This window comes from Cryobacterium sp. TMT1-2-2, from assembly GCF_004403505.1.
GTDB classification, from domain to species: Bacteria; Actinomycetota; Actinomycetes; order Actinomycetales; family Microbacteriaceae; genus Cryobacterium; species Cryobacterium flavum.
This window is the reverse complement of the sequence record NZ_SOGS01000017.1, coordinates 57,672-172,388: the sequence shown is the minus strand read 5'-3', so window position 1 is coordinate 172,388 and position 114,717 is coordinate 57,672. Positions and strand designations below refer to the sequence as shown.

At 64.6% G+C, this 114,717-nt stretch carries 111 protein-coding genes, 2 tRNA genes, 1 other RNA gene and 1 pseudogene (2 of these 115 running past the window's edge); 47 read left to right on the top strand and 68 right to left on the bottom strand.

The window, feature by feature from the left end; translation table 11 throughout:
- The 5 genes from E3T35_RS12750 to E3T35_RS19325 form a co-directional block, all read left to right on the top strand.
- On the top strand, positions 1-150 hold the final stretch of the coding sequence (locus tag E3T35_RS12750) for a biotin transporter BioY (RefSeq protein WP_092341399.1). The gene continues 459 nt to the left of window position 1, outside the view; only the last 150 of its 609 coding nucleotides appear in the window; its start codon lies off the left edge, out of view; the stop codon is at positions 148-150.
- Positions 147-827 carry an energy-coupling factor ABC transporter ATP-binding protein gene (locus E3T35_RS12745; protein ID WP_134346582.1) on the top strand — a complete coding sequence of 227 codons (681 nt, stop codon included), beginning with the start codon at positions 147-149 and terminating at the stop codon, positions 825-827. The genes E3T35_RS12750 and E3T35_RS12745 overlap by 4 nt, the downstream gene beginning before the upstream one ends.
- A gap of 10 nt (positions 828-837) precedes the next feature.
- The gene (locus tag E3T35_RS12740) at positions 838-1,431 is read left to right on the top strand and encodes an energy-coupling factor transporter transmembrane protein EcfT (protein ID WP_134346581.1); all 594 of its coding nucleotides are present in this window, start codon (positions 838-840) and stop codon (positions 1,429-1,431) included.
- A gap of 140 nt (positions 1,432-1,571) precedes the next feature.
- Complete coding sequence (locus E3T35_RS12735; protein WP_134379395.1) at positions 1,572-2,573, top strand: FKBP-type peptidyl-prolyl cis-trans isomerase; 1,002 nt, start codon at positions 1,572-1,574, stop codon at positions 2,571-2,573.
- 167 nt (positions 2,574-2,740) lie between these two features.
- On the top strand, positions 2,741-3,151 hold the full coding sequence (locus E3T35_RS19325; protein WP_134379393.1) for a DUF1801 domain-containing protein: 411 nt from the start codon (positions 2,741-2,743) through the stop codon (positions 3,149-3,151).
- 60 nt (positions 3,152-3,211) lie between these two features.
- On the opposite strand, the gene E3T35_RS12725 is transcribed toward E3T35_RS19325, so the two are convergent.
- From E3T35_RS12725 to E3T35_RS12710, 4 genes are all read right to left on the bottom strand, one after another.
- Entirely contained in the window at positions 3,212-4,099 is an 888-nt protein-coding gene (locus tag E3T35_RS12725) for a glycine betaine ABC transporter substrate-binding protein (protein ID WP_134379391.1), read from the bottom strand.
- A gap of 121 nt (positions 4,100-4,220) precedes the next feature.
- Entirely contained in the window at positions 4,221-5,147 is a 927-nt protein-coding gene (locus E3T35_RS12720) for a proline/glycine betaine ABC transporter permease (protein ID WP_134346578.1), read from the bottom strand.
- Positions 5,144-6,448 (bottom strand): glycine betaine/L-proline ABC transporter ATP-binding protein, encoded by a 1,305-nt coding sequence (locus E3T35_RS12715; RefSeq protein ID WP_194088295.1) that lies wholly within the window; start codon positions 6,446-6,448, stop codon positions 5,144-5,146. Before E3T35_RS12715 ends, E3T35_RS12720 begins: the two co-directional genes overlap by 4 nt.
- 338 nt (positions 6,449-6,786) lie before the next feature.
- Complete coding sequence (locus E3T35_RS12710; RefSeq protein WP_134379389.1) at positions 6,787-8,172, bottom strand: cation:dicarboxylate symporter family transporter; 1,386 nt, start codon at positions 8,170-8,172, stop codon at positions 6,787-6,789.
- Between the two features lie 135 nt (positions 8,173-8,307).
- Between E3T35_RS12710 and E3T35_RS12705 the strand changes: the two genes are divergently transcribed.
- Positions 8,308-9,978, top strand: a complete 1,671-nt coding sequence (locus tag E3T35_RS12705; RefSeq protein WP_134346576.1) for a sensor histidine kinase — start codon at positions 8,308-8,310, stop codon at positions 9,976-9,978.
- 7 nt (positions 9,979-9,985) lie between these two features.
- Positions 9,986-10,693: a response regulator gene (locus tag E3T35_RS12700; protein ID WP_134379425.1), complete on the top strand. Its 708-nt coding sequence runs from the start codon at positions 9,986-9,988 to the stop codon at positions 10,691-10,693.
- Here the strand turns inward: E3T35_RS12700 and E3T35_RS12695 are convergent.
- The 3 genes from E3T35_RS12695 to E3T35_RS12685 all read right to left on the bottom strand — a co-directional run bounded on the left by E3T35_RS12695 (position 10,680) and on the right by E3T35_RS12685 (position 12,947).
- Entirely contained in the window at positions 10,680-11,456 is a 777-nt protein-coding gene (locus tag E3T35_RS12695) for an enoyl-CoA hydratase (RefSeq protein WP_134346610.1), read from the bottom strand. The two genes, E3T35_RS12700 and E3T35_RS12695, sit on opposite strands and share 14 nt — an antisense overlap.
- Before the next feature lie 23 nt (positions 11,457-11,479).
- Positions 11,480-12,649, bottom strand: coding sequence for an enoyl-CoA hydratase/isomerase family protein (locus E3T35_RS12690; RefSeq protein ID WP_134346575.1), 1,170 nt, complete (start codon positions 12,647-12,649; stop codon positions 11,480-11,482).
- 222 nt (positions 12,650-12,871) lie between these two features.
- Positions 12,872-12,947, bottom strand: a tRNA-Lys gene (locus tag E3T35_RS12685).
- Positions 12,948-13,072: 125 nt separating this feature from the next.
- Between E3T35_RS12685 and E3T35_RS12680 the strand changes: the two genes are divergently transcribed.
- Positions 13,073-13,891 carry an inositol monophosphatase family protein gene (locus tag E3T35_RS12680; protein ID WP_134346574.1) on the top strand — a complete coding sequence of 273 codons (819 nt, stop codon included), beginning with the start codon at positions 13,073-13,075 and terminating at the stop codon, positions 13,889-13,891.
- Here the strand turns inward: E3T35_RS12680 and E3T35_RS12675 are convergent.
- Complete coding sequence (locus E3T35_RS12675; RefSeq protein WP_092341389.1) at positions 13,888-14,631, bottom strand: trimeric intracellular cation channel family protein; 744 nt, start codon at positions 14,629-14,631, stop codon at positions 13,888-13,890. The genes E3T35_RS12680 and E3T35_RS12675 overlap by 4 nt on opposite strands.
- A 54-nt stretch (positions 14,632-14,685) precedes the next feature.
- Between E3T35_RS12675 and E3T35_RS12670 the strand changes: the two genes are divergently transcribed.
- From E3T35_RS12670 to E3T35_RS12660, 3 genes are all read left to right on the top strand, one after another.
- A complete protein-coding gene (locus E3T35_RS12670; RefSeq protein WP_092341388.1) occupies positions 14,686-15,129 on the top strand; it encodes an Rrf2 family transcriptional regulator in 444 nt (147 codons plus the stop codon).
- Between the two features lie 115 nt (positions 15,130-15,244).
- Positions 15,245-16,408 (top strand): globin domain-containing protein, encoded by a 1,164-nt coding sequence (locus tag E3T35_RS12665; protein WP_134379387.1) that lies wholly within the window; start codon positions 15,245-15,247, stop codon positions 16,406-16,408.
- Positions 16,409-16,454: 46 nt separating this feature from the next.
- Positions 16,455-17,972 (top strand): CYTH and CHAD domain-containing protein, encoded by a 1,518-nt coding sequence (locus tag E3T35_RS12660; protein WP_134379385.1) that lies wholly within the window; start codon positions 16,455-16,457, stop codon positions 17,970-17,972.
- Positions 17,973-17,989: 17 nt separating this feature from the next.
- Here E3T35_RS12660 and E3T35_RS12655 read toward each other — a convergent pair whose 3' ends face one another.
- A complete protein-coding gene (locus tag E3T35_RS12655; protein WP_134346570.1) occupies positions 17,990-18,655 on the bottom strand; it encodes a hypothetical protein in 666 nt (221 codons plus the stop codon).
- A 20-nt stretch (positions 18,656-18,675) separates the two neighbouring features.
- Positions 18,676-19,650: a LysR family transcriptional regulator gene (locus tag E3T35_RS12650; RefSeq protein ID WP_134346569.1), complete on the bottom strand. Its 975-nt coding sequence runs from the start codon at positions 19,648-19,650 to the stop codon at positions 18,676-18,678.
- Between the two features lie 129 nt (positions 19,651-19,779).
- On the opposite strand from E3T35_RS12650, the gene E3T35_RS12645 reads away from it, so the two are divergent.
- The 9 genes from E3T35_RS12645 to E3T35_RS12605 are packed head-to-tail and all read left to right on the top strand — an operon-like array spanning position 19,780 to position 29,451.
- Positions 19,780-20,667 carry a xanthine dehydrogenase family protein subunit M gene (locus E3T35_RS12645; RefSeq protein WP_092341383.1) on the top strand — a complete coding sequence of 296 codons (888 nt, stop codon included), beginning with the start codon at positions 19,780-19,782 and terminating at the stop codon, positions 20,665-20,667.
- Between the two features lie 12 nt (positions 20,668-20,679).
- Positions 20,680-21,180: a (2Fe-2S)-binding protein gene (locus E3T35_RS12640; RefSeq protein WP_134346567.1), complete on the top strand. Its 501-nt coding sequence runs from the start codon at positions 20,680-20,682 to the stop codon at positions 21,178-21,180.
- Positions 21,177-23,570: an aerobic carbon-monoxide dehydrogenase large subunit gene (locus tag E3T35_RS12635; RefSeq protein WP_134346566.1), complete on the top strand. Its 2,394-nt coding sequence runs from the start codon at positions 21,177-21,179 to the stop codon at positions 23,568-23,570. The genes E3T35_RS12640 and E3T35_RS12635 overlap by 4 nt, the downstream gene beginning before the upstream one ends.
- Before the next feature lie 3 nt (positions 23,571-23,573).
- Positions 23,574-24,488 carry an XdhC family protein gene (locus E3T35_RS12630; protein ID WP_134346565.1) on the top strand — a complete coding sequence of 305 codons (915 nt, stop codon included), beginning with the start codon at positions 23,574-23,576 and terminating at the stop codon, positions 24,486-24,488.
- Positions 24,489-24,518: 30 nt separating this feature from the next.
- The gene (locus tag E3T35_RS12625; protein ID WP_134379383.1) at positions 24,519-25,421 is read left to right on the top strand and encodes a MoxR family ATPase; all 903 of its coding nucleotides are present in this window, start codon (positions 24,519-24,521) and stop codon (positions 25,419-25,421) included.
- On the top strand, positions 25,414-26,700 hold the full coding sequence (locus tag E3T35_RS12620; RefSeq protein WP_241988839.1) for a VWA domain-containing protein: 1,287 nt from the start codon (positions 25,414-25,416) through the stop codon (positions 26,698-26,700). Before E3T35_RS12625 ends, E3T35_RS12620 begins: the two co-directional genes overlap by 8 nt.
- Entirely contained in the window at positions 26,700-27,539 is an 840-nt protein-coding gene (locus E3T35_RS12615) for an SRPBCC family protein (RefSeq protein ID WP_134379379.1), read from the top strand. The genes E3T35_RS12620 and E3T35_RS12615 overlap by 1 nt, the downstream gene beginning before the upstream one ends.
- A gap of 17 nt (positions 27,540-27,556) precedes the next feature.
- A complete protein-coding gene (locus tag E3T35_RS12610) occupies positions 27,557-28,723 on the top strand; it encodes an XdhC family protein (RefSeq protein WP_134346561.1) in 1,167 nt (388 codons plus the stop codon).
- The gene (locus tag E3T35_RS12605) at positions 28,720-29,451 is read left to right on the top strand and encodes a PIG-L family deacetylase (protein ID WP_134379377.1); all 732 of its coding nucleotides are present in this window, start codon (positions 28,720-28,722) and stop codon (positions 29,449-29,451) included. The genes E3T35_RS12610 and E3T35_RS12605 overlap by 4 nt, the downstream gene beginning before the upstream one ends.
- Positions 29,452-29,680: 229 nt before the next feature.
- Here the strand turns inward: E3T35_RS12605 and ssrA are convergent.
- The 5 genes from ssrA to prfB all read right to left on the bottom strand — a co-directional run bounded on the left by ssrA (position 29,681) and on the right by prfB (position 33,914).
- Positions 29,681-30,055: a transfer-messenger RNA gene (gene ssrA, locus E3T35_RS12600) on the bottom strand.
- Positions 30,056-30,172: 117 nt separating this feature from the next.
- A complete protein-coding gene (gene smpB, locus E3T35_RS12595) occupies positions 30,173-30,649 on the bottom strand; it encodes an SsrA-binding protein SmpB (RefSeq protein WP_092108491.1) in 477 nt (158 codons plus the stop codon).
- An 88-nt stretch (positions 30,650-30,737) separates the two neighbouring features.
- A complete protein-coding gene (gene ftsX, locus E3T35_RS12590; protein ID WP_092341374.1) occupies positions 30,738-31,652 on the bottom strand; it encodes a permease-like cell division protein FtsX in 915 nt (304 codons plus the stop codon).
- Complete coding sequence (ftsE, locus tag E3T35_RS12585) at positions 31,649-32,725, bottom strand: cell division ATP-binding protein FtsE (RefSeq protein ID WP_134379375.1); 1,077 nt, start codon at positions 32,723-32,725, stop codon at positions 31,649-31,651. The genes ftsX and ftsE overlap by 4 nt, the downstream gene beginning before the upstream one ends.
- Positions 32,726-32,801: 76 nt before the next feature.
- On the bottom strand, positions 32,802-33,914 hold the full coding sequence (gene prfB / locus E3T35_RS12580; protein WP_134379373.1) for a peptide chain release factor 2: 1,113 nt from the start codon (positions 33,912-33,914) through the stop codon (positions 32,802-32,804).
- A 66-nt stretch (positions 33,915-33,980) separates the two neighbouring features.
- Between prfB and E3T35_RS12575 the strand changes: the two genes are divergently transcribed.
- The 3 genes from E3T35_RS12575 (at position 33,981) to E3T35_RS12565 (ending at position 36,591) form a co-directional block, all read left to right on the top strand.
- Positions 33,981-35,270: an MFS transporter gene (locus E3T35_RS12575; RefSeq protein WP_134379371.1), complete on the top strand. Its 1,290-nt coding sequence runs from the start codon at positions 33,981-33,983 to the stop codon at positions 35,268-35,270.
- 224 nt (positions 35,271-35,494) lie between these two features.
- On the top strand, positions 35,495-35,932 hold the full coding sequence (locus tag E3T35_RS12570; protein WP_092341370.1) for a nitroreductase family deazaflavin-dependent oxidoreductase: 438 nt from the start codon (positions 35,495-35,497) through the stop codon (positions 35,930-35,932).
- 2 nt (positions 35,933-35,934) lie between these two features.
- The gene (locus E3T35_RS12565) at positions 35,935-36,591 is read left to right on the top strand and encodes a pentapeptide repeat-containing protein (RefSeq protein ID WP_134379369.1); all 657 of its coding nucleotides are present in this window, start codon (positions 35,935-35,937) and stop codon (positions 36,589-36,591) included.
- A 46-nt stretch (positions 36,592-36,637) separates the two neighbouring features.
- Here E3T35_RS12565 and E3T35_RS12560 read toward each other — a convergent pair whose 3' ends face one another.
- The 12 genes and pseudogenes from E3T35_RS12560 to E3T35_RS12510 all read right to left on the bottom strand — a co-directional run bounded on the left by E3T35_RS12560 (position 36,638) and on the right by E3T35_RS12510 (position 45,296).
- A complete protein-coding gene (locus E3T35_RS12560; protein WP_134379367.1) occupies positions 36,638-37,522 on the bottom strand; it encodes a DMT family transporter in 885 nt (294 codons plus the stop codon).
- 83 nt (positions 37,523-37,605) lie between these two features.
- The gene (locus E3T35_RS12555) at positions 37,606-37,875 is read right to left on the bottom strand and encodes a hypothetical protein (protein WP_134379365.1); all 270 of its coding nucleotides are present in this window, start codon (positions 37,873-37,875) and stop codon (positions 37,606-37,608) included.
- Between the two features lie 258 nt (positions 37,876-38,133).
- On the bottom strand, positions 38,134-38,580 hold the full coding sequence (locus E3T35_RS12550) for a pilus assembly protein TadG-related protein (RefSeq protein WP_134346554.1): 447 nt from the start codon (positions 38,578-38,580) through the stop codon (positions 38,134-38,136).
- Complete coding sequence (locus tag E3T35_RS12545; RefSeq protein WP_134379363.1) at positions 38,577-39,035, bottom strand: hypothetical protein; 459 nt, start codon at positions 39,033-39,035, stop codon at positions 38,577-38,579. Before E3T35_RS12545 ends, E3T35_RS12550 begins: the two co-directional genes overlap by 4 nt.
- On the bottom strand, positions 39,010-39,420 hold the full coding sequence (locus E3T35_RS12540; RefSeq protein ID WP_166789940.1) for a TadE/TadG family type IV pilus assembly protein: 411 nt from the start codon (positions 39,418-39,420) through the stop codon (positions 39,010-39,012). Before E3T35_RS12540 ends, E3T35_RS12545 begins: the two co-directional genes overlap by 26 nt.
- Before the next feature lie 30 nt (positions 39,421-39,450).
- Positions 39,451-39,627: a hypothetical protein gene (locus E3T35_RS19320; protein WP_166789937.1), complete on the bottom strand. Its 177-nt coding sequence runs from the start codon at positions 39,625-39,627 to the stop codon at positions 39,451-39,453.
- Between the two features lie 42 nt (positions 39,628-39,669).
- Positions 39,670-40,632, bottom strand: coding sequence for a type II secretion system F family protein (locus E3T35_RS12535; RefSeq protein WP_134379361.1), 963 nt, complete (start codon positions 40,630-40,632; stop codon positions 39,670-39,672).
- A 13-nt stretch (positions 40,633-40,645) separates the two neighbouring features.
- On the bottom strand, positions 40,646-41,503 hold the full coding sequence (locus E3T35_RS12530) for a type II secretion system F family protein (protein WP_134346495.1): 858 nt from the start codon (positions 41,501-41,503) through the stop codon (positions 40,646-40,648).
- Positions 41,500-42,309, bottom strand: a pseudogene (locus E3T35_RS12525) (CpaF family protein); the annotation flags it as partial. The pseudogene E3T35_RS12525 and the gene E3T35_RS12530, both read right to left, overlap by 4 nt.
- Before the next feature lie 811 nt (positions 42,310-43,120).
- Positions 43,121-43,756, bottom strand: coding sequence for a hypothetical protein (locus tag E3T35_RS12520; protein WP_134379357.1), 636 nt, complete (start codon positions 43,754-43,756; stop codon positions 43,121-43,123).
- Positions 43,753-44,592 (bottom strand): hypothetical protein, encoded by an 840-nt coding sequence (locus E3T35_RS12515; RefSeq protein ID WP_104082778.1) that lies wholly within the window; start codon positions 44,590-44,592, stop codon positions 43,753-43,755. The genes E3T35_RS12520 and E3T35_RS12515 overlap by 4 nt, the downstream gene beginning before the upstream one ends.
- Positions 44,589-45,296, bottom strand: coding sequence for a S8 family serine peptidase (locus tag E3T35_RS12510; protein WP_158251185.1), 708 nt, complete (start codon positions 45,294-45,296; stop codon positions 44,589-44,591). Before E3T35_RS12510 ends, E3T35_RS12515 begins: the two co-directional genes overlap by 4 nt.
- Positions 45,297-45,908: 612 nt before the next feature.
- Between E3T35_RS12510 and istA the strand changes: the two genes are divergently transcribed.
- The 3 genes from istA to E3T35_RS12495 all read left to right on the top strand — a co-directional run bounded on the left by istA (position 45,909) and on the right by E3T35_RS12495 (position 49,797).
- Positions 45,909-47,159 carry an IS21 family transposase gene (gene istA / locus E3T35_RS12505; RefSeq protein WP_104134113.1) on the top strand — a complete coding sequence of 417 codons (1,251 nt, stop codon included), beginning with the start codon at positions 45,909-45,911 and terminating at the stop codon, positions 47,157-47,159.
- Positions 47,159-47,941 carry an IS21-like element helper ATPase IstB gene (gene istB / locus E3T35_RS12500; protein ID WP_104134114.1) on the top strand — a complete coding sequence of 261 codons (783 nt, stop codon included), beginning with the start codon at positions 47,159-47,161 and terminating at the stop codon, positions 47,939-47,941. Before istA ends, istB begins: the two co-directional genes overlap by 1 nt.
- Positions 47,942-48,297: 356 nt before the next feature.
- Entirely contained in the window at positions 48,298-49,797 is a 1,500-nt protein-coding gene (locus tag E3T35_RS12495) for a glycosyltransferase family 39 protein (RefSeq protein WP_134346488.1), read from the top strand.
- Here the strand turns inward: E3T35_RS12495 and E3T35_RS12490 are convergent.
- The gene (locus E3T35_RS12490) at positions 49,780-50,694 is read right to left on the bottom strand and encodes an acyltransferase (RefSeq protein WP_255578011.1); all 915 of its coding nucleotides are present in this window, start codon (positions 50,692-50,694) and stop codon (positions 49,780-49,782) included. The genes E3T35_RS12495 and E3T35_RS12490 overlap by 18 nt on opposite strands.
- 505 nt (positions 50,695-51,199) lie before the next feature.
- On the opposite strand from E3T35_RS12490, the gene E3T35_RS12485 reads away from it, so the two are divergent.
- Positions 51,200-52,966, top strand: a complete 1,767-nt coding sequence (locus E3T35_RS12485) for a hypothetical protein (protein ID WP_134346491.1) — start codon at positions 51,200-51,202, stop codon at positions 52,964-52,966.
- 358 nt (positions 52,967-53,324) lie between these two features.
- Here the strand turns inward: E3T35_RS12485 and E3T35_RS12480 are convergent, their stop codons facing one another.
- The 7 genes from E3T35_RS12480 to E3T35_RS12450 form a co-directional block, all read right to left on the bottom strand.
- Positions 53,325-53,726 carry a hypothetical protein gene (locus tag E3T35_RS12480; protein WP_134346492.1) on the bottom strand — a complete coding sequence of 134 codons (402 nt, stop codon included), beginning with the start codon at positions 53,724-53,726 and terminating at the stop codon, positions 53,325-53,327.
- Between the two features lie 433 nt (positions 53,727-54,159).
- Positions 54,160-54,813: a DUF6262 family protein gene (locus E3T35_RS12475; RefSeq protein ID WP_035879849.1), complete on the bottom strand. Its 654-nt coding sequence runs from the start codon at positions 54,811-54,813 to the stop codon at positions 54,160-54,162.
- On the bottom strand, positions 54,813-57,338 hold the full coding sequence (locus E3T35_RS12470) for a tyrosine-type recombinase/integrase (RefSeq protein ID WP_134346493.1): 2,526 nt from the start codon (positions 57,336-57,338) through the stop codon (positions 54,813-54,815). The genes E3T35_RS12475 and E3T35_RS12470 overlap by 1 nt, the downstream gene beginning before the upstream one ends.
- A 1-nt stretch (position 57,339) precedes the next feature.
- The gene (locus E3T35_RS12465) at positions 57,340-58,422 is read right to left on the bottom strand and encodes a tyrosine-type recombinase/integrase (RefSeq protein ID WP_166789936.1); all 1,083 of its coding nucleotides are present in this window, start codon (positions 58,420-58,422) and stop codon (positions 57,340-57,342) included.
- 153 nt (positions 58,423-58,575) lie between these two features.
- Positions 58,576-59,007: a Flp pilus assembly complex ATPase component TadA gene (locus tag E3T35_RS12460; protein ID WP_134379353.1), complete on the bottom strand. Its 432-nt coding sequence runs from the start codon at positions 59,005-59,007 to the stop codon at positions 58,576-58,578.
- Between the two features lie 158 nt (positions 59,008-59,165).
- Positions 59,166-59,975: a 3-hydroxybutyrate dehydrogenase gene (locus tag E3T35_RS12455; RefSeq protein WP_134379351.1), complete on the bottom strand. Its 810-nt coding sequence runs from the start codon at positions 59,973-59,975 to the stop codon at positions 59,166-59,168.
- 99 nt (positions 59,976-60,074) lie between these two features.
- The gene (locus E3T35_RS12450) at positions 60,075-61,481 is read right to left on the bottom strand and encodes an MFS transporter (RefSeq protein ID WP_134379349.1); all 1,407 of its coding nucleotides are present in this window, start codon (positions 61,479-61,481) and stop codon (positions 60,075-60,077) included.
- A gap of 159 nt (positions 61,482-61,640) precedes the next feature.
- On the opposite strand from E3T35_RS12450, the gene E3T35_RS12445 reads away from it, so the two are divergent.
- From E3T35_RS12445 to E3T35_RS12430, 4 genes are all read left to right on the top strand, one after another.
- Complete coding sequence (locus E3T35_RS12445; protein ID WP_134379347.1) at positions 61,641-62,567, top strand: LysR family transcriptional regulator; 927 nt, start codon at positions 61,641-61,643, stop codon at positions 62,565-62,567.
- Positions 62,568-62,582: 15 nt separating this feature from the next.
- Positions 62,583-62,664, top strand: a tRNA-Leu gene (locus E3T35_RS12440).
- A gap of 1 nt (position 62,665) precedes the next feature.
- On the top strand, positions 62,666-63,343 hold the full coding sequence (locus E3T35_RS12435; RefSeq protein ID WP_134379345.1) for a DedA family protein: 678 nt from the start codon (positions 62,666-62,668) through the stop codon (positions 63,341-63,343).
- 123 nt (positions 63,344-63,466) lie between these two features.
- Positions 63,467-64,201, top strand: a complete 735-nt coding sequence (locus tag E3T35_RS12430) for a DedA family protein (protein ID WP_174776437.1) — start codon at positions 63,467-63,469, stop codon at positions 64,199-64,201.
- Positions 64,202-64,223: 22 nt separating this feature from the next.
- On the opposite strand, the gene E3T35_RS12425 is transcribed toward E3T35_RS12430, so the two are convergent.
- The 4 genes from E3T35_RS12425 to murI all read right to left on the bottom strand — a co-directional run bounded on the left by E3T35_RS12425 (position 64,224) and on the right by murI (position 67,417).
- Positions 64,224-65,132 (bottom strand): cation diffusion facilitator family transporter, encoded by a 909-nt coding sequence (locus E3T35_RS12425; protein ID WP_134379343.1) that lies wholly within the window; start codon positions 65,130-65,132, stop codon positions 64,224-64,226.
- A gap of 75 nt (positions 65,133-65,207) precedes the next feature.
- Positions 65,208-65,807: an RdgB/HAM1 family non-canonical purine NTP pyrophosphatase gene (gene rdgB / locus E3T35_RS12420; protein WP_134379341.1), complete on the bottom strand. Its 600-nt coding sequence runs from the start codon at positions 65,805-65,807 to the stop codon at positions 65,208-65,210.
- On the bottom strand, positions 65,804-66,538 hold the full coding sequence (rph, locus tag E3T35_RS12415; protein ID WP_134346478.1) for a ribonuclease PH: 735 nt from the start codon (positions 66,536-66,538) through the stop codon (positions 65,804-65,806). Before rph ends, rdgB begins: the two co-directional genes overlap by 4 nt.
- 9 nt (positions 66,539-66,547) lie before the next feature.
- A complete protein-coding gene (gene murI, locus E3T35_RS12410) occupies positions 66,548-67,417 on the bottom strand; it encodes a glutamate racemase (RefSeq protein ID WP_134346477.1) in 870 nt (289 codons plus the stop codon).
- A 42-nt stretch (positions 67,418-67,459) separates the two neighbouring features.
- On the opposite strand from murI, the gene E3T35_RS12405 reads away from it, so the two are divergent.
- Positions 67,460-68,821, top strand: coding sequence for a nicotinate phosphoribosyltransferase (locus tag E3T35_RS12405; protein WP_255410036.1), 1,362 nt, complete (start codon positions 67,460-67,462; stop codon positions 68,819-68,821).
- 8 nt (positions 68,822-68,829) lie between these two features.
- On the opposite strand, the gene E3T35_RS12400 is transcribed toward E3T35_RS12405, so the two are convergent.
- The 3 genes from E3T35_RS12400 to E3T35_RS20215 are packed head-to-tail and all read right to left on the bottom strand — an operon-like array spanning position 68,830 to position 72,129.
- A complete protein-coding gene (locus E3T35_RS12400) occupies positions 68,830-69,114 on the bottom strand; it encodes a DUF3039 domain-containing protein (protein ID WP_134346476.1) in 285 nt (94 codons plus the stop codon).
- A 25-nt stretch (positions 69,115-69,139) separates the two neighbouring features.
- Positions 69,140-70,714 carry a hypothetical protein gene (locus tag E3T35_RS12395; protein WP_134379339.1) on the bottom strand — a complete coding sequence of 525 codons (1,575 nt, stop codon included), beginning with the start codon at positions 70,712-70,714 and terminating at the stop codon, positions 69,140-69,142.
- Positions 70,690-72,129 (bottom strand): ATP-binding cassette domain-containing protein, encoded by a 1,440-nt coding sequence (locus E3T35_RS20215; RefSeq protein ID WP_174777098.1) that lies wholly within the window; start codon positions 72,127-72,129, stop codon positions 70,690-70,692. The genes E3T35_RS12395 and E3T35_RS20215 overlap by 25 nt, the downstream gene beginning before the upstream one ends.
- 269 nt (positions 72,130-72,398) lie before the next feature.
- Between E3T35_RS20215 and E3T35_RS12385 the strand changes: the two genes are divergently transcribed.
- From E3T35_RS12385 to idi, 4 genes are all read left to right on the top strand, one after another.
- Positions 72,399-73,118 carry a phosphocholine cytidylyltransferase family protein gene (locus tag E3T35_RS12385; RefSeq protein ID WP_255410035.1) on the top strand — a complete coding sequence of 240 codons (720 nt, stop codon included), beginning with the start codon at positions 72,399-72,401 and terminating at the stop codon, positions 73,116-73,118.
- Positions 73,119-73,326: 208 nt separating this feature from the next.
- On the top strand, positions 73,327-73,512 hold the full coding sequence (locus tag E3T35_RS12380) for a hypothetical protein (RefSeq protein WP_134379337.1): 186 nt from the start codon (positions 73,327-73,329) through the stop codon (positions 73,510-73,512).
- Entirely contained in the window at positions 73,509-73,784 is a 276-nt protein-coding gene (locus E3T35_RS19315) for a hypothetical protein (RefSeq protein ID WP_166789933.1), read from the top strand. Before E3T35_RS12380 ends, E3T35_RS19315 begins: the two co-directional genes overlap by 4 nt.
- Positions 73,785-73,836: 52 nt before the next feature.
- On the top strand, positions 73,837-74,394 hold the full coding sequence (gene idi / locus E3T35_RS12375) for an isopentenyl-diphosphate Delta-isomerase (protein ID WP_241987854.1): 558 nt from the start codon (positions 73,837-73,839) through the stop codon (positions 74,392-74,394).
- A gap of 242 nt (positions 74,395-74,636) precedes the next feature.
- Here the strand turns inward: idi and E3T35_RS12370 are convergent, their stop codons facing one another.
- The 10 genes from E3T35_RS12370 to E3T35_RS12325 form a co-directional block, all read right to left on the bottom strand.
- Positions 74,637-75,986 (bottom strand): MFS transporter, encoded by a 1,350-nt coding sequence (locus E3T35_RS12370; RefSeq protein ID WP_370449330.1) that lies wholly within the window; start codon positions 75,984-75,986, stop codon positions 74,637-74,639.
- 87 nt (positions 75,987-76,073) lie between these two features.
- Complete coding sequence (locus tag E3T35_RS12365; RefSeq protein ID WP_134379419.1) at positions 76,074-77,246, bottom strand: folate-binding protein YgfZ; 1,173 nt, start codon at positions 77,244-77,246, stop codon at positions 76,074-76,076.
- 64 nt (positions 77,247-77,310) lie between these two features.
- Positions 77,311-77,862: a putative Fe-S cluster assembly protein SufT gene (gene sufT / locus E3T35_RS12360; protein WP_092341482.1), complete on the bottom strand. Its 552-nt coding sequence runs from the start codon at positions 77,860-77,862 to the stop codon at positions 77,311-77,313.
- A 3-nt stretch (positions 77,863-77,865) separates the two neighbouring features.
- The gene (sufU, locus tag E3T35_RS12355; RefSeq protein WP_092341483.1) at positions 77,866-78,366 is read right to left on the bottom strand and encodes a Fe-S cluster assembly sulfur transfer protein SufU; all 501 of its coding nucleotides are present in this window, start codon (positions 78,364-78,366) and stop codon (positions 77,866-77,868) included.
- Complete coding sequence (gene sufD / locus E3T35_RS12350; protein ID WP_198417773.1) at positions 78,363-79,688, bottom strand: Fe-S cluster assembly protein SufD; 1,326 nt, start codon at positions 79,686-79,688, stop codon at positions 78,363-78,365. The genes sufU and sufD overlap by 4 nt, the downstream gene beginning before the upstream one ends.
- Positions 79,688-80,461, bottom strand: a complete 774-nt coding sequence (gene sufC, locus E3T35_RS12345) for a Fe-S cluster assembly ATPase SufC (RefSeq protein ID WP_134379335.1) — start codon at positions 80,459-80,461, stop codon at positions 79,688-79,690. The genes sufD and sufC overlap by 1 nt, the downstream gene beginning before the upstream one ends.
- The gene (gene sufB / locus E3T35_RS12340; RefSeq protein ID WP_134346471.1) at positions 80,461-81,924 is read right to left on the bottom strand and encodes a Fe-S cluster assembly protein SufB; all 1,464 of its coding nucleotides are present in this window, start codon (positions 81,922-81,924) and stop codon (positions 80,461-80,463) included. The genes sufC and sufB overlap by 1 nt, the downstream gene beginning before the upstream one ends.
- 50 nt (positions 81,925-81,974) lie before the next feature.
- On the bottom strand, positions 81,975-82,295 hold the full coding sequence (gene fdxA / locus E3T35_RS12335; protein WP_092341486.1) for a ferredoxin: 321 nt from the start codon (positions 82,293-82,295) through the stop codon (positions 81,975-81,977).
- On the bottom strand, positions 82,292-83,671 hold the full coding sequence (locus tag E3T35_RS12330; protein WP_134379333.1) for a SufS family cysteine desulfurase: 1,380 nt from the start codon (positions 83,669-83,671) through the stop codon (positions 82,292-82,294). The genes fdxA and E3T35_RS12330 overlap by 4 nt, the downstream gene beginning before the upstream one ends.
- On the bottom strand, positions 83,668-84,429 hold the full coding sequence (locus E3T35_RS12325) for a metalloregulator ArsR/SmtB family transcription factor (protein WP_092341488.1): 762 nt from the start codon (positions 84,427-84,429) through the stop codon (positions 83,668-83,670). The genes E3T35_RS12330 and E3T35_RS12325 overlap by 4 nt, the downstream gene beginning before the upstream one ends.
- A gap of 117 nt (positions 84,430-84,546) precedes the next feature.
- On the opposite strand from E3T35_RS12325, the gene E3T35_RS20210 reads away from it, so the two are divergent.
- The 3 genes from E3T35_RS20210 to E3T35_RS20040 are packed head-to-tail and all read left to right on the top strand — an operon-like array spanning position 84,547 to position 85,831.
- Positions 84,547-85,068: a LysR family transcriptional regulator gene (locus E3T35_RS20210; RefSeq protein ID WP_304997044.1), complete on the top strand. Its 522-nt coding sequence runs from the start codon at positions 84,547-84,549 to the stop codon at positions 85,066-85,068.
- The gene (locus E3T35_RS20045) at positions 84,951-85,493 is read left to right on the top strand and encodes an NAD(P)-dependent oxidoreductase (RefSeq protein ID WP_370449331.1); all 543 of its coding nucleotides are present in this window, start codon (positions 84,951-84,953) and stop codon (positions 85,491-85,493) included. Before E3T35_RS20210 ends, E3T35_RS20045 begins: the two co-directional genes overlap by 118 nt.
- A gap of 26 nt (positions 85,494-85,519) precedes the next feature.
- The gene (locus tag E3T35_RS20040; protein WP_370449185.1) at positions 85,520-85,831 is read left to right on the top strand and encodes an NAD(P)-dependent oxidoreductase; all 312 of its coding nucleotides are present in this window, start codon (positions 85,520-85,522) and stop codon (positions 85,829-85,831) included.
- 125 nt (positions 85,832-85,956) lie between these two features.
- On the opposite strand, the gene E3T35_RS12310 is transcribed toward E3T35_RS20040, so the two are convergent.
- The 7 genes from E3T35_RS12310 to mvaD all read right to left on the bottom strand — a co-directional run bounded on the left by E3T35_RS12310 (position 85,957) and on the right by mvaD (position 95,356).
- Positions 85,957-87,486 (bottom strand): ABC transporter ATP-binding protein, encoded by a 1,530-nt coding sequence (locus E3T35_RS12310; RefSeq protein WP_134346469.1) that lies wholly within the window; start codon positions 87,484-87,486, stop codon positions 85,957-85,959.
- Positions 87,483-88,343: an ABC transporter permease gene (locus E3T35_RS12305; RefSeq protein WP_241988837.1), complete on the bottom strand. Its 861-nt coding sequence runs from the start codon at positions 88,341-88,343 to the stop codon at positions 87,483-87,485. Before E3T35_RS12305 ends, E3T35_RS12310 begins: the two co-directional genes overlap by 4 nt.
- Positions 88,340-89,308, bottom strand: coding sequence for an ABC transporter permease (locus tag E3T35_RS12300; RefSeq protein WP_241988836.1), 969 nt, complete (start codon positions 89,306-89,308; stop codon positions 88,340-88,342). The genes E3T35_RS12305 and E3T35_RS12300 overlap by 4 nt, the downstream gene beginning before the upstream one ends.
- Positions 89,305-90,957, bottom strand: coding sequence for an ABC transporter substrate-binding protein (locus E3T35_RS12295; protein ID WP_134379331.1), 1,653 nt, complete (start codon positions 90,955-90,957; stop codon positions 89,305-89,307). The genes E3T35_RS12300 and E3T35_RS12295 overlap by 4 nt, the downstream gene beginning before the upstream one ends.
- Positions 90,958-91,084: 127 nt before the next feature.
- Positions 91,085-93,367, bottom strand: coding sequence for a hydroxymethylglutaryl-CoA reductase, degradative (locus tag E3T35_RS12290; protein ID WP_134346467.1), 2,283 nt, complete (start codon positions 93,365-93,367; stop codon positions 91,085-91,087).
- Positions 93,364-94,362, bottom strand: a complete 999-nt coding sequence (locus E3T35_RS12285) for a mevalonate kinase (protein WP_166789935.1) — start codon at positions 94,360-94,362, stop codon at positions 93,364-93,366. Before E3T35_RS12285 ends, E3T35_RS12290 begins: the two co-directional genes overlap by 4 nt.
- Position 94,363: 1 nt before the next feature.
- Positions 94,364-95,356 carry a diphosphomevalonate decarboxylase gene (gene mvaD, locus E3T35_RS12280; protein ID WP_092341493.1) on the bottom strand — a complete coding sequence of 331 codons (993 nt, stop codon included), beginning with the start codon at positions 95,354-95,356 and terminating at the stop codon, positions 94,364-94,366.
- Between the two features lie 163 nt (positions 95,357-95,519).
- Between mvaD and E3T35_RS12275 the strand changes: the two genes are divergently transcribed.
- Positions 95,520-96,995 (top strand): hydroxymethylglutaryl-CoA synthase family protein, encoded by a 1,476-nt coding sequence (locus E3T35_RS12275; protein WP_134379329.1) that lies wholly within the window; start codon positions 95,520-95,522, stop codon positions 96,993-96,995.
- A 45-nt stretch (positions 96,996-97,040) separates the two neighbouring features.
- Here E3T35_RS12275 and E3T35_RS12270 read toward each other — a convergent pair whose 3' ends face one another.
- The gene (locus E3T35_RS12270; protein WP_134346464.1) at positions 97,041-99,029 is read right to left on the bottom strand and encodes an aconitate hydratase; all 1,989 of its coding nucleotides are present in this window, start codon (positions 99,027-99,029) and stop codon (positions 97,041-97,043) included.
- A 177-nt stretch (positions 99,030-99,206) separates the two neighbouring features.
- Between E3T35_RS12270 and E3T35_RS12265 the strand changes: the two genes are divergently transcribed.
- Positions 99,207-100,007: an ABC transporter permease gene (locus tag E3T35_RS12265; RefSeq protein ID WP_233197408.1), complete on the top strand. Its 801-nt coding sequence runs from the start codon at positions 99,207-99,209 to the stop codon at positions 100,005-100,007.
- A 29-nt stretch (positions 100,008-100,036) separates the two neighbouring features.
- Positions 100,037-100,780: an ABC transporter ATP-binding protein gene (locus tag E3T35_RS12260; protein ID WP_174777097.1), complete on the top strand. Its 744-nt coding sequence runs from the start codon at positions 100,037-100,039 to the stop codon at positions 100,778-100,780.
- A gap of 2 nt (positions 100,781-100,782) precedes the next feature.
- On the opposite strand, the gene E3T35_RS12255 is transcribed toward E3T35_RS12260, so the two are convergent.
- A complete protein-coding gene (locus E3T35_RS12255) occupies positions 100,783-101,097 on the bottom strand; it encodes a helix-turn-helix domain-containing protein (protein ID WP_134346463.1) in 315 nt (104 codons plus the stop codon).
- 150 nt (positions 101,098-101,247) lie between these two features.
- Here E3T35_RS12255 and E3T35_RS12250 point away from each other — a divergent pair, with 150 nt between their 5' ends.
- Positions 101,248-102,093, top strand: a complete 846-nt coding sequence (locus E3T35_RS12250; protein ID WP_370449184.1) for a hypothetical protein — start codon at positions 101,248-101,250, stop codon at positions 102,091-102,093.
- A 103-nt stretch (positions 102,094-102,196) separates the two neighbouring features.
- Here the strand turns inward: E3T35_RS12250 and E3T35_RS12245 are convergent, their stop codons facing one another.
- The 5 genes from E3T35_RS12245 to E3T35_RS12225 all read right to left on the bottom strand — a co-directional run bounded on the left by E3T35_RS12245 (position 102,197) and on the right by E3T35_RS12225 (position 108,081).
- Positions 102,197-103,471 (bottom strand): CDP-glycerol glycerophosphotransferase family protein, encoded by a 1,275-nt coding sequence (locus E3T35_RS12245; RefSeq protein WP_134379328.1) that lies wholly within the window; start codon positions 103,469-103,471, stop codon positions 102,197-102,199.
- A gap of 19 nt (positions 103,472-103,490) precedes the next feature.
- Complete coding sequence (locus tag E3T35_RS12240) at positions 103,491-104,378, bottom strand: glycosyltransferase family 2 protein (protein ID WP_134346461.1); 888 nt, start codon at positions 104,376-104,378, stop codon at positions 103,491-103,493.
- A complete protein-coding gene (locus E3T35_RS12235; protein WP_134346460.1) occupies positions 104,365-105,189 on the bottom strand; it encodes a CDP-alcohol phosphatidyltransferase family protein in 825 nt (274 codons plus the stop codon). The genes E3T35_RS12240 and E3T35_RS12235 overlap by 14 nt, the downstream gene beginning before the upstream one ends.
- Positions 105,190-105,193: 4 nt before the next feature.
- The gene (locus tag E3T35_RS12230) at positions 105,194-106,249 is read right to left on the bottom strand and encodes a glycosyltransferase family 2 protein (protein ID WP_370449189.1); all 1,056 of its coding nucleotides are present in this window, start codon (positions 106,247-106,249) and stop codon (positions 105,194-105,196) included.
- 140 nt (positions 106,250-106,389) lie between these two features.
- Positions 106,390-108,081, bottom strand: a complete 1,692-nt coding sequence (locus E3T35_RS12225; RefSeq protein ID WP_134346459.1) for a S1C family serine protease — start codon at positions 108,079-108,081, stop codon at positions 106,390-106,392.
- 147 nt (positions 108,082-108,228) lie between these two features.
- Between E3T35_RS12225 and E3T35_RS12220 the strand changes: the two genes are divergently transcribed.
- Positions 108,229-109,428: an aminotransferase class I/II-fold pyridoxal phosphate-dependent enzyme gene (locus tag E3T35_RS12220; protein WP_134346596.1), complete on the top strand. Its 1,200-nt coding sequence runs from the start codon at positions 108,229-108,231 to the stop codon at positions 109,426-109,428.
- Positions 109,429-109,545: 117 nt separating this feature from the next.
- Here the strand turns inward: E3T35_RS12220 and E3T35_RS12215 are convergent, their stop codons facing one another.
- Entirely contained in the window at positions 109,546-110,619 is a 1,074-nt protein-coding gene (locus E3T35_RS12215) for an alkene reductase (protein WP_092341502.1), read from the bottom strand.
- A gap of 195 nt (positions 110,620-110,814) precedes the next feature.
- Between E3T35_RS12215 and E3T35_RS12210 the strand changes: the two genes are divergently transcribed.
- Complete coding sequence (locus E3T35_RS12210) at positions 110,815-111,912, top strand: alpha/beta fold hydrolase (protein ID WP_134346458.1); 1,098 nt, start codon at positions 110,815-110,817, stop codon at positions 111,910-111,912.
- Between the two features lie 142 nt (positions 111,913-112,054).
- Positions 112,055-112,447 (top strand): ATP-dependent DNA ligase, encoded by a 393-nt coding sequence (locus tag E3T35_RS12205; RefSeq protein WP_233197407.1) that lies wholly within the window; start codon positions 112,055-112,057, stop codon positions 112,445-112,447.
- On the opposite strand, the gene E3T35_RS12200 is transcribed toward E3T35_RS12205, so the two are convergent.
- Complete coding sequence (locus E3T35_RS12200) at positions 112,434-113,309, bottom strand: carbon-nitrogen hydrolase family protein (protein WP_134379326.1); 876 nt, start codon at positions 113,307-113,309, stop codon at positions 112,434-112,436. The genes E3T35_RS12205 and E3T35_RS12200 overlap by 14 nt on opposite strands.
- A gap of 129 nt (positions 113,310-113,438) precedes the next feature.
- On the opposite strand from E3T35_RS12200, the gene E3T35_RS12195 reads away from it, so the two are divergent.
- Positions 113,439-114,717, top strand: partial view of a glycosyltransferase family 39 protein gene (locus tag E3T35_RS12195; RefSeq protein WP_134379324.1) — the 5' portion only. 269 nt of this gene lie beyond the right edge of the window; 1,279 of the gene's 1,548 nt are visible here — the first part of the coding sequence; the start codon lies at positions 113,439-113,441; its stop codon lies off the right edge, out of view.

Below are 114,717 nucleotides of genomic sequence, written 5' to 3'. Positions count from 1 at the left end.
CTGCCGCTGTGGACCACGTTGGGCCTGAACGTCGCGTTCATCCCCGGCGACCTGATCAAGGTCGTGCTGACCGTGCTCGTCGCCGGCCAGGTACACAAGGCCTACCCCGGGTTGATCGCGCTGCCGAAGGGTCGTCAGGCCCGAGCGTGAGCATTATCCACTTCGAGCAGGTCGGGCAGTCCTTTGGCGACCGCACCGTGCTGCACGATGTGAACCTCAGCCTGACCGAGCATCGTATCGGCATTGTCGGTGCGAACGGTTCGGGCAAGTCCACGCTCGTGCGCATGATCAATGGGCTCGTCACGCCAACCACCGGCGTCGTGACGGTCGACGGGCAGAATGTGGCCCGCCACGCCCGCGAGGTGCGCCGCAAGGTCGGGTTCATCTTCACCAACCCCGACAATCAGATCGTGATGCCCACCGTGCAGGAGGACGTGGCATTCACCCTGCGCCGTCGCGGTCTGTCTGCCGCCGAAATCGCCGAGCGCACGGCGGCGGCCCTCGAACAGTTCGGGCTGAGCGAGCACGCCGACCATCCGGCGCACCGTCTTTCCGGCGGTCAGAAGCAGTTGCTCGCCCTCGCGGCCGTACTGGTGGCGGAGCCGGCCACAATCGTGGCCGACGAACCGACTACCCTGCTCGACGCCCGCAATGCCCGACGCATCTCCGAACTGCTGCAGACGCTCCCCCAACAGGTCATCGTTGTCACCCACCACCTGCACCTGGTCGACGAGTTCGACCGCGTGATCGTGATCGAAGAGGGTGCCGTGGTCGCCGATGGCGCGCCCGCCGACTCCCTCGCCGCCTACCGCGCCCTGTTGCAGTGAGAAGCCGCGCGTGATCGGCCTCTACAGCCCCGGAACCTCACTGATTCACCGGGCACCGACACTGCTCAAGTTGCTTCTGCTCTCGCTCTGCGTGCTGCTGATCGGCACCTCGTCTGACCCGTGGGTAGTCAGCGGCGCTGCGGCAGGAGTCGTGCTGATGTTCGTGATCGCCCGAGTTCCCCTCCGCGCGGCCGTCGCGCAGATCGCGCCGATTCTGCTGATTCTGTTGGTAGCCGTACCGATTCAGGGTCTGCTCTCGGGCTGGACTGTCGCCGCACTGATGGCCGGCCGCCTTGTCGTTGCGGTCGCCCTGGCCGCCCTGTTCACGATGACGACCACGGTCACCGCGGTGTTGGAAGCTTTCCAGACCCTGCTGCGTCCGTTCAATCGGTTCATCGACGCCGACCGGGTGGGGCTGCTGGTGGCCCTGACCATCCGTTGCATTCCTCTTGTCTCCGACATCGTTCGCGAGGTTCTCGAGGCCCGCACGGCCCGCGGTACCCAGGGCTCGCTCTTGTCGATCGCCGTTCCGGTGGTCGTGCGCTCGCTCTACGCAGCGGATGCCCTGGGCGAGGCCCTGATCGCCCGCGGTCTCGACGACTGAGGTGTGCTGGGCGGCGCGCCGTCGCATCCACTCAGCCGGTTCATAGGCGAACCGTGGCAGAGTGGGCACTTGGCCGTCTGCGCCACCAAGACATTCACCAATCAGTGCTTGCCCACAGCTACGTTCTCGAAAGAGGCCCCGTGTCGAAAATTCCCGCGCTCCTGACCATTGTGGGCCTCACGCTCGCGCTGACCGCCTGCGGAAGCAGCGGTACTCCCGAGGCAACCAGTTCCGCCCCTGCAGCGGATGCCGCCTTCAGCGAGTGCACCGCGCCCGGCGCTGTGTCCGATGGTGTCGACGTGACCGGCGACTTCGGCGCCGTGCCCGCGTTCAAGTTCGCCGAGCCGTTGACGCCGGCGGCCACCCAGCGCACCGTGGCGATCAAGGGAACGGGCACCACCGAGGCTGGTGCCGGCTCGTTGGTTGGGGTGTCACTCTCGGTTTACAACGGGACGACCGGCGCTACGGTGCAGGAAACGACCTACCCGACCAGCGGTACCAGCGAGACCATCACCGTCGGCGAAACGTTCCTCAAGGGGCTGGTACGGGCCGTCAACTGTTCCGTTGAAGGCGACCGCATCGTCACCGTCAGCACTGCGGACGACGCGTTCGGCGCAGACGGAAACACCCAGCTCGGAATTGCCGCCGGGGACTCGGTCGTTTTCGTCACCGACGTCATCTCGATCACGAACCTCGCCGACCGCGCTGACGGGGTGGACCAGCCGGTCGTGCCTGGCCTGCCCACCGTTGAGCTCGCCGATAATGGCGCTCCCACCATCACCATCCCCGACACCGACCCGCCGACCGATCTGCAGATCGCCACGACGAAGCTCGGTGACGGCGCCGTCGTCGCCGACGGCGACACCGTCTCGGTCGAATACACCGGAGTCATCTGGGGTACCGGCAAAACCTTCGACTCATCCTGGACCACCGTTGGCCCGACCACGTTCGTCACCAGCCAGGTCGTTCCGGGCTTCGGTGCTGCACTCGTCGGCCAGACCGTCGGATCCCAGGTCATCGCCGTTCTGCCGCCGAGCGAGGGCTATGGCGAAGCGGGCAACACCCAGGCTGGCATCAGCGGCACGGACACTCTCGTCTTCGTCGTTGACATCGTCGGCACGGCAGCGACGCCCGCCGCGTAGCATTGTCTCCCTGGCACCGTCCGTCGACCTTCGGGTCGGCGGGCGGTGTTTTTTGCTCCGGTTCCTGAGTGTCTGCCCAGCCGCAAATGGGAACGGCATGAGAGTGTGGAGGGAGAAACGCATCCGTTCGGCCAGCGCCGTACGCCAACTCCACCACGAAAGAGGCTATTCACCTGACTTCCACACTCATCTCAACGCCCGTTCCCGCCACCGACGCATCCGCTCAGAAGCCGACCACGATCGACGAGTACGTCGCCGCTCCGGCCGAGCCGCTCGCGAGCGTCGTCTCCCTGCTCCGCGACACCTTCGACCTGGCCTTGCCGGAGACGTCGACGGAACTGTGGCACGGGCATCCGGTCTGGCTCGACGACGAGCTGCCGGTAGCCGGATTCAAGGCCTACCCCACCTTCGTCACGGTGTTGTTCTGGCGCGGCCAGGCCATCACCGATGACTCGGGCAAGCTCAATGCCAGTGGGTCGGCAGAGATGAGTGAGTACAAGCTGCGCGGCGTGGATGATTTCGACAGCGATCTCTTCACCGGCTGGCTGCAGCAGCTGCGCGAGCTCGAATCCGCGTAAACATTAAATAGAACGGCCCGCGTCCAAGGACGCGGGCCGTTTTTCGTGCAGAATCCGTGACTAGCTGGTGAGGTCGTCTACGTATTCCTGGTTGTCTTCGATCCACTTGGCGACGATCGGCGCGTAGTCCTGACCGTCGTAGTTGACGAACATTTCCTCTTCAAGGGAATACAGCGTCTCGAGGTCCATCTCGAAGTTATTGATCCACTCGGCGGCCTGCGGGAAGTCAGCTTCAAACTCGGTACTACCGTAGGAGTGGATGCTCTCGATGTTCTCGAGAGTTCCCTCGGGGTCCTCTAGGTTCTTGATCGGGAACGCTCCGTAGGCCCAGTGCGGCTCCCAGAGGGTAACGACAATGTTCTCGCCGTTGTCGGTCGCGTTGGTGAGTTCGGAGAGCATCCCCGCGGTCGACGACGTCACGTTATCCATGCCGTCGAGGCCGTAGGTCGGGATGACCCGCTCTTCCATGGCCTCATTGAGGCCTGAACCGGGCTCGATGCCGACGATCCGGTTGGAGAACAGGTCGGCGTTTTCGGCCAGTTCCGCGAGGGAGTCGATCGGGGCATCCGCATTCACCGCGACGGTGAGCTTGGATTCGGTATTCCATGCACCGAGGTCGACGATGTCATCGCCATACTTTTCGAGGTAGGACGCGTGGGTGTCAGGCAGCCAGATGTCCATGCTGAGGTCATAATCGCCGGTGGCCAGGCCCGAGTAGACGGGGGCCTCCGCGGCGTATTCCAGCTCGACGTTGTAGCCCTTCTCATCGAGAATGGCTTTCCACAGCTCGGAAACGGCGATGCCCTCGTCCCAGCCGTTGAATACAGCCAGGCTCATATCCGCGTTGTCGCCGTTGGAGACAGTGGCAGTTTCAGCGGAAGCGCACCCGCTGAGGGCGAGGAGCGAAATGGCTCCTCCTGCAATGAATGACTTGGTACGAATTTTCATGTGTTTCCATTCTCGACACCCGCGAAGGGTGGCAGGGTTGGCTCTTGGTGCTGGCGGCCGATCTGAGTGCTATGACAACCGCCGATGGACACGGGCGCTCGCTCGCCCGTGAGTGTGTGGGTTACAGACGAACCGATTCGGGTTCGACCGGAGCTGCGGTTTCCACCGAAGCGGATGCCGGCGCGCGGCTCTTGCGCAACGCGATGAAGCGACTGATGGGCGTCTTGCCGGTACCGAACGCGGCGGTGACTCGGTCGAGGAATATGGCGAGAATTACGACGGCCAGACCAGCCTCGGAACCAAGCACGATATCGATCCGGCTAAGACTCGTCATGATCTCCGCACCGAGGGCGCCGGCGCCGACCATTCCAGCAATGACGACCATCGAGAGTGACAGCATGATGACCTGATTGATGCCAGCCATGATCGTGGGCAGGGCGAGGGGTAGCTGGATCTGGCGCAGGATGCGCCCCGGTGAGGCACCGAAGGCAGACCCGGCTTCGACGATCTCTGGGTCGACCCCGCGAATCCCCAGCTCTGTCAGGCGCACCCCCGGCGCCATCGCGAAGATGATAGTCGCTACGATTCCCGGTACCTCACCGACGCGGAAGAACAGGAGCGCCGGAATCAGAAAGACGAAGGCGGGCATCGTCTGCAGGAAGTCGAGCACCGGACGAATGACGCTCGAGGCTGCCTTCGACTTGGCCGCCAGAATACCGAGTGGGATGCTCATCGCAATGGCGATCACACTCGCAACGAGCACGAGGGCAAGCGTGTCCATGGCATTTTCCCATTGATTCATGCCAACGATCAGCAGGAGGCCGACGACTGTCCCGGCCAAGAACTTCCACCCCCGAGCCGCCACGGCCAGCAGGCCGGCCAGACCGATGATCACATAGAACGGCGGGGAAACCAGTAGATAGTCGACGGTCTCAAAAGCGCCAGTAAAGGCAAGACGAACGAAGTCGAAGAAGAAGCTGAAGTGCTCGGTTACGAAATCAAACAAGACTTCGACCCAGGAACCCACAGGGATTCGGAACTCGTTCACGCTTCAACTCCTTCGAGCGCGGTGTCGCCCAGAATCTCGGCGATCTGGCTGACCGAGATGGTGGCCGGTGGCATCACGACGGGCAACGGGCCGGTATTGGTCGTGACGTTGCCGATCGCGGCGAGCAGGGTGACTCGCGGAATCACGCCGAGCAGGCGGTTCTTCTCATCGACGACGGCGATGGGCAGTTCGCTCTCGACCGACGGTTCGACCAAGTCGACCAGGGCGGTTTCGGGCAAGACCGCGGTGGCGTCATCGCGGATGATGGCGCGCAGGTCGGTCTCGCCGCGCTTGACGAGCTTGAGAACGTCGCGATCGCGCACGATGCCGGCGAAGCTGCGATCGCGGTTGAGTACGAAGGTGACGGATGTCTGCAGGTCGCGCATTGTACGCAGCGCGGCCCGGGGGCCGGCTGTCTTGGTGATGACCGCTCGCACGGGTTCCATCACGCTCGCGGCGGTGAGCACGCGGGCCCGGTCGACGTCCTGCACGAACTGGGCGACGTAGTCGTTCGCCGGGTCGGTGAGGATCTCTTCCGGGGTGCCGATCTGAACGATGCGGCCGTCGCGCATGACCGCGATACGGTCGCCGAGGAACATGGCCTCGTTGAGGTCGTGCGTGATGAAGATGATGGTTTTGCCGAGCGCGGCCTGCAGCTCGATCAGCTGTTCCTGCATCTCGCGGCGAATGAGCGGGTCGAGAGCCGAGAAGGCTTCGTCCATGAGCAGTACGTCGGTGTCGGCGGCGAGGGCACGGCCGAGCCCGACCCGCTGCTGCATGCCACCGGACAATTCGGAGGGCAGGTTGTCGGCCCAGCCGGCCAGGCCGACCAGATCGATGATCGTCCGCGCCTTGGCGAGGCGATCCGCCCGATTCATGCCCTGAATTTCGAGACCGTAGGCGACATTGTCGATCACGGTGCGGTGCGGCAGCAGGGCGAAGTGCTGGAACACCATGGAGATACTCTTGCGGCGTACATCGCGCAGTTCCTTGGCGGACACGTCGGTGATGTCGGTGCCGCCGACGCTTACGGTGCCGGAGGTAGTGTCCCAGAGTCCGTTGAGCATGCGAATGAGGGTGGATTTGCCCGATCCCGACAGGCCCATCACGACGAAGATCTCGCCCTTCTTGACCTCGAAGGAGGCGTCGATGACGGCGGCAACTCCGTGCGACGAGATCTCAGCGCGGCTCTTGCCGGCCTTGAGCTTCTTGACGATCTCGTGCGGACGGCGTCCGAATGCTTTGTAGAGGTGATCTGCCTTGACGGCAATGGTTTCTTGAAGAGGAATACTCTCGGTCACGCGTTCTCCGGTGCACGCCGAACGTAGCCAATTTCACGACTGACAATGGGGCGAGCTCTCTTGGCGGACGGGTTGGCGCCGAGCGGCCCGCGGGCTGGAGCAATCATGGGATCGCATCCTTCGGTACCACACCATACGAAGGCGGCCGTTCCATCTCAAATGGGGGCTACGCGTGCGCGTCCTGGTGAAGGGTTATAAGACCGTAGCCAATACTAACACACTGACTTTGAGGCATGCCGAAATCACCGCTTAAACGGGGGTGCCGCCCGGGAGGACTCCTCCGGACGGCACCCTTAGCGCGAGTCTAGTGCTGGCTATTTTTCAGCCAGCGATTTCTGCTAGACGCGGTCCAGGATCTGCGACTGCGCGGCCTGCTCAGTGCTGCGCTGGGTCTCGGCGGCGCTCACGTGGCCGTGGGTCAGCATGGTGCGCTCATCGAACGGTTCAAGCTTGTCGAGCACGCGATCCACCTGCACCCGGTCCATCTCCTTGGTCCAGGAGCCGATCATGACGGTCGCCACGGCGTTGCCGGTGAAGTTGGTCAGTGCGCGCGCCTCGGACATGAACCGGTCGATGCCCACGATGAAGCCGACGCCGCCGACGAGTTGCGGGGCGTGTGCCTGCAGTCCGGCGGCCAGCGTTGCGAGACCGGCACCGGAGACTCCGGCGGCTCCCTTGCTGGCGATGATCATGAAAACGAGCAGGCCAATCTGTTCACCGAGGGCGAGAGGCTGGCCGAGCGCGTTGGCGATGAACAGCGACGCCATGGTGAGGTAGATTGCGGTGCCGTCGAGGTTGAACGAGTACCCGGTGGGCACGGTGACACCGACCACGGGCTTGGAGATGCCGAGGTGTTCCATCTTGGCGATCAGTCGCGGCAGGGCGGCCTCGGAGGACGAGGTAGAGAAGATCAGCAGGTATTCCCGGCCGAGGTAGCGCATCAGCTTGAAGATGTTCACGCCGGTGACGATCTTGAGCAGCCCGCCGAGGATGACCACGATGAAGATGATGCAGGTGATGTAGAAGGCGGCCATGAGAGTGAACAGGCTGATCACGGCCTGGATACCCGTCGCGCCCACGACCGCGGCGATGGCGCCGAATGCACCAATCGGAGCGAGCCACATGACCATGATCAGAATGCGGAAGACCAGGGCCTGCACGTGCGCGATTCCCTCAAGGATCGGTTTGCCGGCCGGCCCCATGCGCTGCAGGGCGAAGCCCGCGATCAGGGCCACGAGAAGCGTCTGCAGAATGTTGCCGCTGGTCAGCGACGAGAACAGGGTGGCGGGCACGATTCCGAGCAGGAACCCCTGGGTGTCGGCAGATTCCGTCGCCTTGAACGTGGCATCCGAGAGGTTGATACCCTCACCCGGGTGGATTATGTTGCCAACGACCAGGCCGATGCCGAGCGCGAAGGTGGACATGATCAGAAAGTAGCCGAGGGCCAGTCCGCCGATCTTGCCGACGGTGGCGGCCTTGGCGATCGAGCCGATGCCCAGGATGATCGTGCAGAAGATGATCGGAGCGATCATCATCTTGATCAGGGCGATGAACAGGTCACCGAGCGGCTTGAGCGAAACCGCGAAGCCGTCCGGTCCGCCCCAGACCAGGCCGACGATGATACCGAGCACGACCGCGACGATGACGGCCATGTAGAGGTAGTGCGACGAGTCGATCTTCTTCTTCGATTTGGGTTTGGTACGGGTTGATGGCGTCGATGCCATGTCAGACTCCTATGTCTAGGCTTTACCTGGCCCACCACGGGCTCCGGCTATTGCAATGCCCTCCAGACTGGTCGCTGCTGCCCGGCACGTCACGGTTGCGGTCATATTGTTCACGAGTTCACGAAGGAGCACGGATTGCGTAGGGAATGGAGCATCGCCAAGCGGCTCTTTTTCGCGCACGCGCTGTTCATCGTGGTGCTCACGGTCTTCGTCGGAACAGCATTCTTCGTGGATGCCCGCGATCGCGGCTACGACGAAACCAGTGACCGGATGCTCGCGGTCGCCACCGCCATCGCCGACAGTCCGCTGGTACTCGCGGCCAGCGAGTCGACCGACCCGAGCGCGACGCTGCAGCCCTATGCCCTCGATCTCACCCAGGATGCCGGCCTCGACTTCATCACGATCATGGCCCCTGACCGCACCCGCTGGACCCACCCGACCCAGACCGAGATCGGCAAGGATTACATCGGTGCGGTCGAACCGGCTCTGTCCGGAACGGCCTTCACAGAAATCAGCACGGGAACGCTCGGGCCATCCGTTCGCGCCGTCGTGCCGGTGACGGATGCCGGCGGCACCGTTCGCGCGCTGGTCGCGGTGGGCACCACGACCAGCAACATCACGATCGCCCTGAACGCCCGGCTGCCGTCGGTACTGGGGCTGGCGCTCGGGCTGCTCGCCTCGGGATCGGTAGTGACCTGGCTGCTCGGCCGCTACCTGCGGCGAGTCACGCTCGGGTGGGGTCCGGAACGTCTCGCGCAGCTGTTCGTCTACTACGACTCGGTGCTGCACTCGGTGCGGGAGGGACTCGTGCTCGTCGACCTGCACGGCGACCTCGTGCTCTACAACGACCAAGCGGCGCAGCTGCTCGGCATTCCGCCGCGGCCGGCTGCTGACAGCGCCACTCCCCCGCCCGCCCTGGCCGAGTTGAGCCTGCCGCCGAGCCTCGGTGAGTTGCTGCGCAGTGGTCGTTCCGTACACGATGAGATTCATGTGACCGGCACGAGGGTGCTGGTGGTCAGCCAGGAACCGGCCGTGGCTTCGGCGAGTCGCTCCAGGGCGACCCCGATGGGATACGTAGCGACGATTCGTGACCACACTGATCTGCAAACCCTGGGCAGCGAGTTGCAGTCTATGCAGACCCTCTCCGACGCGTTGCGGGCGCAGACCCACGAGCATTCCAACCGGTTGCACACCATCGTGTCGCTCATGGAACTCGGTCGCACCGATCAGGCTCTCGACTTCGCCACCAAGGATCTCGAGTTGAGTCAGCGGCTGGCCGACGAGATGGTCGGGTCGGTCGACGAACCGGTGATCAGTGCCCTGATCATGGGCAAATCGGCGCAGGCCAACGAGCTGGGGATCACCCTTACCGTGACGGCGTCTGGCACGCTCGCCGAGTCGGGGCTGTCCATTCAGGACTTGGTCACGGTGCTCGGCAACCTGGTCGATAACGCCCTCGACGCGGCGGCCGCCGGCGCGGACCCGCGTCGGGTGTCGGTCTCCGTGTCATCGACCGAGCAGGCCGTCACGATCGAGGTGGCCGACAGCGGCGCCGGTGTGGCACCCGAGGTGATCGACGACGTGCTGCGGCTGGGTTTCAGCACCAAGGGCGCCGGCGCCACGGGCACATTCACCACGACGCCGGGTCGGTCGGTGGGTGGTCGGGGTCTCGGCCTCGCACTGGTTCGGCAGGCGGTGACTCGCCTCGGTGGCACGCTGACAATCGGGCGACGTGAGGGCGCCGTCTTCACGGTCGTCATTCCCGCTGTCATTCGTGCATATCCTGCCGAGGTCGACCATGCCTGAGTCATCGCTGCCGCGCATTCGCGTGCTCGTCGTCGAGGACGAACCGCTCGCGGCCGAGGCCCATGCCGTCTATGTCGGGCGGCTGGCCGGGTTCGAGCTCGTCGGCACGGCCGGTACCGGGCAGGACGCGTTTCGCCGGGTCGCGGCGGCCGCTTCCGCCGGCACTCCGATCGACCTCGTGCTCATGGACATGAACCTGCCCGACAGCCACGGGCTCGACGTGAGTCGGCGCATTCGGGCGGCCGGTCTGGCCACGGACATCATCGCTATCACCGCGGTGCGCGACCTGGAGAATGTACGCGGGGCGATCGCGGCCGGGGTGGTGCAGTATCTGATCAAGCCATTCACTTACTCCACCTTCGCCTCGAAATTATCCAGTTACCGGGACTTTCGTTCGGAACTAAACGGGCAGGCATCCGTTGTGACGCAGTCAGCGGTCGACCATGCCTTTGCGAGCCTGCGGGCTCCGACCGACATACCGAGGCCCAAGGGGCTGGCCGAGTCGACCCTGAACCCGGTCGTCGCCTTCCTGCAAGAGCAGGTCGCGCCGGTGTCGGCGAGTGAGCTGATGGAGTCGCTCGGCTTGTCGCGCGTCACGGCCAGGCGGTACCTGGAGTATCTGGCCGACACCGGTCTCGTGCTGCGCGCTCCCCGTTACGGCACGCCGGGGCGTCCCGAGAACGAATACAGCTGGAAGACCGCTAACGGTTCGTGAAGACCGCGGGGCGCTTCTCGACGAAGGCGGCCATTCCCTCGCTCTGGTCGTCGGTGGCGAAGACCGAGTGAAACAGGCGACGTTCAAAGTGGACGCCGGCCCCCAGCATCGTCTCGTAGGCCGCGTTCACGACCTCCTTCGCGAGCATGGTGATGGGCGCTGACTTGGCGGCGATCTCGGTCGCCGTGGCGAGGGCGTCGGCCAGGAGGTCGGCGACCGGCACGATTCGGGCAACGAGGCCGGCGCGTTCGGCTTCGACGGCGTCGATGGTGCGGCCGGTGAGGATCATTTCCATGGCCTTGGCCTTGCCGACGGCGCGGGTGAGGCGTTGGGAGCCGCCCATGCCCGGGATGACGCCGAGCTTGATCTCGGGCTGGCCGAAGGTGGCGGTGTCGGAAGCGATGATGAAATCGCAGATCAGGGCGAGTTCGCAGCCACCGCCGAGGGCGTGGCCGGAGACAGCGGCGATGACCGGGGTGCGCACGGCGGCGAGGCGGTCCCAGCCGGCGAACCAGTCTTTGAGGTACATGTCCATGTAGCTCATGGTCGACATCTCCTTGATGTCGGCGCCGGCCGCGAAGGCCCGCTCCGAGCCGGTGATGACGATGGCGCCGATCTCGGGGTCGGCGTCGAGCCGGGTCGCGGCACCGACGACGTCCTGCATGGTGGCGAAGTTGAGGGCGTTCAGCGCCTTCGGGCGGTTCAGGGTGATGACGCCGACGCGGCCGTGGCGTTCGAGCAGAATGTTGTCGTAGGTGTCGATGGTGTTGGTCTCGCTGCTGTCGCTCACGCGGTGGCCTCTCGTTCGGTGGTCTGTCTGGTTTCGTGGGTCTTACTGCGCGGCAAGCGCAGTTCGCGCTCTCCCAGCTGTGCGAAGTACGCCTGCATGTCGGCGTCGGAGACGTCGGACAGCGTGCTCGGCTGCCACGCCGGGTTGCGGTCCTTGTCGATGACCTGGGCGCGAATACCCTCGATCACATCGTGGCCGGCCACCATGCGCAGCGACACTCGGTATTCCTGCTCGAGCACCTCTTCGAGGGTTCTGAGATCGCGGGCGCGACGCAGGGATTCGAGGGTGACGCGCAGCGCGGTAGGCGACTTGGCCAGAATCGCGGCGGCCGCGTCATCGGCCGCAGTGACGGATGATGCCTGCAACCGGTCGATGATCGTGGCCACGTCGTTGCCGGCATAGCACTCATCGATCCAGGCGCGCTCGGCCAGCAGTGGGGCCGGCGGCACGGTCGACGCGTGCTCGGCGATGGCCGCGGCAGCGGGCATCCGCTTGAGGGCGTCGGCGAGGGATTCGAGTTGGGTGGATTCGACGAAGCTGTCGGCGAGGCCGAGAGCGATGGCGTCGGCGCCGGTCATGGTTGCGGCGGTGAGGGCGAGGTGGGTGCCGAGTTCGCCGGGGGTCCGCGAGTACAGGTAGGTGCCGCCGACGTCGGGTACGAAGCCAATGGTGGTCTCCGGCATTCCCAGTTTGGTGCGTTCGGTGACGACGCGGTGCGAAGCGTGACCAGACAGGCCGACTCCCCCGCCGAGCACGATGCGATCCATCAGGGCGACGAACGGTTTGGGGTACCGCTTGATCTGGGCGTTCAGGGTGTATTCGTCGGCCCAGAATCGGGCGTTCTCGTCGGGGTCGGTGCGGGCGTCGCGGTAGATCGAGACGATGTCTCCGCCGGCGCAGAGGGCGCGGTCACCGCTGCCGGTGAGCAGCACGGTCTGCACGGCGGGGTCGTCGGCCCAGTCGGTGAGGGCTGCGGCGATGGTGCGGATCATGCCGTGCGTCAGAGCGTTGAGGGCTTTCGGCCGGTTCAGGACGATGCGGGCCAGCGGGCCGTCCCGCTGCAGCAGCACCTCGTTGGCCGAGACAGCGGATGCGCCGGCGCCGGTCGCCGACGCCGCCCTCGTGCTGTCATCGGAGGTTGTCGTGATCGAATCCGTGCGGGGCATAGGGACCTTTCCGCGTCGCTGCGGGTCGGAGGTGCGGTGCGGCCTAGTCTAACGAGGTGCGGTGGCGCGACATTCTTCATGGCCCGCGTTTGAGAAGTTGGCACGTGTTCAAACCAGTGCAACCTTCGCAAACACGTGCCACGAGCGCAGATCCGACGCGCCGGCTCGAAACGGGCACAAAAAAGCCCCGCCGCACTGCACAAGCAGTGACGACGGGGCTGGTGGTGCACCCCCCCGGACTTGAACCGGGAACCCACTGATTAAGAGTCAGTTGCTCTGCCAATTGAGCTAGAGGTGCGTATGAAAGCCGGGAATGACCCGCGGCAACGTGTAACCCTAACACCCTACGGGGGCTCGATGCCAATCGAGGCGGGAAAGCGACCGTGACCGGCATCCGCTCACGAAATTACTATCCTTGGAAGGGTGACCGAACCGCGAATTTACGCCCTCTCCGACGACCTCCAGCTGGCCCTGGCCCTCGCCGACGCCGCCGACACCATCTCCCGCGCCCGCTTCACCGCGCTCGACCTCGTCGTGACGACCAAACCCGACCGCACCCCGGTAACGGATGCCGACCAGGCCGTCGAGCACGCCATCCGCGCCCTGCTCGCCGAGCACCGCCCCGACGACGGCATCCTCGGCGAAGAGTTCGGCACGGCCGGGTCGACCACGCGCCAGTGGATCATCGACCCCATCGACGGCACCGCCGGGTTCCTGCGTGGTATCCCGATCTGGGCCACCCTCATCTCCCTCGCCATTGACGGCGTGCCCGTTCTCGGCGTGGTCAGCGCCCCCGCCCTCGGCAGACGCTGGTGGGCAGCGGCCGGCAGCGGCGCCTGGTCCAGTGACCTCCAACAAGCGGATGCCACCCCGACCCGCCTGCACGTCTCCGGCATCGAGACCCTCGCCGAGGCATCCATCAGCTATGGCAGCCTGCAGCAGTGGGACCAAGCCGGGCACCTGGACGAGCTCGTGACGCTCTCCCGCCAGGTCTGGCGTACCCGCGCCTATGGCGATATGTGGTCGTACATGCTGCTCGCCGAAGGCCACCTCGACGTGGCCGGCGAATTCGACCTGCAGCCCTACGACATGGCGGCTCTGGCCCCGATCGTGCAGGAGGCCGGCGGCACTTTTACCTCGGTCGACGGCCAGCCCGGCCCGTGGCACGGCAGCGCCCTGGCCACCAACGGCCTGCTGCACGCGGCGACGCTCGCTGTTCTGAATCCCACGCAGCCCAGTTAGACCGACGCACCCGGATCGTCGGGGAAAATGCCGTTGCGGGCGTTGCGCGCGTCGAGCCGGCGCTGGCGCCAGGCCCGGGGATTCAGCAGCAGAATGGGCTTCGGTATGCGCAGTGCGTAGCCGGTCGGCAGAATCCAGCCGTAGCGTTTGGCCAGCAGCGACAGCCCCGAGCCGCTGAGAATGGCGACGGCGGTTCCGATCGCCACGAACCCGAGCTTGCTTAGAATGACCATCTCGGTACTCGCCAGCAGGGCGCTCGTGGCATAGAGCGTGTTGCCACCGAAAATCGTCGGCACCTTGAGCAGCATAATGTCGCGCACCATGCCGCCGCCGACCGCGGTGATGATGCCGAGCAGAATGGCCGGCAGCCAGCCGAGACCGGCCTCGAGCGCTTTCTGGGCACCCACCGCCGACCAGCAGCCCACGGCGAGCGCGTCGAGCAGCAGCAGCACGCGTCGGGTCCAGCGGCCGTTGAACGTGACGAAGTACGCGATGACCCCGCCGAGAATCGCGCAGATCAGGTAGGCCGGGTCAAGCAGGGCGGCCGGGGTGCCCTGCTGCAGCAGGGTGTCGCGAATCATTCCGCCACCGAGCCCGCTCATAATCGCGAGCACCACGAAACCGACAATGTCGAGGCGTGCGGTGCGGGCCGCGACGCCGCCAAGAATGGCGTTGGCCAGCACGCCAGCCAGGTCCACAAAGCGGATTATCTCAAACAGCGTCTCCGACTCAGTGTTCACTTGCCCCATTCTCTCTCATATCGACAGTGGAACCGTCGCCCCTACAGTTAAGGCATGAGGATCAACGCTTTTGCCGACGTCTGCCTGCGGGTGGTCATGCTGCTGACAGCGGCACCGGAGAGCGTGACGTTCACCTCGCGGGTCGTCGCCGCCGAGGTCGGCACGCCCTACAACCACGTGAGCAAGGCGCTGCTGCGCCTGCGCGAACTCGGTCTGGTCGAGGCGCTGCGCGGCCGAAACGGCGGCGTGCGTATCAGCGCGCTCGGCCGTGAGGTCACGGTCGGAGCGCTCCTGCGCACCCTCGACACGCGCACCGACCTCGCCGCCTGCGACACCCCCAACGGTCCCTGCCCGTTGATCAGCGGATGCGGTCTCCGCGGCGCCCTGCGCCGCGCGCGGGAAGCCTTCTACCGCGAGCTGGATGACCTCGTTATCTCCAGCCTCCCGCACGGAAAAGCGAACGGTCCAGTGCTGGTCGAACTGGGTTTGGTGCGGTAGGACTAAAGTCCCTAATTTCTACGACTTGTAGAAAACAGCCGTTTAATTGGTATATCAAATGCTACTTTTAATGAAGGCCCCCACAAACGGGTGCCGACACGCAGAAGGAGTATTCATGCTTTCGCCCCAGTCCACACCCCTCATCGAAGCCACCTTGCCGCTGGTCGGCGAGCGGATGCCCGAGATCGCGAAAAACTTCTACCACCGCATGCTCACGGCCCACCCCGAACTGTTCGACGGGCTGTTCAGCCGGTCCAACCAGAAGAATGGCTCGCAGCAGCAGGCGCTGGCCGGCAGCATCGCCGTCTTCGCGACCCACCTGCTGCAGAACCCCGACACCACACCGGAGGCCATGCTCTCCCGCATCGCCCACAAGCACGTCTCCCTCGATATTCAGCCCGAGCAGTATGACATCGTCTACAAGTACCTCTTCGAGGGCATCGCCGACGAACTCAGCGACGTCATCACCGCCGAGATCGCCGCCGCCTGGACCGAGGTGTACTGGCTGATGGCCCACGCCCTGATCAAGATGGAGAAGGGCCTCTATTCCGGCCTCGCCAGCGATAAGCCGCTCGCCCCGTGGATCGTCGTGAAGAAGGAAGCGGCCGGAACCGACGCCATCACGTTCACCCTCGAACCCGCCGACGACACCCCCGTGACGCCCGCCCTGCCAGGCCAGTACGTCAGCGTCACCGCCACCATGCCCGACGGCATCCGTCAGGTGCGTCAGTACTCTCTCTCGGCCGGCACCGCCACGACCCGCGTTTTCACCACCAAGCTCGATGCCGACGGTGAGGTCTCCCCCGTGCTGCACCGCGACGTGCAGGTCGGCGATACCCTCATCCTCTCCGTTCCGTGCGGCGACATCACCCTCGACCACGGCACCGGACCGCTGATCCTGGCCTCGGCCGGAATCGGCTGCACGCCCAGCGCTTCCATCCTTCGTTCCCTGGTCGACACCGGATCGAAGCGTGAGGTGCTCGTGCTGCACGCCGAGAGTACCCTCGAGCGCTGGGCGCTGCGCGACCAGATGAATGAAGACGTCGCCCTGCTCGAGGCGGCCGAACTGGAGCTCTGGCTGGAGATCCCGAGCGCCGGCCACCACGAGGGCTTCATGTCCCTCGCGAACGTGACCATCCCGGCGGATGCCTCGGTCTACCTGTGCGGACCGCTCCCGTTCATGCGCAGCCTGCGCTCGCAGGCGCTGGAATCCGGCGTGCCAGCCGATCGCATCCACTATGAAATCTTCGGCCCCGACCTGTGGCTCGCCAACGCCTGACCCACCGCACGGTTCAAGCCTGGCGCGACCGCGCTAGGTTTGAACCGTGGACGCTAATGGTGGTATCGAGATAGAACGCAAGTTTGACGTCGACGAGCTGGCCCTGCTGCCGCGCTTGAACGATCTGCCCGGCGTGCAGGCCGTCGCCGAACCGGTAACCCATGACCTCGCGGCCGTCTACTTCGACACGAACGACTTCGTGCTGGCGCGTGCGCACATCACCCTGCGCCGCCGCACCGGCGGCGACGACGCGGGCTGGCACCTCAAACTGCCGCAGGGCGCCGGACGCCGACGCGAAGTACACGCTCCCATCGGCAAACACCTGCAGGACGAAGCGGATGCCGTACCCGAGTCGCTCGCCCAGCTCGTGCGGGTCTACACCCGCGACTCTCCGCTCGTTCCTGTGGTGCACCTCGGCACCACCCGCGTCGTGCACGCCCTGATCGGCGCCGGCGGCGAAACCCTCGCCGTGCTCTGCGACGACCGGGTCGAGGCCCAACGGCTCATTCACGAACCCGCCTCGGCCGCCTGGCGTGAATGGGAGATCGAACTCGTCGACGGACCGGAGGACCTGCTCGATGCTGGCCAGTCTGTGCTCGCGAGCGGCGGCATCCTCGTGTCGCAGCACGCCTCCAAGCTCGCCCGCGCCCTCGGCGACCGGTTCCCGGCAGAGAGCAGCACAAAGCAGCGCCGTCCCACCCCGAACGGCCCGGCCAGCAACGTTCTGCTGGCCAGCCTGACCGAGCAGATCGGTGTCATCCGCCGGCACGACCCGCAGGTTCGCCAGCACGCTGCCGGCTCTGTGCACGCGATGCGCGTGGCCACCCGTCGGCTACGCTCGGTGCTGGCCACCTATCGTTCGCTCGTCGATCCCGGGGTCGTGCAGCACCTCCGCACCGAACTCGGCTGGCTCGCCGCCGTGCTCGGTGGCTCCCGCGACGAAGAGGTACTGCAGCAGCGCCTGGTCGGCCTGCTCGATCGCGAATCCCCCGCGCTGCTCCTCGGCCCGATTCGCGAACGCCTCGAAAGCCGCTCCGAAACGGATGCCCACTCCGCGCAACTCACGCTCGTCACCGCCCTCGACAGCCACCGCTACTTTCGACTGCTCGATGCCCTCGATTCCCTCGTCGCCACTGCGCCGTTCGCCGCCGCGGCCGACCAGGACGCCCGGGTCGTCGTACCGGCCCTGGTCACCAAGGAGTGGAAGAAATTGCGCCGAGCCGTGCGCCTGGCCGCCAAGACCGTGCCGGGATCGGAACGGGATCTCGCCCTGCACACCGCTCGTAAGCGTGCCAAGCGGCTGCGCTACGCGGCCGAGACGGCGCATCCGCTCAGCCCCAAGCGCTCGGCCCGCGTGAGCCGCTTCGCCCAGAAGCTGCAGACCATCCTGGGCGAACAGCACGACAGCGTCATCGCCCGTGATCGCCTGCTCAAGCGCGGCGGGGTCAAGGCCTACCTGCGCGGGGAGAACACCTTCAGCTATGGCCGGCTGCACGCGAAGGAGCAGGAGCAGGCTTCAAGCGCCCAAGCCCGCTTCTGGAAAGCATGGTCGCGGCGCCCCTGACGCTGTCAGGCGCTGGATCAGACCTGGTCGGCCCCGATCAGGGGCGGGGCGGCAACGGTGCTGCGATTGACCCGATCGGCGAGAACGATGGCGATGACACCGAGCAGGATCATGCCGCCGATCCGCACCAGGCCGTCCAGTCCGATCAGAACCCAGACCACCAGATTCGGTCCGGTCAAGGTGGCCAAGCCCGCGCCCAGCAGTTGGGAGAGCAGCCAGGTTGCGGTGGCCGCGCCTACCACCCAGGCCGGCACCCAGTTGAACGGGGACGGCACGGCGCCGATCCGGGCGATCTGCATGACGGCCACCAGCGCGAGGGCGAATTGCACGTACGAGTCCGCGTAGGAGAAGGCCATCAGCAGGGTCGGAGCGGGATCGTTCGAGAAGAAGTCGCTGATGACGACGCTCTGCACCGACCCGAGAAACAGCCAGAACGCCAGCAGAACCAGAGCTGTCGTGCCCACCGGACGGCGCGCTGTGACGCTGCCCACGCCCCGCACCCCGAAGGCGAACACCAGTAGGGCCGCGGCGAACAGAGCCGGGCCGATCAGTCCGATATAGGCGAACAGTGCGGGCTGCGAGATCACCGTGACGACGACCGAGGCGAGCAGCAGTCCCCCGCCGACGAACCCGGTGAGGGAGGCCGCGGACACTGAATTGTCACGAAGCTGTGAGTTTGCCATACATCCCAGTCTACTCAGACTCAGCTCCAGAGGGCCACGTGCACCTTGCTGCCGCGACGCGCGACCCCGCGGGAACCGCCAGGAGCGAGCATCGCTGCGGTGGCCTCGGCGGTCGTCACGAACCGCTGCAGGGTGCGCGCTGCGGCCGGTGCCCGACCGTGATCGAGGGTGCTCGCACACCACAACCCGGCAATCGGCGTGTTCGGCACCGGCAGCACCACGAGCGATCCGGCCGCCACCTCGGCCCGCACGATGTGCATGAACGCGAGCATGATGCCCTCGCCGTCGCGAACCGCGGCGAGGGCATCCGTTTCGCTGCTGAGCGGCACGATCTCTGGCACTCCGAGCGCTGAGGCGAGAAACGATGCCGCCAACCAGCGGCTCTCGGCGGTGAACTCCTCCACCCCGGCCGGACCGCTGAACCACAGTTCTTTCAGGAGTGCGGTGAGCGACGGCGGCAGCCGGGTGAGCGGATGCTCCGGCGCGGCCACCAGCACCCGCTGGTAGCGCAGAAAAGGCACCACTTCCAGCTGGTTTCCCTGCGGCGGCCTCGCTCCGAGCGCCACGTCGTAGGCGTGGTCCTGCAGCAGCGACCCCACGTCATCGGCGGACTCGACCACCACATCGATGCCGCCAAAATGACCGGGCACCCGACGGGTGAACGCGTCGAGCAGCCGACCGGCCGCGTGCTCGGCGAACCCGGCCGTGGCGACGACCCGAAGGTTCGCGGTGGATTCCTCGGCGTGCGACACCTCCCAGCGCACCCGGTCGGCCAGGCCTACGATCTCCTGGGCGTGGTCGGCGAGCGCCCGCCCGCCGGCGGTCAGGGCGATGCCGGCGCCGGCACGCACAAACAGGGCGTCGCCGAGGTCGAGGCGCAGCGCGGCGAGCGACGACGACACCGCCGGTTCGCTGATGTTCAGGGCGGCCGCGGCCGCACGCAGCGACCCGAGTCGGGCCACCAGGGCAAAGGCCCGCAGCTGATTCAGCGTCATTGCCACAGCTCATAACCTTTCGCTTAGGTCGATATTGACAGTCTCGGCGGCGGGGAGCAAGCTGTGGCACATAACGGTGTCGCGCAACGATGCGCGGCGCCATGGAAACTTCTCAGTGAGGAGAAGCCCGTGCAGATTCCGGCTCCGTTCGACTATGTTCGCGCCAGTTCGGTCGACAACGCTCTCGCCCTGCTTGACCGTCACGGGGCCGAATCCCGGGTCGTCGCCGGCGGCCACAGCCTGCTCCCCATGATGAAGCTGCGCCTCGCCCGCCCCGACTGGCTGATCGACATCAACGACCTGTTCGAGCTCGACTACCTGCTCGTCGATAAGGACGTGCTGCGTATCGGCGCGATGACCCGACACACGACCCTGCTGGAATCCGACGACGTCAAGCGCCTGTTTCCCATCATCACCGACGCCGAACGGGTCATCGCCGACCCGATCGTGCGCAACCGCGGCACCATCGGCGGTTCGCTCTGCCAGGCCGACCCGGCCGAAGATCTCTCCACGGTCTGTCACGTTCTCGAAGCGGTGGCCGTCGTTCGCGGTCCGGCCGGTGAGCGGATGCTGTCCATGGCCGACTTCCACCGCGGCCCCTACGAGACGGCCGTTGCCCAGAACGAACTGCTGATCGAGGTGCGCATACCCATTCGCTCCGACTCGAGCAGCGCCTACGAAAAGGTCGAGCGCCGCGTCGGCGACTGGGCCGTCGCCGCGGCCGGCGCTTCGGTCAGCCTCGACTCCGCCGGCGCGATCAGCCAGGTGGCCGTCGGACTCACCGCCGTCGGACTTGACCGCAATGTCACCGAGGTCGAAGCGGTGCTGGTCGGCCAGGCTCCCACCGAGGAACTCTTCACCGAGGCCGGGCGCCTCGCATCCCTCGCCTGCGATCCCCTCGCCGACCAGCGCGGCCCGATCGACTACAAGCGGCACCTCGCCGACGAACTGACCCGTCGGGTCTTGCGGGCGGCCTGTCGTCGCGCCGCGGCATCCGTTTCCGAGATTACGATTTAGGAGTTGAGCCCAATGCAGATCAGCATGACCATCAACGGAACTTTCGTCACTCGCGAGATCGAACCGCGGGTGTTGCTCGTGCACTTCATTCGCGACGACCTGCGACTCACCGGAACGCACTGGGGCTGCGACACCACCAACTGCGGCACCTGCGTGGTGCTGATGGACGGCCAGCCGGTGAAATCCTGCACGGTACTGGCGGCCATGGCCGACGGGCATGCGATCACGACCGTGGAGGGACTCGCCAACGGCGCCACCCTCGACCCGGTGCAGCAGGGCTTCATGGAGGAGCACGGACTGCAGTGCGGTTTCTGCACTCCCGGCATGATGCTCACCGCCCGCGCGCTGCTCGACCACAACCCGCATCCCGAACCACTGGAGATTCGCGAAGCCATCTCCGGCCAGATCTGCCGCTGCACCGGCTACGCCACCATCGTGCGGTCCATTCAGTGGGCGGCCGAGCATCCGGTCGGGGCCACCGCTGAAACAACTGATGAAGAGGTGCACGCATGACTATCCTTGAGGACCGCCCGTCGAACCCGGCCGCCGGCGACCACGATCGGCCCGTCGGCCACGGCCGCATGCAGCGCAAGGAAGACCCGCGCTTCGTGCGCGGCAAGGGCCACTACGTCGACGACATCGTACTGCCCGGCATGCTGCACGGTGCCATTCTGCGCGCTCCCGTCGCCCACGCCCGGCTGGTCTCGATCGACACGACCGAGGCCCTCGCGCACCCCAAGGTGCTCGCCGTGATCACCGGCAGCGACCTGCAGGCACTCGGCCTGGCCTGGGCGCCGACCCTGTCGATGGACGTTCAGGCCGTTCTCGTCACCGACAAGGTGCGCTTTCAGGGCCAGGAGGTGGCGTTCGTCGTCGCCGAAGACCGCTATGCGGCCCGCGACGCCCTCGAACTGATCCAGGTCGAGTACGACGTACTGCCGCCGGTCGTCGACGCCCGCAAGGCGATGGATCCGGGCGCTCCGGTCATTCGCGACGACCTCGAAGGCCGCACCGACAACCACATCTTCGACTGGGAAGCCGGCAACAAGGCCGAAACGGATGCCGTCTTCGCCAGCGCCGACGTCGTGGTCACGCAGGAGATCGTCTACCCGCGCGTGCACCCGGCGCCGATGGAAACCTGCGGCGCCGTCGCCGACTTCGACCCCATCGACGGCCGCCTCACCCTGTACGAAACCACGCAGGCCCCGCACGCCCACCGCACCCTGTTCGCGATGGTCTCCGGCATTCCGGAGCACAAGATTCGCGTGGTCTCCCCCGACATCGGCGGCGGATTCGGCAACAAGGTCGGCATTTACCCGGGCTATATTCTCGCCGTGGTCGGCTCGATCGTCACCGGCAAACCGGTGAAATGGGTCGAGGACCGCTCCGAAAACCTGATGAGCACCTCGTTCGCCCGCGACTACATCATGCAGGGCGAGATCGCGGCGACCAAGGACGGCAAGATCTTAGGCCTGCGCACCAACGTGCTCGCCGACCACGGTGCCTTCAACGCCACCGCCCAGCCCACCAAGTATCCGGCCGGCTTCTTTCACATCTTCACCGGCAGCTACGATCTTACCGCTGCGCACTGCACCGTCACCGGCGTGTACACCAACAAGGCACCCGGCGGCGTGGCCTACGCCTGTTCGTTCCGGGTCACCGAAGCGGTCTACCTGGTCGAGCGGATGGTCGACATCCTGGCCCGCAAACTCGAGATGGATCCCGCCGAGTTGCGGCTGAAGAACTTCATCAAACCGGAGCAGTTTCCCTACGCCAACAAAACCGGCTGGGAGTACGACTCCGGCAACTACGAACCCACCATGCGGCTGTCGATGAAGATGGCCGGCTACGACGAACTGCGCCGCGAACAGAAGGAAAAACGCGAACGCGGCGAACTGATGGGCATCGGCATCTCCTTCTTCACCGAAACGGTCGGTGCCGGCCCCCGCAAGGACATGGACATTCTCGGCCTCGGCATGGCCGACGGCGCCGAACTGCGCATCCACCCCACCGGCAAGGCGGTCGTGCGCATCTCGGTGCAAAGCCAGGGGCAGGGCCACGAAACGACGTTTGCGCAGATCGTGGCGGAGGAGATCGGCATTCCGCCGGAGGACATCGACGTCGTGCACGGCGACACCGACCAGACCCCGTTCGGCCTCGGCACCTACGGCAGCCGGTCCACCCCGGTCAGTGGCGCCGCCGTGGCCCTCGTGGCCCGCAAGGTGCGGGAGAAGGCCCGGTTCATCGCCGCGGCCATGCTCGAAACCCGCCCGGAAGACCTCGAATGGGAGAAGGGCCGCTGGTTCGTCAAGGGCGACCCGAGCGTGGGCAAAACCATCGCCGAGATCGCGATGGGCGCCCACGGCACGGTCGCGCTGCCAGAGGGCATCGACGGCAACCTCGACGCCGAGGTCACCTACGATCCGCCCAACCTCACCTTTCCGTTCGGCGCCTATATCTGCGTCGTCGACGTCGATCCGGGCACCGGACACGTCAAGGTACGCCGGTTCATCGCCGTCGACGACTGCGGCACCCGAATCAACCCGATGATCATCGAGGGGCAGATTCACGGCGGCCTCACCGACGGCGTCGGAATGGCGCTGATGGAATTCATCGAATTCGACGCCGAGGGCAACTGCCTCGGTGGCTCGTTCATGGACTACCTGATTCCCACCGCCATGGAGGTGCCCGACTGGGAGACCGGCTTCACGGTGACCCCGTCGCCGCACCACCCGATCGGCGCCAAGGGCGTCGGCGAATCGGCCACCGTCGGCTCTCCCCCGGCCGTCGTCAACGCCGTCGTCGACGCCCTCGCCCCGTTTGGCGTCGTGCACATGGATATGCCGTGCACGCCCGCCCGCGTGTGGGAGGCCATGCAAGGCCGCACGAGACCTCCGGTGTAAACCGTGGGCCAGGCAACCCTGGAGCGGGAGCTCGTTGCACGCCGTGAGGCCTTCGTACACGCGACGGTCGTGCGCGCCCAGCGCCCCACGAGCGCGCACGCCGGCGACACGGCGCTTGTGCGCGCGACCGGCGAGATTGACGGGTTCGTCGGGGGAACGTGCGTGGAGGCATCCGTTCGCCTGTACAGTCTGCAGGTACTCGAAAGCCGCCAGCCGCTGCTGCTGAGGGTCGTGGCGGGTGTGCCGTCGAGCATTGTGGAAGACGGCGCCGTCGAGGTCTCCAACCCCTGCGTGAGCAATGGTGCGATCGAGATCTTTCTCGAACCGCGCATTCCGCTGCCGAGCCTCGTCGTCGTCGGGTCGACCCCCGACGCCGACGCACTCGCCGCCCTGGCACCGCTCGTGGGTTTCGACCTCGTGCAAGCGGATGGCGCGACCGCCGCCCCGCAGGCCGGCGACGCCGCCCTCATCGTCGCGTCCCACGGCCGCGACGAAGAGCCGGCGCTGCTCGCCGCCCTGGCTGCCGGGGTGCCCTATATCGCGCTCGTGGCCAGTCCGAAGCGGGGCGCGGCGGTACTCGCCTCGCTCGACGTGTCGCCCGAACAGCGCGCGCGGGTGTTCAGTCCGGCCGGGCTCGACCTCGGGGCGCGCACGCCCGGCGAGATCGCGGTGTCCATTTTCGCGCAGCTGGTGCAGGAACGGGCCGGGCGCGGGTATCCGTCTCATGCTGCTGCCGTTGACGCGGCGAGCGCCGCTGAACCGGCTGGCAACGCGATCGACCCGGTCTGCGGCATGACGGTGGCCGCGCTGACCTCGTCATTGCAGGTGGAGCATGGCGGCGAGACCGTGTATTTCTGTGCGGCGGGATGCCGCAGAGCGTTTCTGGCGAATCCGGAGCGGTATGCGACCGCGCGCTAGAGCCCTGGCCTGTCGCCAATGGTGCGAGCAATGAGCGCGGATTCCGTGGCCGAACTGGTGCCCTCCGTCGCCGCGCTGCAGAGCGCCCTCGACGCCGAGGACTACCTGGCCGATGAGGGCCTCGCAACGGCGGTGTTTCTGGCCGTGCGCATGCGGCAGCCGCTGCTGCTCGAGGGCGAACCCGGGGTCGGCAAGACCGAGATTGCCAAGGCACTGGCCCGGCTGCTCGACACCGAACTGTTTCGGCTTCAGTGCTACGAGGGAATCAGCGCCGGAGAAGCCCTGTACGAGTGGAACTACCCGCGGCAGCTGCTCGGTATCCGTTTGGCGGAGGCGCGCGGCGTTGAACTGGCCGAAACGGAATTGTTCGGGCGGGACTACCTGCTTCGCCGCCCGCTATTGCGGGCGATCGAGCATGCCGGCCCGCGCCCGGCCGTGCTGCTGCTCGACGAAATCGACCGCGCCGACGCCGAGTTCGAAGCCTTCACCTTCGAGCTGCTTGCCGAGGCGGCCGTGACCATTCCCGAGCTCGGAACCGTCGAGGCCACCCACCCGCCGATCGTGATTCTCACCAGCAACCGCACCCGCGACCTGCACGATGCCCTCACCCGGCGCTGCCTGTACCACTGGATCGACTACCCCTGTCCGGAGCGGATCGCGCAGATCGTGCGGCGTCGGGTGCCCAGCAGCTCGCAGGCCATCGCGACGGATGCCGCGGCCGCGATCACCCGGTTGCGCTCGCTCGACCTGGTCAAACCGCCCGGAATCGCCGAGGCCATCGACTGGGTGAGCGCCCTCGGCGTGCTCGGAATCGAACAGCTCAGCGCCCGCGCGGTCGAGCAGACCTGGGGTTTCGTGCTGAAGAACCGGGACGATCAGGGCCTGGCAGCGTCCCGCGGCTCAGCGTGGGTCGCCGAGGCTGCCGGTGCCTGACCGCGTGCGGCACCCACCGGTCGAAGCGGCGGCTCTCGCCGCCGGCTTCAGCACCGCCCTGCACCGGGCGGGGCTTCCGGTCTCGCCCGACCGGGCCGCCCGGCTGGCCGAGGCGCTTCGACTCATCCCCCCGACCGACCGGGCCGCCCTGTACTGGGCCTGCCGCATCGTGTTCGTCTCCCGGCAGCAGCACCTCAACCGCTTCGACGCGGTGTTCAGCGCCGTGTTCGACGGCCGGCTCGACCCGGCCGAAAGCCGCGGCGACCCCAACGCTCCCCCGGCGATCGGCTCCGAAACCCGCACGAAGGCCGCCCCGCCGACCAACCGACCGGCCGGCGCTCCCGAGCCTCAATCCGAGGCCAGCCCGCCCGCGCCGCTGCCCGGCGCGGACTCGAGCGACGACAGCGACGGCCCCGAGCGTGATGCCATTCTCGCCATGGCGTCCCGTGACGAGCACCTGCACGAGATGGCCTTCGCCGATCTCGCGCCCGAGGAGCTGGCCCGGTTGCGCCAGCTCGTGGCCCGCATCGTGTTGTCGACGCCGACCCGGATCAGCCGGCGCGCGCATCCGACGCCACACAGCCGTGACCGGCTCGATCTGGCCCGCACTGTTCGGGCCGCGCAGCGCACCGGCGGCGACCCGATCGCCCTGCACTTCACGCGGCGCCTCCCGAAACCACGACGGCTCGTACTGCTCTGCGACGTGTCCGGTTCGATGGAGCCGTATACCCGGGTGTTCCTCTCGCTGTTGCAGGGCGCTGCCTCCGGCGCCCGCGCCGAAGCCTTCGTGTTCTCGACCCACCTCACCCGCCTGACCCGGCAGCTCGCGCTGCGCGACCCGGACCAGGCGCTCGCGCAGGCGGCCGCCACCGCGACCGACTGGGCCGGCGGCACCAGGCTGGCGACCAGCATCCGTCGGTTCATCGACGACTTCGGGCGCCGCGGCCTGGCCCGGGGAGCGGTGGTCGTGGTGTTCTCCGACGGCTGGGCGCAGGACGACCCGGCCGACGTCGACGCTCAGATGGCGAGGCTCCGCCGTCTCGCGCACCGCATCGTCTGGGTGAATCCGCGCAAGGCCGCCGTGGACTACCGGCCACTGGTCGGGGGCATGGCCGCCGCCCTGCCCTACTGCGACGCCTTCGTCAGCGGGCACAGTTACGTCGCCCTCGCCGAAGTGGCGGCCGCAATTCGCGGCGACCTATCCGAGAACAACCCGCGGGCATCCGCTCGCCGACCAACTTCCCACCCAATCGTCATGACTCAGCAGAGGACACCCTGATGCAAATCGACACCACCTTCACCGTCGCCGCCCCCGTCGACACGGTGTGGAACACCCTGATGGACTTCGAGCGTGTCGCCGGCTGTGTCCCGGGAGCGCAGATTCTGAACAAGCTCTCCGATGACAACTACCAGGTGGGTATGAAGGTCAAACTCGGCCCAGTGACCATGCAATACCGCGGCCAGATGAATGTCGACGAGCGCGACGCTGACACGCACCGCGCCGTCTTCTCGGGCAAGGCTCAGGAAACTCGCGGGCAGGGCACGGCCCAGGCCACGGTCACGCTCGTGCTGGTCGAAACCGACGGCGTGACCCAGGGCACGGTCAGTGCTGACTTGTCCCTGTCGGGCAAGGCTGCGGCCATGGGTAAAGGCGTCATCAGCAGCGTCACCGAGCAGATGATGGGATTGTTTGCCGGCAATCTGCAGGAGCTGATCGAGAGCGGCGGGTCTGACGACGGCAGCACTGCAACTCCCGTCGGCGACCACGTCGACGATCCAGCCACCCTCGCGCAGGCCTCCCCGCGGGCGGTCACCGATGTGACCGACATCCCGCCGGGAGACGCCCTCGCCGCCGACACGCTGCCCGACGTCACAGCGGAGGCCCCGGCCCGGCCCGGCCTGCCGCCCCGCCCGGTGCCGCCCCGCGTCGCACCCGCCGGCGGGCACCGGGCGGCCCCGCACCGTTCGGCACCCGCTGCGGCGCCGAGCCTGGACGCCATGACCCTGGTCAAAGGCGTCATCACCGACCAGCTGAGCGACCCGGTGAAACTTCTGGGACTGCTGGCCACGGTAGCGTTCATCGCATACCAAATCGGTCGGCGCGCGTCCGGCCGCTAGAGCGAAGGGAGACCACGATGCGTGAAGTACTGGATACTCTGTTCAGCGGCTGGGAGAACGGTGCTACCGCCGGTCTGGCCACGGTTGTGCGCACCTTCCAGTCCGCGCCGCGCCCGGCCGGTGCCTCCATGCTGGTCAGCGCGGACGGCACCGTGGCCGGCTCGGTCTCGGGCGGCTGCGTCGAAGGCGCCGTCTACGAACTGGCCACCCAGGTGGCCGAAGACGGCGTGCCGCAGCTCGTGCGCTACGGCATCAGCGACGACGACGCGTACGCGGTGGGGCTCACCTGCGGCGGAATCCTCGATGTCTTCGTTGAACCCGTCTCGCGCGACACCTTCAGCCTGCTCGAAGGGGTGCACGACGACGTGGCTGCCGGGCGTCCGGTCGGCGTCGCGACGGTGATCGAGCATCCGGACGCCGCCTGGATCGGCCGACACCTCGTGGTGCGGCCGGACGGGTTCGAGGGTGACCTCGGCTCTGATCGTGCGAACCACGCGATCGGCGATGACACCCAGGGACTGCTCGCCGCTGGTCGCAACACGACGCTGACCTACGGCGCGGATGGCGAGCGACGCGGCGAGGGCATGCAGGTGTTCTTCGCGAGCTACGCGCCCCGGCCCCGCCTGCTCGTGTTCGGGGCGATCGACTTCGCCACCGCCCTGGCCCGCCTCGGCACCTTTCTCGGCTACCGGGTCACGGTCTGCGACGCCCGCGGGGTCTTTGCCACCCATGCCCGGTTTCCCGGCGTCGACGAAGTCATCGTCAGCTGGCCAGACCGCTACCTGCGGGAGCAGATCGTCGGCGGCCTCATCGACCCCCGCACCGTCATCTGTGTGCTCACCCACGACCCTAAATTCGATGTTCCCCTGCTCGAAGCGGCCCTGCACGGCCCACCGGTGGCGTACATCGGTGCGATGGGATCGCGGCGCACGCACCTCGACCGCCTGGAACGCCTGCGCCAGGTCGGCGTGACCGACACCGAGCTCGCCCGGCTGCGCAGCCCGATCGGGCTCGACCTCGGCTCGCGCACGCCCGAAGAGACGGCCGTCTCGATCGCTGCCGAGATCATCTCGCTGCAGTGGGGCGGAAGCGGCGAGCCTCTGCACACCCTCGTCGACGCCATCCACCACGACGACCTCGTCGATCCGAACCCGCCGTCCGGCCACCGATTGATTGACGTATGAGCATTCTCGACTCCGTCACCTCGGTGCTGTTCGTACACGCGCACCCCGACGACGAGACCATCAGCACCGGCGGGCTGATCGCGTATCTGGCGAGCCGCAGCATCCGCATCAGCCTGGTCACCGCCACGCGCGGTGAGCGCGGTGAAGTCGTTGCCGGGTCGCTCTCGGTGCTTGCCGGCACCCCCGCCCTGGCGGAAGAGCGCGAGCGCGAACTCGAACGCGCCGCCTTCACCCTCGGCATCAACGACGGCTTCTGGCTCGGCGACAAACCGGCCCGCGCGCCCGGGCTGCCCGCACGCCGCTACCGTGACTCCGGCATGGAGTGGATACGTCCCGGGCTGGCCGGCCCGGCCGCCGGTTCAGAAGCGGATGCCCTCGCTCGCGCACCGCTCTCCGAGATCACCACTGACCTCGTCGCCATTCTCCGACACGTGCGACCGAGCCTCGTCATCAGCTACGACGCCACGGGCGGCTACGGCCATCCCGATCACGTGCGCGTGCACGACGCCGCCCTCCGCGCCAGCCGCAGCCTCGCGATCCCCTACGCCGAGATCATCGACACCCCCACAGCGGATGCTGAATGGTTCGACCTCGAGACCCAACACGACACCGTCGCGGCGGCCCTGCGCTGCCACGCGAGCCAGCTCACGGTCGACGGCGACTTCATCGTGCACTCCGGGGGCCAGCGCGAACCCATCCGCACCGCGATCGGCCTGCGCCTGCGCTGACCCACCACGCCCTGAACGCTGCAACTGCGGAGATTTCCGCGAAATCGGCCTGGAATTGCCGAAATCCACAGCTCTGGACAGAAATTTCCGCAGTTCTGAACGCCACCACCGCTACCAAGACTGTCCCGGCACGATCAGGGTGCCGAAATAGTGCGCTGAAACTACTGAGGCCGCCCAATTGGGCGGCCTCAGTAGAGCGCGGAAGCTCAACAGCGTGTGACAGAACCTATGGTGGAGATGCGGGGAATTGAACCCCGGTCCACTGCTGTGGTCATATGCCTTCTACGGGTGTATCCAGTGAAATCGCTTTCTCGGCCCCGGAATTTGCCACTGGCATCTACTCCGACAGGCCCAGCCTTCGTTTAAGTCCCTCTACGCCCCGTGGCTCAATGTAGAAGCAAGCTCTCTAAATGGCGTCAGGATCCGGGTAGAGAGCATTCCCGGTCTGGCGGACTTCGTTAGTGCTTTCGCTTAGGCAGCGAGAGCGAAGTCAGTGCGGTTTGATTTGGCACTTATTGTTTTGCAGAGATCGTTTACGAGATAACCCTGCATCCTCGACCCGCTTCTCACAATTGCGCAAACAATGTCGAAACCGATCATCCCCATACACATCGCACGCCTTAAAGCGCAGAGCGACGGGTTCGTGTCACACGCTGTTGAGTTACCAATCTGCACCAGTTTCGGTGCAGCCCCCTATCTTACAACAGAAGGCCTGGGGTGCCTAGTCGCCCAAGTGGCGCTGCGCCGACATGGCGCGATCCGATTCGCGCTTGTCGGTGCGTTCGCGCAACGTCTGGCGCTTGTCGTACTCCTTCTTGCCCTTGGCCACGGCGATCTCCACCTTGGCCCGACCGTCCGCGAAGTAAATTCGCAGCGGAATGAGCGTGTAACCGCCCTCCTTGGTCTTGTGGCTGATCTTCACGATCTCTTTCTTGTGCAGAAGGAGTTTGCGCTTACGACGCGGCGGGTGATTGGTCCACGATCCGCCGGAGTACTCCGGAATGTGCACCGCATCCAGCCAGGCCTCGCCGCCCTCGATGAAGGCGTAGCCGTCGACGAGGGTCGCTCGCCCGGCGCGCAGGGACTTCACCTCGGTGCCGCTCAAGACCATCCCGGCCTCGTAGGTGTCACTGATGAGGTAGTCATGTCGGGCCTTGCGGTTGGTCGCCACGACCTTTTCGCCACGTTCCCTGGGCATGCACCTCACCTCAATTCTTTTCATTCAAACGGATGCCGCCGGCCGATCCGGCAGACAGCCCACCAGTCTAGCGGCATCCGCTTAAACGTTAGACCTTGAGGTAGCGGGTGATCGCGAAGTTCGCCGAGAACGCGGCCAGCACCGCACCGACCACGAGCAGGATCGGCACCACGACGAGCGCGTCATCCATGCCGACCAGGGCGAAGCCGGTGAGCCTCGCGCCGAGATAGCCCTGCACGAAGAAGTATACGAGCGCCACGATCGCACCTCCCGCCAGCAGCGAGCCAAGCAGGGCAGCGAACACGCCCTCCAGAATGAAGGGTGTCTGAATGAAGCGGTTGCTGGCACCGACCAGCCGCATGATGCCGAGTTCTCGCCGCCTGGAGAACGCCGACAAACGGATGGTCGTGGCAATCAGCAGCGCCGCCGCAATCAGCATCAACCCGGCGATTCCGATGGCCGTATAGCTGGCCACGTTGAGCACTGAGAAGATCTGGTCAAGGTATTTACGCTGGTCAGCGACATTTTCAACACCAGCGACCCCCGATAGGCTCTCCACCAGCACCGCCGACTGCGACGGATCCTTCAGGTTCACCCAGAAGGTCTGGTTGAGCTGGTCGGCCGTGACATAGTCGGCGACCGGGTTGCCGGCGAACTGCTTCTTGAAGTTCTCGAACGCCTGCTCGTGCGTCTCGAAATAGTAGTTGTCGATGAACGGCGCCAGGGTCGGCGACTTCAGCTGAGCCTCGACCGCGGCGATCTGCTCCGGTGAGGCGTCGCCGCCGGTGCAGGTTTCGCCGGGCGAGATGTCGGAGCACATGTAGATGCCGACCTGAGCTTTGTCGTACCAGAAGTTCTTCATCTGGCCGATCTGCATCTGCATGAGAATGGCCGCACCGACGAAAGTGAGCGAGATAAAGGTGACGAGCACGACGGAGACGACCATCGAGGCGTTGCGCCGCAGACCGTTCGCAGCCTCGGACAGCACCAGACCGAGCCTCATCGGGTCGGCCCCACGTTCTGCTCGCCCGTTTGGTCGGGTTTCTCCCCCGGCGCCCGCAGGCCGAGTTTCTCGGCGAGGGTGAGCTGCTCTGGGGCATCGTTTGGGGCAACCGGAAGCACCGGGCGCGTCATCGGTGGAACCTCGTCGTCAACGGCGGGCACCGGGGCCACGCGGGTCGCGGCGACCGGCTCGGGCTCCGCGGTCGACGCCGCCGCGACGGCAGCTGCCGCAGCCTGGTGCAGCGACACGCTGGTCTCCGGAACCGGGGCAGACGGATGCGTCAATGCTGGTTCGGGTGCAGCAGCCGGCCGGGCGTAGACCGACGCGACGGGCGCGGGGGCGCTGGTGGGGGCATCCGCTGTGGCTGCGGGAAGTACGACGGGAATAGAAGCGGTGGCGTAGCCGCCCTGGCGTTCGTCACGCACGATCTCGCCGTTCACGAGTTCGATCACGCGGCGCTGCATCTTGTCGACGATGCCGGCCTCGTGGGTGGCCATGATCACGGTAGTGCCGCCCGCGTTGATGCTCGCGAGCAGCGACATGATCTCGGCGCTCGTGGTGGGGTCGAGGTTTCCGGTGGGCTCGTCGGCCAGCAGAATCTGCGGCTTGTTCACGATGGCGCGGGCGATGGCCACGCGCTGCTGCTCACCACCGGAGAGTTCGTGCGGCAGGCGCTGGGCCTTTTCGGCCAGCCCGACCATTTTGAGGGTGTCGGGCACGGCTTCCTGAATGAAGCCGCGGCTCTTGCCGATCACTTGCAGGCTGAACGCGACGTTGTCGAACACCGTCTTGTTCGGCAGCAGGCGAAAGTCCTGAAAGACCACGCCCATGTTGCGGCGAAAGTAGGGCACCTTGCGGTTCGAGATCGACCGTAGGTCCTGGCCGAGCACGTGAATGCTGCCGCTGGTGGGCTTTTCCTCCTTGAGCACGAGCCGCAGGCAGCTCGATTTGCCCGATCCGGAGGCGCCGACCAGAAAGACGAATTCGCCTCGCAAAATCTCGACGTCGATCGAGTTCAGTGCCGGCCGAGTGGTGCCGGGGTACTTCTTGGTTATGTGATCAAAACGGATCATAGCTCTTAGAGCCTAGGCATCCGTTGGCGTTTTCCCTACAGCGACATACCCGAGGGGCCGAAGCCTCAGCATCCGTTTAGTCTTCGGGAGCTTTCTTGCGCCAGCGGATGCCGGCCGAGATGAATCCGTCGAGGTCACCGTCGAAGACGTTGCTGGGGTTGTTCACCTCGTACTCGGTGCGCAGGTCCTTGACCATTTGGTAGGGCGCGAGCACGTAGCTGCGCATCTGGTCGCCCCAGCTCGCGGTGATGTTGCCCGCCAGCTCTTTCTTGGTCGCTGCCTCTTTCTCGCGCTCGAGCACGAGCAGGCGCGACTGCAGCACGCGCATGGCGGCGGCGCGGTTCTGAATCTGGCTCTTCTCGTTCTGGCAGCTCACCACGGTGCCCGTGGGCAGGTGGGTGATGCGCACGGCAGAGTCCGTCGTGTTGACCGACTGGCCGCCGGGACCGCTCGAACGGAAGACATCCACGCGAAGGTCACCGTCGGGCACCTCGATCGACTCGGTCTGCTCGATCAACGGCACCACCTCGACCGCGGCGAACGAGGTCTGCCGTTTGCCGGCCGAGTTGAACGGGCTCATCCGCACGAGGCGGTGGGTGCCGGCCTCGACGCTGAGCGTGCCGAAGGCATAGGCGGCGTCGACCTCAAAGGTCGCGCTCTTGATGCCGGCCTCTTCGGCGTAACTGATGTCGAGCACAGTGGTGCGGTAGTCATGCTGTTCGGCGTAGCGCAGGTACATACGCAGCAGCATCTCGGCGAAGTCGGCGGCATCCACTCCCCCGGCGCCGGCGCGAATGGTGATGACGGCGTTGCGCTCGTCGAACTCACCGTTGAGCAGGGTCTGCACCTCGAGCTCGCCGAGCAATTTCTGCAGGCTCGCGAGCTCGACGGTGGCCTCATCGGCCAGTTCCTGATCGCCCTGGCCGTCGTTGGCCATCTCGACGAGAGTCTCGAGGTCGTCGAGCCTGGTCGTGATGCTCTCGATGCGCGCCAATTGCGCCTGCCGGTGGCTGAGGTCGCTGGTCACCTTCTGGGCGTGGTCGGTGTCGTCCCACAAATCGGGCATACCGGCCTCGCCGCTGAGGTCGTCGATGTCCGCGCGCAGTCGATCAATGTCGATCACCGAGCGGATGTCGCCGAACGTGGTCCGCAGCGCGGCGATCTGTACTGAGAAATCCAAGTCAATCATGTTCCGTTCAGCCTACCGGGCGAAGTTTGCGGCGGGTCCGGGTCGCCGGGAGTAGCATCGAAACCGATGAGCAACGCCGACCGCCCCTTCAGCCTGCGCTCGGTCGCCCTGGTGGCGTTTCTGCCGACCCTGCTCTTTTCGATCGGTGAGGGCTCGATCATCCCCTTGATTCCGGTGGTGGCGAGCAATCTCGGGGCGTCTCTCGCCATCGCCGGCGTCATCGCGGCGATGGTCATGCTCGGCGAACTCGTCGGTGACATTCCCAGCGGATGGATCGTCTCGCGTATCGGCGAGCGCAACGCGATGATCGGTGCATCCGCTCTGACCATCGGTGCCGTGATCGTCTGCATTGTGGCTCCCAACCCGCTCGTGCTGGGTCTCGGTATTTTTTTGGTTGGACTGGCCACGGCGATCTTCGCCCTGGCCCGGCACGCCTTCATGACCAACTATGTGCCGTTGGTCTATCGAGCGCGGGCGCTCTCGACCCTGGGCGGTGTATTTCGGGCTGGCTGGTTCGTAGGCCCCTTTCTCTCGGCCGGACTCATTCACCTCACCGGTGGCACCCAGGCCGTGTTCTGGGTGTTCATCGTCTGTTGCGTCGGCGCATCGGTCATGCTGCTGCTGTTGCCGGACCCGTCGAAAACCTTCGCCACTCCGTCCGCTGATGAGACTGTATTCGACGCCACCGACACAAGCACGGGCGCCATCAGCAGCACCGGAACGGCGCGGCCGGCCGTGCCGGTGCAGGGATTATTCCAGACCATTTGGAGTCACCGTGACGTGCTGTTGCGGCTCGGCACCGGCGCCGGTCTGATCGGGGCGATGCGAGCCAGCCGCACGGTGATGCTGCCGCTCTGGGCGGTCAGCATCGGCATCAGCGCCCCCGACACCGCGCTGATCATCGGCATCGCCGGCGCAATCGACTTCGCCCTGTTCTATGTCAGCGGCCAGATCATGGACCGGTTCGGCCGCATCTGGAGCGCCCTGCCCTCGATGATCGGGCTCGGCGCGGGCCACCTGGCGCTCGCCTTCACCCACGACCTGCCGAGCAACGTGGAGTGGTTCATTGGCGTGGCCATGTTCCTGTCGCTGGCCAACGGGATCGGCAGTGGCCTGCTCATGACGCTCGGCGCCGACCTGGCGCCGCGCCCGAATCCGGCACCGTTCCTCGGCGCCTGGCGGTTCACCGCCGACTTCGGCAGCGCCGCGGCACCGTTGGCCGTTGCTGGGATCACCGCCCTCGTGTCCCTGTCGGTGGCCAGCGGGGTCATGGGAGCTATCGGCCTCTGTGGCGCCGTTCTGCTGCGCCGCTACATTCCCCGATACGCGCCGCACCGCCCTGGCCGTCTGCTCTAGCCAACCTGCCGTACCCCACTCCACCTGCTCAGGCAGAATAACCCCTGCAATTTGCGCGCCGGCCAGAAGACTTCCGGGAGATTACAGGCATCCACAAATCAGGCCCCACGATTTGCAGGAGTTATGCTGCCCAGGCCGCGTTACCCGGAGTGTCTCGACTCAAGTACGACTCGCCGTGGCCAGCCGGGCGGAATATTCCCGGCGGCCCGCGCGTTACGGCAGGCATGCCTCTCATCGGAGAATACGAACCAAGCACCTCCCAGTGGGTGCGCGACCAGGTCGACCAGATAGAGAAGTCCGGCGGCACCGAGGGCACGACCCTGCGCGGCATGCCCGTCATCGTGCTGACGACCGTCGGAGTGAAGAGCGGCAAGCTGCGCAAGGCTCCGCTCATGCGCGTTGAGCACGACGGCCAGTATGCCGCTGTCGCCTCGCTCGGCGGTAGCCCCACGAACCCGGTCTGGTACGCGAACGTTGTGGCGCACCCCGAGGTCGAGCTGCAGGACGGCCCGCAGAAGTGGGACATGCGCGCCCGCGAGGTCACCGGCGACGAGAAGGCCGTCTGGTGGGAGCGCGCCGTGGCGGCATTCCCCGACTACGCGGCGTACCAGGTCAAGACCGACCGCGAGATTCCCGTCTTCGTACTCGAACCCACCGCCTGAGGGTGGCGAAGGCCAGCACCCGCAAGGCGTCCATCGACCGCATCACCCTGCCTGACCTGACCGACGACGACGGTTCGCGGCTGCGCTCCGGCGACGGTCGGGAGGCCGAACGCTACACGGACGTCGACCTCGATGGCCGCGACCTGACTGGCATCTCCTTCGGGGAGTGCGAATTCGGCAAGGTGTCTTTGCACGAGGCCAAACTGCGCGGGGCATCCTTCGCGGAGTGCCTCCTGACCGACCTGCACGCACCGGTGTTCAGCGCGCCGCGCTCCAGTTGGCGGGACGTGCGCATCGAGCACGCCCGGCTTGGCTCGGTCGAGGCCTATGAGGCGACACTCCGGTCGGTGCACATTGACGGCTCGAAGCTCGATTTCGTGAACCTGCGCAACGCCACGCTCACCGATGTACTCCTGAGCAACTGCATCATCGAGGAGCTTGACCTCGGTAGTGCCACCGTGCAGCGCCTGGAACTGCAGAATTGCCGCATCGGCACGCTCGATGTCGGTGGTGCCAAGCTCAAAGATGTCGACCTGCGTTCCAGTGATTTCTCGGCCGTGCGCGGCCTCGAAGGACTGCGCGGCGCCACCATCGACGACGCCCAGCTGAGCCTGTTGGCGCCGCTGCTCGCGGCCCACCTGGGCCTGCGCATCGAATAGCACGGCCGGACACCAGCGCCCGATAGACCACGCAGCTGAGACCGGCTCAGGGAATGGCGGTCGCGGTCAGCTCGAGGTCGGACGTCGGCCGTTCGCGCTGGGTCGCGATGGCCGCTCCGGCCGCCACACACACGACCACGATGGCAATCTGCTGTAGCAGGGTGAAGGTCTCACCGAGCACGAGCGCGCCGAAACCGGCCGCGATGACCGGGCCGAAGCTGGTGATGATCGCGTACAGGCGGGGGCTGATCCGACGCAAAATGTAGGTGTCGAGGGTGTACGGAAAGGCCGAGGAGACGACGCCCACGAGCAGCAGCAGCCCGACGATACCCCAGGTGAAGGCCGACAGATCCAGGGTGAACAGGGCGATGGGCACCACGATCACGAGGCTGACCAGGCTGGCGATCGAGATACCCTCTAGGCCGGCGAATTCGGTCGCCACTTTGCGGGTCAGCAGAATGTAGCAGAACCACGAGGCCGCCGCGGTGAGCGCGAGAAGGATGCCGAGCGGGTCGAGCATGCCGTCCGACCAGGTCAAGAGGAACACTCCCCCGGCGGCGGTCGCAGCACACACGAAGTCCAGGATGCGGCGGCTGGTGACCAGGGCCAGGGCGAAGGGTCCAAGAAATTCGATCGTCGCCGCGATGCCGAGTCCCAGCATGTTGACGGCTTGGTAGAAGGTAAGGTTCATCACGGCCAGCACGACGCCGAGGGCCAGCGCTGGCCAGATTCGGGCCCAGGTCAGATTTCTCAGCCGGGGCCGGGCGAGCGGCAGCACGACGATGACCATGACGATCTGGCGGGCCGCGACGACGATGGGCGAACCGACGACCGGAATGAGCAGTCCGGCCAGTGAGGAGCCGAAATTGATGCTGACCTCGGTGGCGAGCTGAGCTCCCGCACCGCTCAGTTTGTCCCGCCTGGTTCGCACACTGCTCCTGTCGGGGCCGTCGAGGCACCTCTCGACAGTACCGCTCGCGGCATCCGCTCTGAAATTCGGGCGCAAACTTGGGTCTACAGTTGCAGCGGAATGAACTGGTATTCGCTGGTCAGGTGCTCGTGCTGGCAAGCACCGCAGTACAGCACGCCCGACACCCGCATCGCGTCAACGCGAGAGGAACACTGGATCACTTTGGGACCGCAGCACGGTGAAATCACCATGAACCCGCCCGACTCGGCCGGATCATGACCACTCAATCCGCGGTCGTGGTGCACTCCCTCACAGGGGAGAAGGGACTCGAAGTCGAGCTGCTCCACAATCTGAGCGTCCAGTAGTGCATCCATGATTTCACAGCCGATCTTGGTGTTACTCAGCCGCCATCCTGGGCCACGTCACCCGACGGCGACCAGCCCGGATGAACGACGACCCGCGATCGCCGGCACTACCAACCGGGACCGGGGTTGGCACGAGTGTCGACTTCGTGCAAAAAAGTGAAGCCCCCTACGAGGTAGGAGGCTTCCATTGTCGACTACGTGATCTGTGCATCGTACGCTTCTATTCTGAAATTACCAGTGCGACTTTTCGCGACCTCACGGGCAGAACTAGTGAAAGACCGCTCGGGAGACCACCGTCACCTCCAACGGCACGCCGTCGGGCACGACGAGGGTGAGTACCGGTGGGCGCCACCAGGATCGCAGCGTCACCGACGCGCTCTGCCCGTCAGCGGATACCGCGCTCGTCACGGCCAGCGCCTCGAACGAGTCGTGCGGAACGAGCCGCAGGTACTCATCGACCGCCGCGGAAACATCGTCCGAGCGCAGCGATGGCCGCGGCCCGACCACCCCGACCTGAACCGCATCGAGGGTGAACGCCTCGGACCCGGCGAGCGCCGCACCGTCGGCGAGGCCGAGCAGCCGTTTGTGTTCGAGATAGAGCGACGTCGCTGACAGGGCCACGAGTACGAGGCAGAGCGCCAGAAAGCCGTAGAAAATAATGAGCAGCAGGGTGGAGCCGTCCTCGTTCGACGCGGGCGGCAGACGTCTTCTCATCCGAGGCTGCCAAACCGGGACACGAGCTGCGACGACTCCGCAGTCATGGGCACACTCGCACTCTGGTTCAGGGCGAGCAGATCGGGCACAAGCGGCAGCGCGATGCCGATGCGCACGGTGACCGTCACGAGCCCCCGTGGAGTCAGGCAGTGACTCGAACCGCCAGCGCACTCGATCTGCACCTCGGCGTCCCCGGCCGAAAGGCCGTAGTCCTCGAGCGCGAACGCGACGGCTCGGCGGGCACGCACCGTGGCCGTGGCCTCGTCCGGGGACTGTACGTAGACCCTGGCTGCCTGCCGGGCGGCGCCCTCCACGGCGAGAGCACCACCCTGCAGGGCTGACAGTGCGAGCACCAGATAGACCAGGGGAACCAGCAGAATCATCCCGGCCGTGATGAACTCCAGTGAGGCAGAGCCAGCCTCAGAGCGGCTACTCCAACGATTCGACCGCAGCATGAGCGACCACCTCCAATCCGCGCGGAGCACCGAGCAGCCCCATGAGCGGCAGCGGTGCGATCACCCGCACTTCGACACTGGGAAACCCGGCGCTCACTCCGAACTGGGCCACGACATCGGTGGCATAGCTCGCGCCAATGGCCGTCGTGATCAGATCGCGCGTGCGCTCTGCCCCCGCGGACAGACTGCTGTCGGCGAGGGTCGCGTAGCGGGCACCCTCGGCGGCAGCGTCGAGCACGGTGTTGCGAATGTGCAGCGCGAGGGCCAGCTGCATGACCATGAGCGTCAGAAAGGTCAGCAGCGACACCACCATGACAAATTCGGCCACGGCGGAACCAGCCTCGTCCCGCAGCCGCTGAGGGCCGGGCCAGGCGAGGTGTCGCATCCGGTTACCGAGTTTGTCCACGCCGACCGGTCAGAAACTACTGACGCGATCCATGGCCTGCTGGAACACCCCGCTGAGGGCGGGGCCGGCGAGTCCCCAGATTATGAGTACCAATCCGGCCGTCATTAACGTGATCAGCACCCAGCCGGGCACGTCACCCGTTTCATCGCGGAGCAGACCCTGGAGGCGAAGCATGATTCGGTTCATAGCATTCTCTTTTCTGGTGGGAGGGAGGTACGGGCGGTGCGTTCAGAACCCGGCCTGCAGAACAACCAGCCCGGGAAAAACTGCGAACAGAACGGTCATCGGCAAAATCAGAAAGACCAGTGGCACGAGCATCGCGACTTCTTTCTTGCCGGCCAGCTCGAGCAGTGTGCGCTTGGTTTGGTCGCGGGAGTCCTGCGCCTGCGCTCGCAACACCTCGGCCAGCGGCGACCCACGATCGAGTGCACCGGTGACCTGGTCGACAAACCGGGTCACCTCCGGCAATTGGATGCTGCGCGACAGTGACTGCAACGCCGCCCCGATCGGCACCCCGACGTGCACGTCGGCGACGACCCCGGCGAATTCTCGCGACAGCTCCCCCGAGCTCGTACGCGACACCCGGCGGATCGAGTCCAGGATGCCTTCCCCTGCCGACAGGGACAACGTGAGGAATTCCAGAATGGTCGGCAGTTCGCTGCGCATGCGCGCCAAGCGTGCGGTCGCTGCGCGCTGGAGCAGCCAATCCCGCAGCATCGCCCCGCCGATCGCTGCAACGAACGGTACAACCAGACGGGCGGGCAGCAAAAGTTCGGGCAGGGCAACGATGGTGACCACCGTTCCAACAGCGAACGCGAGCAACGCCCAGACCAATTGCACGGAGCGAAACTCCAGGACAGTTTTCGCCGAGCCGGACTGGTGCAGACGCCGGGCAACGGTGTCGCTGCCGCCGAGAAGACTCGACAGCCCCCGAGTGAGCGCGCCGAACAGTGGGGCGAACAGGCTGCCGAGCACGGGAAGCGGGTTCACCGTTCGCCGGGCCACAATGTGGCGCGCTTCCGGGGAAATATCGAGGATGTAGGGCACCACGCGGTCAATCAGTCGGGGCCGGGTCAGCCGCGGCGTCAGGCTCACGAGCGACCACAACCCCACCCCGAGGCCGGTACCGCACAGTACGGCCCAGCCCAGTGCAGACGAACTCAGGGCAGACGAGCTCAGGGCGGCGCTCATCGACGACACCCGCCTACGAAAACCATCGGCGTTCCTCCGGCAGACGTCCGAGGGCGATCATGACTCGGTAGGCGATGACAGACAGGGCCAGGCCGCTCGCGATCACCACGATGCCAGCCGGCGAGTTGTAGGCGATGGCGGCTTCGGGGCGGGAGGCCAGCAGAACCAGAATGATCCACGGAGCTGCGACGCCGAGGCGGGCTGCATTGACCACCCACGATTGGCGGGCTTCCACCTCGAGCCGCACCGCGGCATCCTGCCTGAGCCAGGCGGCGAGGCTGCGCAGCACGAGGATGAGGTCGCTTCCGCCGACCTCTCGCGCCATCCGCAGGGTTTCCAGAATGCGATCGGCGACCGGGTCGGCGAGGGAACGTTTGAGCTCGTCAACGCAGTACGTGAAATTGCCGGTGGCGCGGTATTCACGCTCGAACTGCGCGAACGCGGTGCGCGTCGCCGGCGGTCCGGCCTGGGCGAGGCTGCTCACGCTGTCGGGCAACGCCAGCCCGGAGCGCAGAGCCGACACCAGATGGTCGACGACGTCGGGCCACACCGTGCGGTTGGCGCGACGCCTGGCCGCCGCCCGCCACGACACGATCAGCCACGGCAGCAGCAGCCCGACCAGCCCGGCGACCGCGCTGAGCGCGAGAACAGCGAAGATTCCGTGCACCAGGGCAGCGGATGCCACCCCCGCGATCGCAGACAGCGCCAGGAACGCCGGCACCGGCACCGACCGCAGGCCGCCCTGAACCAGGCGCACCCGCATCCGCTCCCCCACTCCGGCACGTTTGGGCGTGGATCCGGCCGGCCAGAGGAACGGGGCGAGAACGAGCACGAGACCGCTACCCAGCAGGCACCCCAGTACGAGAGTCATGCGGCCCCCTGCCGCAACACCGACGCAGGGTCGACGCCGGCCGCCCGAAACTTGGCGAGCTTCGTGGGGTGCGAACCGGTGGGCTCGAGGTGCCCGTGCGGCGAGAGGAACAGCGGGCTCGCCTCGATGGTCGACCCCGCCAGCTGGCCGCTCGGGGCGATGATCTCGGTGGCTCGCCTTCGGCCGTGCCGGTCGATTTCGCAGTGCACCACGATATCAATGCAGCCTGCCACGGTCGGGAGCACGAACGAGGAGTCGATGTTGCGGCCGGCCAGCAGCGGCAGGGTCGAGAGCTTCGCGAGCGCATCCCTGGCACTGTTGGCATGAATCGAACACATCCCGGGCAGACCACTGTTGAGGGCGATGAGCAGGTCGAGACTCTCAGCCTCGCGCACCTCGCCGACGACGAGCCGGTCGGGGCGCATCCGCAGCGACTCCTTGATCAGGCGCCGCAGGGTGATCTCCCCGGTGCCCTCCAGGCTCGGCTGGCGGCACTGCATGGCGACGACGTCCCGCGCCGACAGATCGAGTTCGAAGGTTTCCTCGACGGTCACGATGCGTTCGCCTGGCCGGGTCGAGGAGAGCAGAGCGTTCAGCATCGTGGTTTTGCCGGTCTGCGTGGCACCGGACACCAGAATGTTCTGCCCGCCGAGCACGCAGATCCGCAGAAAATCAGCGGCCTGCTGGGTGAGCGCACCCAGCCCGACCAATTGGTTGAGGTCGCGGATGCGCCGGGTGAACTTGCGAATATTCACGGCCCAGTATTTGCGCGTTATGTCGGGGATCACCACGTGAAGACGGGAACCGCCGGTTATCTAGCCACGCCCTAGTTATCCACACGAATGGGGAGGCGATTTTAGTCAGCGGATGTCAGTGTCACGTGACACGCTAGTTCGGACTTCTGCCATCTAGTCCGGACAGTCCGCCGATGTTTAGCGGCGAGTTCGCCCGGCCGCAGTCCTAGAACCGTCGCTCGTCTCTGTCTCACCGGCGGTCTGGCCTGGCATCAGTCCTAGGGCGCGTGCCCTGCCATAAAAGTAGCGCGGGCATTGCTGGCGCTTAGATACTCGGGCGCATCCGATCAGCTCTATCACGGCACTCTCGACCTGTCACATAACTAACGTTGGGTACCGAGATGGGAGCTAATGGTTGTGCGACGTAGTTACAAGACTTGGGGCATCGCAAAATCTTGCGGATCTGGGGAATGAACAGGTCTAGCCGATGAGGCGTCTCGTATCCCTAGGGTTTCGAGACAGCCGTTTCGTGGAATGGCGGAGTTTTCCAGGGCAGGGCAGTTGTCGCGACCGCAGTTGATGCCACGGTCGCGTTTACGCCGGCACGACAGTGTGCTTATGGGCCGAGAAATATTTCCGTCGTGAGGGGGGTGTTCGATTAACTGGCTGCGGCCGGTGGCCACTATGCGATCGCGGACATCGCAGGATCGAATAGGCCGCTTTTTGGCCTCCGGGCGAGGCACATCAAGGGCGACTTCTTGGCAGGTTCCTCTGACGAGTCAGACTACGGTGCTGACCAACGGGTGATAGCGGCAGCTAGCATAATTCTGCCGCATCACCGTGGGTCAGCATCCGCAGCCTGACAGGTGTTGTTCGTATCGGGCTAGATGAAGCTGTGTCGCGCGAGGCAGTCGAGGTAGTAGACGAAGGCTTCGTCGTTTACGTCGCCAGTTTTCATCGAGTAGTAATTTTGGTCAGTTTCTGTTCCAGTCTCTCTGTATCCGGTCAGCGCGGTCATGTACGTCGTTAGGTGGTCAGACATCCCATAAACCTTGGCACCAGTGACGAGGCCGTCTTCTTGCTCGAGCACGATGGAGGTGCGTTGGCCCACCAAATGTTGAGTGTTTAGAAGGTTGTATGCCAGCCAAGACGCGTCTCCAAGAGGCGCCGTTCCAAGATCGTCAGTGTCACTGCCCGAAGTTTCTTGAAGGAAGAGTCCCCGCCAGCTTTCATCGTACGTATCAGGACCAACATCTTTCATTTCCTTCTCTTCTGCGCTGTACAGGCGGGATAGGACGTCCGGATGAGTGATCGTGTAGAGCGAGTAGATCAAGTCCTCGCGGACTTCTCCATCGTTCGAATAGTCAGTGCGTGTAATGGCCTCGAGCGGGATTTCATATGCACAAAAACCCTGTTTCAAGTGTTCTTCAACGGCGTCCGTTGTCCATCGCTGAGGATTGGTCTTCTTCCACCGTGCCAGGAGGTCTGAACGGTCGTCAGCTTCGTGATTGTCCATCAATTGGGTAGTCCGAAAAAGGCGTGCATTGCGGGGGTGCGGTTGCTCGGGTGGAAGTGTGCGAATTTTCCGCGACCGCCCGAATCGCGCTCAGGTCCGACTACGGCCAGGCCGTTTTTGATTCCTTTCGCAACTGCGAGCGCGCCGGCCTCGCTGCGAGACCACGTGTCTTTCCCCCCGCGGCCCCATGTGATGGCCGCGGAAAGCGACATACCATTTGCAAGCACGAGTTTGCCGTTTAGAATCATTGCGCGGAAATGTTGGTAGCTTGATCCCTTTTTATTGAGGGCATCGATTGCGTTAGTGGCTGCGATCCACGTAACACCAGCGACGATGACAACTGCAGATGCCACCAGGAGTGTTTTCAAGATCTCTAGAGCGATAGGTATTCCCAGAACCAGTACTGGCACGAAGGCGGCATAGCCCACGTCATCGGCATATGATTCTGTCTCACCAGTGGCCAGGTCTGTCATGGTGAACGAGGTGGCTTCGTCGTTCAACTCTTGTATCTGGATGGAGTAGTTGGCGTTGTAGTCGGTGTCGATGCTCCCTAGAGAAAAAAGAGCGCTACTGTCCTCAAACGACAACGTTGTCAGCGCCGTGACAGGTTCGCCAGATCCCAAATCCGATGTCGTCTCGACTGAGATTTTAGTGAGCGAGGCGTCCACGTCTTCCAGTGTCAATCCTGCGTCGTTGAAAGCGGATTCAAGCTTTTCCTCGTCAACCATCCCGCTGCCTGAAGCTTCTACCGGGGCAGAGCTGGTCTCTGCGAACGCGGGCGAGTAAGCGAATCCAGAGAGCAGCAGCGCCGCTACGACTCCGATGGCGATCTTTTTCATTGATTGTCTTCCTTTGATTGGTGAGCGATCAGTGCGGACAGGGTGGAATCGGGTTTAGCTACGCCGAGCAAGCTTTTCAAGATTTGATTCGAGGTCATTGCTGCAGCCGCTGACGTCCCGGTGACAAGCTGCCGGGCCCCCGTGCGGTCGACCGCGGGAATGTCTTCACCGGGTGCGAAGTAATTCACATGGTCAATAGCCGAGAAGCTTGATGGATGGCCCGCGGCATCTAATGAGCCGACGGAAATAACTCCCGGGTATCGGGCGGGGTAGCCCGCCCCCATCCCTTGGTTGTTTCCAGCAGCCGCGACCACCACGATTCCCGATTCAACGGCGCGTTTCACCGAGTCACGTAAGGCCCGGGTGTCCGTCCCGATCGCGATGCTGACGTTAATGACGTCCACCTGGTCCCGGATAGCTTGCTCTATAGCGTCCGCAACGTCCTCTGCCGACGCGGTTCCTGCAGTGAAGACGGAGTAACTAATCCAAGTGACTCGATGGGCCCACGCAGGACAGCTATCCTCATCGATTCCTGCTGCGATCGATGCGACTAAAGTGCCGTGCCCTTGGTCGTCGGCGTCAGTATCGAAAACATGAAAACAGCTAAAGTCGACGTTTTCATCGTTGAGGCCGCTATCGACGAGAGCGATCGCGACTGTGTCTCGAACCGCCGGCGTGATCGATGCCGATGAGCAACCTATCAACAGAAGGGCTGTGACGACAATGATTGACGTCGAAAGGAACGCGGGGCGTCTGCGGGGACCCCCTCGGAGAGAGGTCAAAACATGCGTTGCGTTGACTTCACGCGCGGAACAATTACCCCGGGCAGCGGTTCATTAAATGGCTGGTCTCGCAGGCGATACGATCCACCCGCCCATTTTCGAAACATCATTTTCCCCCCGATGCTCACGAACCAGATGTCGTGTGAAACTCAGATTGGCGGAGATAACTCGCGGCGTCAACTCCATCCGGAAATAGTCAACGGAATTTTCATGTGGGCGACGATTAAGCGGCTATTTGAGTTCCGTCCTCGCCCAGCATGGGCATCTCTCTTTTTTCGATGTCGGTGAGTACTGAGTATTTGAGGACTTGAGCACCCACTCAATCGTGCGGTTCAGCACCTACCGGTATCAGTCCCTCGACCGTGCGCGACAGTCTGTCATTTACAGCCATGCCGACTTCTACAGATCCGACCATCTCGTCATTCAGTGGGCGAAACCCTGACGCCCGACGAGCGGGTCCAACTTGTCAGCGACGGTTGAAATGTAGTCCAGAATCGACGGTTTAAAACTAGGCCACCCAAGCACGATAGATGGGTGATCACAGTGGAAGATTGGGCTTTGGTTCGTCGCCTTCACCTGAGCGAGGGCGTATCGCAACGCGAGATAGCGCGGCAGCTTGGCATCGCGCGCGACACGGTCGCCAGAGCGATCGCGTCAGATGAACCGCCGAAATATGACCGGCCCGACCGGCCCTCGGGGATGCGAGATTTGGAACCGCGATTGCGGCAACTGCTCGCTGAGTATCCCAAGATGCCCGCGACAGTGGTAGCTGAACGGTTGAAATGGACCGGGTCGATTTCCTGGCTTCGTGAGACGGTTGCCCGACTGCGACCGGAGTATGCGCCCGCCGATCCCGCAGACCGACTATTGCATTGCGCTGGGGACCAAACGCAGTGTGATCTGTGGTTCCCGCCGGTGAAGATTCCTCTCGGTGCTGGTCAGTTCGGCTCCCCGCCGGTGCTGGTGATGGTGGCAGGGTTCTCTCGCACCATTTGCGCGGTGATGTTGCCTTCTCGGACGACACCGGATCTGTTAGCGGGTATGTGGCATCTGCTCCTCACCCAACTACTGGCGGTCCCGCGACGGCTGATTTGGGACAACGAGGCGGGCATCGGCCGTGGTAACCATTTCGCTGCTGGAGTCAGCGCCTTCGTGGGAATGCTGGCCACCAAGATCGTGCAGCTGAAACCCTTCGATCCCGAATCGAAAGGCATCGTGGAGCGAGCCAATCAGTATCTGGAAACATCGTTCTTGCCCGGACGCACCTTCTTGTCTCCGGAGGACTTCAACGGGCAATTGGCTCGCTGGTTGTCGTCGAAGGCAAACCACCGGACCGTTCGCAGCCTCGGGTGCAAACCGGTTGATCTGATCGAACAAGATCGCGCCGCGATGCTCCCGCTTCCGCCGGTGGCTCCGGTGGTGGGATTCTCCTCGAGGGTGAGGCTGCCGCGAGACTATTACGTCCGCGTCGCCGGCAACGACTACTCCGTCGATCCGACCGGCATCGGTCGGATGGTCGACGTGTCCGCCGACCTTGCCCAGGTCATCGTGAAGCTCGACGACAAGGTCGTGGCCTGTCACTTGCGGGTCTGGTCCACCGCGCAGACCATTACCGACCCCGCTCATGTCACCCAAGCAGCGCGACTGCGGCACGCATTCCAACACCCTGCAGCTGCCACCGCGACCGAGTCGGACCTGCACCGAGATTTAGCTGACTACGACACCGCGTTCGGTGTCGACTTCGACACCACCATCCCGAACGTCAGCGACGAGGAGGTCGCGTGATGGGAAATCAGACCAGCAGCGAGATCGAGTACTTGGCCCGAGCGTTAAAAGCACCCCGCATTCGCGACTCGGCGACCCGGCTGGCCGATCAAGCCAGAGAGGCGTCGTGGTCCCATGAGGAATATCTCGCCGCGGTTCTCTCCCGGGAGGTCTCGGCGCGGGAAGCGTCGGGGGCAGAGATCCGCATTCGCTCAGCCGGGTTTCCTGCCCGCAAGTCCCTCGAAGACTTCAGCTTCGATCACCAACCTTCGCTGCGCCGCGACACGATTGCACACCTGGGAACCGGAGCGTTCTTGGCCGAAGCAAAGAACGTGGTGCTGCTCGGGCCGCCAGGAACAGGGAAAACGCATCTCGCGATCGGATTAGGGATCAAGGCCGCCCATGCCGGCCACCGGGTGTTGTTCGCTACTGCCGTCGATTGGGTGGCCCGGCTGCAAACGGCCCACCAACAGGGCCGACTCGCCCTGGAACTGATCAAGCTCCGCCGTTACGGCCTCATCGTCGTCGACGAGGTCGGCTACATTCCATTCGAACAAGACGCCGCGAACTTGTTTTTTCAACTCGTCTCCAGTCGCTACGAACACGCATCGCTGATCTTGACCAGCAATCTCGCGTTCGCCCGCTGGGGTGACGTATTCGGAGACCAAATCGTGGCCGCAGCCATGATCGACCGCATCGTCCACCACGCCGACGTCCTCACCTTGAAAGGCGCCAGTTATCGACTCCAGAACACCGGAATCGAATCCCTGCCTTCAGTCCGAGCCCAGAACGCGGCACAATAACAAGACAACAGTGGCCTAGTTTTCCACCGTCGTATTTGGCCTACTTCTTCACCGTCGCTGACACTCGTAACCAATGTGCCTCGGAACCCACGGGTTATGAGACGGTCTGAACGGTCGAAACCTTGTCGCGTTAAAGGCACCTGAGCGCGAATCCTTAACGGGCGGGTCTTACGGGCACCTCCCGCCCAAGCGCGATGCGGAGCCCAGTTGTCGCGAGGGAGCGTCCGTAGGGGGTCCGGCTTACGGACAGTGCTAGCGATGTTCGCTGACTGCGATCGAGGTAGTTGTGGTCATGCGGACGTTCGAGGGTCTGTCTGAGAGGTGGAGCTAGGCTCGGGTATTGAGCCGGGAGATGTGTGCGCGCGATTCTAGAACCGTTCCAGATAGTCGATGCGAGTGACCAGCGGTATCGGGGGAGACGTTCGGCCGGCCTGTTGGGCGTGTTTGCTGTCTCGGTCTCGCTGCTCGCCTCGGGGGTGCCGTCCTATTGGAGCGATGAGGTCGCCACTCTCCGCGCTGCACGGTTGAGCTGGGCAGAGTTGTTCGCGTTCCTTGGGCAGAAAGACGCGGTCCACACCGGGTACTACTCGGTCATGAAGGTGTGGGTGGGGGCATTCGGAGAGTCGGAGTTTTCGACGAGGTCGCTGTCCGCCCTCGCGGTCGGCGCCGCGGCGGCCGGTATCGTCCTGTTGGTCGCCTCTGTCGGGAGCCTCCGTGTGGGGGTGGTGGCGGGGGTTCTCTTTGCGATCCTGCCTCGCACTACCTACATGGGCATCGAGGCGCGGTCTTTTGCGTTGAGCGTGGCCGTGGCTGTCTGGGCCACCCTCATATTGCTGGTCGCGGCCCGTCGACCGTCCTGGCGTTGGTGGACTCTCTACGCGCTAGCCGTCGTCACTGGAACGTACTTGTTCCTGTACTCGGTTCTGCTTCTGGCCGTGCACGCGGTGGTGCTGCTGTTGGATCATCGCACCCGCAGGGTGCTGAGTAGGTGGGCGGTCGCAGCGCTCGTGGTGGTCGTCGCGTGTGTGCCGCTGCTGGTGGTGAGTGTGGGACAGAAGGAGCAGATCGCGTGGCTCTCGGATCAGCCCGTGGTGAATGTGTGGACGATCCTCGTCGAGCCCGCCTTCGACAGTTCCTGGCTGGTCGCGGCGATCGCGTGGGTCACGATCCTCGTCCTGGCGGTGCGCGGTCGCCGGGTCCTAGCCAGCCGAGACGGGGGCCTGCTGCGCTTGGCCGCCGTCTGGGTTGTACTCCCGCTCCTGCTGCTCCTGGTCGCGGATGCGCTCATCGGGCCGCTTTACACGGCGAGGTATCTGTCGTTCACGGTCCCGGGGATGGCTGTCGTCCTTGCGGTCGCGTTCACCCGCACGCCCCGCACCGTGGTGACGTGGATCCTCGTCGGCGCGGTCGCTTTGGCTGGTCTTCCGACTTACCTTGCTCAGCGCGGCCCGGTTGGAAAGAATGGGGGCAGCGACCTGGCCCAGATCGCCGACTACATCGACTCTCAGGCGCTGCCCGGCGATGCAATCTACTTGCAGGACACCGGCTCTGTCACGCTCCGGCCGCGGCAGGCGCTGTATGCGTACCCGGACCACTTCGCCCATGTGCAGGACATCGCCTTCATCGCCCCGTTCACCACGACCGGGACTTTCTCTGATGTGACGGTCGCGTGGCCTGACATCCGCTCGCACCTGGCAGACGTGGACCGCATCTGGGTGGTTCAGGCGGGTACTTCGATGGTCGACACCAACAACCTGCTGCTCCCTCTGGGATACGTCAAACAGCAACCCCACGAGACCAACCGTTCGGTCATCGCCCTGTACGAGCTCCCGCCGATCTCAGACGGGGACGGCTGACGCCGGCCGGGGATCTCCCGGAGGTCGTGTCGTAACCCGGTGGATCTTGTGGGAAAGAGCACGCTTCTCAACCAAGTGCCACGAGAATGCGGCGATGGCCGCGGTCGTCGCCGTCACGATGGTGATATTCATCGACCAGGACAGAATGCCGAACCAGTCGATGACGAGCTGCTGGACGAGGAACCCCCACAGGTAGAGGCCGTAGGAGAGGTCCCCGAATCGAGCGGCCCGGCAAACCCCCGGAGTCGACGCCCGTCCGGCCACAACGAGAACATACGGCAGAGCAAGCCAGGCCGCCGCGAGGGACACGATCGGGACGAGAAGCGCGATCGCAACCCACAGCGTCACGACCCCGATCGCCAGCCTGACATTGAGCAATCTTGCCGGAGCACGGCTCAGGAGGGCGCCGACGGCGAAGAACGCCCACGTGGTCCCGGCCGACCCCGCCCAAGCCAGAGCGGGACTTGCGACCGGAACTAGGGCGAACGTGAGCGCGAGAAGGCCGAAGACGAGGTACCCCCAGGAGGACCGGGTGCGTAGGAAGAGCCCGATGACGGCGACCACGAGGTAGCAGATGAACTCGAGCCCGAGAGTCCAGAGCACCCCGTTCACCGCGGTCGACCTATGCCCGGCCTCGAATACCCCGGGCAGCTCGTACTGGGCCGTCAGCAGCAGGTTGAGCAGGTACTGGTAGACCATCTGGTCCCGGAAGTACTGTCCGGGGGTCAACGTGCTGACAACCGGGCCGATCAGTAGGACGGTGACCATGACAACGACCACGAGTGCGGGGAAGATCCGCAGAGTCCGGTTGACCAGGAACGGCACGAGGGCTGGATTGTTCGCCCAACTGGTCGCGATCAGGTATCCACTGATCGCGAAGAACGCGTACAGGCCCAGGCTGTGGACGGGTATCCCGAGGACCCGGGGGCCGCACCGAGGCCGGTGAGGGTGAAGGAATGGCCGACGATCACGGCCAAGGCGGACAGCAGGCGCAGCCCATCAAGGTTGTTCGTGGGTCTGATAACCGCACCCCCCGCCATCGGCTGACGAGGCGCTATGCCTCACCATCGAGTATGGCAGTGCGGATCATTCGCGCGAAAAGCGACCCTCGCTATGCCCTCGAGCGGTCCCGCAAAGGGTTCGGCAAACGCGTCATGCAGTCGGTCGCTTGAGCGTCAGGCGACGCTATGCTCGAGTTAGCCCGGTCCGCCGCGCATCAAAGGTGCTTCGGCGGAAGATGGGGAGTCATGAGGGACAGCAAGATCACTTCGGCGAATCGGGTACTTGCCGATTGCCGATCTCCCCTAGACATCGCCAATGGCCTTGGGGTTCCTGTCCCCGCTCCCTACCAGTGGATGCCCATGCACAGCTCGGCTTTCTCAAATGAAGTCGAGGCTTCCTCATGAGCAAGATCATCTGGGATCGATTGGACGAGGACACTTTCAATAAGTCGGTTGAAGCGCTGCTCGTCGCTGAGTACACCGGCGATGGTCTGCGCGCTCAGGCGATTGATGGTCGTGGCGGCGACGGCGGCATAGACATTGATGTGAGAGTCGGAAGGACCGACCAACTCACGCACATCTTTCAACTGAAGCACTTCCCGGAGGGATTTTCTGGGGGCTTTCGGCCACGTCGCAAACAGATCAAGAAATCCTTCGAGGACGCGATGGAGCATCAGCCGCCGGTCTGGACCTTGGTGTTCCCAAAGAACCCGACCATAAATGAACGCAAGTTTGTATCGAGCATGCGTGGCGATAGGAAAGTCACAATCCGCATCATGGGCGCAGCGGAGCTCGACGGGCTACTTAGCAAACATCCCAACATGGAGACCTACTTAAGTCGGGACGAAGCCGTGGAGGTGCTGCGGGCAGTGAACCGCCCAGAAGCGGCGCTTGCGAAGCCGGGAGACCTCCACGCCGAAATGGCCAGGATCCAGAAGGGGCTCGATGGGCGGAGCCAATACTGGCTGTCAGCAGTCACTATCGGACCTGACGGGACCTACGTCGAAACGCTGCACGCGAAGCGTGAGGACGCGTCCGAGAGAGAACCACTCTCCATCACCATCGAAGCTGAATTCGGGCCGGCCGATGAAAACCTCCGCAAACAGTTCGTAGACAAGCTGAAATATGGCGGCTCCGGAACAACCGTCTTACCGGAGAGAGTCATTAAACAGTTTCGCAAGATCGGCCCTGAATGGTTCGCCGAAACTTCCACGGGCGGGGAACTTCACATCGGCGGTGCAGGAGAGAGTGTCACCGAAACGATAAAGGCCGAGCTCTATGACAAGAAAAGCGTCTTCCTTGCGCAGCTTTCCGGAACAACGAAAGCGATTTTTCGAGGCCACGGAGGGGGCACTATTGAAAACACTTTTCTCGGGGGCTTGGACCTCCGTTGGCGGTTCTCCGACACCTTCGAGGAAGGCGGTAGCGTCGCACTCGAATTCGACCCAGCCGGCGCCACACCACGTGAAGTTCGCCACGCGCTCAGATTCCTCAAGAATCTGCAACCAGATACCGAAATCCGACTAACCGTTGCCGAACACCCGACCATACGTGTCAGTCTCTCTAACTCGATCGACGTCGACCCCGACCACGGGCTTATAGAGCTAGTGGAGGATCTGTGCATCATCGAGGACAAGCTCGACGTGACGTTTCGCTTCCCAGCTGAGGGAGCGGATCACACGGACAGGGTATGGGCACGAGCAGTGGTGAGCATGCTCGCTGGTAAGCCCGTGGCATTGCCCTTTAGAAATTCAATCACCGCCACCCTCTCGGGTACTAAGGATGAAGGGTTCGAGCTCCTGCTAGACAAGGGAGTAGCTATAGTCGTCAGTCATCCCGAGTGGGGATTGGAGATGTTTGGCGCGACCTTGCGCTTGGGAGAGGTCAGGCTTTACACCCATCATGCGATAGTCCCGGATCGCAAAAAAGTTGTCGCGGCCTTCGAGGCCGGAACGGCGACCGGAATGAAGCTGAACCTCCGGCCTGTCGATGGGCAGCCTTTCGTCATGTACGCGACTGCCTACATGAGTACGGATCCGGATGCGGTTGTTAGAACGTACCCGTGGGGGCTAACCGGTATCCCGGAGCACCCCAAGTATGACGCGCTGCCAAACCGCATACGGTCCGCATTCGAGAAGCCATCTAAGTCGCCGGTAAAGCTTAGCTAGGCACGCTGGCAGAACCACGGCCTCCGTGCTTGGCGACTGTAGGCGTCGGAAGGGTAGCCCGACGCACTTGGTCCAGAGGTCATCGTTTTACTATCGGCACACTGTCGCTAATTTAGTCGAGTCCCTGAGGTTTACATTCGCGCCTTTGCAATAGCGATTCCCGCTGAGGGTTCCCCCTACGCGCGTATCGACGCGCCAACAATCCAGGGACCGGCAACAAATCGACATCCTCGCCTCAGGGGTCCGGCGTGACGACCTCTACGTTGACAACGGCATCTCCGCTGCGCTCCGCGCAGCTCGGTGCGCGAGCGTCACGCCCGACTATTGATGTTGAGGCGTGGCGCCTCAAGTCTCCTGGTTATGGCCAGCTGGTCGGGAGGTCACCGCTAGCTACACTCGGGATTACGCCGGGTGTGCCTGGAAGCGCCTGTGGGCTGTCGCCGTCGCGCGCCAAGAATACGATGATTATGTCGCCGACAGATGGCACCTTTCCGGCGCAGTCGGGAATCGAGATTGTGGTCTTAAACCCCACCGCATCACCTTTATAGAGAGTCTGCCCCAAGGTATCGATTGTGACGGCGCGACTAGTTTCATTGACCGAAGTGACTTCAGCGCCATAAACACCATCCGAGGCTTCCAAAGCGTCTTGTGGCGTTGAGTATTCTGAGCAACTACCGGATGCCGTGCAGCCTGTCATAAGAAGTCCAATCAGCACGAGCGACGTCACGCCATGTGCGGTCCGAGTGTCCATCAGCTTCATACCCGCTCCCACCATTTGAAGAATTGGTCCTGAACGTACCAAGCGTTCTACCCCGGCGATACCCCATTAGGAGCACGTCACGAGAAGCGCGCAGCGACATCATTCGCTATATCGAGGGATACTACAACAGATGCCAGGCGGTGAGGTCTTCGCCAGTGGTGAAGTATTCGACGGCTGAGCTCATGAGCACATCCGTACCAAGCCCGCAAGCCGTTCGGCTTGCGGGCGACCCACGGCCTCAAACTGTCTCATAACCGAAGCGCCTCGAAACCCATGCGTTATGAAACTCTCAGGCCCAGCCGGCCTCAAGTGCGCTTTGTCCAAAGTAGGTTGACAAAATATCCGGCTCGCCGATCGCCAGATCTGCGTATTCACCGTGTCCAGGGATGGCAATTTATCCGAACTGGACTGTCACGTGACAGTCAGCGTCGATCTAGAGAGCGGGCGACGACGACGGCTTGGAGGGGGTCGACCTGCTGTTTCTCGGACGTTCGATCGAGACCACACCGCTCGGAAGGTCGCCCGTCGTGAGGGCCTGCGCCAGCGCCAAACGAGCGCCGCCTAGATCATCACGAAGTCGCGCAATCAACAACATCGCCTCATCGAGTTCGCCACGCAGCTGACCGTTGTCCGTTTGCAACCGTTCCATCGTCACAATGGTTTCCACATTGTCAACGCGCGGTGACGCATCCAAGAGCAGCAGCTGTTCGCCCAAGTATCGAGCCCTCCCCGCCTCCAGCTTGGCGACCTTCGCCAAGAGATCTTCGATCTCAGCACGTTGTCGAAGCACCTTGCGCATCAGCGTCGACTTGTCGGCCGAGCGGCCCGCATCCAGGTCGGCCTGGTCGCTCTGAACTAGGAGTTGGGCGGCGGATTGGCGGAGGGTCAGCTGTTTCACTCGGGTGTGGAGCTCGGTGTGGCTATGGATGAACTCGCGAGAGACCCCCGCGGTTCGCGCGACTGCCGCGACCGACACTATGGCGTCCTGATCGGCGAGGGTGTTAATCGCGGCCAGCACGGCTTCTTGTTTGGAAAGCGAGACTCGGGCGTGATGGGCGCGGAGTCCCTCTGTGCTGCTGTTAGTCATCAGGACTCTCGAAGAATCTGTCGCAGGTCGATCCGCCGGCTGGCGGTCGCTCGGCGGCGTATGCCGGCCATGTGGGTGAGCGCACTCTCGATCGCGAGCCGGTCTGGCTCGGGGAGCCCGGCGATGTAAATGTCGATGCCGGCGATGATTCGATCGCAGTCGCTGATGCGGGATGTGTAGTGGTCGATCATGTGGCTGTCGGGAGCGATGATCGAGACCCGCTCGACCTGCGCTTTCAAGTAGAGGCGTTTCGCCGCGAGACCATCTTTTTCGAATGGATCGATGAGGAAGAACGGGCACGATTCGCAAGCGTGCTCCAGAGCGCAGTTGTGTCCGCCCGCTGCGACGTTGCTCGCTTCGGAACAAGTGCCGAGAGAGACGGCGATTTTCCCGAACGCATCGCGTTCCCTGTCGATTACCACCGGTAACCCTAGGAAGTTCAGGCGCCGTGAGGGCAATGCAGAGAGCGCGTGCCGTTGACGTCTGGCTGTGATCCGGAAGTAGCCCATCGTGGTTTCGTAGCTCTTGTGGCCCATCCATCGTTGCAGGTCCTCGGCTTGAAACGTGGATCGACCGTTCTCATCAGTGGCATCCGCATGGCGTTGTGCGAATGCGTGTCGGAAAGCGTAGGGATCGATAGTCGAGAGGTCAAAGTAGATGAGGTTGCCCTCAACCCCTTCCACTTCGCCCGGGAACGGAGCTTCACGCTCGATCACGGAAACGAAGTCGCTCATGCGGTCGACCAGGAAGGAAGCAGATCGCGGCTTGTCCTTGCGGCTTTCGACGGCCGGGAATAGCCAGTCCGATTCGATTTCGTGTTCCTTCTGGATATTCACCCATTCTCGAATTGCATCGTGGACGTCTTGGTGGATCGGCAGCCTGGGCCCAGGCCCGTAAGGGGCCTTCACTCGGTCCCAGTCGAGGTAGGCCTGGCCCGCGCTGTCGTAGCTGATGCAGTCGCGTCGCAGCCGCATAGTCTCGCTTGTACGGCGCCCGCAGCGCTCCTGCATGTAGAGCATCATCTTCGCTTCGAGCGTCCGATAGGGCGTGGTTCGTCTAACGAGATGGAGGTGATCCATCATCCAGTCCACGATTGGTTGAGGAACGAATCGGAATGACTCGTCGCTATCTCTACCGCTTCCGCTTATGGTTCCGGTCGATCGATGACGCGCGGGATCGAGAGTGAAGTTCGCCGGAATCCTCGACCAGATGGGCAGGAATTCGGAGTTGAGCCGAGAGAACGAGAGAACGGCGCGCATAGCGGCGATGTGAGTTCTCTGCGACTGGTCTGATGGCCAGCGGGTCCGTATAGCGGCGACGACGGCGTCGATGTCTTTTCTGCCGAGCGCCGTGGGGGGTGTCCCGCGCTGGCTGAGGATTCGGTCGACCAGGGGCGCGAGCGCAACAGTGTTCTGGACGCGGTTTCTGCCGTGCGGGCCGGCTTCGAGGAGGTAGGAATGGATAGAGTCAGCCCACCAATCCAGACGGAGATGTGTCAGGTCGAAGCTAGCTGTGCGGCTAACTACCTTCACCGAGGGCGTCAGGTCGAGGTCACTGTAAAAGTAGAGCCCTCGGGGGCGGAGCTCGGCACCAAGCCACTCACGCTGAGCTTCGTCGATTCGGACCTGAAGGTCACGGATGAACCCAGCGAAGTTCGTATGGGTTGGTTCAAGCCCGAGCTCTTTTCGTCCCACCACGGTCGCGGTGTTAGAGCGTCTTAATGCTTGGTAGGCGGTGCGGAGCATGAGCGGGAGCATCTGAGTTTGGGCGTCGACGTCGCGTTGCTGGACGGCGAATAGCAGCTCGAGCCGAACGGTGGGGTTCAGCAAGTGGAATGGTGTCGCACCGAGTTCCGCATAGGAAGACGTTGCCTCAGAGTCGAGGGGCACTTCAAAATGATTGTTGAGCCAGAATTCAACGGAGTCGTCGTCGGAGGAAGGCTTTGGTAGCCGCTTTCGCCATTTCCGCCAAGTGCCCTCGTGCGGGTCGCAGAGGCCGCTGGAGTTGTGCGCATCGTGATGACACACCAGAGCAACGCAGCGCGGACGCGGAGGGAGTGGCTTTGGGTTGCGGTCCGCGATCCAGGCCTCTTTTGACTCTTCGCCGGTCTTCTTCCGCCATTGCCAAAACCCACTTCGGTGGGTGGAGCAAAGCCCGGTGGTGAGGGCTGTGCGCTGGCAGTCCAAAATTCCGCAGTCCATCACCCGAGCGTGGCGCACTCGTGGGATCGCAAGCCAAGCATCCAGATCGAACTGTGCACCAGCAATGTCTTTCGCTGCTTTTCGTTCGTTGAAGCAAATCGGGCACAGCTTTGACTGAACTCGCACGTCGCAGCCCGCTTTCGAGCATCGCGATAGAAAGGTGCTCGGATCATCGGGGTCGGGCACGTAAAGCAGTGTCTCGGGGTCGAATTCGCCAGGTCGCCAATCGAGCCGAATGCGCGACTGTAAGTAATCCGTCCACGACAAGCGCGGCCTCGGATTCGGGTGGTTGTCGAGCGGTGGGGCAACTGCAAGATCGGTCACGTCAATCGGCTTTCATGTCGAATCGGCGGGAAGGAAGGGTCATGAGCGCCTGCAGCTTCGCGGCCTCCATGTCGTGCGTGTAGACCTTCGTCGAATCCGCGCTGCGGTGTCCGAGTAGGGCTTGAATAACGGGAGCCGGCTGAGGCTCGCAATCGATACCGCGAGCTAGGCGGGTGGCGAACGTGTGCCGCAGCATATGTGGCCCGGTCAGCGGGAATCCGATCTCGCGCCCGCACCGCTTCACGAGGCTAAGAACCCTCGAATACTTCATGGCATCACCCTGGCTATCACTGGAGGTGTAGAGGTTCACAAGCATGTGCGGCGACGAATCACGACTCCCGAGGATCGCATCGCGCTCGATGACGTAGTCGATGTATGAGTCCACGAGGTGCTGCCGGGTGTACAGCGTGCGGGCCTGTCCCTTTGCGCGAGCGCCGTTGGTGACCGGGTTGTTCATCCGCACGTGAAAGTGCGGATCTCGCAAAGCACAGCCTGAGCTCTTGCTGCCTCCGCCGAGATGCATATCACGGGTGAACAGTGACAGTGCCTCGCCGGAACGTACCCCAGTGAAGTACATGAGATCGATCAAGAACCTGTCGCGTTTTCGCAGGGTGAGCTCTTCCAACCTTTCACGAGGTCCGGCTTCGCTGATCCATTCCTTGCCCAAGTCATCCGTTGAGTCGTGCCGGCTAATCAGACGAGGTGAAGTGACCCGGCGCCTACTTCCATGCTCGCCGCCGCCTGCCGTACCGGCCGCGTAATATTTCACCTCCGACATCTGAGGTACGACCCGGGACGTGATTAGATCCCGACTATCGGCCCACTCATAGAACGCACGCAGTGCGACAAAGGAGATGTCGACCGAGCGTGGTTTCAGGGCTCCATCGGCCGAGAGGGCTCGCCGCCACAGGACCATGTGAGCTAGGGAAGCAGCCCGCCAATCGACCACTGGCGATGTCCAGCTGAGGTAGGCAGCAACGCGACGGCCATAGCTCTTGATCGTGTTGGGTGATCGACCGAGATCCGCGAGCGACGTGAGCCAGGAGGACGCGATATGGAGATCGTCATTTCGGTCGAGGATCACGTAGCGATTAGCTCCGTCAGGGAGAGTCGCGACGTCCAAGTGGTAAGGATGAGCATCTCGCATCGTCCGACCGTAGCGTGCGGCGCCGACATCCGTCATCGACCGGGCCGATATTCATCGGTGCTGACTGTTGATGACGCCTCTTAAGGATGGCTAGATAACGTCGGGCAGGGAGGCGTCGACGAAGGGCGACGAGAGGTCGACGCGGCGGCCGGAGGCCTGCAGCATCCGCTCGACCAGGTCGCGCACGTCCTGCTCGGCGAGCAACAAAGTCGTGAGCTCTGGCACGCCGTCGCGCGCCACGAATACTCGGGCCGGACCATTGATCCAAATTTCTTCGATCTCCGGATCGTCGAGAAACGGCTGCAGCACGCCGAAGCCGGTGAGCGCTGCCACAACCTCGCGGGCGGCCTGGTGCTCGTCAGCGATCATTGGGGCGAGCCCGCCTAGCGCCCGCTCACTGTAGCGGCGCAGTTCGTCGCGCACATACTGCTCCACCAGGGTGTTGTTCGCTGCCAGGTCGACGCCTTCACGGCGCACCCGCATTCGCACTTGCTCTGTGATGATACGAACGGCTTCGGTCATCCCCGAATGATGGCCTGTTTTAAGAATTCTCGGGCAAGTTATGCACAGGGCTTGTTTTTCTGTTCCCTGAACAGCAAAAATAATCGCAACGGATGTCGGGCATCCGTTGCGATCATCCGTCAGGGCCAGCCTGGCCGGTGCAGTATGCCGACTCAGCGTCAGCGGGCCGACCAGCCGCCGTCCATCGTGTAGCTCGAACCGGTGACCATGGCGGCGTCGTCGGAGGCGAGCCAGGCCACGAGCGAGCCGACCTCGGCCGGTTCCACCAGCCGCTTGATCGCGCTCTCGGTGAGCATGATCTTGCTGAGCACTTCGGCCTCCGGAATACCGTGCACGAGCGCCTGGTCGGTGATCTGCTTTTCGACCAGGGGCGTGCGTACATAGCCCGGAGCCACACAGTTGCTCGTAACCCCGTGGGCGCCGCCCTCGAGCGCGGTCACCTTGGACAGGCCCTCGAGCCCGTGCTTGGCCGTCACGTAGGCGCTCTTGAACGGCGAGGCGCGAATGCCGTGCACCGACGATACGTTGATGATGCGTCCGAAGTTGGCCGCGTACATCTGCGGCAGCACTGCCCGAATCAGCAGGAACGGCGCCTCCAGCATGAGGGTCAGAATATTGTGAAAATCGGCCGGCGCAAAGGACTGGATCGGATTGATCCGTTGGATTCCGGCGTTGTTGACCAGAATGTCGACGCCGTTCAGCGCCGTGGCCAGGGCCTCGTCGCTGAGGGCCTCGGTGTCCATCAGGTTGACGGTCCAGATCGACCCGCCCACCTCCTCGGCCAGTGCCGTAGCACCAGCCGTGTCGATGTCGGCAACGACGACGTGCGCGCCGCGGGCGGCGAGCGCCCGCACGACGGCGGCGCCGATGCCGCTCGCACCGCCCGTGACCAGGGCGCGACGCCCCGCGAGGGGCTGTTCGGCGGTGGGAATAGCGCTGACGCTGACGGCGTCGGTGAGATCAGTCATGATGTTCCTTAGATTGCACGATCGCTGCACGGGGCGGGTCGGCGAGAGGCGGGGCACCAACGGCGCCCCGCCTCTCTGACCGGGCTTACACGAGCCGGGTCAGTTGCCGGTACTCACGGGCTCGAGCCCGTGCTTGCGGGCGTCCACGGCGTCGACCTCGCGCAGCGACACTCCCTTGGTCTCCTTGAGAGTGACTACGGCGACCACCGTGATCGCGCAGGCGACCATGATGTAGATGGCAACCGGAACCCAGGTGTTGTACTGCTGCAGAAGGGCGGCCGCGATGATCGGCGCCATGGAGCCGGCCAGAATCGACGTGACCTGGTAGCCGAGCGACACCCCCGAATAACGCATGCGGGTCGGGAACATCTCCGCCATAATGGCGGGCTGGCCCGCGTACATCAGGGCGTGGAAGCACAAGCCCACCGTGACGGCGAGAATGATGAGCACGGGGTTCAGCGTGTCGAACATCGGGAAGGCGAAGAACGCCCAGGTGGCACCGAGCACAGCACCGGCCAGGTAGACGGGCTTGCGGCCGATGCGGTCGGAAAGCCGGCCGACCTGCGGAATCACGATGAAGTGCACGACGTGCGCGATGAGCAGGGCGATCAGCAACTGCCCCGTGTCGTATTCGTGCACGGTCTTCAGGTAGACGATCGTGAAACTCACGATGATGTAATACAGGATGTTCTCGGCGAACCGCAGCCCCATGGCTCCGAGGATACCCTTCGGGTACTTGCGCACGACCTCGAGCACGCCGTAGTTGACGGCCTTCTCTGCTTCGACCTGTGCGCGGGCCTCGAGAAAGATCGGGGCTTCGCTGACATGGGTGCGAATGTAGTAACCGATCACGACGATGATCGCAGAGAGCCAGAAGGCCACACGCCAGCCCCAGCTGAGGAACTGCTCGGGCGGAAGGATCCACGTCATAGTGAGCAGCACGAGCGTGGCGAGCAGGTTGCCCAACGGAACGGCGGCCTGCGGCCAGCTCGACCAGAAACCGCGGGACTGGTTCGGGCTGTGCTCGGCGACCAGGAGAACGGCGCCGCCCCACTCACCACCGACGGCGAAGCCCTGGATGAAGCGGAGGGCCACGAGCAGCGCCGGAGCCCAGTAGCCGATGGTGTCGAAGCCGGGCAGGCAGCCCATCAGGAAGGTGGCGGCACCGACCATGATGATCGTCACCTGCAGGGTGTGCTTGCGTCCGAGCTTGTCCCCGATCTGACCGAAGACGATGCCACCAAGCGGGCGGGCGATGAATCCAACAGCATAGGTGAGGAACGCGGCGATGATGCCGTCAAGCTCACTGCCGGCGTTAGGAAAAAAGACCGTGCCGAAAACCAGGCTGGCGGCAGTCGCGTAGAGGAAGAACTCGTACCATTCCACGACCGTGCCGACCATGGAAGCGGCGACAATCTTCTTGAGGCCGGATTTCTCGGTTTCGCTGCCAGCGGTGCGCGTGGCCTTGCCGGAACCGGCAGCCCCAACGCGTTGATTGACACTCATTGTCTGTCTCCTTTGTGTCGTCAATGACACGTACTTGGCGTGAGGTGTGCGGGAAGAATTCGGTCGTCTACAACAGAAGCACGACTTGACTGAGTATTCACGCACGACGGGCGGGCAACAAGAGCCAAAACGACAGAACGCATGTGCATAATTGCAGATATGACCTTTCCAGCGATCGGTACCGCTCCCAATCCCGACGATCTGCTCATCTTTCTGGCCGTCGCCCGCACCGGCCGGTTCACCACCGCGGCGGAGAGCCTGGGCCTGAACCACACCACCGTGTCGCGGCGCATCGCGGCCCTCGAAAAGGCCCTCGACGGTCGTCTGCTGGCGCGCGCCGTCGGCGGCTGGGAGCTGACCGAGCTCGGAGAACGCGCACGCACCGCGGCCGAGGGAGTGGAATCCGCCGTCACCCTGCTGCGTGGCTCCGACAGTGAAGCCCAACAGATCTCGGGGGTGGTGCGCATGTCGGCGACGGACGGCTTCAGCGCTTACATCGCGGCTCCGGCCGTGGCAACCCTGCAGCGACGGCATCCGCTGTTGCGGGTAGAAATCGTCACCGTCACCCGCCGCGCCCTGCAGCACCGTTCGGGGCTGGACATCGAGATCGTCGTCGGTGAACCCCAGGTGCACCGGGCCGAGTCCATTCTGCTCGGCTACTACAACCTCGGAATGTACGCCTCACGCCAGTACCTGAAGACCCACGGCACACCGACCACCATCACCGAGCTGACCGAGCATCCGCTGGTCTATTTTGTGGATTCGATGCTTCAGGTCGACGACCTCGACGCCCCCCGGCGGCTCGTCCCGCAGATGCGGGAGTCGCTCAGCTCCACCAACGTGTTCGTGCATGTCGAGGGAACCAGGGCCGGCGCCGGAATCGGATTCCTACCCTGCTTCATGGCCGATCAGCACAGTGATCTAGTGCGCCTGCTGCCGGAAGATTTTCAGGAACGACTGCCGTACTGGATGGTCCTCCGCACCGAGTCACTGCGGCTGCCGGCGGTGGCGGCGCTCGTCGCTGCGCTCCGCGCCCAGATGGAGTCCTATGCGGCAGCGCTGCTCGGCAACGACCCCACCATCTAGACTAGGAACACACCCGCGGGAGTGGTGGAATTGGCAGACACGCAGGATTTAGGTTCCTGTGCTTTCGAGCGTGGGGGTTCAAGTCCCCTCTCCCGCACATGGTCCCTATTTCAGCACTCGACAGCACGTTGAACGACGTACTCTCACATACGGGCGCCGTTCTGTTCTACCTGCTCATTTGGGGTCTGGTCTTCGCCGGAACAGCACTTTTTCTGGGCGTGTTCATTCCGTTCATCACCGGTGACTCGCTGTTGTTCGGTTCCGGCCTCGTGGCCGCTTCCACGGGCAACATCAACATCGTGATCCTGGTCATCGGCACCGGCATCGCGGCGTTCCTCGGCGACCAGGTAGGGTTTCTGCTCGGTCGTCGCTACGGGCGCGGCTACCTCGAACGTCACGGCGGTCGACGTACCCAGTCCGCGATCATCAAAACCGAATCCTTTTACCGCAAGTTCGGCTGGTGGTCGGTGGTCATCGCCCGATTCATGCCGTGGGCTCGGGTCTTCGTTCCGGTGGTCGCCGGCGTCGGCCGCATGAATTACTACAAATTTCTCACCAGCAATCTGCTCGGAGCACTCTCCTGGGGCGTCGGGCTCACCCTCACCGGCTATTACGCGGCGACGATCCCCGGCGTCAAGAGTGCGGCGTACATTATCGCGGGCGTGCTCATCACGGCGTCGATCGTGGTCGGGTTTCGCACCTGGCGCATCGACCGCGCCCAGCGTAAAGCGGATGCCACGGCCAGAGACCTCGAAATCAGCCCCCCAGTCGGCTGACCTACCCCCTGTTTCAGGGGGTGGCGGCCCGGCATTTTCTCACCATGAGGCGATACCCTGTGTCTCGGCATCCGCCGTCGTTACCCGAACGTCTGCCCCCCGCCGACTGGAGTTCCCCGCGTGATTCACACCGCACTGATTCCCTGGCTCGACCCGACGCACATCATCGAGTCGGCCGGCCCCTGGGCCCTGCTCGTCGTCTGCGCGATCGTCTTTGCCGAGACCGGCCTCCTGGTCGGGTTTCTGCTGCCGGGCGACACCCTGCTGGTCATCACAGGACTGCTCGCCTTTCCCGCCGCCGGCGTCATCCGGATCGACATCTGGTGGGTGGCGCTGGCAATCGGCTTCGCGGCCTTCCTCGGCGGTGAGGTGGGCTATCTGATCGGGCATAAATTCGGTCCCCGCGTCTTTGAACGCAAGGAATCCGGCCTGTTCAGCATCAAGAACGTAGACCGCACGAACGCATTCTTCGTGCGATTCGGCGGCGTCGCCGTCATCGTCGCCCGGTTCGTACCGATCGTGCGCACTTTTGCACCGGTCGCCGCCGGCGTCGGCCACATGGACTACCGTAAATACACCCTATACAACTTGATCGGTGCACTGCTCTGGGGCGCCGGCCTCACCTTCGGCGGATACTTCCTGGGCTACATTCCACCGGTGGCCGAATTCGTCACGAAGTACATCGACCTGATCCTGCTCGGCGCAGTGGTCGTCACCCTCATCCCCACGGTGTACCACTACGTGCTTTCCGTCGTGAAGGCCCGCCGGCTGCGCGGCCAGCCCACGAGCGAGACCGGCAGCCACCTGCTCGACCCCGAGACGTTCAAGACCAACCACAACGGACGCCACGAGGGCTGATCCGAACCTGATCGCCAGCAACTCAACGGTGCTGGTGGTCTTCGTGCTCGGCATGCTCGGCCGGTTCCATCTGAAACGTCGAGTGCGCCACGTCGAAGTGTGTGCTGAGGCATCCGGACAGCTCATCGAGCAGAGCGTCAGTGCCGCGTGCGAGCACCGTCGCCTCCACGACGATGTGTGCGGTGAACACATGGGCTCCGCTGGTGATGGCCCAGACATGCACATCGTGCACGGCGACCACACCGGCAGTGCCGAGGAGATGGCGTCGAATCTCGGAAATATCCGTGTCGGCCGGCGTCGATTGGCTGAACACGCGCACCACGTCACGAAGCAGCACAAAGGCGCGCGGCACGATCATGGCGGCGATGACCAGCGAGGCGACGGCATCCGCCCCGGTAAAACCGGTCAGGAGGATGACGATGGCCGCGACGATCACGGCGACCGACCCGAGCGCGTCCCCGAGTACCTCGAGGTAGGCGCCGCGCATGTTGATCGACCCAGCGGCCGCCGGGCGCAGCAGCATTATTCCGGCGATGTTCGCCGCCAGCCCGATGATGGCGACGATGAGCATGGGAGTGGGCAGCACCGTGCTCTCGCTCGGACTAATGAGGCGCGCGATCGCGGCGACCGAAACGGCGCCGGCCACGCCGAGCAGAATCAGACCGTTGATCAGCGCGCCGAACACCTCGGCCCGTTGAAAGCCAAAGGTGGCCCGGTCGGTCGCCGGACGTGCCGCGACCACGGTAGCGGTCAGAGCGACGATGAGCCCGAACAGGTCGGAGAGCATGTGGCCAGCATCGGCCAGCAGCGCGAGCGATCCGGTCAGAGCGGCACCGATCACTTCGAGCAGCAGCACGGACGCCACGATGCCGATGGCGAGGGTCAGTCGCCGCCTGTTCGAGCCGGTGCCGTGCGCGTGATCGTGGCCCATGGCTCAAGATTAGGGCGGGGAGAGGCCGGTCGCCAGCCGCTGGGCTAGTTGGGAATGAATGCCGTTCTCAGCACGCTAGGCCTGACCGAGAACCTCGCGCAGCACCGGTACGAGACCCTCCAACGCGATCGCCCGATGACTGACCTGGTTCTTCACGTGGGCCGACAACTCGGCGGCCGAAATGGCGTAGCCCTCGGGCAGAAAGATCGAGTCGTAGCCGAACCCGTTGGCGCCGGCCGGTTCGAACAGAAGCTGCCCCGGCCATTCGCCGGTCACGGCCCGCTCGGTACCGTCGGGCAGGGCGAGGGCGGCCACACAGGTAAAGTGGGCGTCGCGGTGTTCCTCGGGAACGTCACTAAGCTGCCAGAGCAGCAGGCGCAGGTTCTCGCCGGCGTCCTTGGCTGGCCCCGACCAACGCGCCGAGAAGATTCCGGGTGCCCCGCCGAGAATGTCGACGCAGATGCCCGAGTCGTCAGCGATCGCCGGCAGTCCGGTGTGCGCTGCGGCGGCACGAGCCTTGATCAGGGCATTTTCGGTGAAGCTGATGCCGTCCTCGACCGGTTCGGGGCCGTCATAGGCGAGCACCTCCACACCGGGAAGTTGCGGGGCCAGAATGCGCCGAAGTTCCTCGACCTTATGGGCGTTGTGGGTGGCCAGAACGATCTGCACGGTCAGTTCACCAGCGCGCTGGTCTGGAATTCGGTCAGGGTGACGGCGCCCTTCAGTGCGAGGTCGAGCAGAGTGTCGAGCTCGCTGCGGTCGAACGGCGCAGCCTCGGCGGTACCCTGCACCTCGACGAACTTGCCGCGCCCGGTGACGACGACGTTCATGTCGGTGTCGGCGCGCACGTCTTCGGTGTAAGCGAGGTCGAGCATGGGCACCCCGCCGATGATGCCGACGGACACGGCCGAGACACTGTCAATGAGCGGCTGCGCCTTCTGCGAGATGAACTTCTTGGTGCGTCCCCACTCGAGGGCGTCGGCGAGGGCTACATAGGCGCCGGTAATGGCTGCGGTGCGGGTCCCGCCATCGGCCTGAAGAACGTCGCAGTCGAGCACGAGGGTGTTCTCGCCGAGCGCCTTCATGTCAACGACGGCGCGCAGGCTGCGGCCGATCAGGCGGCTGATCTCGTGGGTGCGACCGCCGATCTTGCCCTTGACCGATTCGCGGTCCATGCGGCTGTTGGTCGAACGCGGCAGCATCGAGTACTCAGCGGTGACCCAGCCCTTGCCCTTGCCGCTCATCCAGCGCGGAACGCCGTTGGTGAACGACGCCGTGCAGAGCACCTTGGTGCGGCCGTAGGAGATCAAGGCCGATCCTTCGGCCTGGTCGCTCCAGCCACGCTCGATCGTGATCGGGCGCAGTTCGTCGTTGCTGCGCCCGTCGGCGCGCAGGGTTTCGGTCACGGTGTACTCCTAATGTTTCGGGTGTAGTGGGGACTGTGGGGGCAGGCCACTGGCTACTGCCAGCTCGGCGAGGTTGAGCGTGCCGGTCTCGATCAGGTCGACCCGGCTGACCTCCGGCCCGATCAGGCGATGGGCGAGGGCCAGAAAGTCCTCGGCGCTGTCGCCGGTAGCCTCGTACCGGTAGCTGGGCGGGCTGGTGCGTGAACGTTCCAGGCCTTGGCTCACGAGCACCCGATAGACGTCATTGGCCGTTTCGGTGTCGCTTGAGACGAGGGTGACGCCCTCCCCCATCACGTAGGAGATGGCGCCGCGCAGAAAGGGATAGTGGGTGCAGCCGAGCACGAGGGTGTCGACCTGCGCTGCGCGGAGCGGCGCGAGGTATTCCTCGGCGACGGCGAGTACCTCGTCACCGGTCGTGACTCCGGCCTCGACGAACTCGACGAAGCGCGGGCAGGCCTGGCTAAACAGGGTGATCTGGGGCGCGGCGGCAAAGGCATCATTGTAGGCGCGCGAGTTGACGGTGCCGAGGGTGCCGATGACCCCCACGCGCTGGTTGCGAGTGGTGGCGACGGCGCGGCGCACAGCGGGCTGAATAACCTCGATCACGGGCACGCTGTAGCGTTCGCGGGCATCCCGCAGCATCGCTGCTGACGCGGTGTTGCAGGCGATCACGAGCAGTTTCACGTCGTGCGCCACGAGATCGTCGAGCACGTCGAGGGCGAATCCCCGCACGTCGGCGATCTTCTTCGGCCCGTACGGCGAGTGGGCCGTGTCACCGATATACAGAATGGATTCGTTGGGTAACTGGTCCTTGATCGCCCGGGCGACGGTCAGGCCGCCCACTCCGGAATCGAAAATACCAATCGGTGCATCCGTCACGGAGATCAAGCCTAGCCCGACCAAGCGGATAAGCTGTGCCGGGTGACCCCGTCCCCCGCGTTCCTCGCTCCAGCACACCGTGGCCCAGCCGGCCTCACACCAGCACTGCGCACCGATCGGTACGAGCTCACCATGGTGGATGCCGCCATCCAGAGCGGCACCGCCGATCGTGCCTGCATGTTCGAGGCCTTCGCCCGCCGCCTGCCAGCCGGTCGCCGCTACGGCATCGTTGCCGGCACCGGTCGCCTGCTCGAGCTGATTCGTCAGTTTCGCTTCGACACCGACGAGCTGACCTGGCTCGCCGAGAACTCGGTCGTACGCACTCCCACCCTCGACTATCTGGCCGATTATTCCTTCAGCGGTAATGTCTGGGGCTACCAAGAGGGTGAAGCCTATTTTCCCGGATCGCCCCTCCTACTGGTGGAGAGCACCTTCGCCGAGGGCGTCATTCTGGAGACCCTCATTCTCAGTGTGCTCAACTACGACATCTCCGTTGCCAGCGCCGCCGCGCGCATGGTCTCGGTGAGCCTCGGCCGCCCGATCGCCGAGATGGGATCCCGGCGCACCAACGAGCACTCGGCGGTCGCCGCCGCCCGCGCCGCTTTCATCGCCGGCTTCGCATCGACCAGCAATCTGGAGGCCGGCCGCCAGTGGGGTCTGCCGACCATGGGTACCGCGGCCCACTCGTTCATTTTGCTGCACGACAGCGAGGAGGAAGCGTTCCAGGCGCAAGTGGATGCCTTTGGTTCCGCCACGACACTTCTCGTTGACACCTACGATGTACCGGCCGGCATCGCCCTGGCGGTCAAAATCGCCGGGCCGGACCTCGGCTCGATTCGCATCGACTCTGGCGATCTGCCCACCGTCGTTGCCGCAGCACGCGCGCAGCTCGACGCACTCGGCGCGGTCAACACGAAGATCACGGTCACCAGCGACCTCGACGAATTCGCCATCGCGGCCCTGTCCGCCAGTCCGGTGGACGCCTTCGGCGTCGGTACCTCCGTCGTCACCGGGTCGGGCGAACCGGCCGCCGGCCTGGTCTACAAGCTGGTCGCGCACAAGGGCCACGGCGACGACTGGATCTCCGTCGCGAAAACGTCGACCGCGAAGCTCTCCATCGGCGGCCGAAAGAATGCACTCCGCCGAGTGGATGCCGTCGGTACCGCCCAGGAAGAAATCGTGCTGCTCGGCGACGGCCCCGGTAGCCCGTCCGACTCCGGCAGCGGCCTGGAGCGGGCGCTGCTGGTTCCGCTGATCCAGGACGGCCGTGTCGACGAACGGTACCTGGGAGCAGCCGGAACGCTGCGCGCACGCGCACACAACGCATCCGTTATGCAGGAACTGCCAATCGAGGCTTTTCGATTGGGGCGCGGCGAAGCCGTTATACCCACCTCATACCGCTAGCCGCGGAGCTACTTGTCCTTCATCTTCTCGTAGATGGCCTTGCAGGTCGGGCACACCGGAAACTTCTCCGGGTCACGGCCCGGTAGCCATTTCTTGCCGCACAGGGCTTTGACCGGCTTGCCCGAAATGGCAGATTCGAGAATCTTGTCTTTCGGGACGTAGTGCGAGAACCGTTCGTGATCGCCGGGCTCGATCTGCTCCTGGTTCAGGAGTTCTTCGAGCTCACGGTCGAGCGTGGACGTTCCGCCGCCGGGCTGGCCGGGTTCTGCAATGCTCGCACGAATTTCAGTCATGGGAACAGTCTAAGCAGTCGGCCGGTCAGGCGCGCTGGGCGGAGGCGAGCATCTCCGGACCGCGCCGGTCGAAGGCGCGAGATCCGACCCAGATTCCCACGACCACGGCGAGGAGGCCGAGGCCAAGGCCCGCGCCGAGCGCGCGCAGATGCCAGGCCGGATCCTCGAAGATTCCGAGGTAGGCGAAGATGAGCGCGGGCAGCGCCACCACGATCGATCCGGTGAAGGTCAGCGACTGCACCAGCGCCGAAGCGGTTTCTGAGGCCTGCGGCTGGGCGAACGGGCTGTCACCGGGTTTGGTCACCGGGTACGGAAAGCGGGTGGACGTATAGCTGGAGAAACCCAAACCAGCCAAGAGGATGCACGTGCTCACCCCCAGCATTGACGGCAACACCGACCAGTCTCCGTAGAACGAAATACTGATGGCCGAGCCAATACCGATGAGCAGGATGCCGATGACGAGCGCGGGAACGAGCCGGCCGATACGGTCGGCCACGCCGCGCGTTCCGGAAGCCACGTGCAGCCAGATGGCCGTGCTGTCGTAGGCGACGTCGTTGTGCATGGTCCAGCCGAGAAAAATGCACATGAGCGGCACTGGCACGAGAGCGAGGTAGTGCAGCGGCACGCCGACGATACTCAGCGGCAGGATCGCGATGATCGGAACGATCGGAATCATGATCAGCGACACCCAGTACCGCGAGTCGCGCGCCCAATAGGTGAAGGTGCGTGCGGCGATCGCGCCAACGGAACTGTGCGGCAACCGGTCGAACCAGCCCAGCCCTGAGTACTGCTTCGCCGCGGCCTCACGGCCAGGCGAGACCAGCATGCGGGCAACGACGAGCTGCCAAATGAGCCACAGGGTGTAGGCAGAAACCGCAGCGATGAGCAGCTTGAGAATGGCAGCGCCCCAGGCGCCTGTGGAGGCATCCCCTGGAGCAGCCCACGCTGCGCCGAGCGGCGTCCAGCCCAAAATCGTGGCGAGGGTGGCCAGCAGGCCACGGCCATGGCGACCCCAGTCCGTGCTGAGCAGCACCACAACGAGTGGAGAAATCACGACCAGCAGGACGACACCGATCATGCCGGTGAATTCCCGCGAGCGTCTGGTCGACAGGAGGAAGGCTGCCAGGGATGCGCTCACCCGCGACAGCAGAATGCAGGTCGCGAGGATCAGCGCGGCGGATACCAGAGCGAGCAGGGTCTGTCCGATGCCGCGCGACCAGGTGAAAACGGTGCCGAGCAGCACGATCGAAAGGGTGAGCGCCGGAACGCCGATCAGCGCCGAGCCGGCCAGACCGAGCGACAATGAACGGTTGGAAATTCCGAGGAACGCAAATTTGCGTGGGTCCATGCTGTCGTCGATGCCGACCACGATCGGGATGACCAGAAAGCCCAGCGCCACGGCCGATCCGGCCACAGTGAGCGAATCACGAATGAGTGCGGGGTCTCCGACGAACCGCAGGGTGATCAGCGCAACGAAAATTGTGATGGCGACGCCGAGGCCGTAGAGCAGTCCGACGACGAGGCCGACGACCTGCCAAGGACTACGACGGAACAGGTTGGCGAGCAGCCGGAGTTTCAGTCCGAAAAATTGTGCAACCATTCCATGCCCTCCGCGACCTTGCGCCCGCCGGCGAGTTCGACGAACCGATCTTCCAGCGTCTTCTCTCCGCGCACCTCGTCGACGGTTCCCGCCGCCAGGACACGGCCCTGCACGATGATGGCAACGTGATCGCAGACGCGCTGGATCAGGTCCATGCCATGGCTGGACAGCACGACGGTTCCGCCGGCGGCGACGTACTTCTGCAAAATCTCGGTGACGTTGACCGCGGAAACCGGGTCGACCGACTCGAACGGCTCGTCGAGCACGAGCACGCGCGGGGAATGAATCATGGCGCAGGCGAGGGCGATCTTCTTGGTCATTCCGGCGGAGTAGTCGGCGACCAGACGGTTGAGGGCGTCCTCGAGGCCGAACGCTGCTGCCAGGTCGGTCGAGCGGGCGCGCACGGTGTCGTTGTCGAGGCCGCGCAGGGTGCCCGCGTAATAGAGGAGTTGTGCACCGGTGAGGCGGTCAAAGAGGCGAAGTCGGTCGGGCAGAACGCCCATCACGCGCTTGGCCTCATTGGGCCGAGCCCAGACGTCGATACCGTGGACCAGGACTTTTCCGGCGGTGGGCCGCAGCAGCCCGGTGATCATCGATAGGGTCGTGGTCTTTCCGGCCCCGTTCGGCCCGACGATGCCATAGAACGAACCGGCTCGAACGCTGAGGTCGAGATCGGCGACCGCGACGTTGTGACCGTACCTCTTCACGAGTCCGACGGCTTCAATGACGATCGGGGCTTGCACGATCGAAGTCGCATCGGCGGCCGGCTGCACGGTCGGCTTCATGTCTCGGGGGCTAACGGACTTCACGGCTGGCTGTGCGGCCGTGCTGAGAGTGTCCGTGGTGGGCGTTGTCTGGACGGCCGGATCGCTGGTCGGTTCCGGCAGCGGTGCCACCGGCGTGGCAAGCGACGCTTCCGCTTCGATCGTGACGAGCGCATCGCGGGTCGCGTAGGGCCGTGTGGTTTCGTCGGTGGAATTCTCGGCGAGCGTCTGTTGATTCGGCCTGACCGACCCGGCAACGGCAGGGGATTTCGGCGTCGTCGGTTTCTTCGGCGTCGTCGACGTGCTCACGGTCGGCTTGCGCACCGCTGGTTTACGCACCGCGGGTTTGCGCGCTGCTGGTTGACGCACGCCGGCAGCCGGCCTGACAGTAGCCGCCTTGGCCACCGCAGGCTTGGCAGCAGGCTTCACCGCTGCCGGTTTGTCGGCAGTCGGCTTGGCAACAGCAGGCCGGGCAGCAGCTGGCCTGGTAGTCGCCGTCGTGCGCACGGCTGGCTCCCGCACCGCCGGTTTGCGCACGGCTGGTTTGCGCACGGCTGGCTTGCTGGCCAACGGCTTAGCGGCGAGCGGCGCCGTCGACTCGGCTGCGCGGTTCGCGACAGACTCGTCGTCACGTTCGGGGTTGGGCGGCATAAAAGTCACTCCGCTAACCTACCAAGGACCGCTGCCCCGGGGGCGCGGAAGACGTCGCAGCCACCGTTTCAACCTGTGAGCACGCTCCACGCCGGGTCACGAAATGGACACGTGCTGAGCAGATTCTTCCTACGGAACGACCCAACAGGTTATGGTGAGATTGACATAACGGTGTGTCTTTACGTGAACATGTGGGTGAATCCTAAGCAAACTCTTCGCAACTGAGTGGGTTTTGCGGCGTAGCCCCAACCATTCTTGAGGAGATAATCGTGACGACGCAGGCAAAAGTGCGCGCAGTCAAGACGCAAGTTGTCATTCTGGCGGCCGGCATGGGCAGCCGCCTTGGGCGTTCGCTGCCCAAGCCGCTCACCGAACTGAACGACGGCCGCACGATCATGCAGCAGCAGTTCGACAACATCAACCACGCCTTCGGCAACGCTGCCAAGGTCACGATCGTCGTCGGGTACAAACTCGAGCACATCATCGAAGCGTTCCCGCAGGCCTCCTTCGTCTACAACGAAGAGTACGATCAGACCAACACGTCGAAGAGCCTGCTACGCGCCCTGCAAGCGTCGAAGCCCGGCGGAGTGCTCTGGATGAACGGCGACGTCGTCTTTGACCCGGCCATTCTCGACCGCGCGGCCGCCATGATGGCCCGCGACCAGTCTTTCGTCACCGTCAACACCGACAAAGTGTCCGATGAAGAGGTCAAGTACACCACGAGTGCCGAAGGCTACATCAAGGAACTCTCCAAGACCGTCAAGGGCGGCCTCGGCGAAGCCGTCGGCATCAACTACGTGTCGAGCGCCGACAAGGCCACCCTCATCCGCCAGCTAAGCAAGGTGGCCGACCAGGATTACTTCGAACGCGGCATCGAGCTGGCCATCGAGCAGAACCGCATGCTGGTGGAGCCGGTGAACATCTCCGATTTCTACGCCGTCGAGGTGGACTTCGCTGAAGACCTTGAGCGCGCCAACCTGTTCGTCTAACCGACACACCACACGACAAAACCCTCACGCTTCGGCGTGGGGGTTTTGTCGTTCTGGAAAGGTTTAACCGTTGCCATCGTGCCCACACGTCGCGGGTACAAGACGCCCCGAGTGAAGCCGGTGCTGATCGCGACGGGACCCATGCACGTGCGGTCGTGGTATGCCGACGTCGGCATAAGTCGTGGGACATTGCCGATCTGCGCACTCCGTGGCGAGGGAAGCCTTCAAGGCCCACTCGATCTTCGACATCAGGTCTCGCAAGATCGTCGGCTTCCGGGTCGAGAAGCGCGAGAGCAACCATCTAGCGGTGGACATGTTCGAGACCGCGTGGCGAGAGGCCGACCTCAAGCGTGAGCTCACACTACACGCCCACCACCAGAAGAACCCGGAATGATTCCGCACACAACCGAAAACACCCGCGCGAGCTGGCGTCGTCGGGATCAATTTGCCCGAGAAAATCGCCAGAAATCAACCCAAGTGAGTCAAAACAGCTTGACGTTGATACTGGAAACAGCCGTTCGGGGCATGACCCTCAACTTGGCTGTCGGCCCCGCGAAGGGTCTGTCTTTGCTTTCGGCTTGCCCGGCGGATGCCGGATTCGCTCCACGCAAGGTAGAGAATGAAGGTGTCGAAGTGGGTCGACAGAACGATCGAACAAAAATGTGAGCGCGCCGCTGGCGTAGATTTGAACGAGGAGACTTTCAGAGGATGGACCGACGTGGCGAAGGATAGCTTGACCGACGACCGCGACACTCTAGAGGTCGAGACCGTGGTGTTGGTCGCCGAGGACGGAACGCCCATCGGTACGGCCGACAAAGCGCTCGTGCATGACCTCGATACTCCCCTGCACCTTGCTTTTTCCTGCCATGTCTTCGATGAGCACGGGCGCATTTTGGTCACCAGACGGGCGCTGATAAAAAAGGCCTGGCCCGGCGTGTGGACAAACTCCTTCTGCGGTCACCCGGCACCCGGTGAAACCCTGGCGGATGCTGCCCTGCGCCGGGCGAGCCATGAACTCGGCATCGGGCTGACCGAACTCACCCTGGTCTTGCCCGATTTTCGGTACCGTGCAGTCGACGCGGCGGGAATCGTGGAAAACGAAATATGCCCGGTTTTCACGGCAGTCACGGACTCGACGGTTGAGCCCCGTGCCGACGAGGTCATGGAATGGCGGTGGGTGCCTCGCGATGACCTTGTGATGGCGGTGCGCACCACCCCGTGGGCGTTCAGCCCCTGGCTGACCCTGCAACTTCCCCTGCTCTTCCCGCACGACTAGTTCGGCCCGATCGAACTCGGTTGTTTCACCCGCGAGAGTCAGCCCGGGACGAAAATGGCCACGTGAACGCTGCATCGGCATCCGGAGTTGCCCGCAATGTTGTGGTCAGTGCGCCGCTTCGCGCTTGGGCTCGAGATTATTCTGGTGACCGTCGGCATCGGCCTGGCCGCCCACTGTTTTGCGCGAGTCGGGCGCGCCCGACTCTAACCGGTGTCAACAGCAGCTCGCGGCTATGCCGCCCATCATTCTGCCAGAGCCTGGCCTCGTTTCTCAGGGAGTCTGAAGGTGCCGAGCGCGGCAACCACGAAGAACCCCGCGAAAACTGCGAAAAGCAGCCCCGTCCCGCCGGCCTCGCGCAGTAGGGGCACGGCCAGTGGTGCAAGGATGGCGGCAATGCGGCCACTGCCGGCCGCCCACCCCGCGCCAGTAGCCCGAATGCGAGTGGGATAAACCTCCGGTGTCACCGCGTAAAGCGCTCCCCACGCTCCGAGGTTGAAGAACGAGAGCAACATGCCCGCTGCGATCACTTGGCTGGTATCCGTTGCGATGCCAAACAGGGCAGCCGAACTGGCGGAGCCGATCAGGAAGACAGCGAGGGTGCTACGTCGGCCCCACCGTTCGATCAGATACGCCGATGCGGCATAGCCCGGAAGCTGCGCCACGGTGATGATCAACGTATACGCGAAGGAACGCACCAGCGAGAAGCCGGAGGCGACCAGCACGGTAGGCAACCAGATGAAAGCACCGTAATAGGAGAAGTTCACGCAGAACCAGACCAACCACAGGGCGGCCGTTCGGCCACGCAGGCTCGGCGACCACAGCGCGGCGAAGCCCCCTGTGGAATCTTTTCGTTCGACTCCGCCCTGAACGGCCGGGTCCGATTCTGGGGGCGGAACCGTTACTTTGGCCGAGAGTTCGAATCGGCGAACGGTCGACTCTGCCTTTACAAACCGCCCACGCGACTCGAGAAAACGAACCGACTCCGGAAGTCGCAGGCGCACGAACACGGCGTAGAGTGCCGGGGCCGCACCGACAGCCAAGGCCCAGCGCCATCCGTTCTCTGATGACGGCACGACGAGAAATCCGATCACGGCCGCTATGGTCCAGCCAATCGCCCAGAACGATTCCAGCAGCACGATGATGCGACCGCGAATCCGTGGCGGCGCGAACTCGCTAACGAGGGTCGAGGCGACCGGAAGCTCGGCTCCCAGACCGAGCCCCACGAGGAATCGCCAGGCGATCAGCACGGCCACCGATCCGGAAAGAGCGGATGCTCCCGTCGCCACGCCGTAAACGAGGAGGGTCAGCGCAAATACCTGGCGGCGTCCGATGCGGTCGGCCAATAGTCCACCGAGAACGGCGCCCACTGCCATGCCGACGAAACCGGCGGACGCGATCCAGGATAATTCCATGCCGGTCGTGTTCCATTGCACCGCTAATTGGGCCAGCACGAAGGAGATGAGCCCCACATCCATGGCATCCAACGCCCAGCCCAGGCCGGAGCCGACCAGAAGACGTCGATGCTCCCGCGTAAACGGCAGGGCATCCAATCGGGCGGTACGCGTCAATCGTGCCGGGACGTTCACGGGCACTGCTCGATTGACATTTGCGGGAACTTCGGCCACACGGTTTCCACTTCACTTGGACCAGAACAATCAACCAATATTTTACGCGCGTGATTACCGTGGCACCGAGCCCCGGCGCGGCAGCCGAGAAACGGTTACTGTGGCTGCGGCGCCTGCGTCTGGCGGGACGATCACGACTTGCCTGGCCGGAATATCGCAGCCGGCCGTTCGCACCAAAAGTTCGGCCGTTGGATCGGTGCCGCGTTTGATGACCGCGAGCGCGACCGTACCTAATTCGAAATGCCGGGCGACCGAAGTCACCCGCCCGACGATCTGGTCCGCACCGTCTTTGTTCGGTGCCACAACTTCGTCGCCGCGCGAGGGCCGCACACTGTGTTTATCAATACTGTGCGCATCTTCCGGGTAGAGCATCACGAGCCGGCGCGGGGGATGACCGATGTTGTGCACCTTGGCCACTGTCTGCTGGCCGCGATAACCGCCCTTGTTCAGGTGCACGGCTGTGCGCAACCAATCAAGTTCATGGGGAATCGTCTTTTCATCAACCTCCGAGGAAAAATGCGGCCGCCAGGCTGCTATGCGCAAGGCCTCGAGGGCGTCCAGTCCAGCGACAGGAATATCGGAGGCGACGATCCCCGCCAGGGCGCTTCGCGGCACCAATACCTCGCTGTAGGTCCAGCCCGCCGCCGGATGCCTGGTCGCCTTCGCGTACTGAAATCCACCCGGGCCAACGCTCATCCACCGGTCCCGCCAGACCACGGGAAGCCCATGAGGGGCCGTCACCGGAAGCGTCGGCTGGCCGAGGGTGCCGATGGTCGCGAATTCGATGGAACGATCCATCAGTTCTACCCGCAGCGCGAATTGCATGCTGCCCAACCATGTGAGCAGCCCTGCTACTTCGTTTCGCTCCAGCAGCAGCCACAGATCGGTTCCGTCATCAAACAGGCGCACCGCATAGTCGATCCGCCCGGTCATATTGAGTAGAAGGGTTTCCGAGGATTCGCCCGGCGCCAAACCGGCGACACTCTGGCTGGTCAATGAATTTATCCAGCTGAGGCGATCTGGACCGCTGATGGTAATCACGGCCCGGTGTGAGAGGTCCACGATCGCGGTTCCTGCAGCCAGTGCGCGCTGCTCGGCGAGCGGGTCCCCATAGTGGGCGGCCACTCCGGCATCGACCGCCTGGTCGGCACCGACCGCGCCGGGCCGGTTCAGAAATTCGTTGAACACGACCGGCGCGTTCCCGACGGAGATCTGCGGAGCGAGCATTCCCTGCGTTGAATTCATCTGTCTCCATTGGGCGCCATCAACTGCCCGATATTGTCGTGCCTGGTTAGTACATTCCGAGTTGGAGCCGAGCGGCTTCCGACATCCTGTCCTGGCCCCACGGTGGGTCCCAGACCAGTTCGATATCGATCTCGCCGACGCCCGGAACCGCCTGAATTGCGGTGCGGGCATCCTCTTTGAGCACATCGCCCATGCCGCAGCCCGGAGCGGTCATTGACATGTTGACTTCGACCCGGTGGGTGCCATCGGGCAGCGGCTCCGCCTGGCACAGATAGATCAGACCCAGATCGACAACATTGATCGGAATTTCCGGGTCGAACACGTTCTTGAGCGCATCGAGCACCTGGTCCAGGTCAAACGGACCGTCATTCATATTCACGGTTTCGGCGACCGGTCGGCTCAGACCGAGCGCGGCCGAGTCTTCGGCACTGATCCGAACGAGGTAGCCCATTGCGGTTTGGACGGTGACGCTCGCACCGAGGGTTTGCGTTATGACAACCTGCTCGCCGGCCTGAAGCAGCATCGGCTGCCCGCCCGGAATCACCGTCGCCTGGCAGCTGTGTTCGAGTTCGACGATCTTGTATTGGCCTGAGTCCATCGGCTACTTCTCCGTCCCGACGACACGGCTGCCGTCCGCGCGGTCGTCACCTTCCAGCGCATTGCGCAACGCCTGCCAGGCCAGGGAGGCGCACTTGACCCGGGTCGGGTACTCCCAGACGCCAGAGAGCACCGCGAGCTTGCCCACCTCGGCTAATGCCGCTTCCCCCTCGGATTCGCTGGTGAGCATGGTGTGCACGCGAGCGAACAGCGTCAGGGCTTCCTCCTCTGCCAGACCCTTGACGGCCATGGTCATCATGGAAGCGGATGCCTGGGAAATGGTGCATCCGCTCCCCGTGAAGGCAACGTCGGTGATGACGCCGTCGGTGAGTTGAATGGCGAGAGTCAACTGATCGCCGCATAGCGGGTTAACGGCCTCGATCGAGCACGTCGCACGGTCGATTGTGCGAAAATTCCGTGGCCGGCGGCCATGGTCGATGATCATTTCCTGATAAAGACCCGCGATTCCCGCACTCACCGAAGCGATCCCTGGGCCGGCCGTCATGGAGCGACCACAGTGGCGTCACTCCCGAACCGGGTGGCGACCACGCGTTCCAACTGGGCGCGCAGTGGATCCAACTCGATCCGGTCCACCATTTCGTGTACAAACGCGTAGATGAGCAGGCCCCTGGCCGCTTCCAGCGGGATGGCACGCGTCTGAAGGTAGAGCAGAGCCTCCTCATCCATTTGGCCCACCGCAGCACCGTGCGTGCACTTCACATCATCGGTATAGATTTCCAGCCGGGGCCTGGTGTCAACTTCGGCGCGGTCGGAGAGCAGTAAGTTCTTGTTCTTCTGGTTCGCATCGGTACCGTCAGCGCCATGGCGAACCATAATGTGGCCGTTGAACACACCGTGTGCCCGGCCGTCCAACACTCCCTTATACAGCTGGTGGCTGGTGCAGTCTGTCGCGGCGTGATCGACGAAGATCGTGTTGTCGTGGAGTTGATCGCCCTGGGGCAGGTAGACGCCGTCGAGGCTGACCTCGGCGCCGACGCCATCCAGTTGAACTCGCACCTCGTGCCGGGCGATGCTGGCGCCGAGCATGATGGAACGGGAAGAGAATCGGCTGCCCCGCCCTTGCCGCACGGACAGCAGCGCCACATGGAAAGCACTCGTCGGCTCGTTTTGCACCTTGTAGTGCTCAATGTGGGCGTCTTCGGCGAGGAGGAGTTCGGTGACGGCGTTGGTGCAATACACGTCGGAATCGACCCCGGCGTAGGTCTCGACGATCGTGGCACGAGAGTGCGAATCGGCGATTATCACCGAACGTGGACTGGATATCAGCGGGACTCCACCGGTGTCGGAGAAGTAGACCAGCTGAATCGGCTCGTCCACGATGGTGCCGCTGGGAAGATGAATGAATGCGCCATCCTCGGCCAGAGCGTCATTGAATGCTGCGAAGGCGTGACGCACTCCCGGTGCATGCGCGAAAAAGGGTTCGAGGCGGTCGGGCCCGGCTGCCAGCACCGCGGCCAGGGTCGTGACGACCGCACCGGCCGGCACCCCGGTCACTCGCGAGAATTCGGACGAGAAATGGCCGTTGACGAAGACCAACCGTGGACCACCGAGATCGACCGCAGCCTCGTCGATCATTTCTGCCGTCACCCGGCTGCCAGATGCCACCGTGGCGGCATCGAACGGTACGGCGAGGATCGGGGCCAACCCGGTGTATTTCCAGTCCTCATCCTTGTGGGTCGGGAAGCCGTGCTCACCCACCCACTGGAGGGCGGCTACCCGCGCCTCGGCGAGCCAGGCGGGATCACGCGCGCCGAGCCGAGGTTCGAAGCCAGCGAGCACTCCGCTGGCCGCGCTCAGAACGGTCATCACGATATCCCGGCCGTGCTCAATCGACCTGCGTCAGCTTCCTGCGTACCGGTGTAGCCGTGCGCTTCGAGCTCGACGGCCAGGCCCTTGCCCCCGGAACGCACGATCCGGCCGGCGGTCATCACGTGCACCTGGTCGGGCACGATGTAGTCCAGAAGGCGCTGGTGGTGCGTGATGACAAGCATGCTGCGGCCTTCGCTCCGGAGGGCGTTCACCCCGCTGGCGACCACCCTTAGAGCGTCGATGTCCAGACCGGAGTCGGTCTCATCCAAAATCGCGAGTTTGGGTTCCAGGATCGCCATTTGCAGGATCTCGTTGCGTTTCTTTTCACCGCCGGAGAATCCTTCGTTGACCGAGCGATTCATGAAGGTCTGGTCCATCTCAACGAGCTTCATCTTCTCCTGAGCCAGCGCAAGAAAGTCCACCGGATCCAGTTCTTCTTCTCCACGCTGGCGGCGCAGGGAGTTCAAGGCCGTGCGCATGAAGTACATGTTTCCGACGCCGGGAATCTCGACCGGATGTTGGAAGGCCAGGAATACACCGGCGGCAGCGCGCTCTTCCGGTGACAAGGTCAGCAGGTCCTGACCCTCATACGTGACGCTGCCAGAGACCTGGTACCCCTCGCGGCCGATCAATACACTGGCCAAGGTGCTTTTTCCCGAACCGTTCGGGCCCATGATCGCGTGCACCTCACCCGGTTTCAGTTGCAGGTTCACCCCTCGCAATATTTCTTTGTCCTCGATACTGGCGTGCAGTTCTTCGATTTTCAGCATTAGCCAACGCTTCCTTCCAGGCTTACGGTTAACAGTTTTTGCGCCTCAACGGCGAATTCCATGGGCAGCATCTTGAATACTTCACGGCAGAAACCGTTCACAATCATCGACACCGCCTCTTCTTCCGGGATACCCCTCTGCCGGCAGTACAGGAGTTGTTCCTCGCCGATTTTGGAGGTCGATGCCTCGTGCTCAACCTGCCCGGTCTGGTTCTTCACCTCGATGTACGGAAGCGTGTGTGCACCGCTGTCCTTGCCGATTAACAGCGAATCGCACTGGGTGAAGTTGCGGGCTCCGACGGCCGAATGTCGCATGTCCACCAGACCGCGGTAGGTGTTCTGCCCGTGACCGGCTGAAATAGCCTTCGAGATGATGGTGCTCTTGGTGTTCTTGCCGATGTGCACCATCTTGCTGCCGGTATCCGCTTGCTGACGTCTGGCCGTCAATGCCACCGAGTAGAACTCGCCGACCGAGTTGTTACCCTTAAGAACCACGCCGGGGTACTTCCAGGTGATCGAGGAGCCGGTTTCCACCTGGGTCCAGGAAATCTTTGCGTTGCGGCCGGAAGCCATACCCCGTTTGGTGACGAAGTTGTACACGCCGCCGTTGCCGTCGGCATCTCCGGGATACCAGTTCTGCACCGTCGAGTACTTGATCTGGGCATCGTCCAGTGCCACCAGCTCAACCACGGCGGCGTGCAGCTGGTTCGTGTCACGAACGGGTGCCGTGCAGCCCTCGAGGTAGCTGACATAAGCGCCCTCTTCGGCGATGATCAGGGTTCGCTCGAACTGGCCGGTGTCGGCGGCGTTGATGCGGAAGTAGGTGGACAGCTCCATCGGGCAGCGCACGCCCTTAGGGATGTAACAGAACGAACCGTCGGTGAACACCGCAGCGTTCAGGCAGGCGAAGAAGTTGTCGTTGTACGGAACCACGGAACCGAGGTACTGACGCACCAGATCCGGATGCTCCTGAACGGCTTCCGAGAAGGAGCAGAAGATCACTCCAACCTCGGCCAACTTGTCTTTGAACGTCGTGGCAACCGAGACCGAATCGACGATCGCGTCGACCGCCACGCCGCTGAGACGCTCCTGCTCACCGAGCGAAATGCCGAGCTTGTCGAACATCTCCCGCAGCTCCGGGTCGACCTCGTCCATGCTCTCCACGCGTTTTTTCGGCTTGGGAGCGGCGTAGTAAATGATGTCCTGGTAGTCGACCGGCCCATAGGTCACGTGCTGCCAGGTCGGTGCCGTGAGCGTGGTCCAGTGCCGGTAGGCACGGAGCCGCCATTCCAACAGCCAATCCGGCTCATTTTTCTTGCTCGAAATCAGTCGGATGATGTCTTCGTTCAGCCCGCGGGGTGCGACGTCAGTTTCGAGATCGGTCACAAATCCATACTGGTATTCCTGGTTCGCTAATTCGCGGACCTCGTCAGAGATACCAGTCGAGGTTGTGGGTGCACTCATTTCGTCTCCATGTCAGTTGTTGTTGGCTGCGAGCAGCCCGATCGTTTCGGTCAGCGACGCTGTGAGGGAAGTGCCGCGATCAGCGGGTGATCCTTGGCGTATGGGCCGACCTTGGCCGCTCCACCCGGGGAGCCGATGTCGTCGAAGAACTCAACGTTGGCCTTGTAGTAGTCGGCCCACTGCTCCGGCACGTCATCTTCGTAGAAGATCGCCTCGACCGGGCAGACTGGTTCACAGGCTCCGCAGTCGATGCACTCATCGGGGTGGATGTAGAGCGCCCGGTCACCCTCATAAATGCAATCGACGGGGCATTCATCAATACATGCCCTGTCCTTGACGTCCACGCAGGGCAAGGCGATGACGTAGGTCACAGTACCTCCACCCCGAACACCGCCGGGACCTGGTCGAGAGCGTTGAGCAACACGGTGATCTCGGCCACCGTGTTGTAGGCCGCGAAGGTCACTCGCGTGGTCGCGGCCACGTCCAGACGCTGGTGCAATGGCCAGGCGCAGTGGTGGCCGACTCGCACCGCGACTCCGGCATCGTCGAGGATTTGGCCAACGTCGTGCGCGTGCACGCCGTCGACCACGAAAGACACCACACCGGTACGGTCCGCACCGTCGGCCGGTCCGACGACACGGATCCAGGGGCGTTGGGCCAGGCCGGCCAGCAGGACTTTGGTGAGGGCCTGCTCATGGGCGCTCACCCGTGGCATCCCCAACCGGGTCAGGTAATCACAGGCCGCAGCCAGGCCAACGGCCTGCGCGGCCACCGGGACACCCGCCTCGAAACGTTGCGGCGGCGCGGCGTAGGTTGAGCCTTCCATGTGCACGGTGTGGATCATCGAGCCTCCGGTGAGGAAGGGGGGCATGGCTTCCAGGAGGCCAGAGCGGCCCCAGAGCACACCGACCCCGAGGGGGCCGAACATTTTGTGGCCACTGAAGGCAAGAAAGTCGACGTCGAGATCGACGACGTCGATCCCCAGGTGCGGCACCGACTGGCTGGCGTCGAGCACGGTCAGAGCCCCGACCTTCCGGGCCCGAGCCACAATGGCCGAAACCGGATTGATGGTACCCAAAACATTGGACACGTGCGTGAAGGCGACCACCTTGGTACGGTCGCTGATCACCGTCTCCAGATCGTTCAGGTTTAAGCGACCGTCATCGGTGACACCGATCCACCGCAGGGTAGCGCCGCTGCGCCGGGCAAGTTCCTGCCAGGGAATGAGATTGGCATGATGCTCCATCTCGGTGATCACGATCTCGTCGCCCACGCCGAGCTTGAAGCGCGCCGCGACATCCGCTTCGACGCCGTCCATGGCCCCGGTAGCGGCCGCGTTGCTGAACGAATACGCCACGAGATTCAGGGCTTCGGTAGCGTTCTTGGTGAACACCACCTCGTTAGTTTGTGCGCCGATGAAGCGTGCAACGGTCGCGCGCGCCGATTCAAATGCTTCGGTGGCTTCCTCGGCCAGCTGATGAGCACCACGGTGAACCGCGGAGTTGTGTTGCTCATAGAAGGTGCGTTCGGCATCGAGTACCTGGTGCGGTTTGTGTGACGTGGCCCCGGAGTCGAGGTACACCAATGGTTTCCCGCCACGGACGAGACGCGAGAGAATCGGGAAATCGCTACGGATGGCGGCCGACTCCTCGATGCTGAATGCCGCGTTCGCGCCGACGTCAGAATTGATGGCCTCGGGGCGGGTGATCGGATGCACTCCCGTGATTAGTCCTGCACTGGTACTCATGCATTTGTCCCGTCGTTACAATTGTTCGTGTCGGAGCTGGTAGTCGTGGCCAGAGCGTCAAGGGGGATGAACGTCGCGCAGCTGTGTGCGCCCCCAGCCAGAGTCGTGCGTCGTTGAACCGGAACTCCGAGCAGCCGGGAGAATGCCTCGGTCTCGGCGTCGCAGAACTCCGGAAACTCGGCCGCGACATGCAGAACGGGGCAGTGCCCCTGACACAGCTGCACACCATTCGCTGGCAGGTCAGCTCCGACCGGCCGGATCGTCGCCGCGAAACCTTCATCGCTCAGTACCGACGCCAGTGCCTCTGCACGGGCGCGGACATCTCCGCCGGTCGAGGGCAGTTGTGCGGCGTAGCCTCGCTCGAGTTGTGCGCTGCGTTCACGGGCGAACTCGCCAACGGCATCCGCTCCGGCGCGTTCGGCGAGAAAGCGTAACGCCGAGGTCGCCACATCGGCGTAGTCAGCCCCCAGACCGGCATGACCGGACGCGGAGAGGACATAGGCGCGGGCCGGCCGGCCGCGGCCACCTGACGTAGCGGGCACGTGTTCTTCGACGGCCCCTTCCTCGGCGAGCTGGTCGAGGTGGCGGCGAACGGCGGCGGGCGTCAGTCCCAAGCGCGCGGCCAGATCGGCTGCGGTCAGTGGGCCATCCTCGGCGAGCATCTGCCGCACGCGGTCCCAGGTGCGTTCCTCCAGACCATTCGCTCCAGGGTTCGACCCGTCTGTGCCAGCGGTTCCGCGGCGGTGAGCTATTAACATGACATAAGCATGTCCTAATTCAGCTCGGCTGGCAAGTTAACGCGCCGGTCCACCGTCTGGCAGCAACTAGAGTCGAGCAGGCGGTGGGGTCGTTACCCTCGAGTCAAAGGGGAACGCGTGCTTTTTCGCCAACTGGAATATTTTGTCGCTGTCGCACGGGAACGACACTTCGCGCACGCGGCTGCGGCCTGTCACGTTTCCCAGCCCGCCCTTTCCGCGGGAATCAGCAAGCTGGAGCAGGAACTCAATGTCTCACTGATCAACCGTGGTCATGCTTTTGAGGGGTTGACGCCGGAGGGAGAACTCGTGGTGATGTGGGCCAAACGGATTGTGGCGGAGCGTGACACGCTCAAGGCGGAGGTTCACGCTCTCAAATCCGGCGTGACCGGCGTACTGCGTCTTGGCGTCGTGCCCAGCGCATCGACAACGGTCGCGCTACCGGTTGCGGCGTTCTGTGCCGCGCATCCGCTGGGCGCGACACCTGCCAAACCGGCGTCACAGAAAGAGGCCACATGGCCAAGATTCTTCTCGTCCTCTACCCAGATTCCGTCACCGGGTACCCGCCGCAGTGCGCACGCGACAGCATCCCTGTACTTGATAACTACCCAGAACGGGAGCTCACGAGCGCTGACATCGTGATTTCCCAACCGTTCTGGCCGGCCTATTTGACCGCAGAAAGGATCGCGAAGGCGCCAAAATTGAAGCTCGCGATCACGGCCGGCATCGGTTCGGATCACGTTGATCTCGACGCAACAATCAGCCACGGCATCACCGTGGTCGAAGAGACCTATAGCAACAGCATCAGTGTCGCCGAGCACGCTGTCATGCAAGTCCTCGCTCTCGTTCGCAACTACCTCCCCTCGCACCAATGGGTCGTCAATGGTGGCTGGAACATAGCCGACAGCGTCGAGCGCGCCTATGACATCGAGGGAATGAACGTCGGTGTCATCGCGGCCAGCCGCATCGGTCGTGCCGTTCTGCGCCGACTCGCACCCTTTGATGTTCACCTGCACGACACCGACAAGAACAGGCTGTCCCCGAAATCGAGGGCGAACTTGGGCTGACCTTCCACCCGGATGCGGCCTCGCTCGTGCGGGCCGTCGACGTGGTATCGATCCATGCACCGCTGCATCCACAGACGCATCACCTCTTCGACGACGCCCTGATCTCATCAATGAAACGAGGCTCGTACATCGTGAACACGGCCCGAGCCGAGATCACCGACCGTGACGCGATCGTTCGCGCGTTGGAGTCCGGGCAAATCGCCGGATATGCCGGCGACGTCTGGTATCCGCAGCCGCCAGCGGCCGACCACCCCTGGCGCACGATGCCGCACAACGGCATGACCCGCCACGTGTCCGGGTCGACTCTGTCCGCTCAGACAGCGAGAGCACCGATGTAGTACTGGGGAACGCCGCGGTGACTGCGGTGGAATTACAATCCGCTGGTTTGGAACTGCTGCCCGGGTCCAGTGCCGAGGTCGCAAACACGTGCCGCGAGCGCCGGGTCACCGCAGAAACACCGGTTTTACCGGTGGGCGGCGAGCAACTCGCGGGTGAACGGATGCTGCGGCGCCGCAAAGAGATCGACCGCCGGCCCCTGCTCCACAACAACGCCCTCCTTCATCACGAGGATCTCGTGGCTCAGTGCCCGAACCACGGCGAGGTCGTGCGAGATGAACACCATGGCGAGTCCGGTGGATTCCTGGAGAGAGGCCAGCAGCGCGAGCACCTGGGATTGAACCTGCGCGTCGAGCGCCGAGACCGGCTCGTCGCACACCAGGATGCTCGGCCGCCGGGCGAGCGCCCTGGCGATCGCCACGCGCTGCCGCTGCCCGCCGGAGAGCTCGTGCGCGCGCCGGCCAAGCAGCCCGGTCGCCAGCGCCACCTGCGCGAGCAATTCCACCGCCCGAGCCGTGCGCCACCGGCGCGGAATCCCGTCGAGAGCGATAGCCTCCGACAGAATCTGCAGCACCGTCGCCCGCGGGTCGAAGGCGCTCAGCGAGTCCTGGTGAATGATCTGGAGACGTCCCCGCCGGGCCCGGCGCTGGGATTCCGGCAGGCCGCTCCAGGGCTCGCCGTGCAGCAGCACCGAACCGTGGTCGGGCGACTGCGTGCCCAGCAGCATCCGTGCCACGGTGCTCTTTCCCGAGCCTGACTCGCCCACGATACCCACGGTGTGGCCTGCTCGCAGTTCGAACGAGACCCCGTCGACGGCTGTCAGCGTTCCGTATGCCTTGGCGAGGTCGTGTGCAGCGAGCACCACGGGGCCCGGCTTCGGCGCCGTGGCCGTGCCCAGCGCGGCAGCGGCCAGCAACTGACGAGTATACGGATGCTGCGGCGCGGCAAACAGGGCGTCCGCGGCCTGCACTTCCACGAATCGGCCGTCCTTCATGACCGCCACCTGGTCGGCCAGCTGGCAGATGATCGACAGGTCATGGCTGATCAGCAACAGGGCGAGGCCAGATTCCTTCAGCTCACGCAGCAGTCGCACGACCTGCGCCTGCACCGTCGCGTCGAGAGCTGTCGTGGGTTCGTCGGCGATCAGCAGCGACGGCGATGCCGCCAGTGCCGCGGCGATAAGCGCGCGCTGGCGCAGCCCGCCGGAGAGCTCGTGCGGGTACTGCCGGGCACGCCGGGCCGGATCGGGCATGGCCACCTGCCGGAGCAGCTGCAGCACGCGGCGAGAACGGTCGACACGGCCGAGCTGCGGTTCGTGCACCTCGAGCGGTTCGGCCACCTCGGCGCCCACTCGGCGCAGCGGGTCGAGAGAGACCAGAGCGTCCTGGCTCACGAGCCCGACCCGCGCCCCACGGAGGCCCCGCCAGCCTTGCGGGGAGAGGGCTCGGGCGTCGACGCCGGCCACCGTCAGTTCGTCAGCGGTGACCCCGGTGCCGGCGAGCCCGATCAGGCTACGCGCGGTCAGGGTCTTACCGGCACCGGACTCCCCCACGATGCCGAGGCACTGCCCAGCCTCGATGCGAAACGACACCCCATCGACCACGGCGGCCCCGCCCGGCACGACGACGCGCAGGTTGCGCACACTCACGACGCTCATCGTTGCCGCCCCGCCGCGCTGGCCTGCAGGTGCCGTCCGAGAACGCTCGTCGAGACCACGGTCGCGGTGATCACGAGTCCAGGGAACACAGCGATCCACCAGGCTGTAGCGAGAAAGTTGCGTCCCTCGGAGAGAATGAGCCCCCACTCCGGTGTGGGCGGCTTCGGTCCGAGGCCGAGAAAACTGAGGCCGGCGGCGGCCGTGATGGCTGTGCCGATTCCCATTGTGGCCATAACGAGCAACGGCCCGAGCGTGTTCGGCACCACGTGCCGCAGCACGGTGACCGCCGGCGACACCCCGAGTGTGCGGGCGGCCTCCACGTAGCCGGCCCGCTTCACCACCAGGGTCTGTACCCGGGCGACGCGGGCATACGACGGAATCACCGCGATGGCGACCGCGATCAGCAGACTCGCCTCCCCCGGCCCGATGATCGCTATCACGATCAGCGCTAGCAGAAACTCCGGAAACGCCATCACGATCTCGATCGCCCGGCTCACTACACCGTCGCCGACCCGGCGCATCAGCCCGGCCAGAGAGCCGATCACCAGGCCCGCCAGGAGGGCAATCAGGGTAGCCCCGAAGCCGATCGCGAGCGAGTAGCGCGAGCCATAGATGACACGTGCGAACACGTCGCGGCCGGCCTGGTCGGTTCCAAACGGATGCCCAGGGCCGGGCGCCAGCAGCGCAGCGCCGATGTCCGTGCGCACGGGATCAGCCCCGGTGAACAACCGAGGAAACAATGCGGACAGCAAGAGGAGCAGTAGGAAGCCGGCGGCCACCCAGAGGGCCGGTGTGGGCATCCGGGTCACGCGTCGGGTGCGGGCGGTTCGGGAGCGCGCGGCGGCGAGAATGCTCACGCGTAGGCCTGCTCGGTCGCCAGGCGCGGGTCGAGACGGTCGGCCACGAAGTCGACCAGCAGGTTGACCAACGAGAACGACACTGCGGCGAGCACAATAATGCCCAGCACCACAGGCACATCCCGATTGACGATGGCGTTCAGGGCCACGCGTCCGAGTCCGGGACGGGCGAAGACGGTCTCTACCAGCACCGAACCGCCGAGCAAGGAACCGACGATGTAACCCGTGAGGGTGACGCTGTTCGCTGCGGCGTGGCGCAGGGTATGCCGCAGCACGAGGCGGGTCTGGCTCGCTCCACGGGCGCGCACGGTGTCGACGAAGGGCAGAGCGGCCGCGTCGTCGAGGCCCTGGCGCAACACCTGGCTGAGAATGCCGGCCACCGGAATGGCGAGGGTCACGGCGGGCAGCACGAGCGCGCCGAACCCGGCGGTGGCGACCACGGGGAACCAACCCAGTCCAAAGCCGAAAACACCAATCAGCACCAGGCCGATCCAAAACGTGGGCGAGGACACCGCCACGAGCTCGAGCAGGCCAGCCACCGGGCCGGTGCGCCTGCCGCGGCCGAGCAGCGCCGACGCGAACGCGAGCAGCACGGCGAACGAGATGGCGAGGCCCATCAGTTGCATCGTCGGCGCGAGTTGCTGGCCGATCACCGCGGCGACGGGTTGCTGCATGCGATACGACGTGCCGAGGTCACCCTGCAGCAGGCGGCCGAGGTAGTGGAAATACTGCAGGAGAAGCGGGTCGGCGAGGCCCCAGTCTGCTCGGATCTGGTCGCGCACTCGCTGCGACACGTTGCCGAGCCCCACGAGCACGTTCACCGGGTCGCCGGGGATCAACCGCAGCGAGAAGAAGCCCACGGTGGCGGCGCCCCACACCACGAGGATCATGCCGCCGATCCGGCCGGCCAGGCTGGCGCCCGGTCGGCCGGATCGACGCGCACGGCCCTCGCGGTGCGCGGTCACGGCGCGGTCGTGAGGGACGCCTCGTAGAAGAGCGGCTGCCCGTACAGATCGAAGCTCAGGTTCTCGATGGTCTTGCTGTAGGCGGTGATGGCGGTGGGTACCGTGATCGGCACCATGACCACATGGGTCGCGTTCCACTGCTGCAGCTGCTGGTAGAGCGCTTCGCGTTCGGTCGGATCGCTCGTGGCGATGGCGTCGTCGAGCAGCTGGTCGACGACCGGGTCGGCCGTAGACGAGCCGTTCTTATAGCCGCCGCTGTGCAGGTGGGCGCGCAGGACGTCGGCGTCGACGCTGGGGAAACTCCAGTCGGACAGGTCATAGTCGCGTGCTTCGAAGGCCTCGTAGTATTGGGCGATCTCACGGTTGTCGCGCACGATTTCGAACCCGATGTCGCGCAGGTCAGACTGCACCACGTCGCCGAGGCTTGCGTTGGCGTCGGAGACCGGGGTGTAGGCGAGCCACTGGGCGCTCAGTCGGGCTCCACCTTTGGTGCGGTAGCCCTCGGAGTCGCGCTCGGTCCAGCCGGACGCATCAAGCAGCGCATTGGCCTGGTCTGGGTCGAACGCCCAGCTGTCTTCGAGGCTCGGGTCGTAGGAGTTGGGCGTGGCCGGGGAGAGGATACTCCAGGCGCGCTCCGCTTGTCCCTGGTAGATGGTCTCGACGGCCGGACCGATGTCGACCCCGAGCGCGAAGGCACGGCGCACGTTCTCGTCGGCGAAGACGCCGTGCGCCCCGTTCAGGAACAGGGTGTACGGCAGGCCAGGCATCGTCACGTTCTGGATGGAGAAGTCGTCGCCGATCTGGCTGACTGTGTTCGGAGTGATGTCGCTGGCGATCTGCGCCTGGCCGCTCGTGAGGGCGCCCGTGCGCACCGAGGATTCGGGAAGGATGCGGAACTCGAGCGTGTCGATGGCGGGCGCGCCCTGATGAGAGCTGCCCTCCGGCGCCCAGTCGTAGTTTTCATTTGCGGTGAAGACGATGCTCTGGTCTGGCGTATATTCGCTCAGCACGTAAGGTCCGGTTCCCACCGAAATGCCCGGTCCACCGGCCGAAAGCTGCGCCGCGTTGTCCCGCAGAGTGGCCGGCGAGTAGAAGCCAAGCTTGGCGGTGCTCACCGCCTGCAGGAATGGCGCGTACGGCTGGCTGAAGTTCACCCGAACGGTGAATTCGTCGATGACCTCGGTGCCAGCGTAGAAGCCGCCGGTTTCGGCGTACCCGATCAGACTGGCAGCATCCGCTGACGCCGTCTCTGGAGCGACGACGTGCTCGAAATTAGCCTTGACGGCCTCGGCGTTGAAGGGTTCGCCGTCGTGGAACGTGACATCGCCCCGCAGATCGAACGTGTAGTGCAGGCCGTCGTCCGAGATCTGCCAGGACGTGGCGAGCCATGGCACGAACGAGCCGTCGGCTTTCTCATAGACGAGGGAGTCGAAGGAGTTGCGCATCACGAGGGCGGTGGCCTGGAACGCCGACGAGTGGATGTCCATCTTGCCGCCGCTGAGCGTGCCGCCGTTGATGGCGTAGGTCAGCGTATTCGCGTTGGCGGGGGCATTCGGGGAGGTGGCAGCGCATCCGGGAACCAGAGCGATGGCGGCAATGACGGCGGCGGCGGCGCGAAGTCGGGATGTTGAATGTGCGCGAGTGCGCATAGGTGGGGTCTCTTCTCAGGTACTGGTCGAACGGTGACGCATGTTGACTCCGCCTGGCGGTGGGCTATTAACATGACGTAAGCATGTCCTAATTTAACAGCGACAGCAAATGACCGTCACCAACTATCTACCGAATCTCGGTCAGGTAGGTGGTGTAACCGGCCCCGCGCAAGGCGGCACGGATCGGTTCGGCGCCAGCGGACCCAGCCACGGCGATCATCGCGCCGCCTCCGCCTCCGCCGGTCAGCTTGGCACCGAGAGCACCGGCCCGGCGGGCGATGGCGACCATCTGCTCGAGCTCGGGACTCGAGACTTGCAGGGCATTGAGCAGGCCCTGGTTGATGTTCATCAGCTCGCCCAGTTCGACAGTGTCGCCCCGGCGCAGGGCGTCGGCCCCATCCCCGACCAGGGAGTCGATCTGATCGAAGATCGCATCGTAACGCGCGGGGCGCTGCTGCCACGCCGCGCGCACGGCGGCCACGGTGTGCGAGGTCAGGGCGTGCATACCGGTGAGACCGATCACGATCGGGATCGGATTCGGTGTGACGATGTCGCGAATTTCGTGACCACTCGGAGCATCCGTTTTTTTAAAAAGAATCGGCCGGCCGAACGTGGCAACGGTGTTGTCGATGCCGGACGGTGTGCCGTGCACGATCTTTTCGCACTCAAATGCCAGACTCGACACTTGCTCGTCGCTGAGCCGAATGGAGAAGCACTCCGCGGTCGCCCGGACGAGAGCGACGGCGAACGCGGCCGACGCCCCTAGACCGCTCGCTCGCGGCAGCTCAGAAAACACGTCGACCCGCACGCCGGATTGCGGCAAACCCAGACGTGCGGCGATCAACGTGGCGACCCGGTGCGAGACGTCGGCGCTGATCGGTTCCTGCACCGAACCATCCGCGTCCCAGTCGGTGATGATCGGCGCCTGCCCAGGCGTACCGCGCCCGACCTCGGCGCGCACCGTGAGGCCGATGGGCGCGGCGATGGCCCGCCGACCGTACACCACGGAGTGTTCCCCGAGCAGGATGATCTTGCCGTAACCGACGTGCCCGCCCGCACCCTGCGGTGCACGCGTGGGGGGCATGGCTGTTACTACGGCGGCGGGGGCGCTGGCGGCCAGCGGCGGGGCTTCAAGGTCTGCCAGAATTTGCCGCGCCTTCCACACCTTGATCTCGCCGCCGACGACGAGCTGCTCCACAACCTCATCGAAGCGCGCCGGGCTGGTGCCGGCGGCCACCGCGACCGCCCGGGCGTGCAAGCGCATGTGCCCGTGTTGGATTCCCGTGGTGGAGAGCGCTTTGAGCGCGGCCAGGTTTTGGGCCAGCCCCGCCGCCGCCATGACCTCGGCCAGTTCGCGCGCCGACCCGATTCTCAGGATGCTGTGGGCGATTCGCACGGCCGGGTTTGATTCCACCTGCCCGCCGACCGTGCCCACCTTGAGCGGCATCGTCAGCTCGCCGACCAGGTCACCAGCCGAGTTCGCCCGCCAGGTCGACAACGGCGCGTAGTGCTCACCGCGAGCGGCATAGGCGTGGGCGGCCGCTTCGATGGCTCGCCAGTCGTTGCCGGTCGCGATCGCGACGGCGTCGATGCCGTTCATGATGCCCTTGTTGTGGGTGGTAGCCCGGTAGGGATCCAGCTCGGCGAATTCGGCAGCCAGAATGATGCCGTCACGAACGCGGTCACCGGAGTACTCCCCGGTGGCCAGCGCTGCCTGCGGGATAACCGCGCGGGCACGCACGAGGGCACGATCAGTCAGGTTCGAGAGAATGCGCAGGAACACCCGCCCCGTGCTGATTTGCTCGACCAGGGGCGCAATGCTCTCGCACATTGAGTTGACGAGATTCGCCCCCATCGCATCGCGGGTGTCGACCAGCAGGTGCACGACCAGCAGCTCACCGTTCTGCGCCGTCGCTCCCCGCAAATACACCTCGACACCGCGCGCGCCGCCGCCGCGGGCGACCATCTTCGCGTGGCCGCTGTTGGCGAGCCGCAGAATTTGTTCCGTCTGCGCGAGCAGAGCTAGACGCGCCAACGCCGGGTCGGCGACGTCAACGACCTGCACCTGGCCGATTAGCAGCGGCTCATCGGCCGTGCTGGTAAAACCGCCGTTTTGGCGCACCAGAAGTGCGGTGGAACTGACCGCCGCCACGATGGACGGTTCCTCCACCACCATGGGAATCAGGTAGTCGCGACCGTTGATCTGAAAATTGAGCCCGAGCCCCATTGGCAGGGAAAACACGCCGATCACGTTTTCGGTCAGTCGGTCAGCGGTTTCGGCGTCGAGCAGCCCGGTACCCGGCTGCAACATGGCATAGTCGGCATCGTTCAACGTGCCGCGTTTGTGCAACAAATCCAGTCGTTTCTGCACCGACAGCTGATAGAACTTCGCGATGCGGGAGCCGGTCATGACCGGGCCCCTGGCGCGCCGAATTTCAACGGCACAACGGATGCCCCGGCGTCGGCCAGCGCACTTTCGAGGCGTTCGGCGGGCGCGCCGCTCGCGCTGAAGGCGAGCCCGACGTCGCCGCCGCCGGCGCCGGAGGTCTTGAACACGCCGCCAGCACGCTCGGCCACCGCGCGTAGCTCAAGGTGGCGCTCGGTCACGATGCCGGCCTGGGCGTGGGCGTCGAGCAGGGCCAGCGCCGTGAAGTAGTCATCGACCAGGCGCAGAAAACCGTCGCGGTCGGCGAGCGCTGAGTGCGCCGAGTGGGCGAGGCGGATCAGGCGCGCCAGGTCCTGGTCGTGCTGCGCCGGATTCTGCACGGCAAAATCGTTGACCCGACCGACCAGATCGGTCGTCGCCGAGCCAGCACCGGTAACCACGGCCACAAGGCTGAGGTCGCTGGGCCACTGCATCTGCACGGGCGGAGTCTCGACGGTGTAGGAGAGCAGACCGCCGTACACGCTCGCGGCGACATCTCCGCCGCTGCCCGTGCCGTGTTGCGCGGCCCGATGGGCCGAATGAGCCAGAGTGAACAGCGCCTCCCGATCGAGGTGAAGCCCGGAGGCCTCTGCCAGGGCCGCAGTGAGCGCGCTGGCCACCGCGGCGCTTGATCCGAGCCCCAATTTATGGCCATCGCGCACGAATGACGAGCTGTCCATGCTGATCTCAAACGGGCCAGAGCCGGCTGTACCCGCCCGCACCGCCACACGCACCGCGTCGAACAGGCGCAGGGTCGAACGGGTATCCGCGTCGAGGGTGGCGGGAAGGCGACCTTCCTCATCGAGGTCGAGATGCTGGATGCCCACGCTGGGGGCGTGCAGCCGCCACGACCCGGCAGGTATGACGGTAACGGTCACCCGACGATCGACGGCTGCCAGCAGCGCCGGCGCCCCGTGCAAGACGGCATACTCCCCAAGCAGAAACAATTTTCCGGGTGCCGACGACGAAAAGGATGCCACGTCAGTCCAACCGGTAGGCGCTCGGGCCGAGAGCACTCGGGCGTACCTCGTGCACTCCGGCAACGTTCGACAGCGCCTCCTGAACCAGGGGCACATCCCCGGGTAGGCAGAGCACCTTCAGCTGCGGCCCGGCGTCGATGGTGAAGTAGGCCGGCACGCCGGACGCGCGCAGATCCCGAACGGCGTGCATCGCCGCGACCGTCGCGGCGTTCCAATAGATCAGCGCCGGCCGGGTGGTCAGCATCAGGGCGTGCAGCTTGAGGCAGTTGTACTCGGAGAGTTCGCCCAGCCGCACGAAGTCGCGGGCGGCGATCGCGGCCCGCATATCAGCGAGATCACCGGGGGCCGTCGCCAGCCAGGCCGGATAGAACGGTGAACTGGCAGCGCTAGCCCCCATTCCGACGGTGGAGGTGATCGTTTTCGCACCCAGCTCGGTAATGACGACAACCACGGCGAGCGGCCAGTCCGCGCCGGTCAGCAGCTGCACGGCGTAGGAATCCGAGCCGTCAGCGGCGCTGCCGGCATGCATCTGGGCGTAGCCCCCGAAGATGGAACGGGCGGCCGAACCGGAGCCGTGCCTGGCCAGAATCGACAGTTGCCGGTCGGTGAGCGTGAGCCCGGCAGCGCCACTGGCAGCGACGGCGAGAGCGGCGAAACCGGATGCCGACGAGGCCAGCCCGGCTCCGGTCGGAAAATTGTTCGCGGACTCCACGACGGCGAACAGGTGCGTTCCTCGGGCCTGACGCACGAGATCGAGAACGCGGGCGACCTTGGTGGCCTCCTGCCGGCATCCGCTCAGCCAGAATTCATCGGCAGCGAGACCCGAACGAAAGGTCACCCGGGTATCAGTGAAGAGGGCATCGAGTGTGACGGAGATGGATCCGACCGCGGGGGTATTGAGAACGACATCGTTCTTGCCCCAATATTTGACCAGCGCGATATTGCTATGTGCGCGGGCGCGCGCCGTAGCGCCGGCCTCGAGGGTCTGTGACACAGGGCTGCTCCGATCGGTTCTGCCTCTATTTTAGCCGGGAGCCCCGACGGCATCCGGCCGAACCAGCCCGCGCCGGACTACTCGCAGCTTCGCCGACTAAAATGACGGTGTGTTCACGACCCGGTGCGGTCAAGCAAGCACCTGAAAAGTTAAGTAGACTCCGTTGGCTCTTGGAATAAGTGGTTTTTCCCTCTATCTCCCGCCGTATCGCGTGCAGCTCGAAGCGTGGTGTGCCTGGAATGACCAGCCGTGGGAGAAATTCCGCTCGGTGGTCGGCCGAAGTTTTCGCATGCGCGCCCCCGCGCAGAGCGTGTACACCTTTGCCGCCAATGCGGTGTGGCGCCTGATTCGGGACTACGACATCGACCCGTCCCAGGTTGGGCTGCTCGCGCTCGGCACCGAGTCGAGCACCGACAATTCTGCCGGCGCGGTCATCGTCAAGGGCATGGTCAATGAGGCCCTGGCCGCGGCCGGCCTGCCTCAGTTGGCTCGGGACTGCGAAGTGCCCGAATTCAAACAGGCCTGCCTGGGCGGCGTCTACGGCGTGAAAGCTGCGCTGCGCTATCTGGCAACGGATGGCCGCGGTCGCCAGGCCATCGTGGTGTGCGCCGATATTGCGGAGTACGCGCGCGGCGGCAGCGGAGAGCCCACGCAGGGTGCCGGCGCGGTCGCGATGCTGCTGGAGAGCGACGCGCGCCTGCTCGAAGTGGACCTCGCCGCAGCCGGCAGCGACTCCGACTACCGCGTGGCCGATTTTCGCAAGCCGTTTGCCCGTTTTCGCAATCAGCCGGCGCGCGATGACGGACAGGTGCAGGATCTGCCCATGTTCAACGGGCACTATTCCACCAGCTGCTACATCGATGCCACCCACCACGCCATGACGGCCATGCTGGAGAAACGCCCCGGCCGAAGCCTCGACTATTTTCACGACATCGACGCGGTTTTCATGCACCGCCCATACCACCAGATGCCGACGACCGGGTGGGTCATGGCCTTCCTGTTCGCTCTGGCTCATGATGACGAGGGTCATGACCAATTGCGCGCACTCGCTGCCGACGCCGGTGTCGATGCCGATCTGCTCCTCGAGGAGCTGCTCGCGCCATCACCGTTTCACGGTAACGGCGCCGATCTCGCCGAAAACACCGGCGACGTTTTTCCCCTGGCCCGCAAGGTGCGCAACCAGCTGCGCAAAACCCCGCTCTGGGACACGCTCGTCGAGGACAAGCTCAGGCTGGGCTCCGAAGCCATGCGCGACCTCGGCAATCTTTACACCGCTGCCCTTCCGGCCTGGCTCGCCGCTGGCCTGCAGGAGGCCCTGACCGATCGCATCGAGCTGACCGATCAGAACTGGTTGGCCCTCGGCTACGGCAGTGGCGACGCTGCGGAGGCGCTGCCACTGCGCGTTGTCGCCGGCTGGCAAGAAGCGGCCAGGCGAATCAATTTTGAGTCAGCCTTGGTTGGCGCGATCGATCTGAACGAAGCGCAATACATCGATGTGCACGAGGGACGCCGCATCGAAAATATCGCCCCGCCCGCCCGCGATGAGTTCGTGATCGATCACGTCGGCACGTCGAATGGACCGGACTTCTTCGATGAGGGCGTCGAGTACTACCGCTACGTCGTCGGCAGCGCCGAATAAACCAAACGGGGCAGACCTGCGCCGACCGCGTTCTGCCTCTCGCTGCTACTCGGTCGTGCCGATCGCGGGCTCGCCCTGCGCGTGTCGGGCACGCAGCCACGGAATGAGGCCGCCGACCAGGAGCATCTCAATCTGGCGGGTCGAAAGCTCGTGCCGCACGGAATAAGTCTCATCGCGGGTGGTGTTGCGAACGATAATCTCGGTGCCGTTGGTGAGCGCCTCGCGAATACCGTCGAGCACCAGCACGTCGCCCTGGCCAATGCGGTCGTGATCGGCGGCATCCGTGAATTGCAGCGCGAGCGCGCCGAAGTTCGCCAGATTCTGCCAGTGGATGCGCGCAAACGAAACCGCCAGCACAACCCGCAGCCCGAGGAATCGCGGGGTGATCGCTGCGTGCTCGCGAGAAGACCCTTGCCCGTAGTTCGCCCCAGCGACGATCATGTGACCGGTCGTGTCTCGGGTGAGTGCGGCGCGGGTTGGGTAGGTAGGGTCGACCTGATCAAAGGTGAATTCGGCGAGCTTGGGAACGTTGCTGCGAAACGGCAAGACGCGCGCACCGGCCGGAAGAATCTCATCCGTTGAAATATCATCGCCGACGATCAGGGCAACGGGAGCCTCGATGCGTTCGGCGAGCGGACCGAAGACGGGCAGCGACGAAATGTTTTCGCCCTTGACGAGCACGACGGTGAGCGATTCCGCAGCGGGCAGCGGCGCCTCGAGCATAGTCAGGTTGACGCTGGAGAACTCCGGCAGGGTGATCGACGGATAGTCCATGTTAAACAGGTCAGCGAGATCTCTCGGGTCGGTGATTTTTCCGGTCAGCGCGGCTGCAGCCCCGGTCTCTGGGGAGCAGAGGTAAACCGAGTCTTCTTGCGTGCCCGAACGGCCTGGAAAGTTGCGCGGCATGGTGCGCAGGCTGATGCTGCCGTTGGCGGGGGCCTGTCCCATTCCGATGCACCCCATGCAGCCAGACTGGTGCAACCGCGCACCGGCCCCGATGAGATCGAGGGTGGCGCCCATCTTGGTCAAGTCCTGCAAAATCTGGCGGGAGCTTGGGTTGACGTCGAGGGACAGCCCGGGGAACGACTGCCGCCCCTTGGTGATCGCCGCGACGATCGCGAAGTCTCGCAGACCTGGGTTAGCGGATGACCCGATCACCACTTGCTCGACCGGTCGGCCAGCGACTTCGCTGACCGGAACGACGTTGCCCGGCGAACTGGGCAGGGCGATCAGGGGAACGATCGAGGCCAGGTCTATCTCCTCGGTCACGTCATAGGTCGCATCAGCATCGGCGAGTAATTCCACGAAGTCGTCCTCGCGCGCCTCGGCGCGTAAGAATGTGCGCACCTGGTCATCGGCCGGGAACACTGTCGAGGTCGCGCCGAGTTCGGCACCCATGTTCGCGATCACGTGCCGATCCATGGCGGTCAGGGTGGCCAGCCCCGGTCCGTAATACTCGACGATGCGGTTGACGCCGCCCTTCACACCGTGGCGACGGAGCATTTCGAGAATGACGTCCTTGGCGCTCGTCCACGGCGGCAGCTGCCCGGTCAGGCGCACGCCCCAAATTTGGGGCATGCGAATGTAGAGCGGTTCGCCGGCGATGGCGAGCGCTACTTCGGTGCCGCCGACGCCGATGGCGAGCATGCCGAGCGAGCCGGCCGCCGGGGTGTGGCTGTCCGAGCCGACCATGGTCTTGCCGGGGATACCGAAGCGCTGCATGTGCGTCGGGTGCGATACCCCGTTACCGGCTTTGGAGAACCAGATGCCGAAGCGTTGGCAGGCGGATCGCAGAAAGTCGTGGTCTTCGGCATTTTTGCTGTCGGCCTGCAGCAGGTTGTGGTCCACGTATTGCACCGACACTTCCGTGCGTGCATAGTCGAGACCGAGTGCCTCCAGTTCGAGCATGACCAGGGTACCGGTCGCATCCTGGGTCAGGGTCTGGTCGATTCGCAGGCCGATTTCGGTGCCGGGAACCATGTCCCCCACTACCAAGTGCGAGGCGATCAGTTTCTGAGCGACGTTGTAGGCCATATTGACTCCCTTGCTCGTGTGCGGGTCCGGTGTCGACAATCACGCATCGACGTTGTGCGCAGAGTCTCAATCTACGCGAATGCGGGATTAACGACCAGCGTTTGAGGGCGTGTGAGCAAGAGACCAGTAAGGGCCGGCTGGCAAGGGACCAAGTCAGGCTCCCATACGATAGACCACGTGAGTAGTTACGCCCAGGTGCGCCCAGAACAGCGCACGCCGATCGCACGGTATCGGCATTCGCTGTGGTTGCTGACCGAGCGCGACCTGCGCGTGCGCTACTCCACCTCGGTGCTCGGCTACTTCTGGTCCATTCTCGATCCGCTCGTGATGGCCGGCATCTACTGGTTCGTCTTCACTCAGGTGTTTGACAAAAACGTCGGCACCGACCCGTACATCGTGTTCCTGCTGGCCGCCCTGCTGCCCTGGATGTGGTTCAACGGCGCCGTCTCGGACTGCACCCGCGCTTTTCTGCGCGAGGCAAAGCTCATCCGTTCCACCCGCATCCCCCGCACCATCTGGGTGAACCGCCTCGTACTCTCCAAAGGCATCGAGTTTCTCGCCTCGATTCCGGTGCTTGCCCTGTTTGCCATTCTGTACGGCGCCGAGCTGAACGCCGACGCGCTGTTCTTTCCCCTCGCCATTCTGATTCAGGCCGCCCTGACCGCGGGTGTCGGCCTGCTGGTCGCCCCGCTCGTGGTGTTCTTTCGCGACCTGGAGCGGGCCGTCAAACTCATTTTGCGTTTTCTGTTCTACGCCTCCCCCATCATCTACAGCACCACGGACCTGCCGCCCGAACTGCACTTCTGGGCCGCCTTCAACCCGTTGAACGGCATCTTCAGCCTCTACCGGGCAGCGTTCTTTCCCGAGCAACTCGACTGGTTCGCGGTCGCGATCAGCGCAGGTCTGTCCCTCCTCTTTCTCGGGCTCGGACTCCTGGTCTTTCGCCGCACCGAACGCGCCGTTTTGAAGGAGATCTAGTGGCCCAGGGGAAAGCGCCCATTCCAGGAATGCCGGTGATCTCGCTACAGGATGTCGGCATCCGCTTTCGCAGGAATCGGCGCGGACGTCGCAATTTCAAGGATCTCTTCGGCGCCAGCAAACGCCGCAGCCGGCCGGGCGAATTCTGGGCCCTGCAGCACGTCACCTTCAGCGTGCAACCGGGCGAAGCCATCGGTGTCGTCGGGCGTAACGGGCAGGGCAAGTCCACCCTGCTCAAACTCGTCACCGGCGTTGTGCTGCCCGATACGGGTACGGTGCACGTGATCGCGGGCGTCGCGCCGCTGATCGAAATCACCGGCGGGTTTGTCGATGACCTCAGCGTGCGCGACAACGTGTATCTGACCGCTGGCCTGCACGGCATGACCCGCAAGCAGATCGCCGCACGCTTTGACGAGATCATCGAATTCGCCGAGATCGCCGATTTCATCGACACCCCGTACAAGCATTTGTCGAGCGGAATGAAGGTGCGCATCGCCTTCGCGGTGATCTCCCGACTCGAAGAACCCATTCTGCTGGTCGACGAGGTGTTGGCCGTGGGCGACAAGGCTTTTCGGGAGAAATGCTATCGCCGCATCGAAGAACTTCTCGCGGGTGGTCGCACCCTGTTCATCGTCTCGCACAATGAACGCGATCTGCGGCGCTTTTGTACCCGCGGTCTCTACCTCGACAAGGGGGACCTGGTGCTCGACGGGCCGATCACCGACGTGCTCGCACGCTACAACACCGACTACGGCGTCAAGTCGGCGGCCTGACCCTAGCCCAGTCGCCGAGTCGCGAGAGCTTCCTGGGAACGACGAAAATCGATCGCGATGTAGGCGTCGCGAGTCGGCGGTAGCTGCTCAACTGCGAGACCGGTCACGAGCTCACTCAAGTCGAGTTGCAGCACGGCCGCCAGCCGAATAAGAGTGTACATCGTCGGGTTGCCGTGACCCCGATCGATGCGGGCGTAATTCGAAACGTTGAGTCCGGCGAGCAGAGCGACGGACTCCTGATTGAACCCGAGCGCCAGGCGGCGCTCCCGCAGGCGGAGGCCGAGCAGTCGGGAGGCTTCTGATTTGGGCTCAAGCATTCCTCAGTTGTAGTGGCACAGAGGACTCTTGACTAGCGGGTGGACATTTGGCGAAACATAGTATTTGTAGTTCGGCGCCCGCCCGCGCGTCCAACGCGCGCCCCTCTGCACCACGTACACTCGACGAGACGCAACCGAGGAGAGCGAGCAATGGCCAGGAAGAGCACACCGATGCTGTCGTCGACCGGCGGTACTCCACAGGGCGGCGCTCTGCCGAGCGGGTTCGTCAAGGGCTTCGATCGGGTTCTGGCCGTTCACCGACCGGTTGTGCTCGCCCATATTCGCAGCATCCGACGGCGCAATCCCTACGCCTCCCCCGAGCAGATCGTGCGCATTCTGGAAAAACGCTATCTGGCAGCCGTCACGGCCGGCGGCGCGGCTGTGGGCGCCACCGCGGTCATCCCCGGCGTCGGCACCGGCATCACGCTTGCCCTGTCTGGAGTGGAGACCGCCGGCTTTCTCGAGGCGACCGCGCTGTTCACCCAGTCGGTGAGCGAGGTACACGGCATCGCGGTCGAAGACCCGGAGCGGGCCCGCGCCCTCGTCATGACCATGATGCTCGGCCGTGAGGGCAGCGATCTGGTGCGGCAGCTCGCCGGGCAGGTGACCGGCTCGGGAACCGCACGAAACACCTACTGGGGTGAGCTCATCACCAACAGCCTGCCCCGCGCAATACTCGGCCCGCTGACCGACCGGCTCAAGAGTGCTTTTCTGCGCCAGTTCGCCACCCGCGGCAGCGCCAGCCTGCTCGGCAAGGCCCTGCCGTTTGGCATCGGAGCCGTGATCGGCGGTGCCGGAAACCATATTCTGGGCAACAAGGTCATGCACGCCTCACGCCTCGCCTTCGGCCCGGCACCGGCCGGTTTTCAGCCGGATCTGGAGCCCCGGGTGCGCGAGATCACGGTACGCGAAACGCGACGGGGCAGGTCGGTGGCCGCCGTGCCGACCGCGCCGCCGGCATCCGCTTCGTGGCCGACGGATCCCTCAGCCACGTAGCGTCGCGCGCCCGCCTGCTGCACGCGCTGTGAGCGGATGCTCGCGCTGCCACGCGCGCGTGCAGCAGAGGACCGCGCGTGCAGCACCTGGCCGCGTCGCTTCACTACTCGGCGTCGGGAATCGACGCCGGATCGGGCACAATCGCGATATCAGCGTCGTGCACCGCCGCGAACCGATCCCACTCCACCATCAGGTGCGCAACGGCCGCGTGCAGTCGCTCCGTCGCGACGCCCGGCGTGGTGTCGCCGAAGTAGCGCTGCACCCACCCCTGCAGGCGTTCCACCACAGCCTCATCGTGCGTGAGCCGTTCGACGGCAGCCGCGATGCCGGCGGCGTTCTCGACGTGCAACCACTCGCAGTCCGAGAGATACCCGCTGGTGTCGATCACGGCCGTCGGGTTCACCGGTCGGGTGATGATGAGCGGCTTACCGGTGGCGAGTCGGTCGTAGACCATGGCGGAGATGTCGACGATGGCGATATCCGCTGCGGCCAGCTGCCAGCCGAGGTCAGGGCCCGCGTCGTAGACGTGCTGCGCGTGCGGGTCGCGGGCGTTGGCCGAAGCGATGGCGGCGATGATGCTCTTGTTGGCGGCACCGTAGGTGTGGTCGACGACGCCGCTGCGCGGGTGCGGCCGGTAGATGACCCGGTGGGTGCCGGTAGCCAACAGGGCGGTGACCAGGGCGACCCCGTGGGTCGCGACTGACCCGTAGGCGGCAGCGCCCCGGTCGCCCTCCCAGGTGGGGGCGTACAGCACGACCTGGCGTTCATCTGGCGTGTACGGCAGTTCACCACTGAAGTAGTCGGCCTGGGGTCGCCCGATCTTGATGGCGCGCTTGTCGAAGTCGTAGTCCCAGAGCACGCGGTCCAGCCGGGCGAGAGCGGCGTCCCCGGCGACGAAGGAATAGTCGTAAGCCTTGAACTGATTCGTGATCATGTACATCTTGTCGCTCTCACCGTGGTTGATGAAAACGTGCCAGCAGCGCCCGTAGCGCATCATCTGGAAGTTGCGCGGGTTCTGGTTGACGTAGAACACGATGCGAATGTCTTGCTCGGCCACAATCTGCTCGAGCTGTGGAACCGTGCGCACATAGGCAACGGGAACCGGTGACTCATCCATGAGCTTGAGGGTGCCGCCACCGGTACGGCTGAGCAGGAGCACCGGCCAGGTCTTGGCGAGTGTGGCGAGCGGCTGGTACCACTGCCGCATCTGGTACATGTTGACCGGCCCGTCGGCAAAGTAAACGGCGATCTTGAAGTGATTATCTTCGCGCAGCTCGCGCGCCTTCAGCGGACCCCGGAGTCTGTGTTGGGCCTTGCGGGAGGCCACAACATCCTTGACCAGTTTGACTGCACGCCTGACGTCTTTCCGAATTACCACCGAACAAGACTACCTTCCGTTAAATGATCGGCGGGCGTCCGGCGCGGGTCATCCGCCAGACCGTGCGGGCTCGGAGCGGATGCCGCGGCCCCGGATCGCTCTGCCACCCTTCGCGCCAGCCGCCGAACCAGGCGCGCAGCGCCGGCCGGTTGCGGGGCGCCCAGCGCAGCACCTGAATGGCCGTCCACGAGCCCACGTACAGAGGTACCAACAGGGCGGGCAGATTGCGGCGGGCCAGCCAGACCCGGTTGCGGGCGTTCAGCCGGTAGTAGTCGGCGTGCCTGGTGGGCAGGATCACCGGGTGGTTGGCCACCAGGTCTCCCGCGTACCAGGCGACCCGGCCCTGGTCCCAGACCCGCCAGGCCAGCTCAATTCCTTCATGGGCGTAGAAAAACGGTTCGGCCCAGCCGCCGGTCGCGTCGAAAACCGCGCGCGGCAGCAGCACAGCCCCCTCCCAGACCGAGAACACCGGTCCGGGCGTGGTCGCTTCACCCTTACGGATGCGGGGAATCCACCGCCGCGGCGATTCGATTCCGGCCGAGTCTTCGACGCGGGGCTGCAGCAGCCCGATCGTCGGGTCGGAGCGCAGCTTGCCGATCGCCTCGATCAGAAAATTCGGGTCGGGAATGCTGGCATCGTCGTCGAGAAAAAACAGGTACTCGCCGGTGACGCGCGACACCCCCCGATTGCGGCCGGCCGGAATGCCGAGGTTGCTGGGGAGCCCGAGCGTCTGCACGCCGGCCGGCAGGTCGACCGGCTGCCAGCCGTTGCCGACACAGACCACGTCGAGCGTCACGCCCTGCTGCGCCAGCACCGAGCGGATGCCCCGGTCGAGGTCGACCGGACGGGTGCCCTGCGTGAGCACGACAACACCGACCGTCGGGACGGCCTCGTTAGGAACGGACACGTTTGGACGCCATGATGGCCACGAAATGCCCGATGAGTGAGAGGAAAGCGAGGGGAACCAGAACGACCAGCACGGCCCGGTCGACGAGCGGCTGCCCGACGAACAACCCAATCACGGCCGCGGCGAAGATCACCATGGTCAGTTCGACCGAGTGGTACAGCCGGTGGAACGGTACGAAGCGGGCCAGCCGGCGCACCCGGGCGATCAGGCTCGAGGTGGGCGTCTTCTCACCGTGGGTATCGGCGAGCTTGGTCAGGCCGGCATTGGAGCGGGCGACGTGCACCATGTCGTTGAGCGCCTTGTTCAGCACGATGATCAGGGCGAGCAGCAGCGCCAGGCTGGTCCAGAGAAAGTCGTCGGGCGATTCGAACGGGTAGGCGGCCGCCCGAATGCCAAGCGCGATGGGAATGAGCGACTCGGTGGAGTAGTGCCCAACCTTGTCCAGGAACACCCCGGCCGGCGAGGAAGTACCGCGCCACCTCGCCACCTCGCCGTCGCAGCAGTCGATGAGCATCTGCACCTGGCTGAGTGCGAGAGCGAGTAGCGCCCCCCAGATTCCGGGGATCAGCAGGGCCGCAGCGGTCGACCAGCCGGCCAGGATCATCAGCGCGGTCACACCGTTAGCGGAGATACGCGTCTTCAGCAGCATCCAGGTGAGGTACGGCGACAGGTCGCGCAGGTATAGGCTCGCCGTCCAGTGCTCAGCGTTGGCGCGCAGGCGCACCTCCGGCGGCTGGGCGACAGCGCGCAGATGCGCGATCGACTCCGGCCTGGCAGCGGGGTCGCGGGCGATATTGGGCGAACTGGTCATCTGCTCACCTTCCCGTGTGTGCCGTGATATTGCTGGTGAGTTTCAGGTAACCGAGCACGAACCCGATCCCCCAGCAGAAGTGAATGCAGGGTAAGACTACGAGAAAATTGAGGGACGCACGAAATCCGTCCGGCCGGGCAACTGCGAGCGTCGCAGCGACCACGATGAGCAGATACCCGGCGGGAACGATCAGGCCCAGCAGCAGCCACGGCGCCGCACCGAGGGCGGCCTGCACCACGCCGACGATGCCCAGGAGTAGTCCGAGTGCCACTCCCAACACCATCGCCGGCGGCACGAAATAGCGGATGCCGTTGGCCGCCGGATACCGCCTGGCCAGCTCACCGCGCCAGAGCCCGGTCGAGAGCATCTGCCGGGCCAGCTGGGCCAGGGTCGGCCGCGGGCGATAGAGCACACGCAGTTTCGGGGTGAACCAGACCGTGCCGCCTGCTTCGCGGAGGCGACGGTTCAGGTCCCAGTCCTGGCCCCGTTTGACGCCCTCGTCGAACAGGCCGACGTTCAGGATGCTCTCGGTGCGAAAGCAGCCGAGGTACACCGTTTCGGCGGCGCCTTCCGCCCCGCCAACGTGATGGGGCGTGCCACCGAGCCCGATCCTGGTGCCGTAAGCGCGGGCCACTGCGCGCTCGAATGCGCTGATGCCGCGGGCATCCATGATGCCGCCGACATTGTCTGCTCCGGTACGTTCGAGGGTCTCGACGGCGATGCGGGCGTACTCAGGAGGCAGCACGGAGTGCGCGTCGACGCGGATGACCACTGCGTACTGGGAGGCACGGATGGCGATGTTCAGGCCGGCCGGAGTTGATCCGACCTCGTTGGCTACGACCCGAATGCGCGCGTCAACGGCGGCCATTTCCTCGACCAGTTCGGTCGTGCCGTCAATGCTCGGTCCGAGCGCCAGAGTGACTTCGAACGTTCCCTGGTAGTCCTGGGCGAGCAGACTTTCGACGGCGGCTCGCACGTGCGTCGCCTCGTTGAGAACGGGCATCACATACGACACCCCGGGAAGAAGACCCTTACCACGTTGGTGCACCTGGCTGGCCAGCTTTCCGGTTATTGGGTAGGACGATCGAGCCTACCAGCCCACGAAATGGCCGTGCGCCCGGTGGTACGCACCCACTGACAAACACATCGCGCCGCCGGACCAGCCGGCGACGCGATGTGGGAAGGAACAGAAGCGAGCGGTTAGCTGGAGAGCTCGCCGACCGTGACCGAGACGGTGATCGACTTGCCGTCCCGCACGTAGGTGAGATCGGCGCTGCCGCCGGCCGGGAGCACCCGCACCTGCGCGGTGAGGTCGATCGAGTCCGTGATGGGCACACCGTTGAAGTTGGTGATGACATCGTCGGCGGCCAGACCGGCCTTGGCAGCGGCGCCACCGGAGGTGACCTCGCTGATGAGCGCACCAACCGTGCTGCTGGTCGAACTGGACGCGTCCTTCACGCTCGCACCGAGCAGGCCGTGGGTGGCCGTTCCGTTGGCGATGATCTCGTCGGAGATGCGCTTGGCGAAGTTCGACGGGATGGAGAACCCGACGCCGATGCTGCCGGCGGCCGACGAGGAGGTGGTGCTGCCGGCGCTCGCTATGGCCACGTTGATGCCGACCAGTTCACCGCTGCCGTTGAGCAGCGCGCCGCCGGAGTTGCCGGGGTTGATGGCGGCATCCGTTTGAATCACCGGGAGCGCGATGCTGGCGGTGGCGGCCTGCGAGCCCTGCGACGGGGTGCCGTCCTGGTTCGGAAAGTCGAAGAAGAACGGGTTCTGGCTTTGGCCTCCGTCGGGCGTTGTGGTGTCTGGCGAGGTGGGGGCGGCCGAGCTCGCGACGGTGATACTGCGATTCAGAGCGCTGACGATGCCGTCGGTGACCGTGCCGGAGAGGCCGAGCGGGGCGCCGATGGCGATGGCGCTGTCACCGACGTTGAGCTCGGAGGAATCGCCCCAGGTCATGGGAGTGAGACCGCTCGCGTCAGTCAGTTTGATCACGGCGAGGTCGGAGATGGGGTCGGTGCCGACCAGGGTCGCGGCGTAGAGCTTGCCGTCGTTGCTCTTGACCTCGATTTTCACATCGGAGGCTGCGCCGTCGAGGGTGACCACGTGGGTGTTGGTGAGCACGTAGCCGTCGTCGGTGAGAATGACGCCGGAGCCGGTTCCGCCCGCTGAACTGCTGGACACGTCGATGGTCACGACGCTCGGCGAGGCCTTGGCCGCGACGGCGGTGATCTGGTTGACGCTCTTGGTGTTGTTCACCACGACGTTGCTCGGGCCGGAGGCCTGGCTAACGGGTACACCGTTGTTCTGGCCGTTCATCATGAGGGCGGTAATGCCAGCGCCGGACGAACCGCCGACGAGCGCACCAATGGCGAGGGCCGCGATCAGCGCGACACTACCCTTGCGGCGACCGGATTCCTTGGTCTTAGCGGCGAAGGGCTGGCTGGGATAGGCATCCGTCGGGTAGGAGTCTGCTGTCGCATAGGCCTGGGGTGCGGCGTTCGGGGCGTAGGCGGAGGACGACGCTGTGGGGGTCTCGATCGGGCGACCGAAGGCATCCGTCGGGTAGGAATCCGTGGGGTAGGCAACCGTTTGGTTGGCGGCGGGAGAGCTGTCAGCGGGGACATTGTCTGCGGGCCGGTTCTCGGCGGATGCGTTCACGACGGGCTCCGGTGAAACGGATGCTGCCGGCTGGCTCGGTGCTGCAACGACCGGCACGGCGTTCGATGGCGGCGCAGTCGGGACCGAGGGCGCGGCCGGTACGTCGGTCGGTGGCACCGTCGGTGGTTCGCTGGGCGGGGTAGCCTCGCCGGAATTATTCACTTCAAAAGCGGCGGCATCATCGGACCTGTCGGGGGTGGTGCCGGAATAATTGGTGTTGTCAGTCATCGGGTGCTCCTTCCAAGCGTTGCCAGCTTTGCGCCCAAACCTGAACGTTCGATATGTACACACTGAGAGCATTCAATGATCAAGCCGAGACGTTGCCGAGGCGATAGTTTGGAAACCATGCAGCACTCTTCATGGGTCGAACCAGCCCTGACCATTTCCGGCGCCTGGCAACGCACAGCCAGAGGTGCAGGACTTCTCGCCGCGGACGGCAGCGTTGCGGCGAGCATCTTCGCCGAGATGAGCGCTCTCGCCGCGCGCACCGGTGCGATCAACCTCGGACAGGGCTTTCCTGATGAAGACGGGCCGGCCGCGGTGCTCGAGGCGGCCCGCCAAGCGATCAGCGACGGAGTAAACCAGTACCCGCCGGGCCGAGGCCAGCCGATTCTGCTCGAGGCGATCGCCCGGCACCAGCAGCGGTTCTACGGACTGACTCTCGACGCGGGCAGCGAAATCCTGGTGACTGCGGGAGCGACCGAGGCTCTCGCCGCGACGATTCTGGCACTGATCGAGCCCGGAGACGAGGTCGTCACCTTTGAGCCCTTTTACGACGCGTATGGCGGTCTGATCGGCTTGGGCGGAGGCATCCATCGCACCGTGCCGCTGCGTGCCCCCGATTTTCAGCCGGACCTGGACGCGCTGCGGGCCGCGGTCACCGACCGCACTCGGCTGATCATCGTGAACGATCCGCACAATCCCACCGGATCGGTCTTTCCCCGCGAAACGCTCGAGCTGATCGTGGAGCTCGCCCAGCAGCACAACGCACTCATCGTCACCGATGAGGTCTACGAACACCTGACCTTTGGCGCGCCGCACATCCCGATCGCGACCCTGCCGGGAGCGTGGGAACGCACGGTCACCATCTCCTCGGGCGGCAAGACGTTCAGCCTCACCGGCTGGAAGGTGGGCTGGCTGAGTGCGCCGGCCGCCATCGTCACGGCGATTCTCGCGGTCAAGCAGTTTCTCACCTACGTGAACGCGGCGCCGTTCCAGCCGGCGATCGCCGTGGGGCTCGGCCTGCCCGATACATACTTCGATGGAATCGCCACCGATATGAAGGCCAAACGTGATGTGCTGGCGACCGGTTTGCGGGCGGCCGGTTTTGAGATCAGTGTGCCGCAGGGCTCGTATTTCATCGTGGCGGATGCGACACCGCTCGGCTTCACCGATGGCGCCGAGCTGTGCCGCAAGCTGCCCGGGCTGGCCGGGGTGGTCGCGGTGCCGATAGCCGCGTTCTGCTCCCCCGCCAACCGGGCCGAGTACGCTCCCCTGGTGCGTTTCGCTTACTGCAAGAAGGAGCCCCTGCTCGAGCAGGCCTCGGCCCAGCTGGCGGCCCTCTCCCGTTCATAACTCCTGCAATTTCTGCGACAACGGGTTCTGAACGCCGCAATGACGCGGAACTTTCGCTGACGGCATACGAATTGCAGGAGTTATGCACCCCAGCGCCTGAGTCGGGGTGACGCGGGGTTACGACGCTAGAGCGGGGTAGTCGGTGTAGCCCTCGGCACCGTCGGCGTAGTAGGTGAGCGGGTTGGGGTCGTTCACGGGAAGGTCGTTCTGCCAGCGATGCACCAGGTCGGGGTTCGCGATGGCGGCGCGCCCCACGACCACGGCGTCGGCCACGTCGTCCCGCACCAGGGCCAGGGCTTCGTCGCGGGCAGTGATGGCGCCGAATCCGCTGTTGACCAGGAACACGCCGCCGAAGCGGATGCGCAGGTTCTGCACGAATTCTCCGCGCGGGTCGGCGTGCAGCACGCTGAGGTAGGCCAGGCCGAGCGGAGCCAGACCGTCGACGAGGGCACCATAGGTGGCCGCGAGGTCGGTGGCATCCGTTTCGAGCGCGTCCTGAATGTTGTGTTCCGGTGAGATGCGGAGGCCCACCTTGTCGGCGCCGATCGCCGCGGCGACGGCGGTCACGACGTCGATGACGAACCTGGCGCGTCGTTCGGGTGAACCGCCCCAGGAGTCGTCGCGCACGTTGGAGGCCGGTGACAAGAACTCATGCAGCAGGTAGCCGTTGGCGCCGTGCAGTTCAACGCCGTCGAATCCGGCCGCGATGGCGTTCTGCGAGGCGAGCACGAACTCGGCGATGATGCCGGGCAGTTCCTCGGCCGTCAGCGCGTGCGGCACCGGGTAAGCCTGCTTGCCGTCGTAGGTGCGGGTGGTGCCATTGATGGCGATGGCGCTCGGCGCGACGACGGGGAAGCCGCCGTTCGTGGCCTCGTGAGTGACCCGGCCGGCGTGCATGACCTGGGCGACGATGCGACCGCCGGCGGCGTGCACCGAGTCGGTGACGGCTTTCCAGCCGGCCAACTGTTCCGGCTCGACCAGCCCGGGCTGGCCGGGGAAGCCCTGGCCGGCGTGGCTCGGGTAGGTGCCCTCACTCACGATCAGGCCGAGCGAGGCGCGCTGCGTGTAGTGCAGGGCAACCAGGTCTCCGGGCACACCGGACTGGCCGGAGCGGATGCGGGTCAGCGGCGCCATGACGAGACGGTTGGGGAGTTCGAGGTCGCCCAGGTTCAGCGGAGAAAAGAGATTCACGGGCACTTCTTTCACAATCAGCCGGCAATCAGACCGGACACGTTCGTTGGGGGGCACCAGGTGGATCCTGGGTGCCCGTAGGCAGCAACGGACCACAGGCGCGCGATATTCCTGCCTGTCAATTGGCTGGACGGCCGCGTGCAGTTGGATGGCCAGGCGGGCAATCCGGTTGGTCTGCGGCACCGAACTACCACCATGAGCATCTTGATGTCCCGACCAGCGATCCGAAACCACGCCGTGGCACCGCTCGGCGCTCTGGACTCACCGAAGCCCGGTCCGCGCCCCGGCCCCCACGTTCCCGCCCGGCCAAAACCGGCACCACCGGCCACCGTGCTGGGCTACAGCCCGTTCCCGCTCGACTCGGATGCCCGCCACTTCGGCCTCACCACGAGTTCCATGCGACTCAGGGGCGGAACGGTCACGGTACGGCACGGACGCCGCAGCGCGAGTACGACCGCGACCATCCTGCTGCACGGCGCCGCCGGATCATGGACCACCTGGACACCCCTGCTTCAGGCCGCCGATGCGACCGCCCGCGACCTGACCGATCTCATCATCCCCGACCTGCCGGGGTGGGGTGACTCGCCACTTCCGGCCGACCGTTCGACGCTCGGCCTCGAATCGATGGCCGAGCTGGTCGCCGACCTGGCGCGCTCCCTCGGCTACGAACGCTGGAACGTTGTGGGTCACTCCATGGGCGGGTTCATCGCACTGGCGCTGGCGGCGAGCGAAACGCGCGCCACGGCATCCGTCGGCCTGGTCTCGGCCACCTCGTTTTCGATCCAGGACAGCGTTCGGCACCCAGTTCGCCGGTTCTTTGCGCTGCCCGCCTTCTCGGCGCTGTTCCAGACCATGCGGATGCTGCAGCTCGCTGGCCCGCTCGGCCGCGGCCTGGTACGGGCGGTCACGCGCTTCGGCCTGCTGCGCTTCCTGGTGGCTCCACTGTTTCGGTACGGCCAAGCCGTCGATGCCAGCGTGGTCGCCGCCCTCGGCGCCGAGATGCGGCCGGCCGGTTTCGTGCTGGCGGCGACCCGTGCCGGCGCCTACGACGCCTCCGCAAGCTGGGCGCAGATCAGTTGCCCGGTGCGCTCCGTGCACGGCGACCGGGACGTGTTCGTCACGGCCCAGGACGACCGAAAGCTCCTTTCAGTCGTGCCGCAGTGCGTGATCAGCACGATTGCCAGCGCCGGGCATTTCGGTCAGATCGAGCGCCCGCTCGAGGTGCTGCTGCGGCTCGAATTCGCGGCCTCACTACCGATCGGATCGACTTCGAGTCAGCTGGGCACTTCCTGAAAACCTTGTCTTTACCCCCCAAACGGAGGACAGTTGTTAGCAGTGCCCGGTTCAACTCCAAAGTACATTCTTCGCTTTCATTCGTTCCGGCTCCCGGCTCTCAGTGAGCGCAACCGATCGCAGCGAAATGGAAGTGGCAATCATGGGTTCTCTCACGTACGACCGTGTCGTCGTGGAATTCGAAGATCGCATGCTGGCACACCTGCAGCTCGTAATCATTCAAAAGCTTCGCCGCGGCGAAAGTTTTCTGTTGTCCTGGCGTGATGCCGCCGTCGTCGGCGACGGCCGCAGCTCTGCCTGGCTGCACCCGGCGATTCCGCTCTATTTCAAGTTTGCCGGCGGCCACGCACCGAGCATCAACCCGAACTGGGTCGCCCAGCTGACCCGCTCGGCCAACAGCTCGCAGGGGCTCGTGGTGACCGCGGAAGAAAGCGCCGCCGTTGACGCCAATGCGACCCCGAAGCTAGAACCGGCCATCGGCATTCGAGCGGCCGCGCAGACCCGCGCGACCAAGGCCAGCGTCACCGAACGCTGATTCTCATAGGTGCCGCTTCGCGCGGCACGACGGTGAAGCGTCGGAGTGCGAGGGCCGGATTGAGAGCGCGCACGGCGGTGACTCTGGCCGGTGTGAGGTAGGCGACGGCGACATCCGCTGCCTCGCCGAGGCTGACCAGCGCAACGCCCATCGGGTCAATGATGAGGCTGGTACCAACGCCGATCGGCGGGGTCTGATCGGCGGCCGCCACAAAAACGGTGTTCTCCAGCGCCCGGGCCGTCAGCAGGGTACGCCAGTGGTGTTCTTTGAGCGGGCCACGCACCCACTCGGACGGCACGAGCACGAGGGTGACTCCCGCGTCGACGAGTCGACGCGTGACCTCGGGAAAGCGGATGTCGTAGCAGGTCTGCAGCCCCACCCGCAGGCCGCCGACATCGAAGGTCTCGGGGTCGGTCACGGTGCCGGGCAGCACCCACTCCGATTCACGGTCGCCGAACGCGTCGTACAGGTGCAGCTTGCGGTAGGTCGCCACGAGGTGCCCGGTGTCATCGAGAGTGACGAGCGTGTTCGAGAACCTGGCCGGGTCCACGGTCGTTTCGAGCATGCCGGCCACGATGTGGATGCCGAGTTCGGCGGCGAGCGCGGCCAGCGCGGTCACGAATTCTCCGTCGAGCGGTTCGGCGGCCGCCACAAACGACGGCCCGAGTTTCGGTTCGAAGAATGCCGAGTACTCGGGAAAAACGACGAGTTGGGCGCCACGACCGGCGGCCGTTTCGGCCAGCTGCCGCATGGTGCCGAGGTTAAGCGCCGGATCTGGCCCAGGGGCGAACTGGGCAACGGCCACGCCGACCGCATCGGAATCGATCGTTGCGGATTCATGCGTTGCGGCGCCTGGAGTCATGGCGAAAGCCTAGCTGGCCGCTCGATCAGCATGCCGATACCGATGCCAACCGGCGAAAGGTTTGATCTTCGCAGTCAACTGAGGGGTTATCGAAGGCTCCCGTTAACATTTGCTGGGTAGGTTCATAGGGTGACTTCCGTTATCGCTCCGCATCTTGCGGCCCCTCCGGTGCCCGGACGACGCCTGTGGCGACGGCTTTCACCCGCCTGGTCGGCGGGTCTCGTGGGCCTCGTGGCCTTTTTGGTATCGTTCGCCTGGTCCTGGCAGCCGTCGTATTGGGGCGATGAAGCGGCCAGCGTCATGTCGGCCGAACGATCGCTCCCCTCGCTGTTCGGCATGCTCGAGAACGTCGATGCCGTGCACGGCCTCTACTACCTGTTTCTGCACGGCTGGATCGACCTGTTCGGTGCGTCCGAGCTCGCCACCCGGCTGCCGAGCGCGATCGCGATCGGCGTCGCGGCTGCGGGAACGGTGGTTCTGGCGCGATTCTTCATGGGGTCTCGGGTTGCCATCGCCGGCGGACTGGTCTTCGCGATCATTCCACGGGTGACCTATATGGGCTCCGAGGCGCGATCCACCGCCATCGCCACGGCCATCGGGGTCTGGCTGACCGTGCTTCTCGTGCACGCTGTCCGAAGCAGCGCCGGGAGTCGGCGCCGGCAGATCCTGCTCTGGGGTTCCTATTCCGTGCTGCTCGCGCTCGGCATCTACGTCTTCCTGTTCCTGGCGCTGCTGCTGCCGGTACACGCGGTGGCGGTCCTCGTTCTTGGCGGCCGGCATCCGCTGTGGCGCAGCGTTTTCTTCTGGGTCGGCGCAAGCGCGATCGGGCTGCTGCTGGCCGCCCCGATAGTGCTGGCGGGCTCAGCGCAGCGGGAACAAATCGCGTTCATCGGCCGACGACCCCAGGTCATTGTGAGCGAAGCGGCCGTCATGCAGTGGTTCGACACCATTCCGGTGGCGATCATGGCCTGGTCGCTCATTCTCGTGGCTGTGATCGCGGTATTCCTGCCGCGCCGCGGCACGCATCGGTCGGCCAGCCTGCCGGGCCCGGCCGGACTAACGATTTTTCTGGCCTGGATGCTGGTGCCGAGCGCGATTCTGCTCATCGGCACCCACCTGATCGCGCCGATGTATTCGTTGCGCTACCTCTCGCTCTGCGCCCCGGCGGTGGGCATTGTGATCGCCGTGGGCGTGGCGGCACTGGCCAGCAATTGGTTGCGCGTCGCGAGTGTCCTGGCCCTCGTGGCCGTGATCGTGCCCGCCTATGCGGTGCAACGCGGTGACTACGGCAAGAATGACGGCAGTGACTGGCGCCAGGCAGCCGACATCATCGCCGCCCGGGCAACGCCGGACGACGGTGTGGTCTTCGACCAGAGCGTGCGCCCGTCACGCCTGCCCCGGCTAGCCA

What these genes read in the sequence shown, in the direction of transcription:
- E3T35_RS12570 (WP_092341370.1), top strand. Translation starts at nt 35,495, where the DNA reads ATGCCTCTCATCGGAGAATACGAACCAAGCACCTCCCAGTGGGTGCGC.
- E3T35_RS12325 (WP_092341488.1), bottom strand. Translation starts at nt 84,429, where the DNA reads ATGTTAATAGCTCACCGCCGCGGAACCGCTGGCACAGACGGGTCGAAC.
- E3T35_RS12290 (WP_134346467.1), bottom strand. Translation starts at nt 93,367, where the DNA reads ATGACCGGCTCCCGCATCGCGAAGTTCTATCAGCTGTCGGTGCAGAAA.
- sufT (WP_092341482.1), bottom strand. Translation starts at nt 77,862, where the DNA reads ATGGACTCAGGCCAATACAAGATCGTCGAACTCGAACACAGCTGCCAG.
- sufU (WP_092341483.1), bottom strand. Translation starts at nt 78,366, where the DNA reads ATGACGGCCGGCCCAGGGATCGCTTCGGTGAGTGCGGGAATCGCGGGT.
- E3T35_RS12555 (WP_134379365.1), bottom strand. Translation starts at nt 37,875, where the DNA reads ATGGATGCACTACTGGACGCTCAGATTGTGGAGCAGCTCGACTTCGAG.
- E3T35_RS12480 (WP_134346492.1), bottom strand. Translation starts at nt 53,726, where the DNA reads ATGAAGCTGATGGACACTCGGACCGCACATGGCGTGACGTCGCTCGTG.
- E3T35_RS12460 (WP_134379353.1), bottom strand. Translation starts at nt 59,007, where the DNA reads ATGACCGAAGCCGTTCGTATCATCACAGAGCAAGTGCGAATGCGGGTG.
- E3T35_RS12255 (WP_134346463.1), bottom strand. Translation starts at nt 101,097, where the DNA reads ATGCTTGAGCCCAAATCAGAAGCCTCCCGACTGCTCGGCCTCCGCCTG.
- sufD (WP_198417773.1), bottom strand. Translation starts at nt 79,688, where the DNA reads ATGACCGTTCTGAGCGCGGCCAGCGGAGTGCTCGCTGGCTTCGAACCT.
- E3T35_RS12605 (WP_134379377.1), top strand. Translation starts at nt 28,720, where the DNA reads ATGAGCATTCTCGACTCCGTCACCTCGGTGCTGTTCGTACACGCGCAC.
- E3T35_RS12250 (WP_370449184.1), top strand. Translation starts at nt 101,248, where the DNA reads ATGGCCAGGAAGAGCACACCGATGCTGTCGTCGACCGGCGGTACTCCA.
- E3T35_RS12665 (WP_134379387.1), top strand. Translation starts at nt 15,245, where the DNA reads ATGCTTTCGCCCCAGTCCACACCCCTCATCGAAGCCACCTTGCCGCTG.
- E3T35_RS12260 (WP_174777097.1), top strand. Translation starts at nt 100,037, where the DNA reads ATGCCGGTGATCTCGCTACAGGATGTCGGCATCCGCTTTCGCAGGAAT.
- sufC (WP_134379335.1), bottom strand. Translation starts at nt 80,461, where the DNA reads ATGCTGAAAATCGAAGAACTGCACGCCAGTATCGAGGACAAAGAAATA.
- E3T35_RS12395 (WP_134379339.1), bottom strand. Translation starts at nt 70,714, where the DNA reads ATGGTTGCACAATTTTTCGGACTGAAACTCCGGCTGCTCGCCAACCTG.
- E3T35_RS12330 (WP_134379333.1), bottom strand. Translation starts at nt 83,671, where the DNA reads ATGAGTACCAGTGCAGGACTAATCACGGGAGTGCATCCGATCACCCGC.
- E3T35_RS12535 (WP_134379361.1), bottom strand. Translation starts at nt 40,632, where the DNA reads ATGAGCGCCGCCCTGAGCTCGTCTGCCCTGAGTTCGTCTGCACTGGGC.
- smpB (WP_092108491.1), bottom strand. Translation starts at nt 30,649, where the DNA reads ATGCCCAGGGAACGTGGCGAAAAGGTCGTGGCGACCAACCGCAAGGCC.
- E3T35_RS12540 (WP_166789940.1), bottom strand. Translation starts at nt 39,420, where the DNA reads ATGCGACACCTCGCCTGGCCCGGCCCTCAGCGGCTGCGGGACGAGGCT.
- E3T35_RS12425 (WP_134379343.1), bottom strand. Translation starts at nt 65,132, where the DNA reads ATGGGCCACGATCACGCGCACGGCACCGGCTCGAACAGGCGGCGACTG.
- E3T35_RS12670 (WP_092341388.1), top strand. Translation starts at nt 14,686, where the DNA reads ATGAGGATCAACGCTTTTGCCGACGTCTGCCTGCGGGTGGTCATGCTG.
- prfB (WP_134379373.1), bottom strand. Translation starts at nt 33,914, where the DNA reads ATGATTGACTTGGATTTCTCAGTACAGATCGCCGCGCTGCGGACCACG.
- E3T35_RS12545 (WP_134379363.1), bottom strand. Translation starts at nt 39,035, where the DNA reads ATGCTGCGGTCGAATCGTTGGAGTAGCCGCTCTGAGGCTGGCTCTGCC.
- E3T35_RS12650 (WP_134346569.1), bottom strand. Translation starts at nt 19,650, where the DNA reads ATGACGCTGAATCAGCTGCGGGCCTTTGCCCTGGTGGCCCGACTCGGG.
- E3T35_RS12295 (WP_134379331.1), bottom strand. Translation starts at nt 90,957, where the DNA reads ATGCGCACTCGCGCACATTCAACATCCCGACTTCGCGCCGCCGCCGCC.
- E3T35_RS12710 (WP_134379389.1), bottom strand. Translation starts at nt 8,172, where the DNA reads ATGGCATCGACGCCATCAACCCGTACCAAACCCAAATCGAAGAAGAAG.
- E3T35_RS20215 (WP_174777098.1), bottom strand. Translation starts at nt 72,129, where the DNA reads ATGCCGCCCAACCCCGAACGTGACGACGAGTCTGTCGCGAACCGCGCA.
- sufB (WP_134346471.1), bottom strand. Translation starts at nt 81,924, where the DNA reads ATGAGTGCACCCACAACCTCGACTGGTATCTCTGACGAGGTCCGCGAA.
- E3T35_RS12530 (WP_134346495.1), bottom strand. Translation starts at nt 41,503, where the DNA reads ATGACTCTCGTACTGGGGTGCCTGCTGGGTAGCGGTCTCGTGCTCGTT.
- E3T35_RS12550 (WP_134346554.1), bottom strand. Translation starts at nt 38,580, where the DNA reads ATGAGAAGACGTCTGCCGCCCGCGTCGAACGAGGACGGCTCCACCCTG.
- E3T35_RS12455 (WP_134379351.1), bottom strand. Translation starts at nt 59,975, where the DNA reads ATGACTGATCTCACCGACGCCGTCAGCGTCAGCGCTATTCCCACCGCC.
- E3T35_RS12435 (WP_134379345.1), top strand. Translation starts at nt 62,666, where the DNA reads ATGGTCCCTATTTCAGCACTCGACAGCACGTTGAACGACGTACTCTCA.
- E3T35_RS12625 (WP_134379383.1), top strand. Translation starts at nt 24,519, where the DNA reads ATGAGCGCGGATTCCGTGGCCGAACTGGTGCCCTCCGTCGCCGCGCTG.
- E3T35_RS12615 (WP_134379379.1), top strand. Translation starts at nt 26,700, where the DNA reads ATGCAAATCGACACCACCTTCACCGTCGCCGCCCCCGTCGACACGGTG.
- E3T35_RS12725 (WP_134379391.1), bottom strand. Translation starts at nt 4,099, where the DNA reads ATGAAAATTCGTACCAAGTCATTCATTGCAGGAGGAGCCATTTCGCTC.
- E3T35_RS19315 (WP_166789933.1), top strand. Translation starts at nt 73,509, where the DNA reads ATGATTCCGCACACAACCGAAAACACCCGCGCGAGCTGGCGTCGTCGG.
- E3T35_RS19320 (WP_166789937.1), bottom strand. Translation starts at nt 39,627, where the DNA reads ATGAACCGAATCATGCTTCGCCTCCAGGGTCTGCTCCGCGATGAAACG.
- E3T35_RS12450 (WP_134379349.1), bottom strand. Translation starts at nt 61,481, where the DNA reads ATGAGTGTCAATCAACGCGTTGGGGCTGCCGGTTCCGGCAAGGCCACG.
- E3T35_RS12235 (WP_134346460.1), bottom strand. Translation starts at nt 105,189, where the DNA reads ATGACCAGTTCGCCCAATATCGCCCGCGACCCCGCTGCCAGGCCGGAG.
- E3T35_RS12200 (WP_134379326.1), bottom strand. Translation starts at nt 113,309, where the DNA reads ATGACTCCAGGCGCCGCAACGCATGAATCCGCAACGATCGATTCCGAT.
- ftsE (WP_134379375.1), bottom strand. Translation starts at nt 32,725, where the DNA reads ATGATCCGTTTTGATCACATAACCAAGAAGTACCCCGGCACCACTCGG.
- E3T35_RS12575 (WP_134379371.1), top strand. Translation starts at nt 33,981, where the DNA reads ATGAGCAACGCCGACCGCCCCTTCAGCCTGCGCTCGGTCGCCCTGGTG.
- E3T35_RS12210 (WP_134346458.1), top strand. Translation starts at nt 110,815, where the DNA reads ATGAGCATCTTGATGTCCCGACCAGCGATCCGAAACCACGCCGTGGCA.
- E3T35_RS12635 (WP_134346566.1), top strand. Translation starts at nt 21,177, where the DNA reads ATGACTATCCTTGAGGACCGCCCGTCGAACCCGGCCGCCGGCGACCAC.
- E3T35_RS12400 (WP_134346476.1), bottom strand. Translation starts at nt 69,114, where the DNA reads ATGACTGAAATTCGTGCGAGCATTGCAGAACCCGGCCAGCCCGGCGGC.
- E3T35_RS12365 (WP_134379419.1), bottom strand. Translation starts at nt 77,246, where the DNA reads ATGCTCGCTCCGCAGATCTCCGTCGGGAACGCGCCGGTCGTGTTCAAC.
- E3T35_RS12485 (WP_134346491.1), top strand. Translation starts at nt 51,200, where the DNA reads ATGAGCAAGATCATCTGGGATCGATTGGACGAGGACACTTTCAATAAG.
- istB (WP_104134114.1), top strand. Translation starts at nt 47,159, where the DNA reads ATGGGAAATCAGACCAGCAGCGAGATCGAGTACTTGGCCCGAGCGTTA.
- E3T35_RS12445 (WP_134379347.1), top strand. Translation starts at nt 61,641, where the DNA reads ATGACCTTTCCAGCGATCGGTACCGCTCCCAATCCCGACGATCTGCTC.
- E3T35_RS12310 (WP_134346469.1), bottom strand. Translation starts at nt 87,486, where the DNA reads ATGAGCGTCGTGAGTGTGCGCAACCTGCGCGTCGTCGTGCCGGGCGGG.
- E3T35_RS12270 (WP_134346464.1), bottom strand. Translation starts at nt 99,029, where the DNA reads ATGGCCTACAACGTCGCTCAGAAACTGATCGCCTCGCACTTGGTAGTG.
- E3T35_RS12515 (WP_104082778.1), bottom strand. Translation starts at nt 44,592, where the DNA reads ATGAAAAAGATCGCCATCGGAGTCGTAGCGGCGCTGCTGCTCTCTGGA.
- E3T35_RS12640 (WP_134346567.1), top strand. Translation starts at nt 20,680, where the DNA reads ATGCAGATCAGCATGACCATCAACGGAACTTTCGTCACTCGCGAGATC.
- E3T35_RS12655 (WP_134346570.1), bottom strand. Translation starts at nt 18,655, where the DNA reads ATGGCAAACTCACAGCTTCGTGACAATTCAGTGTCCGCGGCCTCCCTC.
- ftsX (WP_092341374.1), bottom strand. Translation starts at nt 31,652, where the DNA reads ATGAGGCTCGGTCTGGTGCTGTCCGAGGCTGCGAACGGTCTGCGGCGC.
- E3T35_RS12610 (WP_134346561.1), top strand. Translation starts at nt 27,557, where the DNA reads ATGCGTGAAGTACTGGATACTCTGTTCAGCGGCTGGGAGAACGGTGCT.
- E3T35_RS12205 (WP_233197407.1), top strand. Translation starts at nt 112,055, where the DNA reads ATGGGTTCTCTCACGTACGACCGTGTCGTCGTGGAATTCGAAGATCGC.
- E3T35_RS12225 (WP_134346459.1), bottom strand. Translation starts at nt 108,081, where the DNA reads ATGACTGACAACACCAATTATTCCGGCACCACCCCCGACAGGTCCGAT.
- E3T35_RS12475 (WP_035879849.1), bottom strand. Translation starts at nt 54,813, where the DNA reads ATGACTAACAGCAGCACAGAGGGACTCCGCGCCCATCACGCCCGAGTC.
- E3T35_RS12690 (WP_134346575.1), bottom strand. Translation starts at nt 12,649, where the DNA reads ATGCCCCGCACGGATTCGATCACGACAACCTCCGATGACAGCACGAGG.